This window comes from Nonomuraea sp. NPDC048916, assembly GCF_040649575.1.
In the GTDB taxonomy this organism is placed as follows: Bacteria; Actinomycetota; Actinomycetes; order Streptosporangiales; family Streptosporangiaceae; genus Nonomuraea.
Genome location: NZ_JBEZFS010000008.1, coordinates 56141 through 167660, shown reverse-complemented (window position 1 = coordinate 167660; position 111520 = coordinate 56141). Strand labels below are relative to the sequence as shown.

The following is a 111520-nucleotide window of genomic DNA, read 5'->3' as shown; positions in this document are numbered from 1 at the left end:
CGGCACGCGCGTCATGTCGCCGAACGACGTCATGATCACATCCGGCTGGGCCGCGATGTGGATCGCGTCGTCCACCCTGCCCATCGGGATCACGCACACGGGGCAGCCGGGGCCGTGCACGAGCACCACGTTCTCCGGGAGGTGGTCCTCCAGGCCGTGCTTGTAGATCGTGTGGGTGTGCCCCCCGCACACCTCCATGAACGTGTAGCGCCGTCCCGGCTCGCACCGGGACGCGATCTCCGCCGCCAGCACCCGGGCCTTCCCGGCATCGCGGTATTCATCGACGAACCGCACGCGTCCCCCTCATCGTCCAGCCTGACCGCGGCCGCTCATCGTGACGCCCCTCATCGTGACGCCCCTCATCGTGACGCCCCTCATCGTGACGCCGCTCAAGTGACGTCCGACTGCCTGAGCGCGTCGAGCTCGTCGTCGTAGGCCTGGCCGAGCCCTTCCAGGTAGTCGAGCACGGCCCGCGCCTCCGACTCGGAGATCTTCGACAGCGCGAACCCCACGTGGACGAGCACCCAGTCGCCGACCTTCAGGTCCTCGTCGGCCAGCAGGCCCACGTTGATGCGGCGGCGCACTCCGCTGACGTCCACCATGGCGAGGTCGGCGTGCTCCTCGTCGGTCCCGACGAGCTCACCCGGGATGCCCAGGCACATGCGGCCCCTCCTCCCGGTAGCTGACGGACTCGAGGACCAGCTCATCGCCGCCCGAGAGCTCGACGTCGGCGCTGCCGCAGACCGGGCAGACGGCGAGCACGTCCAGTGACTCCGTCCGGCTGCCGCAGTCGCGGCAGGTGACGGTGAGAGGCGTGACGACCAGGTCGAGCACGGCGTCCTCGGCCGGGGTGCCCGCCGCGGCGAGCGCGAAGGCCTGGTCGAAGGCCTCCCCCACGACGGCGTGCCGGGTGCCGACGCGCACCCGCGCGCCGGTGACCCCCCGGTCACCCGCCTGCTGCCGGATCAGTTCGACCAGGCCCTCGCACATCCCGAGCTCGTGCATGCGGCGCTACATCCATTTCATCTTCAGATACCGCTCGACATCCGGCCATTGCAGGACGATGACCGCTGTCAGCCCACAGGCCACGATCAACGCCGCTACTCGCGTCTTCCTCATGTCATGTCACCTCATCTCGTGTTCCGGGGCCGGGAGCCAGGCCCGGCGCTTTCCGCAATCATGTCCATCACCAGGCGCACCGCTTGGCCGACGGCCGCCCGCACCGGCTCGCTCAGCTCGGCGAGCACGTCCTCGTCCGGCGAGCCCGTCAGCACGGTGGCGGGCTCGCAGCACACCACGAGCACGCGGTCCGGCACCCGGCCGAGCTCACGGGCCAGGCGCAGCACCTTCACCGGATCCAGGCCGTGGCCCTCCATGGCCACCGCGCCGCCGTCGGGCAGGTCGGCTTCGAGCACGGTGAGCGTGCCCGGCGGCTCGCCACGGGGCGCGGCGTCGACCAGGATCGCCGTGTCGTAGTCGCGTTGCAGCGCGTAGACCAGGTCCATGCCCCGGATGCCGAAGTCGACCACGTCCACCCCGGCCGCCCGCTCCTCCTGGGCGAGGCGGCGCACGACCTCGACGCCGAACCCGTCGTCGCCGAGGAAGATGTTGCCGATCCCGGCGACGAGCACCCGCGCGGGTCTCGCCACGTCCTCGTCCGGCGGCAGCGGCTCGACCTCCTCGGGCGCGTAGAAGAACCGGTGGCCCGGCATCCGTGCCTCGCCCAGGTCGCGGCCCGGGTCGTCGTCGAGGGTGACGGCGACGTGGAAGGCCCCCTCGTCGTCCTGCTCGATCGACTCGACCACGGCCTCGCGCCCGTCGAGGACGAGGTCGAAGATGTCGGCCCGCGCCGCCGACGGCCGCAGCCGCACCCGGCTGCCCGCGCGCACCGGCACTCCGGCCACGAGCACCTCGTCGGGGCCGCGCCGCTCCATCCGGGTCCAGAAGTCCATCTCGCTCATCCGGCCGGCTCCGCCCGCAAGATGCCGTGCAGCCGCATGAGCTCCTCCGGCGTGAGCGCGGCGCACCGGTCGAGGATCTCCCGCCCGCGCGGGTCCCCGTCGCGGATCTCCCGCTTCTCGTCCTCGCTCAGGGCCAGCACGCTCAGGGTGAGCAACTGGTCGATCTCCGTGGCGTCGAACAGGTCACCGGGGCTCTCCGGTGAGATCCGCGGGTGGTCGTACAGGATGATCGGCGCCGACAGCATCGTGTGCCGGTCGCCCTCCTCGCCGAGCAGCACCGGCCAGGCGCCGAGGTTGCGGCAGTCCGCCACGAGCGGGCGCAGCTCCCCGGGCGGGTCCATGAGCGAGACGAACCGCCCGGCCGCGGTGTGCAGCACGGTGTGGGCCGAGATCAGGGTGTGCCGCATCGCCTCGGCGCGGATGTCGCCCGTCCAGGGGGTGGTGTTGACGACGCGCACGGTGATCCGGAACAGCCCCGGCCGCGGGAGCTCGGCGCTCACCTCGACGTGGCCGCGCAGCGCCTGCCAGCTACGGAGCACGGCGCCCGCCCGCCCGCCGTCGCCGTCGGCCAGCCATTCGGCCTCCTGCCCGGCCGGGATGTCGATCTCGATCCGGCCCGGCCGCGCGAGCAGTCCTCCGAGGCCGAGCCCGGACTCCGCCACCTCCCGCTCGACCGCCTCCTCCCGGGGCAGGTGACGCCGGCCGCCGGCGGTCAGCTCGGACACCAGGTCGAGCTCCGTTCCGCGCGAGCGGGCCACCTCGCGGGTGACCGCGTGCAGGAAACGCACGTGCACGTCGAGCGTGTCCGCCGGGTCCGCCTCGACGAGGCACTGGGTCTGCGCCAGCCACGGGTTGCCGTCGTGAGCTCTGCCGTACGGCTCGGGGTGGATGCCGCCGATCGTCCAGCGCTGCCGGTTCTTCAGCGCGGACCCGCGGTACGGCCACAGCAGGTAGCCCTCGTACAGCACGGCTCGCGCGATCTGTCTCGCCTGGTCCATCGCTCAGCTCCCGCCCGTCTTCAACAGCGACTCGACCACGTCGTCCCAGCCGGTCAGCGTGTGGCGGCTCCGGTAGGCGTACAGGCGGTCGAAGGCGTCGCGGCCCAGCCGCAGCCAGGCGCTCGCCGGGAAGTAGTGGTCCATCAGGTCCTTCCACACCCGCACCGGCATGCGGAACTCCGCCTCGGTGTCCCAGGCGATGCGCGCGGCCTGCAGCCTGCCGTCCGCCAGGTAGAACGTGGTGCCGCTGAAGAGGAACTCCAGCGGGATCTCGCCGTCCCCGACGCCGTGGAAGTACTTGGCCACGGCGACCTCGAAGTCGTAGGTGCAGGTCACCGGGACGGCCGCGGTCGTGCTGCCGGTGAACGCGGGCAGCTGGGTGACGGTCTGCGTCCACAGCAGGCTCGACAGGTTCCTGCTCCACTGCTCGGGCGCGCCGAACAGCTCGGCGAGCCGGGCCTGGCTGGGCCCGTCATAGGTACGGCGGGTGGCCGCGATGCGGATCTGGGTGCTGAGCACGACCGAGCGCACCTCGACCCCGTCCGCGCCGTGGATCGTGAGGCCGAACTCCAGGGTCGGCAGGGCGGCGAACTCCGCCACCCGCACGTCGTCGACCGCTATCCGGAGCTCCGGCGGGCCCGAGGTCCCGGATGTTCCGGATGTCATCGCCTGTTTCCCCCGGCTCAGGCGGGCGAGAGGTTGGGCATGTCGGGGTCGATGGGTTCGCGGTCGCCGGGGTCGATGCCGGTGGAGCGCGCGGCGGTCGACCGGCCGTCCGGCAGATGGCCGGCCTGCTTCTCGTAGTTGCCGACCGCGTTGCCCTCGTGGACCCCCTTGGTGTGCGACGGAGTGTCCGGGCGTACGTGGGATCGCCCCGTCTTGATGGGCTGGTCCTTCTTCTTGCTGGCCATTTCCTGGATCCCCCTCTGGCTCAGTCGCTCGGCCGGTCGTCGGACGCTGCCACGGTCGTGGACCGCCGGCGTAGTTCGGTGAAGAAGTTCGTGATCTCGGCCCAGACCTCGGTTCCGCCGGCCAGGCCCTTCCAGTGGGTGCGGAGCAGCCCGACCAGCGTGTAGCAGTCGACGACGGGCACGATCCAGTGCTCTCTGGCCCCGCCGGTCCGGTTCACGAGGAGGGCTTCGACGTCGGGGAGCAGCCGGCCGAGCACGGGGTTGGCCTCGGCCAGCCCCTGCCAGGTGAGCTCGTCGAGCGGCGACTCGACGGCTCCGGCGGGGCTGGGATAGAAGAGCGCGACCCGGTGCGCCGCCGAGTCCTTGAGCATGAACGCCATCTGCACCGGGATGCGCAGGCCGGCCCAGGTCGGCTCGTCCAGCTCGAAGCCGTCCACCGACCATCGGCGCTCGGACACCAGGCGATAGCTCTGCCCGCCGGCGGCCGGGGTGTCGAAGAGCACGACGCAGGCCCGGCAGGCGCAGCGCAGCTCGCGGGCCGCCAGGTCGAGCAGGTGCCGGTGGGCCGGCGGGACGGGCTCGGCGCACAGCTCGCACCGTTCGCGGACCGGCTCCGGCGCCGCCGGCCGCTGGGTGATGAGCCTGTGCAGGGCGCCACCCGTGACCTGCCGCGTCACGGCGCCGGTGTCCCGGGACGATCGCGGTCGGTGATGCGGCGCACGGACTCGACGGGCACCACGACGGGCGGGGCCGGGGTCTCCTCGACCTCGATCTCGACCTGTTCGATCTCCGGCGCGGCGGCGCGCACGGCCTGCTCCAGCGCCGAGGTCAGTGTCGCCGCCGTCGAGTGGCAGCCGCCGCGCGCGGGCCGCAGGCGCAGGCGGACCACCTCCGGCTCGACGGCCACGATGTCGGCGCTGCCGCCGCCGAGCCGCTTGCGCGCCACCCGCAGCGCCTGCTCGATCCGGCTGCGCGCGTCCACCGGGTGCAGGCCGTGCAGCAGCAGCAGGTGCGAGACCAGCTGGTCGGCGGCCAGGCGCTCCGGCAGCCCGTCACCGGCCGCCGAGGCGGCCGTCATGACGCGCGACAGCGCCTCGCCGTACAGGTCGAGCAGGGCCTGGATCAGCTCGACGCCGCGCGGGTCGGTCACCTCGTCCAGCAGGGCCTCGACGCGGCCCACCCGGCCCGCCAGGTCGTGGTCGTCCACGGCGGCCTAACCGGAGATGCTCGTGCCGAGGGTCGGGGAGTGCACCTGCCGGAGCACCTTCCCGTCGCCGAGGTACATGTGGACACCGCAGGGCAGGCACGGGTCGAAGCTGCGGACGGTCCGCATGATGTCGATGCCCTTGAAGTTCTCCGGGCCGTTCTCCTCGAAGATGGGCAGCCCCTGCACCGCGTCCTCGTACGGCCCGGGCGTGCCGTAGATGTCTCTCGGGCTGGCGTTCCACGGCGTCGGCGGGTAGGGGTGGTAGTTGGCGATCTTCCCGTCGCGGATCACCATGTGGTGCGACAGGATGCCCCGCACCGCCTCGTGGAAGCCGCAGCCGATCGCCTCGTCGGGCACGTCGAAGTCGGTGAAGACCTTGGTGCGCCCGGCCCTGATCTCGCCCATCGCCTGGTCGATGAAGTGGAACGCCATCCCGGCCGCGTAGGCGATGAAGTAGATGCGGGCCCGGTTGCGCTCGATGGTGTTGGCCCACTTCGGGATGTTCCACTCGAGCCGCGTCTCGGGGAAGGCGCCGCTCTTGGGCAGGTTGATCTCCACGCTGTGCCCGGTGGCCCGGACGGTGCCCGTGTCGACCAGGCCGGCCAGCGCCGTGGCCCAGAGCCTGGCCAGCGCCCCGCCGCCGGTGTCGAGCGCGAGGTGGTCGCCGGAGTTGGGGTCGTACCAGCGGGGGCTCATGACCCAGCTGTAGTTGCCGCTCTCCAGGTCGCGTTTCTGCGGCTTGGGGAGCGTCGTCTGGTTCCACGGGTGGCGCTGGTCGATCGGGTTGCCGAGCGGGTCGTGGGTGACGAAGGTCTCCTCGTTCTGCCAGTCGTCGTAGTAGGAGCTGCCCAGCAGGATGCGGATGCCGACGTTGATGTCGACCAGGCTGGTGGTGCGCAGCTGCCCGTCCAGGACGATGCCGGGCGTCACGAACATCCGCCGGCCCCAGTCGGCCATGTGCCGGTAGTCGTAGTCGACCACCTCGGGGTCCTGGAACGAGCCCCAGCAGCCCAGCATGACCCGTCGCCGGCCGACCTCCTCGTAGCCGGGCAGCGCCTCGTAGAAGAAGTCGAAGAGGTCGTCGTTCATCGGGACGACCTTCTTGATGAAGTCGAGGACCTTGAGCAGGCGGGACAGGTAGTCGGTGAACAGCTGAGGGGTCGCCACGGTGCCGACGCCGCCGGGATAGAGCGTCGAGGGGTGCACGTGCCGCCCCTCCATCAGGCAGCACATCTCCCTGGTGACCCGGCTCACCTGCAGCGCCTCGCGGTACATCGCGCCGGTGAACGGGTTGAAGGCGCGCATGATGTCGGCGATCGTCCGGCATCCGTGGACGCTGCCGCGGGGCGCCTCGGTCGTCTCGGCCCTGCGCAGCAGGCTGGGATTGGTCTCCTTGACCATCTGCTCGCAGTAGTCGACGAAGACCAGGTTGTCCTGGAAGAGGGTGTGGTCGAACATGTACTCGGCGGCCTCGCCGAGGTTGAGGATCCATTCCGCGAGCGGCGGAGGCTTGACCCCGTACGCCATGTTCTGCGCGTAGACCGAGCAGGACGCGTGGTTGTCCCCGCAGATGCCGCAGATCCGGCTGGTGATGAAGTGCGCGTCACGCGGGTCCTTGCCCTTCATGAACACGCTGTAGCCGCGGAACAGCGAGGACGTGCTCTTGCACTCCACGACCTCGCTGTTCTTGAAGTCGATCTTGGTATAGATGCCCAGGTTTCCGATGATCCGGGTGATCGGGTCCCAGGACATCTCCACCAGTTGGCGGGCCTCCTGCGCCTGTTCCATACGCGCGGTCACGTCGGTGTTCCCCCTCTAGCCACGCCAGCGGGGGTCGTACCCGCTTGTCAGTTTCGGACCGTTGTGGCGCCACTTCGGCTCGCTGTTCGCCGTCTTGTTGGTGATGGCGCGGAGCCTGCGGATCAGGGCGCCGTAGGCCATGCTCATCGTCGAGGAGACGGCGCCCCCGGGTGGCTGGTCCATGAACGGCATGAACTTGTCCGGGAAGCCGGGCATCGTGCAGCCGATGCAGATGCCGCCGACGTTGGGGCAGCCGCCGACGCCGTCCATCCAGCCGCGCTTGGGCACGTTGCAGTTGACGACCGGCCCCCAGCAGCCGACCTTCACCAGGCACTTCGGCGAGCTGTAGTCATGGGCGAAGTCGCCCTGCTCGTAGTAGCCGGCCCGGTCGCAGCCCTCGTGCACGGTCTTGCCGAACAGCCAGGTCGGCCGGAGCTGCTTGTCGAGCGGGATCATCGGCGCGAGGCCCGCGGCCTGGTAGAGCAGCCAGGTCAGGGTCTCCATGAAGTTGTCGGGCTGCACCGGGCAGCCGGGCACGTTGACGATGGGCAGGCCGCCCGCCGAGCGGAAACCGGAGCCGAGATAGTCGCCGAGCCCCATGCATCCGGTGGGGTTGCCGGCCATGGCGTGGATGCCGCCGTAGGTCGCGCAGGTGCCGATCGCGACCACCGCCCACGCCTGGGGCGCCAGCCGGTCGATCCAGGTGTTGACCGTGATGGGATCGCCGGTGACCGGGTCGTTGCCCATCGACGTCCAGTAGCCGTCGCCGTTGATGTGCTCGTTCGGAATCGATCCCTCGACGACGAGGACGTACGGGCCGAGTTGCCCGTCGGCGGCCTGGTGAAAGGCGGTCATGAACTCCGCGCCCGTCTCCTTGGCCAGCACCTTGTTGTGCAGGTGGACCTTCGGCAGGCCCGGCACGAGACCGAGGAGCACGTCCTCGATGCTCGGCAGCGTGGCGGCCGTGACGGAGACCGTGTCCCCGTCGCAGCTCATGCCCTCGGAGGTCCACAGAATGTGGATCTCGTCCAGCGCGGTTTCCGTTGTGGCAGCGCTCATGGCCTGGAGCCCCCTTGTCGGCCTGGCATCGCCCTGACATGGTTCGCGAGGTTCGCACCCCGGTCACGGTTAGTATTCCCCTCTAACCCCATGTAGTTGCCTGCCGCGCTGACAAAGGTCGCAAACCCTCACCACACATGCCACGAGCCGGGCCCCCGTGCGGGAACCCGGCTCGTGACGCGCTGTGTCAGGCGGGAACGATGTTCTCGGCCTGCGGGCCCTTCTGTCCCTGCGTGATGTCGAAGGACACCTTCTGCCCCTCGTGGAGCTCACGGTAGCCCTGGGTCGCGATGTTCGAGTAGTGGGCGAAGACGTCGGCGCCCCCGCCGTCCTGCTCGATGAAGCCGAAACCCTTTTCAGCGTTGAACCACTTCACGGTTCCGGTGGCCATGCCGATCTCCTCTGGTTGAGCAGGAAGCCGCACCGTGCGACCTCCGCGCGGTCGTGATGAACCCATCCGGAGATGACCAGCAAAAACAAATGCACCTGAGGTCACGTCCCGTCAGGTGCACCGATGTTCATGGGTACCACAACTGCAACTAACTCCACGCTAACACGCGCGCCCGCCCCTCAGCACGCCCACCCGGCACCGTGACGTCCGGCGTGGAGAGCACCTTACGGAAGGGCTATTCCGCCTGGTCAAGGGCATGATCTCCAGGATTCGCGAGATGCCCGGGGACGCAGCCGGACGAGCCCGTCACGAGCCGTCACGCGGCCCGTGACGGGCCTCCCGGACCGGCTTCCGAACGGCCCCGGAACGACTCCGGAACGGCTGGGAAACGACCGCCCTGAGGACGCGACGCCTCAGGGTTGGCTCCGTACGGCGGTCAGCGCTTGCGGGCCACGCCGCACACGGCGCTCAGCGGGAGCGCCGGATTGACCACGCCGCCCTCGGGCCGCCAGTGCGGCGTCGGGACCACGCCGGGCTCCACCAGTTCGAGCCCCTCGAAGAAGGACGCGATCGCCTCCGGGCTGCGGAGGTTGTAGGGGAAGGCCGCGTTGGCGTTGTAGCTCGCCACGGCCGTGACGAGCGCCGGGTTGGTGTTGGTGCCGTCGCTGAGGGCCAGGTAGCTGCCCGAGGGGAGCCGGTCGACCAGGCGCTGGACGATGCCCTTGGGGTCGTCGGCGTCGGTGACCTGGCCGGCGATGCTCAGCATGGTCAGCGCGATCGGCTGGTCGAAGTCGAGCGTCCTGGCCGCGCCCTCCAGGATTCGCTCGGGGTCGCGCACGTCGGCGTCGAGGTAGTCGGTGGCGCCTTCGGGCGTGCTGGTCAGCAGGGCGCGGGCGTGCACGAGCACCAGTGGGTCGTTGTCGACGTAGACGATGCGCGACTCGGGCGCCACCGCCTGGGCGACCTCGTGGGTGTTGTTCGCGGTGGGCAGGCCGGTGCCGATGTCGAGGAACTGGCGGATGCCGGCCTCGCCCGCCAGGAAGCGGACCGAGCGGATGAGGAACTCCCGCTGGAGGCGGGCCACCTGGGCGAAGGCCGGGAACAACGCCAGGATGGTGTCGCCCGCCTCCTTGTCCGGCTGGTAGTTGTTCTTTCCGCCGAGCATGTAGTCCCACACACGGGCGGAGTGGGGCTTGGTCGTGTCGACGCGATCCCACGCGGACTGGGTGCTGTCGTCGTCCATGAGGGCTCCGTTCGGGAAGCGCGTTAGGCGTACGGCGATCACCCTAAAGCACGATCATCAATACCGGGGCGCACATCCGATATCACCGTCAATCCACTCAACCTCGACACCGTTCGAGCGGGCCTCAGGGCCCCCGGCCGGAAGAGGGGACAAGCTGGAGGGACGCGTGCGGAAACCGAACGGCCGGATACGGGACTGGTCGATCCACGGGTACGGCCATCACAATGAGGCGTGGACGAACCCGGGCAGGTGGGCCGATTCCAAGTCGTCGGACGGCTGGGGCAAGGCGGGATGGGCACGGTCTACCTGGGCGAGGACGAGTCCGGGCAGCGTGTGGCCATCAAGGTGATCAATCCGGCGATGGCGCACGACCAGGCCTTCCGCGAACGGTTCCGGCGGGAGGCCGAGGCCGCGACAAAAGTGCGCAGGTTCTGTACGGCGGGCGTCATCGAGACGGCGCTCGACGACGACCTGCTCTACATCGTCTCGGAGTACGTGCCGGGGCCGACGCTGGACCAGGTGGTGCGTTCCGAGGGGCCGCTACGGGGGTCGAGCCTGGAGGCGCTGGCCGTTGGGGTGGCCACCGCGCTCACCGCGATCCACGCCGCGGGCCTGGTGCACCGCGACCTGAAGCCGTCCAACGTGCTGCTCTCATCGATGGGGCCGCGCGTCATCGACTTCGGCATCGCCCGCGCGCTGGGCACGCACGGGCTCACCGGCACCGGGGAGCTCGTCGGCACCCCGCAGTACATGGCGCCGGAGGTCCTGCGCGGCGAGAGCGCGACGCCTGCCTGTGACGTGTTCTCGTGGGGGTGCCTGGTGACGTTCGCGGCGACGGGGCGGCCGCCCTTCTCCGGCAACACGTTGCCCGAGGTCGTGTACCAGGTGCTCAACGCCGACCCGAAGCTCGACGACCTGGACCCTGCCCTGCGCACGCTGGTGGCCACGGCTCTGGCGAAGGATCCGGCCGCGCGGCCTGCCGTGTCCGACCTCCTTCACGGACTCGTCGGCGGAGAGGCCGCCGATACGGGAAGGCCGACCGCGACGCCGCCCCATCCCCAGACCTCGCCGCGAAGGGTCAGGCCGCGCCTGCTGATCGCCGCGGGGGCGGCCTCCGTCGCGATCGCGGTCGTCGCCGCCGTTCTCGTCCCACGCCTGGGCTCGGGCGCGCCCGAAGGCAGGCCGGTGTTCGATGACGACTTCTCGATCAGGACCGGCTGGGACGGATACCAGTTCGACCCGGCGAACGGCGTGACGCGCGGGACCGAGATCGCCCGCGGCGTCTACACGATGCAGTCGACCGCCCAGTACCCGGAGAACGTCTCGCCCGCGCCGTTCCCGTCGCCACCCGACGATGTGGTCATCGCGGTGACGGCGACGGCCAAGCCGAACACCCGGGGGCAGGGCGAGCTGGGGCTGATCTGCCGGGATGACTCCAACGTCCCCCGCCGCTACCTGCTGCTGGTGAGTGTCGACGGCACGGCGTGGATCAGCAGGATCGACGGCGGGAGCGTCGTCCGTCTCGGCCGAGCCGAGCGGACCGCGACGATCACCCTGGGAACGCCCGCCCGGCTCGTGGCGGAATGCCGCAAGACCGGACAGGGCGTACGGCTCGCGCTGTGGGTCGACGGAGAAAGGCTCATCGAAACCGTGGACGCCCAGGGGTTGCCCAACGGAGCCGCAGGGCTGGCCACCCGGGTGTCGGAGAGCTCCGACTCGGTGATGGAGGTCGCCTTCGACGACTTCACCGTCGGAACCTGACCGGGCGCGGGCCAGGCGCGTGCTCCCCGGGTCGGAACGGTGCCGCTCGTGTGGGCCTTCGCGCTCTGCCGGCCGCGGCCGTCCTCGGGGTGCTCGAACCGGGTGCGATCCTTTGACGACGAGAGGGAGGCCACCATGCCGATACCGCGTTCCATCCTCACCAAGGCTGATCCGTCCGACCTGGAGCTGAGCGTCGTCCAGGGAGCCTGGCCGTCCGATGTGGCCGGGCACATGGTGATCAGCAGCTCCGACCAGCGCAGCCACCCCGTGCACGCCTTCTTCGGCGACGGGGTGCTGGTGCGGCTCTCGCTCACCCCCGGCCGCGACGGCCGGTTCGCCTGGCGGGCGAACGTGATCGACTCCCCGTCCGTACGGCTGCGCCGCAGGCGGCCCGACCTGTTCGCGGCCGGCCCGGTCGGCACCAACTCCCCCTTCGGCGGCGTCAACGCGGCCAACACCGCCCCGCTGCCGTGGGGCGACCGGCTGCTGGCCACCTGGGACGCCGGTCGCCCGATCGAGGTCGACCCGGTCACGCTGGGCTTCGTCGCCGAGGTCGGGCACCGCGACGACTGGGCGCCGGTGCTGGACGCCCCGGTGCTGCCGTCGATCCTGACCACGGCCCACCCCGTGATCGACCCCGAGCGGGGCTGCCTGTGGTCGGTCACCCGCGACCCGGTGACCGGCGTCCTGTCGGTGGTCCGCTACGACGGCGAGGGCGCTCACGTGCGCCGCTGGCCGGTGGAGGGCGCCCGCTTCCCGCAGGCGACCCACACCATCACGCAGACCCGTGACTGGCTGGTGCTGGCCGACACCGCGTACAAGGTGGACCTGGCCGAGGTGCTCGGCAACGGCGAGCGGACGGTCGCCAACAACCCCGGCGGGCCGCTGCTGATGGTCCGCAAGGACGCGCTGGACGCGGCGCCGCCCGGCACGGCCGTCCACGGCACGGTCTTCCGGATCGCGCCGGAGGTCAACCACTTCTACGCGACCTACGACGACTCGGCGGGCGTCCGCGTCGTCATGGAGCACACGCCCGGCGTGGACATCGGGCTCTACCTGCGCGAGGACGACGTGGACGTCTTCGGCAGGCCCGTGGACCCCGCCCTGCGCGGGATGTACTGCCATGGCGCGAGCCCGGCCGTGGTCACCGTGCTGGAGTTCGACCCCGAGGGCGGCACGGTCACCGACGTGGCCCGGCTGCGCGACCCGGGCCGCTACTGGCAGGCCGAGCTGTCGGCCCTCGACTGGTCCTTCGAGGGGCAGCTCCGCCCCACCCGCCACCACCTCGTCTTCCAGGGCTTCCATCCCGAGGCGATCAGCGCGCGGCTGCTGCGCAACTACGGCGACCGGATCGACAGGTCGCTGTTCCCCCGGGAGGAGACCCCGTCGGTGCTGGCCTCGCTGGAGCGCGACTCGCTCAAGCCGCTGGCGGAGTGGGCCTGGCCGCTGGACGACTACCCGACCTCGCCGATCTTCGTGCCCCGCGCGCCCGGCGGCCCGGGCAGGTCGAGGTACGCCGGGGCCGAGCCGGGCGGTCACGACGGCTACCTGGCCGTGGTGGTGCACAACGACGCGCGCTTCCGGGTGGAGTTGTTCGACGCGGCCGACGTGTCGCGCGGCCCCGTGGCGACGCTGGCCCCCTCCCCCGGCACGGTGATCCCGTTCATGATCCACGCGGCCTGGATGCCCGAGGCCCGGCCGCACGACCCGTCGATCGAGCGGCTGAGGTTCGCCGACGACCTGGACGAGCGGCTGGACCGGCTCGACCCCGAGTTGCGGACACTCGCCCGGGAGGTGGCCGCCGAGCTGTGAGACGCCGGGCCGGACGGCTCACCCGTGGTGGCCGAGCCGGGCGGCTCAGCCGTGGCGGCCGGGCCGGATGCCTCAGCCGTGGTGGCCGACTCCATCGGCCGGCTCGCCTATTCCGGCCCCGAGATCGACTGGATGGTCCGTTACGGGCAGGGGAGCCATGAGCGTGACCCGGTCACCCGCACGTTCGAGGAGGCCTTGTCCGACCGGGACGGCGAGCACCTGCTGGTCGTGCTGGAGGGCGCCAACCACTTCACGCTCGCCGACCCGGTGGACCGGACGGCCGCTCGCGCCTTCCTCGACCTGCCCGCCACTTCCGGACCACGCCCTGAACTGGCCGGTCTGATCACGGCCTTCCTGGGCACGCATCTGCACGAAGACGCGCGGGCGCGGACCGTGCTGGACGGTGTGCCGGGCGTCCGGCGCCGGTAGGAGGAAACATGCTCAAGAACTTCTGGTACGCGGTCGAGTTCAGCGAGGCCGTGCAACGGCGGCCGCGCAAGGTGACCTGCCTGGGGCAGGACTTCGTGCTCTGGCGCCGCCGCGACGGGCAGGTGGCGTGCCTGTCGGACCTGTGCGTGCACCGGGGCGGCGCGCTGTCGATGGGCACGGTGGTCGAGGACCGCGTCGTGTGCCCCTACCACGGCTGGGAGTACGAGCCGGACGGCGGCTGCGTCAAGATCCCGGCCAACCCGCCCGGCCGGGGCATTCCGAAGAAGGCCCGCATCGACTCCTATCCGGTCGTCGAGAAGTACGGAATGATCTGGGCGTTCCTCGGCGACCTGCCCGAGGAGGAGCGGCCGCCGATCCCGCACATCCCGCAGCACGACGACCCGGCCTTCCGCGTCGTCCACTGGGAGACCACGCTGGAGGCCAACTACGAGCGGGCGCTGGAGAACGTCGTGGACGCCGCGCACACGCCGTTCGTGCACGGCACCGCCTTCGGCAATCCCGACAAGCCCGAGATCCCCGACTACGAGATCACCCAGACCGACTGGTGCGCCGAGGCCGACATCCTGCTCAACCCGCCGCCGCCGAAGGGCCTGTGGGGGATGCTGGCCAAGGCACGGATCGGTCCGGTGGTCGTCACCAACGGCTGGTACCTGCCCAACATCGTCAAGCTGCACGTCCGGCTGCCGTTCGGCGACCTCGTCCTGTACGACTTCAACATCCCGGTCAGCCGGAACCAGACCCACGTGAAGATCCTCGCCTACCGCGACTTCTTCACCGGGAAGTGGGCCGACGCCAACCTGGCCAAGCGGATCACCCGGATCATCGAGCAGGACCGGCCGGTCGTGGAGTCGCAGCGGCCCGAGCTGCTGCCCTTCGACCTGTCCGCGGAGCTGCACCTGCGCAGCGACGCGCTGCAGGTGTCCTACCGGCGGCGCCGCCGGCAGCTCATCGACCGGGGCTGGTGGGTCGACGGCGACGACATCGTGACGGGCGACATGCCGCGCCGCGAGGCCACCGTCATCGCCTCCCCCGCCCGCCGCGACAACCCCGACCTCGCCCACGCCTGGGTGCACAAGACCCGAGGAGAGAGCATTCATGAGCCTGCCCGCAGCGCTGAGTGAGCGCACCCTGGACCGGCTGGTCACGGCCCTCGGCCTGACCGCCGCGCGCGGCACCGTACGGGTCACGATCGAGCCGGAGCCGCTCGAGTGCTCCCTTGACCGACGCACTCGGCTGGCGCCGCAAGTTCGGGGTGATCGCACCGTCCACGAACACGATCGTCGAGCCCGACTTCCACCGGATGACCGTGCCGGGGGTCACCTCGCACTTCAGCCGGATCCCCATCAGAGATCAGAACATGCCCCCGCGCGAGAAGACCCCGCGACGAGAAGATCGGTGCGGTAAGCGGGCCCCACCGGGGACCTTCGTCCCTTCCGAGCAGTGCGCGATCCGAGATACGGTCAAAGCATGATTCGTGTGTTCCTGCTCGACGATCACGAGGTGGTGCGTCGAGGCGTGGCCGCCCTGCTCGGTTCGGAGGACGACATCGAGGTGATCGGCGAGGCGGGGACGGCGGAGTCCGCGATCGCCCGCATCCCGGCGCTGAAGCCGGACGTGGCGGTGCTGGACGTCCGGTTGCCCGACGGCAACGGCGTCGACGTCTGCCGCGAGGCGCGCTCCCGGCTGCCCGGGCTGGCCTGCCTGATGCTGACCTCGTTCGCCGACGACGACGCGCTGTTCGACGCGGTGATGGCGGGGGCCTCGGGCTACGTGCTCAAGCAGATCCACGGCTCCGACCTGGTGGGCGCCGTGCGCACGGTGGCCTCGGGCCAGTCCCTGCTCGATCCGCAGACCACGGCCGCCATGTTGCAGCGGCTGCGCGACCAGGCTGCCCGGCAGGATCCGCTGGCGGCGCTGTCAGACCAGGAGCGGCACATCCTCGACCTGATCGGTGAGGGGATGACCAACCGGCAGATCGGCGAGCGGCTGTTCCTGGCGGAGAAGACGGTCAAGAACTACGTGTCCAACCTGCTGGCCAAGCTCAACATGCAGCGCAGGACCCAGGCGGCCGCCCTGTCGGCGCGGCTGAGGGCAGATCGGCGCGAATAATGGGACCTTCGGCCCTGGGACGGCCCAGGGCCGAGCCGCGATCCTTGAGCTATGCAACTGGATTCGTCTGGCCTACGGGTTCTCAATCGTGAGGAGTGCCTGCGCCTGCTGTCGGCCACGCCCATCGGGAGGATCGTCTTCACCGACCGGGCTCTGCCCGCGGTGCAGCCCGTCACCTTCGCCCTGGACGGCGAGAACATCGTGATCCGCACCGGCGTCGGTTCCAAGCTGGCGGCGGCCACCCGGCACGCGGTGGTGGCGTTCGAGGTGGACGAGTTCGACACCGTGCTGCGCACCGGCTGGTCGGTGACCGCGGTGGGCAAGGCACGGGCGGTGCAGGACCCGGTCGAGATGGCCCGGCTGGCCGAGTTGCCGCTGACCGCGTGGGCTCCCGGCAGCCGTGACCACTACATCGTGGTCGAGGCCGAGCAGCTGACCGGCCGCATGATCACACGGGAACCTGCCAACGGAGCGTCGTCCCGCCTGCGTCAGGAGTGGTGACCTCGAAGGTGCCACCGAGCCCGGTGGCGCGTTCGTCCAGGTTGCGCAGCCCGCTGCGGCGTCCGCCCGCGGGCAGTCCCACGCCGTCGTCCCGGACGGTGAGCGTGAGGACCTCACCCGCCACCTCGACCGACACGTCCGCCCTGGCCGCCCTGGCGTGACGCACCACGTTGGACAGGGCCTCGCGCAGCACCGCCAGCAGATGCTCGGCGATGGGCGCGGGGACCCGGTTGTCGAGCTGGCCCTCCATCCTCAGCCCGGGCATGAAGCCCAGGTGGCCGCGGGCCGCCTCGACCAGCTCGACGATCTGCGCGCGCAGGCTGGGACCTCTGGCCTGGTGGGCGCCCTGCAGGGCGAAGATGGTCGAGCGGATCTGCCGGATCGTCTCGTCGAGCTCGTCGATCGCGTGCTGCAGCCGCCCCGACGCCTCGGGATGCTCGACCATCCGGACCGTGCTCATCAGCGTCATCGCGATCGCGAACAACCGCTGGATGACCACGTCGTGCAGGTCCTTGGCGATCCGGTCGCGGTCTTCGAGCAGGCCCAGGCGCTCGGCGTCCTTGCGAGCCGCGGCCAGCTCCAGCGCGATCGCGGCCTGACCGGCGAACGACTCCAGCATCCGCAGGTCGGCCACGCTGAACGGGAGCCGGCCGGACCTCTTGGCCAGGGCCAGCACGCCGCGCACGGTATGCGCGCCGCCGAGCGGCAGCAGCAGCTCGGGGCCGAAGCCCAGCTCGCGCAGCGGGGAGTCGGCGTCCGGCAGGTCACGCTCGGACATCGCCTCGGCCCGGGTGAACACCTGCCCGACCGCGGTGTCGGCCACCCCGAAGACCAGGCCGCTCACCTCGTCGGCGTGGTCGCCCTCGGCGAACTCCACCGCCAGCCACTCCCCTTGCCGATCGGGCAGCAGAACCTTGACCAGGTCGGCGTCGCTCATCTGCCGGGCCCGCCGGGCCATCATGGTGAGCACCTCGCTCCGGTCGGCGCCGGACAGCAGGCTGGTGGTCACCTCGGAGGAGGCCTGCAGCCACGTCTCGCGCCGCCGCGACTCCTCGAACAGCCGGGCGTTCTCGATGGCCACGCCGGCGGCGGTGGCCAGCGCGATGACGATCGCCTCGTCCTCCTCGTCGAACTCGCCGCCGCCGCGCTTCTCGGTCAGGTAGAGGTTGCCGAACACCTCGTCGCGCACTCGGACCGGGACGCCGAGGAAGGTGCCCATCGGGGGGTGCCCCGGCGGGAAGCCGTAGGACTCGGGATGGTCGGAGATGAGGCCGAGGCGCAGCGGCCGGGCGTCCTTGATCAGCAGACCGAGCAGGCCGAGACCGTGGGGCCAGTGCTCGATCTTGGCGATCTCCTCCTCGCTCAGCCCGACGGGGATGAACTGGACAAGGGTGTGCTCCTGACCGACCACGCCCAGCGCGCCGTAGGTGGCGTCGACCAGCTTGGTGGCGGTCTCCACGATGCGGCCGAGCACGGTCTCCAGGTCGAGATCGCTGCCCACCGAGACCACGGCCTCGAGCAACGAGTGCACCCGGTCCCGGGTGGCAAGCACGGCGTTCAGCCGGACCTGCAGCTCCGCCAGCAACTCATCGAGCCGCATGTTGGGCATCAGCGGGCGACGCTCGCCTTCCGTCATACGAGCAGTTTCGCATCAGCGGGCGGCGCCCGCCTACCCAGGTTCGTCTCCGGATCGCGCGGGAGGACTTTCTCCCCGGCGGCTACTCGTCGGCGGCCCGGACGACGGCGACCGGGCAGCGAGCGTGGTGCAGCACGCCCCGGCTGACCGAGCCGAGCAGGACCGACCCCATGGCGCCGCGCCCGTGGGAGCCCACCACCAGCAGGTCGGCCTTCTCCGACGCCTGGGTGAGCGCGTTGACCGGGTGCGCGGACTGCACGTCCTCGACGACCGTCACCTGCGGGTACTTCTCCTTGAACGGCTCCAGCCGGGCCGTGACCAGCTGGTGCTGCTCCTTGCGGACCTCGTCCAGGTCGTAAGGGAGGTCCGGCGCGAAGGCGTGCACCGGCAGTTGCCAGGCGTGCACCGTCCGCAGCGTGCTGCCCCGCAGCCTCGCCTGCTCGAAGGCGTACGCCAGAGCCGGCTCGCACTCAGGAGAGTCGTCGACGCCCACGGCGACCTCGCCGACCGTCGCCCGGCGCTCGCCGCGCACGACCACGACGGGGCAGCGCGTCTGCCCGGCGACATGGACGCTGACCGAGCCCAGCAGCGCCCCGGCGAACCCGCCCAGCCCACGGCTGCCGACCACGACCTCGGTGGCTTCCTTGGACTGTTCGCGCAGCACCACGGCGGCGGGCCCCTCGACCACCTCGGTCGTCACCTCGACCTCGGGCTGGCGCTCGTGGGCCAGCGCGACCGCCTCGGCCAGGAACCGCTGCCCGGCGCGCACCAGCGCGTCCGGCCAGTCATCGTTGGGGAACCTGGCGATCTGGTAGGGCGAGTGGTCCACCGCGTGCACGATCCGCAACGGCAGGTGCATACGGCAGGCGTCGTTCGCCGCCCACTCCACCGCCGCTCGCGAGGCCACCGAGCCGTCAACACCCACGATGATCATGATGTCTCCTCCTTCGTCACCACCATCGGACCTCTCCGCCACCACTTCGCTACAGGGCCGTAGGTCACATCAAGGCAGGCCCAAGGGCCATGTCTGCCCTGGCCACCTGTGGGTAGCGTCGTCCACATGGCCGTCATCGACCTCGCGACAGTTCGTGCTGTGATCTTCGACACAGACGGTGTGGTCACCGACACGGCGCGCGTGCACGCCGCCGCGTGGAAGCACGTCTTCGACGTCTTCCTGCGCTGCCGCTCCGCGCCGTTCGACATCCGTGACGACTACCTCGCCTACGTCGACGGGCGGCCCCGCCTGGACGGGGTGCGCACCTTCCTGGCCTCGCGCGGCATCTCCCTGCCCGAGGGAGGGCCGGACGACCGGCCGGGAGAGCCCACGGTGCACGGCCTCGGCCTGGCCAAGGACGCGCTGTTCGTCGAGCAGATCGAGCGGCACGGCGTGGCCGCGTTCCCCTCGACCGTGGTCCTGCTGCACGAGCTGCGGCGGCGCGGCTGCCGCACGGCCGTGGTGTCGGCGAGCAGGCACTGCCGCGCGATCGTCTCCTCGGCGGGGGTGCTGTGGCTGTTCGACGAGCTGGTCGACGGCGACGACTCCGCCCGGCTGGGCCTGCCCGGCAAGCCGGATCCGGCGCTCTTCCTGGAGGCCGCGCGGCGCCTGGGGCTGCCCGCCGGGGAGATGGCGGTCGTCGAGGACGCGCTGCCGGGCATCGAGGCCGGGCAGAGGGGCGGTTTCGGGCTCGTCGTCGCGGTCGACCGTTCGGGAACCCAGGCGGCGGCGATGCTCCGCGCCGGCGCCCGGTTCGTCGTGACCGACCTGGCCGAGCTGTCCGTCAGCGGCCGCGTCCCCGTGAGCCGTCCGTGAACCCGTGGGCCCTGGTCTTCGAGGGCTTCGACCCGGCCGCCGAAGGGCTCCGAGAGGCGCTGTGCACGCTGGGCAACGGCCGGTTCGCCACGCGGGGGGCGACGCCCGACAGCGGCGTGCGGACCCCCGGCACCTACGCCGCGGGCTGCTACGACCGCCTCGACTCCACGGTCGCCGGGCGGGTGCTGTCCAACGAGGACATGGTCAACCTGCCCGACTGGCTGCCGCTGACCTTCGCCACGCCCGATTCGGAGTGGTTCCGCCCGGAGACGGCCGACCTGCTCGACTACCGGCACGAGCTCGACCTGCGCCACGGGGTGCTGCTGCGCTCGCTGCGCTGGCGTGACGGGTCGGGCCGGATCAGCCGGGTACGGCAGCGGCGCCTGGTGTCCATGTCCGACCCCCGCCTGGCCGCGCTCGAGACCGAGTTCACCCCGGAGAACTGGTCGGGCCCGATGCGGGTGCGGACCGTGCTGAACGGCCGGGTGCGCAACCAGGGCGTCGCCCGCTACCACGACCTGCGCGGCGACCACCTGACCAAGCACGTCACCGGCATCGAGGACGACCTGGCCTGGCTGACCGCCACCACCCGCTCCTCCGGCATCACGGTCGCCCTGGCGGCCCGCACCGACACCGTCTTCCCCGCCCGCGAGGCGACCCGCGAGCCCGACCGGATCACCGCGGAGCACCGGCTCGACCTCCTCGAGGGCGAGCCGGTGACGCTGTCCAAGGTCGTCGCCCTGGTGACCTCGCGCGACGCCGCGATCAGCGACGCCCGCTCCGCCGCGGTGCGGGCCGTACGGCTGGCGCCGGGCTTCGACACGCTGCTGGCCCGGCACAGGATCGCCTGGGACCACCTGTGGGAGCGCGCCAGGCTCGACGTCGACGGGCCGGAGACCTCGCAGATCGTCCACCTGCACGTCTTCCACCTGCTGCAGACGCTCTCCCCGCACACGGCCGACCTCGACGTGGGCGTGCCCGCGCGTGGCCTGCACGGCGAGGCCTACCGCGGGCACGTGTTCTGGGACGAGCTGTTCGTGATGCCCTGGCTGAACCTCCGCTTTCCTGACATCTCCCTCGGCCTGCTGCGCTACCGGTGGCGGCGGCTGCCCGAGGCCAGGGCCGCGGCCCGCGCCGCCGGGTTCGCCGGCGCGATGTTCCCCTGGCAGAGCGCGAGCGACGGCACCGAGCAGACCCAGACCCTGCACCTCAACCCCGAATCCGGGCGCTGGCTGCCCGACCACTCCCACCTGCAGCGGCACGTCGGCCTGGCCGTCGCCTACAACGTCTGGCAGCACTACCTGGCGACCGGCACGATGCGGCCGTGGTGCGCGGAGCTGCTGATCGACATCGCCAGGTTCTTCGCCTCGCTGGCCGAGCCGGACCCCGAGTCGGGCCGGTACGAGATCCGCGGCGTCATGGGCCCCGACGAATATCACGACGCCTATCCGGGAACCGGCTCCCCCGGCCTCGACAACAACGCCTACACCAACGTGATGACCGTGTGGCTGCTGCTGCGCGCCGCCGAGACCCTGGAGCTGTTCCCCGAGTTCCGGGGCACCGCCGAGGAGGCGGCCCGCTGGCACGACATCACCCGCCGGATGCGGGTCGACTTCCACGACGGCGTGATCAGCCAGTTCTCCGGCTACGACGACCTGAAGGAGCTCGACTGGGAGCGCTACGGCGGCGTGCGGCGCCTCGACCGGGCGCTGGAGGCCGACGGCGACGACGTCAACCGCTACAAGGCGTCCAAGCAGGCCGACACGCTGATGTTGTTCTACCTGCTGACCACCGACGAGCTGCTGGCGCTGCTCCTGCGGCTGGGCTATCCGAGCAGGCCCGGCCTGATCACCCGGACGATCCACTACTACCTCGACCGCACCAGCCACGGCTCCACCCTGAGCGCCCTGGTGCACGCCTGGGTGCTCGCCCGATCGGACCGCGCCGGATCCTGGCAGTTCTTCCACGAGGCCCTCATCAGCGACATCCAGGACGTCCAGCACGGCACCACCGCCGAAGGCGTCCACCTCGGCGCCATGGCGGGCACGCTCGACCTGCTGCAGCGCTGCTACCTGGGCATGGAGCTGCGCCGCGACGGGCTGCACCTCAACCCGGTGCTGCCCGACCGGCTGGGCACGATGTCGCTGGCCATCCGCTATCACGGCGCCCAGTTCTTCGTCGACGCCGACCACGAGAGCGCGTGGATCAACGACAGCATGCTCAGGTGTGGAACGAGCCGCACCTTCACGAGCGCTCAAGGGGGCACCACCATGGCCGCGACAGGCGACCTCGGACGCCGCATCATCCACCATCGCGAACGCCTCGGCCTGACCCGTGAGCAACTGGCCGAGCGCACCGGCATGGCCGCCGGCTACGTCAAGTACCTGGAGGAGAATCCCGAGACACTCGGCACGGGCGCCCTGGGGCGGCTCGCGGCCGCCCTGGAGACGACCGTCGAGAACCTGCTCGGCGGCGGTCTCGACCGGCCACCGGGACGCGGCCCGGCGACGGCCCATCCCACGCTGGAGGCCCTCGACCGTGACGAGTGCCTGCGCCTGGTCGCGCCCGGCGGCGTCGGCCGGGTGGCCTTCAGCGGCCTGCACGGGCCCACCGTGCTGCCGGTCAACTACCGGCTGCACGAGGGCGCGATCGTCTTCCGCACGGCCCACGGCGGCCCGATGGACCGCGACCTGCGCACCGGCGTGGAAGGCATGGACATCAAGATCGGCTTCGAGGTCGACCGGATCGACGAGGCCAAGCGCGAAGGCTGGAGCGTCCTCATCCAGGGCCCGGCCCACCATGTGCCGCCCGACGAGGTCGACCAGGTGGCCGGCTCCGACGTCACCCCGTGGGCGGGCGGCGAACGCGAGCTGTACATCCGTATCGTCCCGCACCGGATCACCGGCCGCCGCATCCACGGGCTCTGACGGCTGTGCTGAATCATGTGCGCGAGTTGCGGATGGTCAGGCGGCCGTAGGCGAGCTCTCCGGTGATGTGAACGTGCAGCTTGCCGGGACGTCGATGGTCCGCTGCCTTGCAGGTCACGCTGCCCCATTCGGTTCGCGCCCCGTCGGCGTTCGCGCTGGCGCCGGCGGGCAGGATGATCGCCGCGGAGCCGTACGTGAGCCAAAGCTCGATGTCGACCTCGGGATGTCGGATGAGAGCTTGGGACAGGTCGAGCCGCACTTTGCCGTATTCGGAGTCGATCCGTAGCAGGCGCGGGACCCGCCAGTCGCCGTCTCTCCTGATGCGTCCGCTTCTGGGCGTCAGGTGGACCATGTCGATCGTCAAGTCGGAGATCACCGCGAGCAGGTTGTCGTGAGAGTGCGCGGTGAGCGCCAGTTCGAGTCGCCGTTCCAGCTCACTGGCGCTGAGGCGTCCGTCGGCGAAGCCGTCCTGCAGCAGGTGGACGGCCTTGTCGCGATCGTCGTCGGAGACTCGCGCCTGTGGTGCCACGCCCACCGCCGCTTCGCGCGAGATCATTGGCTGACGGCTCTCTTGTACAGCCGCGTGGCCAGCGGCACGAACACGACCAGGAGCACGAGCGACCACAGTATCGACGCCGGCACCGCGTGCTGCAGCGGCCAGGCGCTGGGCACGGGCATGGCCGGGCTGGTGTTGCCGAACAGCTCGCGCGTGCCCTGGATGAGCGTGGAGATCGGGCTCCATTCGGCGATCACCTTCAGTGGCCCGGGCAAGCGCGCACTGTCGACGAAGGCGTTGGACAGGAAGACCAGCGGAAGCGACACGAGGGTGGCCACGTTGTTGAACACCTCGGGCGTGCGCAGGGCCAGCGCGACCGTCGCCGTCACCCAGGAGAAGGCGTACGCGAACAGCAGCAGCACCAGGAATCCCAGGGCCGCTTCGAGCGGCGAGGTGTGGATGCGCCATCCGACGAGCAGCCCGACGAGCGCCATGGTCACGATGCTGGTCACATTCGTGATCAGGTCGCTGAAGGTCTGGCCGGTCAGCACCGCCGAGGGTGACATCGGCAGGGTGCGGAACCGGTCGAAGATGCCCTTCTGCAGGTCCTGTGTGAGGGTGTATCCGGTGATTTGCGCGCTGGTGGTGATCGTCATGACGAAGATGCCGGGGAGCAGGTATTCCGTGTATGACATGCCGGGCAGTTCGATCATGCTGCCGAAGACGTAGGCGAACAGCAGCACGAACACGATCGGCAGCAGGACCACGCCGCCGAGCAGGTCGGGTGCTCGCTTGACCTTCAACGCGTTGCGCTTGGTGATCGTCATGCCGTCGGCGAGTGCCATCTGCAGGGTGTTCATCGCACGGTCTCCTTGATCTTCTCGTCGGCCTCGTGTCCCGTGAGGGTCAGGAACACGTCGTCCAGGGTCGGCCGGCGCAGTCCGGCATCGCGTACGGTGATCCGCTCGGCGGTCAGGTGGCCGAGGGCCGCGGTCAGCGCGGCTGCGCCGCCGGTGACCGGGATCGTCACCTGGAGGGCGGTGGCATCGGTCTGCATGTCCCCGACGGCCATCGGCGCCAGCGTCCGCCTGGCGGTCTCCAGGTCCGCCGCGCTCGTCACCGACAGCTCGATCCGGTCGCCGCCCACCTGGTCCTTGAGTTCGTCGACGGTGCCGAGCGCGATCACGTGGCCGTGGTCGACCACCGCGATGCGGTCGGCCAGCCGGTCGGCCTCCTCCATGTACTGGGTGGTGAGCAGCACCGTCGTGCCCGCCGTGACGAGCTCGGCGATGACGTCCCACAGGCCCGCGCGGGCCCGGGGGTCGAGGCCGGTCGTAGGCTCGTCGAGGAACAGCACCGGCGGGTTGGCGACCAGCGCGCCGGCCAGGTCGAGGCGGCGTCGCATGCCGCCGGAGTAGCCCTGCACCGGGCGGTCGCCGGCCTCCGCAAGGCTGAAGCGCTCCAGCAACTCGCGGGCACGCCGCTTGGCGCGCTTGACGCCCAGGTGGTAGAGGCGGCCGACCATTTCCAGGTTCTCGGCGCCGGTGAGGTGATCGTCGACGGCGGCGTACTGGCCGGAGGCGCCGATGTGCGCGCGCAGCCGGTGCGCTTCGCGTACGACGTCGAACCCGGCCACCCTGGCGTGCCCGGCGTCCGGCTTCAGTAATGTGGTCAAGATCCGCACGGTGGTCGTCTTGCCGGCTCCGTTCGGGCCGAGCAGCCCGAACACCGTCCCTTCGGGAACGGTCAGCTCCATCCCGTCGAGGGCCACCACGTCGCCGTACTTCTTGACCAAGCCCTCGGCCACGATCGCGTCTGGCATGGGAATCTCCTTGGTTGTCAGGAACGATGAATGACGATGTCGCCGTAGACGGTGTGCGCCCGGACCTCGACGACCTGGTCGGACTGGCCGGGGTCGTCGCTGGGGTCCAGGGAGACGTCCACGGTGCCGTACTTCGAGCTCAGGTCCAGCCACGCGGCGCTGCCCTCCCGGATCCCGAGTTCCAGCCCGCCGCCGGTGGTCTCCATGACGACCGAGCCGGACACCACCTCGCCGATCCGGACGCTGCCGTAGGCGGTCTTGGCGGCGACGCCGGCCAGGGCGCGATCGACGGTGCTGTCGCCATGGGCGGAGTTCAGCCGCAGCTCACCGGTCACCTCGCGCAGGCGGACGTCGCCGTGTGAGGTCTTGACCACTGCCGTGCCGTCGATCAAGCCGATGCGGATGTTGCCGTTGGTCGTGGTCACCTCGGCGTGCCCGGCCGCGCGGGTGACCGAGATGTCGCCATGGGTGGAGCTCAGCCGCAGCCGGCCGGCCTGCTCGACCTGGATGTCGCCGTAGGAGGTGGTGGAGCTCACCTCGCCGAGCGCACCCCGGCAGCGGAGGCTCGCCGCCGTCTTGGCGTCGACGCGGGAGCCCGCCGGAAGCTCGACCATCACCTCGACCGAGCCGCCCCCGCCGAGCAGCAGCGAACGCGCCCAGTTCGCGGGCGACTCCACCAGCTTGTCGAACGAGAGACCCCAACCCGACGTCGAAGCGCCCCGGTCCTTGGCCGCCCGCACCAGGAGCCTGCCGTCGGCGTACTCGATCTGGGTGTGCTCGGCGGCGTGCACGTCGGCGTCGTCGAACTCGTCGCTCGGGCGGACCTCGATGACGGTGTCGGCGCGGCCACTCGCGTTGATCCGGACGTTGGCGGTCGCCAGGTCGATGACGGCGAGAATAGGTTCTGGGGTATCGAAAGTCGGCATCGCACTCCCCTCCTCATGTGTGGGCGTGGTCATCAGCGCACCCAGCCGCTGTAGCGATTGCCGGACTGCTGGGTCGCGCCCCGGCCGGCAGCGCCCGGGGCGAGTCCGGCGGCGACGGCGCGGACCAGCCAGGCGTTGACCGACAACCCGTCCCGGGCGGCTGCCTCCTCGATGCGCGGCTTGAGGTGCTCGGGAACCCGGAGCGAGATCCGGGACGTCCCGCCCTCGTCGGCATCCGGGGGTGGCGGCGGGGCGGGCGGCCTCTCGAACCGCTCGACCTCGCCCTCCCCCTCGAACGGCCGGCCGGTCGGTGGTGTCACGACGAAACCGGGGTCGCGTCCGCGCAGGCGCACCTCGACCGAGCCCGGCGCGAGGTCCCGGGTGATCTCGTCCGCGGCGGCGGACAGAGCTTCCAGCAGAACGAGCCGGGTGGCCGACCCGAGCGTCGCGGCGAGGCGCTCGGCCAGCGCGCGAGCTTCCTCGCCACTCGCCCCGGCGGCGATGGCGAGTTCGCGGCGGAGGTGATCGACATACGGCGCAAGGTCCATGACGTCACTATGACATCATCATGACGTCATCGCAATCCCGATGCGATGCCAAAGGTGATGTCACGCAGGCGTCACCAGAGCGGCGGCGTTTCCGGTTATCTGGCGCGGATCGCGGAGGGCAGCCGTCGGCGGCCTGGCCCCATCGTGACGTACATCGTGCATGGCGAGCCCGACGCGGCGGAGGCGCTGCGCGCCCGCATCCGCGGCGGGCTCGGCTGGCACGCGGTCACACCGGCTCCCGGCGGGCGCGTCCCGCTCCGAGCCGGTGCAGCGCTCGTACCGCGTCGCAGAGCAGCGGCGTGAGCAGCGCGGCGGCCCCGGCCATCGCCCAGCCCAGCGGCGGGACCGGCGCGAGCGCCAGGAACGCGCCGAGTGCCGGCACCAGCGTCACCAGCGCCTGCAGGGCGGCGGCGCCCGCGACGGCGAGCAGCACCGCCCGGCCATGCCACCAGCCGCGCTCGAAGGTCCACCGCCGGGCCCTGGCCACGTAGGCCAGGGTCAGCCGGGCGAAGACGAGGGCGAGCACGGCCTGGGTCCGGACCTGCGCCTCGTCCCAGCCAAGCCGCCGGGCGACCTCCACCGCGGCGAAGACCAGCAGCCCGACGATCAGCGAGCGGATCCCGATGCGGGCCAGCACGGCGCCGGACAGCAGCCCGTCGCGGCGCGGCCTGGCGGTCAGCGGGTCGCCGGCCGGCCGGTCGACGCCCAGGGCGATGGCCGGGATGCCGTCGAGCACCAGGTTGATCCAGAGCAGCTGCACCGGCAGCAACGGGATGACCAGGTCGGGCCAGGCGAACAGGCCCACGAGCACGAGGAAGATCTCGGCCAGGTTGCCGGCCAGCAGGTAGCCGATCATGGATTCGACGTTGTGGTGCAGCCGGCGGCCCTGCCGCACCCCGGTGACGATGGTGCCCAGCTCGCCGTTGGTGACCACCACGGCGGCGGCCTCCCTGGCCACGTCCGTGCCCTCGTCGCCGGCCATGGCGATGCCGACGTCGGCGTGGCGCAGCGCGGGCGCGTCGTTGACGCCGTCGCCGGTCATCGCGACGACCTCGCCGCCCGAGCGCAGCGACCGGACCAGGTCCAGCTTGGTCGCCGGGTCGACGCGGGCCAGCACGTTCGCCTCGCGCAGCCGTTGCTCGCGGTCCCGCCCGTCCAGCGCGTCCCCGGTCACCACCGGGTCGGGTTCGATGCCGACCTGCTCGGCCACGGCCCGGGCGGTGTCGGCGTGGTCGCCGGTCACCATGATCACCCGGATGCCGCCCCGCCGGCAGTCGGCGACGGCCTGCCGCGCCGACTCGCGGATCTCGTCGCTCAGCGCCAGCAGGGCGACCGGCCGCAGCCCGGTCGCGTCGAGGTCGCCGGTGTCCCCCTCGGCCAGCGCCAGCACGCGCAACCCTCTGCCGGCCAGCTCTGTCACGGCCCGCTGCAGCCGGTCGGCGTCCGGGCCGGGGGCGCACCGGGCCAGCACCACCTCGGGCGCGCCCTTCACGGTCAGCACCGGCCCGTCGGTGACGACCGCCATCGAGCGCACGTCGGCGTCGAAGGGCCTGGTCGCCAGCCTGGCCTCGCCCGGAACGGGCAGCGCCCCGTGGCGGGCGGCCGCGGCCAGCAGGGCCACGTCCACCGCGTCGCCGACGCCGTCGCGGGCGTCGTTGCAGCGTACGGCGGCCCGCCAGACGTCCGCGCCCGGCACCGTGACCTGGTCGGCGACGGCCAGCCGGCCGGTGGTCAGGGTGCCGGTCTTGTCCGAGGCGATCACGGTGGTGGCGCCGAGCGCCTGGATGGCCGACAGCCGCCGGACGATGACGCCGCGCCGGGCCATCCGCTGTGAGCCGAGCGCCAGGGCGGTGGTGACCGCGGCCGCCATGCTCTCCGGCACCGCCGCGATGGCCAGCGCCACCCCGGCCAGCGCCAGGTCGAGCGGCTCGATGCCGCCCCGGGCCAGCCCGAGCGCCACCATCACCACGCCCGCCGCGACGGCCAGCACGCCGATGCGCTTGGAGACGGCGGCCAGCTCCACCTCCAGCGGCCCCTTGACCTTGCCGTGCAGGGCGGAGGCGATGCGGCCCATCTCGGTGGCGGCGCCGGTGTGCTCCACCATCGCCACGCCCGAGCCGTGCACCACCATGCTCCCGGAGAACAGCTGCCCGTCGCGATCTCCCAGCGGCCCCCGCGTCGCGCCCTCCGCCCGTTTGCTCGCCGAGCTCGACTCTCCCGTCAGCATGGACTCGTTCACGGCCAGCGAGACCGCCTCCACCACCTGGGCGTCGGCGGGCACCCGGTCTCCGGCCGCCACCTCGATCACGTCGCCGGGCACCACCTCGGCGGCCGGGATCCGCCGCACGACGCCGCCGCGGCGGACCTTGGCCATCGGCGCCGACAGCGTCCGCAGGGCGCGTACGGCCTGCTCGGCCTTGACCTCCTGGCTGACGCCGATGACCACGTTCACCGCCAGGATGGCCATGATGGCCACGCCCTCGGGCACCTCGCCCAGCACCACCAACGTGACCAGGCCGGCGACCAGCAGCAGGATCGACAGCGGATCGGCGAGCTGACGGGCCGCCCTGAGCGGGATCGACGGCTGTTTCGGCTCGGGTAACCGGTTCGGCCCGTGCTCGGCCAGCAGACGGGCGGCCTCGTCGTCGCCGAGCCCCGGCCGGACATGCGTGATCGCGTCCATGCCTCCATCAGATCATCCGCGGCACCCGGGCCGCGGCGGCCGAAAGCCCGCTGTCCGGTGGGACCTTGGTCCCACCGTCAGGCCGCCGGCGAGAAAGCCCACGGCGGTGTCAGCTTGGGGGTCAGCTTGGGGGTCAGCTTGTGGGGACCGCGAATCGGCCGGCGAGGGTCTCGCCCCAGCGGCGGGCGCGGTCCAGTTCGCCCTCCACGAGCGGGCCCTGGGAGTCGGTGACGAAGAAGCTCTGGGCGGGGGCGATGAGCGGCAGGCCGAGGCGGCGCAGCCGTTTGGCGGCGGCGCGGGCGGCCGAGCCGGGCAGGTGCGGCTTGGCGACGCGGGTGTCGAAGGTGGCGGCGGGTGTGCCGCGCGCCACCCGCAGGGCGGCCAGCCATTCGCGGATGCCGCGGCCCCGCGACACCAGGGATCCCTGGGCCTGCTCGGCGGCGGACTTGCGGGTGGACTCCCGGCTCATGCTGAAGGCGTGCGTGGGGCCGCCGACCACCAGCAGCGCCACCTCCTCCGGCGGGGACGCGGGCGCGTCGGCGACTTCGACGATCTCGGCCCTCATCGCCGTGGCGACCCCTTTCGCCACGGCTTCCGCGACCTGCTTGGTGTTGCCGTACATGGACTCGTAGACGATCAGTGCGTACATGTCACACCTCTTCTGTCGTGTCAGCTCTTCGTCGGCAGGACGGGCTCCAGGTGGAACATTCCGGTGACCACCTCGCCCGGCTCCTCCTTGAGGTTGATCCGGCCGGCCACGGCGGCCAGCACGTCGCGGGCGGTGATCAGCCCGACCAGGCCGCCCCGGGTGACCACGGGCACCGCGTCGCAGCCGGAGTCGACCATGACGGCCGCGACCCGGGCCAGCGGGGTGTCCGGACCGACGCGCGGCCGGGGCTCGCGTCCCAGCAGGGAGCGGACCTGGCGGTCCGACTGCTGCTGCGGCCCGCCGGACCAGGTGGCGGCCACGTCCTCGCGGGTGAGGACGCCCACCACGCGGGTTCCCTCGATGACCGGCAGGTGGTGCACGTCGGCCCGGCGCATCAGCTCCCAGGCCATCAGCGGCGACTCCTCCGCTCTGATCGCCACCAGGACCCGGCTCATCACCTGCCGTGCGGTCAGGGTCTCGATGTTCATGACGCCTCCTCGCGCGGCCGGACCACTGCCACCGGGCAGCTCACGTGGTGCAGCACGCCGTGGCTGACCGAGCCGAGCACCGCCGAGGCGAACCCGCCCAGACCGCGCGAGCCGACCACGACGAGGTCGGCCGTGGTGGCGGCCTTGATGAGCGCGGACACGGGGTGCTCGCAGTCCTGTTCGTCGGTGATCAGGATGTCGGGGTTGTCCTCTCGCCAGGGGATCAGGCGTTCGCGGGCGGCCTGGGCCTGGTGCTGGAAGGCCTGCTGCAGCAGGTCGCCGTAGGCGGCGGCGTAGGGCGAGTAGATCGGCAGCTGCCAGGCGGAGACGACGTGCAGCTGCGCGTCGCGGCTGCGGGCCTGCTCGATGGCGTACGCCATGGCCGCCCGGGACGGCTCGGACCCGTCGTAGCCGACGACGATGCGGCCGTGCAGCACCACGGCGGGTCCGCGCACGATCACGACGGGTCCGGCGGCGTGCCCGGCGACGGTCATGCCGATCGAGCCGAGCACCATCCCGGCGAAGCCGCCGCGGCCTCTGCTGCCGAGCACCACGCTGTCGGCGGTCGCGGACTCGGCGACGAGCGCGCCGGCCACTCCCCCGTGCAGCAGTTCGGTGCTCTGCTCGACGCCGGGCGCCAGGTCGCGGGCGTGTCCGGCGGCCGTCTCCAGGGTCTGGGCGCAGTGCTCGGTCGCGCCGTCGCCGTGCCACGGTTCGCACACGTGCACGATGCGCAGGGGCAGCCCCCTGTGCCGCGCGTCGGCGGCGGCCCACTCCAGCGCCGCGGTCGCCGGCGCGGAGCCGTCGACGCCCACCACGATCGGTCCGGCCATCACGATCTCCTTCACTGGTCGGCCTCTCTACCCTTCACCTTTCCGGAATGGACGTCCGGAATCCGGAGGACGAAGTCCCCGGACCGGGTGCCCTTGGTCCCTATCGATTTGCGAACATTCGCAATTGACTACATAGTTGAGTTGTCATCTCGGTGGGAGGCGACGAATCCGCCCGGACGGGCCCGACCAGAAAGCGGAGGCCCGCGTGCCGGTTCCCCTGTACCAGGCGAAAGCCGAGTTCTTCCGGATGCTGGGGCACCCGGTCCGCATTCGGGTGCTGGAGCAGTTGCAGGACGGCCCGGTGCCGGTGCGCGACCTGCTGGCGGCGATCGACGTCGAGCCGCCCAACCTGTCGCAGCATCTGGCGGTGCTGCGGCGCTCGGGCATCGTCCTGTCGACCCGCGAGGGCTCCAGCGTCGTCTACCAGCTGGCCGGCGGCGACGTGGCCGACCTGATGCGCGCCGCCCGCCGGATCCTGACCGCCATGCTCACCGACCAGCACGACCTGCTCGAAGAGCTGCGCTCGTCGGAGGTCGGCGCTCCGTGAGCGGGTTGCTCCACCGGGTCCGCGACTCGGTCGGTTCGCTGCTGCCCGCCCGGAGCGACCTGGCCGCGATGCGCCGCCGCCCGCGCCGCGACCTGCTGGCCGGGCTGACGGTCGCGATCGTGGCGCTGCCGCTGGCGCTCGGCTTCGGCGTCTCCTCGGGGCTGGGCGCGGAGGCGGGGCTGGCCACCGCGATCGTCGCGGGCGCCGTCGCCGCCGTGTTCGGCGGCTCCAACCTGCAGGTGTCCGGTCCCACCGGGGCCATGACCGTGGTGCTGGTGCCGATCGTCGCCCAGTACGGCCCCGGGGGCGTGCTGACGGTCGGCCTGATGGCCGGCGTCATCCTGCTGGCCCTGGCCGTGGCCCGGGTTGGGCGTTACATGCGTTACGTCCCCGCGCCCGTGGTGGAGGGCTTCACCCTGGGCATCGCCTGCGTGATCGCCCTGCAGCAGGTCCCCTCCGCCCTGGGCGTGCCCAAGCCGGAGGGCGACAAGGCGGTGGCCGTGGCCTGGCAGGCGGTGCTGGACTTCGCCCGGACGCCCGACTGGACGGCGATCGCGCTGGCCGTGGCGGTGGCCGCGATCATGCTGGCCGGAGCCCGACTGCGGCCGACCGTGCCGTTCTCCATCCTCGCCGTGATCGCGGCGACCATCGCGGTACGGCTGCTCGACCTGGACGCGACCCCGATCGGCGCCCTGCCGCCGGGCCTGCCCGCCCCCTCGCTGGCCTTCCTCGACCCCGCCGCGATCGGCACACTGCTGACCCCCGCCATCGCGGTGGCGGCGCTGGCCGCGCTGGAGTCGCTGCTGTCGGCGTCCGTGGCCGACGGCATGACCGTGGGCGAGCGGCACGACCCCGACCGCGAGCTGTTCGGCCAGGGCCTGGCCAACATCGCCGCGCCGCTGTTCGGCGGCGTCCCGGCGACCGCCGCGATCGCCCGCACCGCGGTCAACGTCCGCAGCGGCGCCTCCTCCCGGCTGGCCTCGCTGACCCACGCCGCCGTGCTGGCCGCCATCGTCTACGCCGCCGCGCCGCTGGTGGCCCACATCCCGCTGGCCGCGCTGGCGGGTGTCCTGCTGGCCACCGCGATCCGGATGGTCGAGGTCGGCTCGCTGCGCGCGATCGCCCGCGCCACCCGCTCCGACGCCCTGGTGCTGGCCCTGACCGCGGTGGCCACGGTGGCCCTCGACCTGGTCTACGCGGTCATCATCGGCCTGGTCATCGCCGGCGCGCTGGCCCTGCGGGCCGTGGCCGGGCAGGCCCGGCTGGACCAGGTCGACTTCAAGCCCGATCTGCCCGGCGAGCACAGCGACGAGGAGCACGCGCTGCTCGCCGAGCACATCGTCGCCTACCGGATCGACGGCCCGCTGTTCTTCGCCGCCGCCCACCGCTTCCTGCTGGAGCTGTCGGAGGTCGCCGACGTGCGCGTGGTCATCCTGCGGATGTCCCGCGTGACCACCGTGGACGCCACCGGAGCGCTCGTGCTCAAGGACGCCGTCGACAGGCTGGACCGCCGCGGCATCCTCGTGCTCGTCTCCGGCCTGCGGCCCGGCCAGCGGCCGGTGTTCGACTCGGTCGGGGCCCTGGACCGGATCGGCGGCCGGCACTCCGGCACCCCCGAGGCCATCCAGCACGCCCGCGCGCACCTGCAGCGCGCCGGCGTGCTGCCCCACGCGCCCGCCCCGGCCTGACCCCGATCGATCAGAGCCCATCGAGCAGGGCCCATCGATCAGAGCCCATCGATCAGGGCCGGTCCTCCGGCGCCCAGCCGCGCCCCGGAGAGCGGCTTCCCACCCGGTCCTCCCGGCTGCGGTAGACGATGTAGGGGCGCGTGAGGTAGCCGAGCGGCGCGGTCAGCATGTGCACCAGCCGGGTGAAGGGCCAGATCGCGAAGAGGACGAGCGCGCTGAACGCGTGGGCCTGGAAGAGCGGCGGCGCTCCGGCCATGAGCTCGGCCTTCGGCTGGAAGGCGAAGACCGACCGGAACCAGGGCGAGATGGTGGAGCGGTAGTCGTAGCCGCCGCCGATGATGTTGGCGGCGACGGTCGCGGCCAGGCCCAGCACGATGACCAGCGCGAGGACCGCGTACATGAGCTTGTCGTTGCGGGTGGTGGCGGTGAAGACGGGGCCCACGGTGCGGCGGCGGTAGATCAGGATGACGAGCCCGGCCAGCGTGCACACGCCCGCGACGGTGCCGAGCACGACGGCCACCAGGTGGTATGCGTCCTCGGTGACGCCCACCGCCTCCGTCCAGGACTTCGGGATCACCAGGCCGCCGACGTGGCCGAGGATCACCACCAGGATGCCGAAGTGGAACAGCGGGCTGCCGACGCGCAGCAGTCGCGACTCGTACATCTGCGAGGAGCGCGTGGTCCAGCCGAACTTGTCGTAGCGGTAGCGCCACAGGTGGCCGAGCACGAACACCGTGAGGGCCACGTAGGGGGCCACCACCCATAGGAGCAGGTCCAGCGCGTTCATCGGGCGTCTCCGGGCATCGAGAAGGGTTCCAGGCCGACCTCTTCGGCGGGCGGCCCCTCGGCCGCCAGCCGGGCCGCGGCGGCGCGTTCGCGCGCGGTCGGCGGCGGCAGGGTGGCCAGGACGGCGGCGACGACGTCCTGGTAGGGCGAGCGCTCCTGCCGCAGCGCCTCCAGCAGCGTCTCCAGGCCCGGCCGGTGCTCGCGCAGCAGCCGCGTGGCCGGCTCGGTCGCGCCGCGGCCGGACAGCTCGCAGACGGCGGCCAGGTGGTCGGGCAGCTCGCCGTCGGCGAGCTCGAACCCGGCGGCGCGGAAGGCGTGCTTGAAGCGCAGCAGCGCCATCCCCCGCTTGCGGGTGTCGCCGTAGGCGTAGTAGCTGAGATACAGGCAGCAGCGGCGCTTGAGGTCGAAGGTCGCCACGTAGTGCTCGGCCAGGTCCGCGACCGGGGTGACCGCCAGGTGGTCGAGGAAGGCGGCCAGGCGCTCCGCGGGCTCGCCCGCGGGGAGGCCGGCCACGGTCTCGGCCAGCAGCGGCAGCGCCTCGACCAGCCGTTCGTCGGGATAGCCGAGCAGCACCGAGGCCGTGAGGTGCACGGCACGCTCGCTCATGAGTTCTCCTCGCGCTTGGGGAACAGGCCCTCGGGGATCCCCTTGCCGTCCCAGTTGAGCAGGTTGACGCGGCCGGAGCGGTCGGCGGGATCGATCAGGGCGCCGCTCCCCTGGCGGTCCTTGAGCGCGTGGAAGTTCTCCACCGCCACGGGCGCGGGCACGCCGCTGGCCTCGCCGAACGGGCCGCCCATGCCGGGGCCGCCCTCGTAGTCGAGGCTGCATCCGGTGAACGACTCCTCCAGCTCCCCGGCCTGCTCGGCGTGCGCCTTGGGGATCACGTAACGCTCGGCGTAGGGGGCCAGGGCCAGCAGCCGGTGCATGCCCTCGACCTGCTCGCCGGTCAGCCCGGCCGAGGCGGCGATGCTCTCGTCGGGGCTCTGGCCGAGGTTGAGGCGGCGCATGTAGGAGCGCATGGCGGCCAGGCGGCGCAGCGAGGCCCGCACCGGCTCGGGATCGCCGGCCGTGAACAGCTCGGCCAGGTACTCGACCGGGATGCGCAGGGCGTCGATCGCGCCGAACAGGTTGCCGGTGTCCTCGCCGTCGTGTCCGGTGCCGGTCAGGGCGTCGACCATGGGCGACAGCGGCGGGATGTACCAGACCATCGGCATCGTGCGGTATTCGGGATGCAGCGGGAGCGCGACGCCGTACTCGAAGATCAGCTTGTGGATGGGTGACCGGCGCGCCGCCTCCAGCCAGTCCTCGGGGATGCCCGAGGCGCGCGCGCCCGCGATCACCTCGGGATCGTGCGGGTCCAGCAGCACGCTCTTCTGCGCCTCGAACAGATCCTTCTCGTCGGGCACCGAGGCCGCCTCCATGACGCGGTCGGCGTCGTACAGGATCAGGCCGATGTAGCGCAGCCGGCCCACGCAGGTCTCCGAGCAGACGGTCGGGATGCCCACCTCGACCCGGGGATAGCAGAAGGTGCACTTCTCGGCCTTGCCGGTGCGGTGGTTGAAGTACACCTTCTTGTACGGGCAGCCGGTCACGCACATCCGCCAGCCGCGGCAGCGGTCCTGGTCGACCAGGACGATGCCGTCCTCGGAGCGCTTGTACATCGCGCCGGAGGGGCAGGAGGCCACGCACGACGGGTTGAGGCAGTGCTCGCAGATGCGCGGCAGGTAGAACATGAACGACTGCTCGAACTCCAGCTTCACCTGGTCCGACAGCTTGCGCAGCACCGGGTCGGCGGAGGCCAGTTGCGGGGCGCCGGCGAGGTTGTCATCCCAGTTGGCACTCCAGGTGATCTTCGTGGGCAGGCCGCTGATGAGCGACCTGGGCCGGGCGACCGGGGTGTCCTCGGTGGCGGGGGCCGAGAAGAGCCGGTCGTAGTCGTAGGTCCACGGCTCGTAGTAGTCGCCGATGGACGGCATGAGCGGGTTGGCGAAGATGGTGAGCAGCTTGCGCAGCCGCCCGCCGGCGCGCAGCCGCAGCCGGCCGCGGCTGTTCAGCTCCCAGCCGCCCTTCCATTTCTTCTGGTCCTGGTAGGTGCGGGGGTAGCCCTGCCCGGGACGGGTCTCGACGTTGTTGAACCAGACGTACTCGGTGCCGGACCGGTTGGTCCACGCCTGCTTGCAGGTGACCGAACAGGTGTGGCAGCCGATGCACTTGTCCAGGTTCATCACCATGGCGAGCTGGCCCATGACTCTCATCAGTAGTCGACCTCCTGGGAACGGCGCCGGATGACGGTGACCTCGTCGCGCTGGTTTCCCGTGGGTCCGAGGTAGTTGAAGGCGAACGACAGCTGGGCGTAGCCGCCGATCAGGTGGGTGGGCTTGACCAGCAGGCGGGTGAGCGAGTTGTGGATGCCGCCGCGCCGCCCGGACGCCTCGGTCTTGGGCACGTCCACGACGCGTTCCTGCGCGTGGTACATGTACACGGTGCCCTCGGGCATGCGGTGCGAGACGACCGCGCGGGCGACGACCACCCCGTTGCGGTTGACCGCCTCGATCCAGTCGTTGTCGGCGATGCCCGCCTTGCCGGCGTCGGCCGGGCTCATCCAGATGGTCGGGCCGCCGCGCGACAGGGTGAGCATGAGCAGGTTGTCCTGATATTCGGAGTGGATGGACCACTTGGAGTGCGGAGTGAGGTAGCGCACCGTGATCCCCTCCGCGCCCATCTCCCCGATGTTCGGCTCGCCGAACATCGCGGTCATGTTCAGCGGTGGCCGGTAGACCGGCAACGCCTCACCCGCCTCCTGCATCCAGTCGTGGTCGAGGTAGAAGTGCTGGCGGCCGGTGAGGGTGTGCCAGGGTTTGCGGTGCTCGACGTTGATGGTGAACGCCGAGTAGCGCCGCCCGTCCGTCTCGCTGCCCGACCACTCGGGCGAGGTGATCACCGGCACCGGCCGGGCCTGCGTGTCGGCGAACGTGATGCGCCGGTGCTCGTCGGCCAGCCCGTCGAAGGACGTCCCGGTACGGCGGGCCAGCGTGGCGAAGCCCTGGGCGGCCAGGTGGCCGTTGGTGGTGCCCGACAGGGCCAGGATGGCCTCGCACATGGCGATGTCGGTCGCCAGTGACGGCCGCCCGTCCGCCGTGGTGCCGTTGGTCCGGCGCAGTCGTTCGACCTCGGCGGCCACGTCGAAGGTGAGGCCCTTGGTGGTCGCGCCCAGCCGTTCGGCCAGCGGCCCGAGCGAGGCCATCTTGGCGGCGATGGCACCGTAGTCGCGTTCGACGGTGACGAGTTTCGGGAAGTCGATCCCTGGTGTCGGCGGCGTGCCCGTGCTGCGCCAGTCGTGCACCCGTCCGTGCGGGGTGGCGAGCTCGTCGGGCGTGTCGTGCAGCAGCGGCACGGCCACCACGTCCGTGCGGGTGCCGAGGTGGGTCTCGGCCAGCGCGCTGAAGGCCGCCGCGATGGCGTGGAAGGCCGCGAAGTCGGTACGGGTCTGCCAGGGCGGGTCGATCGCCGGGGAGAAGGCGTGCACGAACGGGTGCATGTCGGTGGAGGACAGGTCGTGCTTCTCGTACCAGGTGGCGGCCGGCAGCACGATGTCGGAGAACAGCGTGGTGGAGGTCATCCGGAAGTCCAGCGACAGCAGCAGGTCGAGCTTGCCCCTCGGCGCCTCCTCCGGCCAGGCGAGGCTCTCCGGCCGCCGCTCCGGCCCCGCCTCCTCGGCCCGCACCGAGGAGTCGGTGCCCAGCAGGTGGCGCAGGAAGTACTCGTTGCCCTTGGCCGACGAGCCGAGCAGGTTGGCCCGCCACACGGTCAGCACCCGGGGCCAGTTCCGCGGCGCGTCGGGGTCCTCGCAGGCCCAGCCGAGCTCGCCGGAGGAGACCCGCTCGGCGATGTACGGACCGATCTCGCGCCCGGCGGCGGTGGCCTCGTCGGCCAGGTCGAGCGGGTTGCGGTCGAACGTCGGGTAGGACGGCATCCAGCCCAGCCGCGCCGACTGCGACAGCAGGTCCGCGGTGGCCTTGCCGGCGAACGCGCCCCCGCCGAGCGGGGAGGAGACGACGTCGGCGGAGTAGGTGTCGTAGCGCCACTGGTCGGTGTGCAGGTACCAGTAGGCGGTGCCGATCATCTGCCGGGGCGGGCGCGACCAGTCCAGGCCGCCGGCCAGCTGTGCCCAGCCGGTGACCGGCCGGCACTTCTCCTGGCCGACGTAGTGCGCCCAGCCGCCGCCGTTGACGCCCTGGCAGCCGGTCAGCGCGGTCAGCGCCAGGAAGGAGCGGTAGATCGTGTCGGAGTGGAACCAGTGGTTGGTCCCCGCGCCCATGATGATCATGGAGCGGCCGCGGGACTCCTCGGCGTTGCGGGCCCACTCCCTGGCGATGCGGATCGCCTTGGCCGCCGGCACCGAGGTGACGCGCTCCTGCCAGGCCGGGGTGTACGGCTCGGTCTCGTCGTCGTAGCCGGACGGCCACCTGCCCGGCAGTCCCTCGCGGGCCACGCCGTACTGGGCGAGCATCAGGTCGTACACGGTGGTGACCAGGTGGCCGCCGATCCGCCGCACCGGGACCCCGCGCTCCAGCACGCCGCCGCCGTCCGCCCCGCCGCCCACCCCGCCGTCCGCCCCGTCGAAGCGGGGCAGCGCGACCGCCACCGCCTCGCCGCCGTAGACCGTCAGGGCCGGGTCGAGGTCGCCCAGGTCGAGGTTCCAGCGGCCCTGCCCCTGCTCGGCGAAGCGGAAGCCGAGCGAGCCGTTGGGCACCGCCGGCTCACCGGTCCGGGTGTCCAGCATGACCGTCTTGAACGCCTCCTCCTTGCCCTCCCGGCCGAGGTCGGCCGCGGTGAGGAACTTGTCCGGCACGTACGAGCCGCCCTCGTGCTCGCGCAGCCGCACCAGGAAGGGCAGGTCGGTGTACCGCTTGACGTAGTCGGTGAAGTAGGGGGTCTGGCGGTCGGCGAAGAACTCCTTGAGGATCACCTGGCCCATCGCCATGGCCAGCGCGCCGTCGGTGCCCGGATGCGGGGCCAGCCACTCGTCGGCGAACTTGGCGGCGTCGCTGTAGTCCGGCGAGAGCACCACGACCTTCTGGCCCCGGTAGCGGGCCTCGGCCATGTAGTGCGCGTCGGGGGTGCGGGTCACCGGCACGTTCGAGCCCCACAGCATGAGGTAGGCCGCGTCCCACCAGTCCGCCGACTCCGGGACGTCGGTCTGGTCGCCGAACACCTGCGGGGAGGCCACCGGCAGGTCGGCGTACCAGTCGTAGAACGACAGCATCGCCCCGCCGATCAGCGAGACGAAGCGGGAGCCGGCGGCGTGCGAGGCCATCGACATGGCCGGGATCGGCGAGAAGCCCGCCACCCGGTCGGGGCCGTACTCCTTGATGGTGTGCACGTGCGCCGCCGCGATGATCTCGGTCGCCTCGTCCCAGGTGATGCGGACCAGGCCGCCCTTGCCGCGGGCCGACTGGTAGCGGCGCCGCTTGACCGGGTCGGCGGTGATCTCGGCCCAGGCCGCGACCGGGTCGCCCAGCCTGGCCCTGGCCTCCCGGTACATCTCCACCAGCACGCCCCGGGCGTACGGGAAACGCACCCGGGTGGGCGAGTAGGTGTACCAGGAGAAGGCGGCTCCCCGCGGGCAGCCGCGCGGCTCGTACTCCGGCCGGTCACCGCCCACGCTGGGATAGTCGGTCTGCTGGGCCTCCCAGGTGATCACGCCGTCCTTGACGTACACCTTCCAGGAGCAGGAGCCGGTGCAGTTGACGCCGTGGGTGGAGCGCACCACCTTGTCGTGGCTCCACCGGTCCCGGTAGAAGGCGTCGCCCTGCCGGCCGCCGATCTGGTGCAGGGTGCGCAGGTCGGTGGAGACCTGGCCAGGGCGAAGGTGCCGGCCCAGTTGGAGCAAGGCGTCGCTGACCGGTCCATCCATGCCCGACATATGTGTTCCTCTTTCCCAAATCGGTGGTTCAGCCGCGCGCGCGCAGGATGAACCAGCAGTAAACGAAGGCACTGAGCGCCATGGCGGCCAGCAGCATGAGGCCGATGGCGTACGATCCCGTGGCCTCGAAGATGAGCCCCATCACGATGGGCGGCAGAAACCCGCCCAGGCCGCCGGCGGCTCCCACCACGCCGGTGGCGCTGCCCACCATCGTGCCGGGCACCGAACGGCCCAGGATGGCGAAGACCGCGCCGTTGCCGAGGCCCAGCGCGGCCGCCATGGTCAGGAAACCGACCGTGGCCAGGGGCATGCCCGGGGCGAACGAGACGACGATCGCGCAGGCGAACACCGCGGCCAGCACCCAGCTCAGCACCAGTGCCCCGCCGACCCGGTCGGCCAGCCAGCCGCCGACGGGACGGGCCAGAGTGGCCAGCACCACGAATCCGGCGGTGCGGGCCGCCGCGTCGGCGATGCTCAGCTCGTAGACGCCGCGCAGGTACAACGGCAGGTAGACGCCGAACGCGACGAAGCCGCCGAAGGTCAGCACGTACATCGCGGCCAGTTCGCGGGTGACGCGCAGCCGCGCGGCCGCGGCGAACCTGGTGAGGAACGGCTCGGTGGCCGCCTGCGTGCCGGGGGCGTTGCGGCCCATCGTGAGGAAGGCCAGCCCGACGGCGACCAGTGCCACGGCGACGGCGAAGAAGGGGGCGGGCCGGCCGAACTCGGTGGCCAGCCACGGGGTGGCGAATCCGGAGACGGCGGTGCCGATGTTGCCCATCCCGAAGATCCCCAGCGCCAGGCCGCGCCGCTCGGGCGGGAACCAGCCGTTGACGTACGGGACGCCGATGGCGAAGGTGGCGCCGGTGATGCCCAGCAGCAGCCCGCCGGCCAGCAGTGCCGGGTAACTCTCGGCGAAGGCCAGGAAGAGCACGGGCAGCACGCCGATCAGGCTGCAGACGCCGAACACCAGCCGTCCGCCGTACCTGTCGGTCAGCGCGCCGAGCACCATCCGGCCGAGCGAGCCGACGATCACGGGCACCGCCACCAGGAGGGAGACGGCGAACGCGCTCAGGCCGAGCAACTCCTTGTAGACCGGGCCCAGCGGGCTCAGCAGCGCCCAGGCCCAGAAGTTCACCGCGAATGCCGTGGTGGCAAGGACGAGTGCCGTGGTGCGGCCACGGGTTTCCTCGCGTGTCAGGGGAACGGCAACCATTGTCAGGTTCCTATCCGGTCGCGCCGTCGGTTGGGGGTCCTGCCAGCATCGTTGGGATCATGTTCCCCATTTAGGGTCTTTAGTCCCACATTTCTGCTCCAAAAGGCAGGCCGGAATCAGGAGCCGTGATCAGAGGGCGGGATCAGGTGGCGGGCAGGGCGGTCGCCAGCAGGATGATGCCGACGGAGCCCACCAGGGAGATCACGGCCAGCGCCCGCGCGACGGCAGGCCGCGCGGTGCCCGTGGCCCACCCGTGCAGCGCGGCCGCCACCATGACCACGCAGAACAACAGCAGCTTGGCGGCGAGCGTCCGGCCGTAGCCGGGCTCCGCCAGCGACGCCCAGGTGACCCCCTTGTGGATGGCGATGGCGACGCCCGTGGCGAGCTGGACCGGCAGGAACACCGCGCCGGTGAACATGCCGAACCGCCTGCCGACCGCCCGCAGCACCTGGGCGCGCCGCTCGGTGTCGAGCATCCGCCGGGCCAGCGGCAGCACCACGAGCGACACCGTGAGCTGCCCGCCGACCCACAGGGCCGCCGACAGCACGTGCAGGAACCTGACCACCGACCACCAGGTCATGGCGCGCCCACCTGGAAGATTCCGGAGGCGCCCGTCTCGGCTCTGCGCATGTGATGATCCACGAACGGGTAGTGCCCGGGCTCGGGGAACACGAACTCGGCGAAGCCGCCCTGCGCCGGTGCCAGATCCAGCACCTGGGCGCCGCCCTTGTCGCCGCCCTTGTCGCCGCCCTTGTCGCTCGCGCGCAGCAGGTAGGCGCCTTCCTTGTAGACGGTGTCGAACGGGACGCCCACCACGTGGAAGGCGGTGCCCGAGTCCGGCCCCGCGGCCACCACCCAGACCCGGGTCCGCTCGCCGGCCTTGGCGGTGAGCGGGGCGTGCGCGTAGCCGGCCACCATGCCGTTGAACATCCAGCCGTCCGGGCGCCCCTCCCGGATGGCGGCGCCCCGGGCGTCCGGCGAGCCCAGGTAGAGCTCTCCTTGGACGAGCACGTACTCCCGGTCGACGGGCGGCAGCCCCGGCGGGTCGATGATCACCGCGCCGTACATGCCGTTGGCGATGTGCTGGCTCATCGGCATCGTCGAGCAGTGGTAGAGCCACGCTCCGGCGTGGGCGGCGCGGAAGCGGTAGGTCAGCCGCTCTCCCGGGTCGATCGTGCGCATCGGCCCGTCGGGGGCGAGCGCGCCCGCGTGGAAGTCGATGCCGTGTCCCATCGTCCCGTCGTTGACGAACGTCACGACGAACACGTCGCCCACCTTCCCGCGGAGCACCGGGCCGGGGAGCGTGCCGTTGAACGTCCACATCCGCTGGCGGACGCCGGGGGCCACGTCCAGGTCGGTCTCCTTAACCCGGATCTCCACGCGGTGCTCGGCGCCCGAGGGCGCGGGTTCGAGGGCGGCCTCGAACGGCTTCCAGCCGGACGGCATCGGCGCGGCCGGATCGAGCGTCGCGCCCTGCGCGTGGGCGTGGTCGCCGCCGGCCGGCGAGGACTCCCCGGCCGCCGGCGAGGGCCCTCCGGCCGCCCCGGCTCCGGCGGGCACGATCCGCATGGTCATGCCGGCGGCCCGGTGCCCGGCGATCGTGCACCAGCCGTCCACGGTCTCCGCGAGCGGGGCGAGCTTCAGCACGGCGCTCTCACCGGGCGCCAGCTCCGGGGTGCGCTCTCCGGTGGACAGCCGCAGGTCGTGCCGCTGGGCGTCGGCGTTGACGACCTTCAGCGTCAGCACGGTGCCGGGCTCGGCCTCGATCAGCCCGGGCTGGACGCGCATGCCCCTGAGGGTCACCTCCACCGTCTGTTCGGCGCCGGCCGCGACCTGCATGCGGGCCGGCCCGCTCCCGCCGGACATCGCGACCACGACGGCCAGGGCGGTCAGCAGGCAGCCGATCGCCACACCGACGTGGGCGGGTGACACCTTCGGCCGGTGGGTGCCGGCCATCGCGGTCACGGCGAGCGCAACGAACGCCGCAGCCGAGCCGAGGACGAGCGCCCAGCCGAGCAGGCCGAGAGGTCCGGGCACCGGCAGCGCCAGCAGCGGCACCCCGAGATTGGCCGCCGCCAGCCGGTACACCCAGCCGCGCTCGACCAGCGCCGCGTTCCGCTTGAACCGGGGCGGCCCGCCGCCGAGCACCGCGGGCAGCAGGTGCGTGAGCGAGCCGATCAGCACCTGGCCGACGAACCCGACGAGGATCACCGGCAGCAGCGGCTCCAGTCTGGCCGCCACCTCCTCGGCGGGATGCGTGGCGACCACCACCAACTCGGCGACGAGCGCCACCTCGAACCAGACGACACCGGCCGCCAGCGTCCAGGACGCCGGCGTGTGCGGGAGGCGCCGCCGCAGGGTCTCGGCCGGCGGGGCCAGCGCCACGGCCACCGCGATCGCGTACGTCGCGAGCCCGGTCACCGCCACCCAGCGCAGGCCGGGCAGCAGTCCGGACACCGTCACCGTGAGACCCGCCACCGACAGCCACAGCGCGGCCCGGGAGCAGCGGCGGGTCAGCTCGGAGATCCGCGTGCGCAGCACCGTCGGCCACAGCGTGAACAGCGTGCCGAGCACGGCCAGGCCCACCCAGCCGAGCAGGTTCACCTGGGCGTGCGCGGCCTGCGCCCGCTCGTGCAGGGCGCCGCCCCCGGCCTGCGCGGCGAGCAGGCCGCCCAGCACTCCGCCCACCACCAGCGCGCCGGCGGCGGCGACGTACCACCCGATGACGTGGCCGAACCGGCCAGGCAGCGCCCGCCTGACCATTCCGGTCAGCACGGCCGCGTGCCAGCTCACGGCGGCCACGACCAGGGCGGCCCCGGCCGCCGCCACCGGCCACGGACCCACGGCCACCCCGTACAGCACGGCCACGGTCCCGGCGTTGAGGATGCCGATCCGGGTGGCGCTCCATCGCGCTTCAGGGGTCCGCGCGCGGAGCAGCACGCCGGCGAAGTGCTCGCTCCAGATGAGGATGGCGGTGCTGACCGCGCCGAGCAGGAAGACGTGGACCACCAGCCAGCGGGGCGCCGGCAGCTCGCCCTGCGCCAGCGCGGCCACGACGGTCAGGGCCAGCCAGCCGAGCACGATGGCGTTCGCCCGGACGTGCCACGAAGCGCGGGGGCGCGCGGGCGGGCCGGGCGGCCGGTTATCCGGTTTGGACCCGATCATCACCTCGACGGGCGGCATCCAGCGCCTCTCTTGTCCGGCCTGGCCATGTCTTGGTCCGGCCTTTGTGGAGCTTGTTCTGACTGCGAATCTTGTCCGGCCCGGGCGAACAGAGCGGGCATGGGACGGCCCGCTCTGGGACGCAACGGCCACGACAGGCTAGGCATTGCCGTCCGGCCTGCGGAGGGGCTCAAAGTCCACGATCAATGGGACCAAAGTCCTCATTCCCGTTAGCCCGGGGCGCGGGGGCGCCGTCCGGTCACCCCTCCGGCGCCCCGTACGGCGCCCAACCCGGCCAACCCGGCGCCTCCACGCGGAGGCGAAAGGCACCCGGGTGACGGGACCTTCGCCCCTACCCGTCCCATGCAGCCGTGGAAGCGTGAGGGGAAGAAGACCACGAGGAGGCCCCGATGAAGGCACTTATCTATCACGGACCCGGACAGCGCTCATGGGAGGACGCTCCCGAGCCGCGCCTCGTCGACCCGACGGACGTGATCGTACGCGTGGACGCGACCACGATCTGCGGCACCGACCTGCACATCCTCAAGGGCGACGTCCCTGCCGTGACCCCCGGCCGGATCCTCGGCCACGAGGCGGTCGGCACCGTGACGGCGACCGGCGAGTCCGTCACCACCGTCAAGGAGGGCGACCGGGTGCTAGTGTCGTGCGTCTCGGCGTGCGGCCGCTGCCGCTACTGCCGCGAAGGCATGTACGGGCAGTGCCTGGGCGGCGGCGGCTGGATCCTCGGGCACCTGATCGACGGCACGCAGGCCGAGTACGTTCGCGTGCCGTTCGCCGACACCTCGACCTACAAGCTGCCGGACGGCGTGGAGGACGAGGCGGCGCTGATGCTGTCCGACATCCTGCCGACCTCCTACGAGGTCGGTGTGCTCAACGGCCGGGTGCGCCCCGGCGACACGGTCGTGGTCGTGGGCGCCGGCCCCATCGGCCTGGCCGCGATCGTCACCGCGCAGCTGTTCACGCCCAGCCACATCGTCGCCGTCGACCTCGCGCCCTCCCGGCTGGAGGCCGCCAAGCAGTTCGGCGCGGACGTGGTCGTCGGCCCCGGTGACGACGCGGCCGCCGCGGTGGCCGAGCTGACCGGCGGGCTCGGCGCCGACGTCGCCATCGAGGCGGTCGGCGTGCCGGAGACCTTCGAGCAGTGCACCCGCCTGATCCGGGCCGGCGGCCACGTCGCCAACGTCGGCGTGCACGGCGAGTCCGTGCCCCTGCACCTTGAGAACCTGTGGATCCGCAACGTCACGATCACCACGGGCCTGGTCGACACCTACTCCACGCCCACGCTGCTGGACATGGTCGCCGCCAGGCGGCTGGACCCTGGCAGGTTCGTCACCCACCGCTTCCCGCTGGACGAGATGTCCGCCGCCTACGACACCTTCTCCGACCCGGCGGCGACCGGGGCGCTCAAGGTCGTCCTGGCGCGCTGACCCTCAGCGCAGCACCCTGCCGCCCAGCTCGGCGACCTCGCCGGGGGCCTTGAGGTGGGCGCCGTGACCCTGGCCGGGCAGCACCACGCGCTCGCCGCGTGGCAGCACCCGCGCCAGGGCGTCGACCGGGCACCCGAACAGGCCAAGGCCGGCGCCGCCCTCTGGTACGTCGACGTGACCACCAACAGCGTCGTCATCCAGGCCAGCGTCGGCTGATCCCCGACCGCCACAGCCACAGCGTGCCCGGCCACCGTCGGGCACGCTGTGCCGCTTTCCTCCCATCTCCACCCTGCTTGCACGGGTCCCCACCCTGGCTTGCGTGGGTGCCGCGGAGGCGGGTGGGCGTTCCGGCCGACCGCGATTGCCCAGGGTCTGGTGAATCTTGCCTTCGGCCTTGCGCCGGGCGCGGGGGTAACTGGCACGGTCTTAAGTCGGCCGGAACGCCCACCCGCCTCCGCTCAACTCTGTCCCGCCGTACGGGGTTGTTCTTCCTTAGGCTCCGGCCCGCATGAGGTGTTCCGCCCCCAGCGCAGGGCGGTGTACGTCCGGTCCCCGTCCTGTCTCGTACGAGGTACGCCGCCTTGGGACGTGTCTGTGTTGTACGAGTGTTTCGCCGGGCCTAGAGGGTGGTGGGGAGGGGTGGGCGGCCCGGGATGCCGGGGTCGGCGGCGAAGAGGGCGCCCGCGTCCGGTTGTCGGGAGCGGTCGACGTCGAGGCGTGAGGTGGTGATGAAGAGGCGGTCGAGGTTCTCGCCGCCGAACGTGACGGCGGTGACCTTGCGGACGGGCAACTGGATGACGGCGTCGAGCCTGCCTTCGGGGGTGTAGCGGTGCACGGCGCCCCCCTGCCAGAGGGCGACCCACACCCCGCCCTCGGCGTCGACGGTCAGGCCGTCGGGAGCGCCCTGATCGGGGTCCACGACGGCGAACGGCCGGCGTCCGGTGAGCCCGTGACCGGGGTCGTAGTCGAGGACGTCCACCCGCCCGGTGACGGTGTCGGCGTAGTAGGCGAGGGTGCCGTCCGGGCTGAAGTCGAACCCGTTGGAGATGGTCACCTCCGCCAGCACCACCCGCAGCGAGCCGTCGGGCTCGACCACGTGCAGGGCTCCGCGTCCCGGGCTCTGGTCGTAGGCCATGGTGCCGACGTATAAGCGGCCGTCGGGGTCGCAGCCGCCCTCGTTCATCCGGATCGACGGGTCGGCCCAGGCCTGGCCCAGCGAGCGCAGGGGCGCGTCGAAGGCGTCGTCGTCGGACAGCAGCAGCTCGCGCTCGGCGGCGACCACGAACCCGCCTCCGGCGCGCGGCCTGATGATCGCCGCGACGGCGCCCACGTGCCGGCGGCGGACCCCGCCGTCCGCGCCGAGCTCCAGCAGGTCGCCGGCCAGCATGTCGACCCACCGCAGGCCGCCCCAGCGGCCGGACCACACGGGCCCTTCGGCGTGCTCGGCGATGGGCCCGGTCACGGTGTAGGCGGCGATGGTCACGCCGGTCTCCTCTCCTCACGGCAACGGGTGGCAGTCGATTGTCACGTCCGGGCCGGGCCGCGCGCGAGCAGCGGATCGGAATCCGGGTGGGCTGTGTACGCGTTATCCCAGGTGAGACGCGTGAGGAGGGGCCATGAAAAGCAACTCGATCAAGATCGGAATGTTCCGCGTCAGCATGTCGCCGCACGGAGTCAGCCAAACCTTCGGCGGCCGGAGGTTCTACGTGACGACCACGCCCGACGGTCGCCGGCACGTGAAGGTGCGGCTGCCCGGCGGCCTGAGGGTCGGTAAGACTTTCGGCAAGAAACGGGCACGTCGTCATGACTGAATCCGATAGATCATCGCTTTTCCGGGTAGCTGGGGTCCTCTCGATCTCATGGAGGAAAGGCGATGGGCTGGAGCTACCGGAAGTCGATCAAGCTTGGGCCGTTCCGGCTGAACCTGTCCCGCGGCGGTGTCGGACATAGCTGGGGCAACCGCCTGTTCAGGGTCACCCGCACGGCCGACGGCCGGCGCACGCTGTCGGTCAACCTGCCGGGCGGTCTGCACTGGCGCAAGACCCTGAGCCGCCGTTCCCGGGACTGCCCCCCGGCGAGAAGGCCGGAGACGCGCCTCATGTCTCCGGCCTCTCCCATGTCAGAGCTCACATCTCCAGGCCGCCGTCGCGCAGCACCGGCCGCACCTCGACCACTCCGTACGGCGCCTCGGGCAGGCGGGAGCCGATCTCGACGGCCCGCTCGAAGCTGTCGCAGTCGACGAGGAGGATCCCGGCCAGCCGCTCGTCCGCCTCCACGGCGGTTCCCATGCCCTGGCCTCCGGGGACCCGCCTGGCCAGCGAGGGGTCGGACAGGGCCGCCGACACCACCAGCTCTCCGGACGCGACCAGGTCACCGGTGATCGCGGCATGGGCGCGCCAGCCCTCCGCCAGCCGCTCGTCGGGCATCTCCTGCCAGATCTCGCGGGTGGCCTGGTTGCCGTAGATCAGGATCATGTACTTCACCTGTGCCTCCACCAAGGTCGCGACGCGTGTCTCTCACCTTCAGGTCGGCGCCGGCTCCCGGATCTCGACAGCCGTGGGCCGGCGCGTGACTAGGGAGATCCCTAGGTGCCCTCCTGACGCGCCCCGGGCGGGACGTACCGAGCATTGAGGGCCGTACATCTCACGAGGTCTGGTGGTACGTCGTGGCGGGTCAGGGGCATCGGGGCGATCGGGAACTTCGGCGACGCCCGCGCGCGCAAGATCGGCACGGCCGCGTACCTCGATCGCGACCCCTCCTCGGCCGGTCACGCCAGGGTGTTCCGCCGGGCCGGCCAGGACTCCGGCGCAGGGCTGACCGGCGACCGAGAAGAGCCTAGGAGCGCCATGCCCGCTTTCTCTTACGCCACCGACCTCGCGGACGAGCTCGCCGCGATGGCCGGGGACGTCCCTGCCGCGATCGACGTGGTGCGGCTCGCCCCGCCCGACCCCGGCACGGTCCGGCGGCGCCTGCGGGCGCTCGTCGAGACCGTCGCCGCTCTGGGCGGGGACCCCGCGGAACGCCCGGAGGTGATCGACCACCCGGACCGGACCACGATGCGGCTGCCCGGCCGGCTGCGCGCCACCGGGTTCCACGCGTCGAGCGCGATGACCGTGCAGCTGGACGTGGCGCCGGGCGAGGACCCGTTCAGGGACGACCCGGGCGACGACGAGCTGACCGGCCTGCTGCGGCGGGCCGGTGAGCGGCTGGGGCTGGCCTCGCTCGTCCCGGCGGACGACCGGCTGGCGTTCGAGCGCCTCTGGCGGATCGGCGACCGGCCGGGCCGCACGTCCGAGCCGGTGCTGTGCCGCGCCGTCGGCGCGTTCCGCCACTTCGTCCGCGAGATCCCGGTGTACGGCAGGGCCTCGGCCACGGTCGAGCTGGCCGAAGGCGGCAGGCTGTCGTCGCTGAGCCTGTCCGCGCGCCGCTTCGCCGACGACGGCGGGGGCACGACGGTCGCCACCCCCGAGGTGCGCCGGCCGCGGGTGGCGGCCCGGGAGGTGGCCGCCCGCGTGGTGGAGTCGTTCGGCGGACCGGCGGAGCTGCCCGGGACGATCCTGGTGCCGCAGTGGTTCCGGTGGGGCTACCTGAGCCTGGGCCGGCGGCGGGCCCAGGCCCTGCTGGCTCCGTTCTACCTGGCCAGCCTCACCATCCGCCGCGAGCACGAGACGTCGGCCCACCTGGTCGCCGTCCCGGCCACCGACGAGCGGTTCGTACACCTGCCGTCCGGCCGGCGTCCGGCTCCCCGGTCACGTCAGCCGGCCTAGGTCTCGGGTCGCGGCGGTGATGGCCGCCTCGGCGTGTTCGGTGGCGGTGATCGCGCCGAACGCGACGAGCCGTACCAGGTCGGTGTCGGTGCCCGCCGCGGCGGCACGCCAGGCGGAGACGTCGGCGTCGGTGATGCGGTACGGCGCCAGCGCCGCGAGCAGGGCGAGCCCGGCGGCGGGGCGGGACGAGCCGGGCAGGGCCGCGAGGTCGGGCCGGCCGCCCAGCGGCGGGTTCGTGCCGTCCCAGGCGGCGACGGTGTCCCGGACGAACGCGCGGGCCGGCTCGTCGAGCAGTTCCCCGCCCGCGCCCGCGGTCTCCCGGAGCGCGGCCAGCGCCGGGCCGACCGGGTGCCCGGCCGCCCAGGCGGGGTGGGGCCCTGCGGCCAGGCCGTCCAGCAGCGGCAGCCCCGCTCCCTCGGGCAGCCGCCTGCGCACGGTGCGGGCCATCGCCCGGCCGCCGACGCTGCGCACCACGCGCGACTTCTGCAGGTTGCCCGGCAGCAGGTTGCCGGTGAGCAGCGCCGAGGCCGTCCGGTTGATGAAGTGGAAGACCAGGGCGGTGCCGATGTACTCGGGGGCCAGCTCGGCTGGGTACGGCGGGTCGGCCAGCTCCGCCGCGCCGGGCGTCCGGGTGGCTCGGCCCCAGGCCAGCAGGGCGGCGTGCTCCGGGTCCTCGGGCGTGCCACCGCTGGCGATGGTCTCGGCCAGCCGGTGGTCGCCGGTGGCGTGCAGGAGCACGGTGTGGGCGTCGACGCAGAAGGGGCAGCTGTTGGCCATCGACACGGCGAGCGCGACGACCTCCTTGCCGGTCCTGTCCGCCCGGCCGGCGAGCAGGGATTCGCGCAAGGTGACCCAGGTGGCGGCGAGCACGTCGGGAGCCGGGGAGAGGGACATGAAGACCGGCATGCGCGGCATCCCGAAGTCGCCGGCGAGCTGGGCGTAGACCCGGGCGGTCCGCCCGGTGGCCGTCTCGGGCGGCACCGGGGTGACGTAGCGGAAGGGTGTGGGCATCCGAATGTCCTCCGATCAGGCCGGCGGGATGTTGTGGGTGTGGCCGAACAGGTTGTCCGGGTCCCAGTCCCGCTTGACCCGGGTCAGCCGCTCGTGGTCGGCCGCGGTGTAGGCGTCGCGCGTCCTGGCGGGGTCGGTGAGGAAGTTCAGGAACGAGCCGCCGGTCGCGTGCGGTCGCAGGCCGGCGGCCAGCTCGCGCAGGTAGGACCGGGCGGGCTCGTCGGGCCCGTCGAGCATCGCCGTGGCGATGACGGAGAACGGCACATCGCGGTGGCCCACCGGCCCGGCGTCCGGCGCCGGCCGGGCCATCGCGCCGCCCCAGTGGCGCAGCTCCACCGCCGTCACGGGCGAGCCCGTCGCGGTCAGGATGGTCTCGATCGCGTCGTCCGGCACCTGGTGGAGCAGTTCCAGGTGCTGCCTGAGGGCCGTCGGCCGCGGCTCCGGGCCCCCGAAGGCCGTCGCCGCCTCCCCGAAGGTCATCGCGGCGAAACCGCCCGCCGTCACCGGTCCCGCCGCCTCCAGCAGCGGCGCGAGAAGGCGGCGGCCCTCCTCGGCGGGGCCCGCGTGGCAGGCGCGCACGGCCAGCGCCCAGCCGTCCCGCGAGCCGGGCATCCGCATGAGGATGATCGAGGTGTTCAGCTCGTCCGGCTCGGTCGAAGCCCATTCGCGGTAGCGGGCCAGCGTGGCGGCGGCCCGGTCCACGGAGTGCAGCGTCATGCCGGCGTAGACCTCGGCGACCGGGTGGAGGCGGAACTCGAGCGAGGTCACCACGCCGAAGTTGCCGCCACCGCCGCGCAGCGCCCAGAACAGCTCCGGGTGCTCGCTCGGGCCGGCCACGACCGTCTCGCCACCGGCCGTCACGAGCTCGGCCCTCAGCAGGTTGTCGGCCGCGTAGCCGTGCAGCCGGGACAGCCAGCCGGTGCCGCCGCCCAGCGTGTAGCCGGTCACGCCGATCGCGGGCGTGCCGGACAGCGGCGCGAGACCGTACGGGGCGGCGGCGGCGATCACGTCGGACCAGAGCGCGCCGGGCTCGGCCCGGGCGGTGCGGCGGCCGGGATCGACGTGAACGGCGGCCAGCCGCGACGTCTTGAGCAGCAGACCGCCATCCGCGGGCACGTGGGTGCCGTGGCCGGTGGCCTGGACGGCGAACGGCAGGCCGTGCTCGCGGGCCGCCATGACGGCGGCCCGCACGTCGCGGATGTGGGCCGCCTCGGCCACGAGGGCGGGGCGAGGGTCGAGGACGCGGTTCCAGGCGAGCCGTTCGGCGTCGTAGCGCTCGTCGCCCGGCAGGTGCAGGTTTCCGTCGAAGGCGCCGCGCAGGAGGCGGGCGGCGGTGTCGGTCGTCATGGGCATGGATGAGATCGTCGCCTCCGGAGGGGGTCGCGGTCGTCCCGCCTGCGAAGGCATCTGCGGCTACCCGGCCCGGCGTACGCGGGGCGCGGATACCTCGCCGGGAGTAGTGCCGGAATCCGACCTGGTGCGGAGGAGGGTGATCGCGTCAGGCTCTACTGTTCAGGGATGAGCTCTGAGCGTATGGCTGACCTGGCGCTCGCGCTGGTGGTCGCCGTCCTGCTGGAGATCGGCGCGCTTCCGCTGCCCGGCGCGCTGCCCCTCGACCATCTGGTCATCGTGGCGGGTGCGCTGGCGCTGGCCGCCTGGCGGACCGCGCCGGTGGTGGCGCTGGCCGTGGCCACCGCGTGCATGCTGGTCTACTCGGTGCGGCTGGATCCCGGGCCTTCGGCGGCGTTCCCGGTGCTGGTCGCCGTGTTCGCCGCCGCCCGGAGCGGCCACCGGCTGCCGGTCGCGGTGGCCGCGGCCGTCTTCCTCGGCGCGCGGCTCGCCGGCGACCTGGCCGGCGCCGCGGGCGGGCCTCCGCAGCCGCTCGTCGAGCGCACGGTGCTGCTGCTCGGCTGGTTCCTGGCGGCCGGGGTGGCCGGCACCGTGTCCCGGCACCGGCGGGCCTACCTGCGTCAGGTGGAGGAACGGGCCGCCGAGGCCGAGCGCACCCGCGAGGAGGCGGCGCTACGGCGGGCCGGAGAGGAACGGCTGCGCATCGCCAGAGAGCTGCACGACTCGCTCACGCACAGCATCTCGATCATCAAGGTGCAGGCCGGGGTCGCCGTCCACCTGGCCCGCAAGCGTGGCGAGGAGGTGCCCGAGGCGCTGCTGGCCATCCAGGAGGCCAGCGGCGAGGCCATGCGCGAGCTGCGCGCGACGCTGGAGGTGCTGCGCGACTCGGCCGGCGATCCGCCGGGCAGCGGGCTGGACCGGCTCGACGAGCTGGTGCGGCGGGCTCGCTCCGCCGGACTGCCCGCCACCGTGACCGTCGACGGCCGGCCGGGGGCGCTGCCCGCCGAGGTCGACCAGGCCGCCTACCGGATCGTCCAGGAGGCGCTGACCAACGTGGCCAGGCACGCCGGGCCGGCGTCCGCGTCGGTGCGCATCGGCTACACCGGCGACCGGCTGGTCGTGCAGGTCGACGACGACGGCCGGGCCGGCTCGGCGGCCGTCCCCGTGCCGGGGGTCGGGCTGCAGGGCATGCGGGAACGCGTCACCGCGCTCGGCGGCCGGCTGCTGGCCGGTCCGCGCCCCGAGGGCGGCTTCACCGTCCGCGCCGAACTTCCCCTGCAGGAGGCCCCATGATCCGCGTGTTGCTCGCCGACGACCAGACGCTCATCCGCGCCGGGTTCCGCGCCCTGCTGAGCTCGGAGGACGACATCGAGGTGGTCGCCGAGGCCCCCAACGGCGAGCAGGCCATCGCCCTGGCCCTGCGGCACCTGCCCGACGTGGCGCTCATCGACGTGCAGATGCCCGTGATGGACGGCATCGAGGCGACCCGGCGCATCGCCGCCGACGACCGGCTGAGCGGGGTGCACGTGGTGATCCTCACCAACTACGGCCTGGACGAGTACGTCTTCGAGGCCCTGCGCGCGGGCGCCGGCGGCTTCCTGGTCAAGGACACCGAGCCGGCCGACCTGCTCCAGGGTGTGCGCGTCGCCGCGCGGGGCGACGCGCTGCTCTCGCCCGCGATCACCCGGCGGCTGATCTCCGAGTACGTCGCCCGCCGCCCCGAGCCCGTCCCCGCCGACCTGGACATCCTCACCAACCGCGAGCGCGAGGTGGTGGCGCTGGTGGCGCGCGGCCTGTCCAACGACGAGATCGCCGCCCATATGGTGATCAGCCCGGCCACGGCCAAGACGCACGTCAGCCGGGCCATGACCAAGCTCCAGGCCCGCGACCGCGCCCAGCTCGTGGTCCTCGCCTACGAGACCGGGCTGGTCACCCCGCGCGGGCGAACCCATCCCGGGCCGATATAGGCAAGATTTTTTTCGCAAACTCACCACCCTGGGCCTCATCGAGGTGGCAACAGGCCGCCATCGGCTCCGAATACCTGCCCGCGATGACCGCCGGGGAGCTGCGCGGCCTCGGCCGGGAGATGCACGCCCTCATCGAGAAATGGCAGGCGCGGGCGCGGGCGGCCCAGGAGGCGGGCGACACCGAGGGCCGCGAGAACGTCGCCCTCCACCTGTACGGATTCCCGTTCAGGACCTGACGACCCGACCTGAGGAGGCGGCCCATGGACCCCGGCTCGCACCTTTACACCGACCGGTTCCGTGCCCGGGAGCTGCGCGAGGAGGCCGAGCGGTGGCGCCTGGCCCAGGAGCACGCGCCTCCGCCCACATGGTCCGCCGGCGCCCACGCCCTCGGCTGGCTGCTGGTGGAGCTCGGGCTGCGCCTGGTGCGCGTGCCGGGCACCGTACGGCATCGACCATATCCTTAGGCCGTAAAGAGACGCCGCGAAGAGGCAAGGAGCAGCGCTTTGGTGGTCTTCGCCGGTCAGGGTGACGCACGCCGGTCCATGGCCCTGCTGTGGGGCTCGGGCGACTCCCCCGAGGCGCGCCCGGGGCCCAAGCCCGGCCTCAGCGTCGAACGGATCGTGGACGCGGCGATCACCGTCGCCGACACCGAGGGGATGGCCTCGCTGTCCATGCGGGCGGTGGGAGAGCGGCTCGGCCGCACGGCGATGGCCCTCTACACCTACGTGCCCGGCAAGGCCGAACTGGTCGACCTCATGTACGACCGGGCGCTGGGCGAGCTGCCGACCGGCTACGACCTGTCGGCGGGCTGGCGGAAGGCGCTGACCGCGTGGGCCGACGACACCTGCGCCTGCTACCTGCGCCATCCGTGGCTGCTGCTGGTGTCGCAGGCACGCCCGGTGCTGGGCCCCAACGAGTACCTCACGCTCGAGACGCTGCTGGGCGTCCTGCGCGAGACCGGGCTCGACGGCGACGTGCTGCGGCGCGTCGTGGGCACGCTGTTCCACTTCGTGCGCGGGGCGGCGCAGACGATCGCGGAGGCCCGCCAGGCCGAGGCCGCGACAGGGGTGTCCGACCACGCGTGGTGGCTCGGCCGGTCCGGCCCGCTGAGGGAGGCCGCGCCCGACTTCGCGTCCCGGTTCCCCAACGTGACCTGGCTGGAGTCGAGCTCCTCTCCCCGCCCGCCCGGCGAGCCCGGCCCCTACCTGGAATACGAGGCCAGGAAGACGTTCGAGGGCGGTCTGGCGATCATCTTCGACGGCATCGAGACCGCCCGGCAGGCACGGCCAGACGCATCCCCGCAGGTCGGGGGCCAGTCCTTCGATCCCACGCCGGCTAGGAGCGTGGGTCGGTAACGAGTAAGTGGCCTGCTGATCGTGATCGATGGGAGATCGGTCGCGGTTGCCCCGCTGGCGCCTGTGAGACCGTGGTTGGGGCCCTGTCCATCGGATGTGCGGCCTGGTAGGACCTGACTGTCCAGCTGGTCAGCTGGCGAGAGAGGCCGGCCCGGCCGTTCCGGCGTGTCGGAAGATCTTGCGGAGGTTGTGGCAGGTGGCCAGCAGTCGCCACTCGCCGCAGGCTCCGTCCTTGCCACGCAGGAGGGGTTCAGCGCGTCCGAGGGGTTGGTCGTCACGTCGGCGGCGGTGATGACCTGGTGTTCGGCGTCCATGGCGGCCTGGGCGTTGCCCGGTCGGATAATCCAAGTGCGGTCTGTTCGCCCCGCGTGATACTCCTCCCTGTCATGAGCGATCTTGTGACAGCGCGGCTCGTGCTTCATCCGATGACCGTCAGCGAGGCTGAGCGAGTGGTGGCGGGCGAGTCGGGCACCGGTGCCCGATGGGCACCCGGATACCCCGCCGATGGGGACGTATTCGCAGCCAAGCGCTTCCTGCGTACCTGTGCGGACACCGGTGATCCCCAGCCGTTCGGTAACTATGAGATCCGTCGCCGCGAGGACGGTCAGGCGATCGGCGGCGTGGGCTTCCACGCACCTGCGGACAAGAACGGCAGCGTCACGATCGGCTATGGCCTCATCCCGTCAGTGCGGGGCAAGGGATATGCCTCCGAAGCCCTCCGCGGACTGCTGAAGTTCGCGCGGGCACGCGGCGTCACCTGCGTGAAAGGCGACGCAGACCACGACAACATCGCATCCCATCACGTCATGATCGCAGCGGGCATGCGGCCGGCCGGACAAGACGAGCGCGTCAGGTACTTCGAGATCGCCTGGACCGACACGACGGCGAATACTGACCCACGCTCCTAGTGGCTGACCGAGCCCCACCTCCCGTCGCGCCCCGTGTTCACGCCACGCTCGGGCGCGTCCGCGGAGCACGCCCGAGCCGGGCGGTGACAGCCTCAAGGCCACCGGGCCGACACGGATCGGGGCTGCTAGATTGACGGCCCGTGTCCGAATACCTTGACGAACTCTTTTCCCTCCACGGCCGCCGTGCCTTGGTGACCGGCGGCAGCTCAGGCATCGGTTACGCCATGGCCGAGGCGATCGGCCGGGCCGGCGCCGACGTGGTGATCGTCGCCCGCCGGCAGGGCGAGCTCGACAAGACCGTGGAGCGGCTGCGCCGGCACGGCGTGACGGCCTCCAGCCTCAGCGCCGACCTGGGCGACCGCGACGCCGTCAAGCGCGTCTGCGCCGCCGCCGGCGAGATCGACATCCTGGTCAACGACGCGGCCAACAACATCCGCAAACCCATGGCCGAGCTCACCGAGGACGACTACGAGCAGACCATCGCCGTCAACCTGACCGCCCCCTACCTGCTCGGCCAGCACTTCGGGCCGCGCATGGCCGAGCGCGGCTGGGGTCGCATCATCAACGTCGGCTCACAGCAGACCGTCAGCGCGTTCGGCGACAGCGGCGTCTACGGCGCGTCCAAGGCCGCCATCGCCGGGTTGACCCGCTCCCAGGCCGAGGCCTGGTCGGCCCGTGGCGTCTGCGTCAACACGATCATCCCCGGATTCGTGCTGACCCCGCTCACCGAACCGGCTCAGGCCATCCCCGGCCGCGTCGAACAACTCGCCGCCCGCCACATGACCGGCCGCAACGGCGTGCCCGCCGACTTCGCCGGCGCGGCGGTCTTCCTGGCCGGTGACGCCTCCGCATTTGTCACCGGTCAGATGCTCTTCGTCGACGGGGGTTTCTTCGTGCACTAGTTCTTCGTGCACTAGTTCTTCGTGCACTAGTTCTTCGTGCACTAGGAGGTGCTCTACAGGGCCATCGCCTTTACAACGTAGATTATTTACGTCGGATCCGCCGTGTTCCCACCCCCTCACGCCACACCTCGATCACCAGTTCGTCACCCTCCACCCGGGTCCAGACCACCTCGGACAGTTGGACCCTGAACAGGTGTGAGCCGGTGCCCGGCAGGTTGAAGGAGGCCAGCACCTCCCCGTCGGTGATCTCCACCGCACGCCCGGCCAGCTTGACGTCGCCCTTCCAGGCCGACGGGTCGCTCTCGTCGGGATCGGTGGAGGTGACGTGCAGGGCCATCCGGGGATCGCGCCGCAGGTCCAGCGCCTTGACCGCCCCCGACATCGACCCCATCCACAGATCTCCGTCGCGGAACTGCGACTCGGTGCCGCTCACCCGCGGCGACCCGTCCTTGCGCAGGGTGGCCAGCACCTTGTGCCGGTGCTCGTCCATCAGCGCCCGCGCGGTCTTCGCCAGCCCGGGCGCCTGCTGCTCGAACTCATGCCATGAAGCCATGGCCGACATCATGTACGCCGCCACCGACAGAATCCTCATGAGGCGAGTGCCGGCGCCGGGGGCGCCGCCGGAGCCGACGGCGGCACCAGGCGCGCCAAGCCCGCCGGGTGCGCCGGGTGCGCCGGGTGCGCCGGGTGCGCCGGGTGCGCGGGGGCCACTGGCGCCTCGGGCGCTCCCGGCAGCCCGGAGCCGGAGGGCACCAGCGACTCACACGCCTTCACCGCCGCCCCGTACTTCTCGGACAGGACGTCGACACGCTCGCCCCTGATGTCGAGGTTGACCAGCCCGTCCCCGGAGACCGTGACCTCGGGGAAGTCGGGCAGCCCGTGCGAGCGCATGCAGGCGGTGAACGCCTTGCCGTCCCCGCTGGAGGCAGTGGAGGCAGTGGAGACGGCGGACACGGCGGCCGGAGCGGCCGTCCCGCCCACGCCCACGGCGAGGACCATGGCGGCGAGGATCGCCCGCCTGATCGTTGATCTTCTCATGGTGGTTCTCCGTTCCTTCCGGTGAGTTGCCGATGGAGCCAGACAAGCCGGGGACCGGTTACGGGGCGGGAACGGCGGCGGTTACCCCTCTGTAACCGGGAGCCGGGCATCCTGGGGATCATGAGGGTGTTGGTGGTCGAGGACCACGAGGAACTGGCCCAGACGGTGGCCACGGGGCTACGCCGCGAGGGCATGGCCGTGGACGTGGTGCTGGACGGCGAGGCCGCACTCGAACGCACGGCGGTCAACGACTACGACGTCGTCGTCCTCGACCGCGACCTGCCGGGTGTGCACGGTGACCAGGTGTGCGGGGCCCTGGCCGGCAAGGGCCATCCCGCTCGGGTGCTCATGCTCACCGCCGCCGGGACGATCGACGACAGGGTGACCGGGCTGGGTCTGGGCGCCGACGACTACCTGCCCAAGCCGTTCGCCTTCGCCGAGTTGGTCGCCCGGATCCGGGCGCTCGCCAGGCGGTCGCGCCCGGCCCTGCCGCCGGTGCTCGTCCACGGCGACCTGCGGCTCGACCCGGCCACCCGGATCGCCACCCGCGACGGGCACCGGCTGCCGTTGAGCCCCAAGGAGTTCGCCGTGCTGGAGCTGCTGCTGGCCGCCCGGGGCGCGGTGGTCTCCGCCGAACAGCTCCTGGAGCGGGGCTGGGACGAGTTCGCCGACCCGTTCACGCAGACCGTGAAGGTGACGATCAGCCGGTTACGCCGTAAGCTCGGCGACCCGCCGCTGATCGAGACGCTTCCGCAGGCCGGATACCGGATCTGAGGCCCTCCCGCCGACGGGTCCGGGCGTCACCGTGATCAAGGAGTTGCGATGAGGCGGACGGTGCGGCTGCGCCTGACCCTGCTCTACAGCGGCCTGTTCCTGGTGGCCGGGGCGCTGCTGGTCGCCCTCATCTACTTCCTGGTCGAGCACTCACCCTTCCCCGGCCCGCCTGGCGCCCCCTCCCCGCCCGGCGGGCACGAGCTGCCGGTCACGGCGCCCCGGCTCGCCATCGAAGAGGAACAGAACGCGAACCTGCGCCGATTGCTGGTCAACTCCCTGATCTCGCTGGCCGTCATGGCGTTCGCGTCGATGCTGCTCGGCTGGCTCATGGCCGGGCGGGTGCTGCGCCCGCTGGGCGACATGACCGCCACCGTACGGCGCATCACGGCCGACCGGCTCGACCGGCGGCTGGCCGCGTCCGGGCCGGACGACGAGCTCAAGGAACTGGCCGACACCTTCGACGAGCTGCTGGACCGGCTCGAGGCCGCGTTCACGGCGCAGCGGCGGTTCGTCGCCAACGCCTCTCATGAGCTGCGCACCCCGCTGACGCTGCAGCGGGCCATGACCGAGGTCGCGCTCACCGATCCGGAAGCCGATGCCGCGTCGCTGCGGGCCGTGCTGGAGCGTCTGCTGGCCGCCGGGAAGCACCAGGAACGGCTCATCGAGGCGCTGCTCACCCTGGCCCGGAGCCAGCAGGGCCTGCACCACCGGGAGTCCTTCGACCTGGCGGTGATCACCGCCCACTCCCTCGACCACCACGACCAGCCCCAGGAACGGACACAGGAACAGGTAGAGGAACGGGCGCAGCGCGGACACCATGACCGGGATCGGGCACAGGACCAAGAGCGGCGTGTGCGCATCGAGCCGGCGCTCGGGCCGGCACCCGCGTCCGGTGACCGCGCCCTGGTCGAACGGCTGGTCTCGAACCTGCTGGACAACGCCGTACGGCACAACGTGCCCGGCGGCTGGGTCTCGGTGGCGACTGCCGTACGGTCCGGCCGCCCCGTTCTCAGGGTCTCCAACAGCGGCCCAGTGATCCCTCCTGACCGGGTCCACACGCTCCTGCAGCCCTTCCAGCGCCTGGAGACGGGCCGGAAGGCCGGCGGCGACGGCCTGGGGCTGGGCTTGTCGATCGTCGCCGCCATCGTCCAGGCCCATGACGGCGTCCTGGACGCCCGCCCCCGCCCGGACGGCGGGCTCGACGTGACCGTCACCCTACGACCGTGACCGAGGATCAAGCCGGAGCCGGAGCCGGAGCCAGACCGGAGCCGGACCGGATGCCAGGCCAAGCCGGGGCCGGGGTCAGGCCGGGTGCCGGACCGGGGTCAGGTGCGGCGGCGGGCGCGGTAGGCGCTGGCCTTGGCGCGGTTCTGGCACGACAGGCCGCAGAACCTGCGCGAGGCGTTGCGGGTGACGTCGAAGAAGACCAGGTCGCAGCCCTCCGCCTGGCAGGACCGGAGCCGCACCCCCTGCCCCACCCCGATCACCATGGCCAGCGCCGTGCCCGTGTCGGCCGCCCAGGCGTCGACCGAGTCGGCCTGCGGCCGGTGGAAGGCCAGCCTGGGCGGGTCGCCGTACAGACTGGGCACCGCGCCATGCCGCACCAGCAGCTCGTTGAGGCGGGCGATCGCGCGCGGGTCACCGGCGAAGAGCGGGCGCAGCTCGGACGCCACCCCGGTCAGCCGGTCGGCGTCGACGGCGGTCAGCGGCCGCTCGGCGGCCGTGCCCACGCCGGAGCCCGCGACGACACCCGCGCCGGGGCCGGCGATGGTGCCCGGCGACCGCTGATCGCCATGGTCAGGGGCGGAGTCGCGGGCCGTGTCGAGGGCGTGCAGGAGGGCGGCCAGCCGCCCGGCGGCGTCGGGCGGTGGCGGGGCGGGGCGGCCGTGGGCGCGGTCCACGGCGAGAGTGTTCACCAGGAGCGTGGCGAACTCCACCCACCGCCCGACATAACTGTCTATTTGAGATTGACCAGTGATGCGCCATGGGTCTATCGTCACCGTCATACCTTATCTAGACAGTGAGGACTTTCGACATGCCGACCTACCGCAGGCTGGCCCGCCGCATGTGGCACCACCTGGAGCCCGTCCACGCGGCCCTGTACTTCTCGCCGCAGGCTTTCGAGGAGGCCGCGGCGCTCGGTTACGACGTGGAGTCGCGCTGGCCGAGTTACTTCGCCTACCGGACGGCCCCGCTGGGCGACGTGGGCACGCACCTGGCCGTGGCCACCTACTACAGCTTCCAGCCCGGGATGATCGCCGGGCACATTCCGGCCATCTGGCACACCGCCTCTCCCGAGCAGGTGCTGCGGGCCCGGTCGCGGGCGGTCGACCGGACCTACCGCGCCCTGCTCGGCGACAGGGTCGAGGGCCCCGAGGTGGTTGAGGCGGCCGAGCTGGCACGGCGGGCGGCGGAGAGCGTGACCGTGGCGCACCGGCCGTTCGCCGCCGCCAACCTCGACCTGCCGTGGCCCGACGAGCCGCACCTGGCGCTCTGGCAGGCCGCCACCGTGCTGCGCGAGCACCGCGGCGACGGCCACCTGGCGGCGCTGCTGACCGCGGGGCTCGACCCGTGCGAGTCGCTGGTGTCGTTCGCCGCCGTCGACGCCGCCCCGGTGGCGAACTTCGCCGGTCGCGGGTGGAGCGGGCAGGAGTGGGCCGAAGCCCGGGACCGGCTGGCCTCGCGCGGCCTGGTCGACGGCGACGGCCAGGCCACCGACGCGGGCCGGGAGCTGCGCGACCAGGTGGAGCGGATGACCGACGAGCTGGCCGCCGAGCCGTGGCGGAAGCTGGGCGAGGAGCGCGCGGACCGGCTGGCGCAGCTCGTCCTGCCGTTCATGGGCGCCGTCTTCGAGTCAGGCATGCTGCCGATGACCAGCACGCTCGGCATCGCCACGGTCAAGGCCCCCGACTGACGGGTCAAGCCAGGCCGGGCGCGGGCTCCCACAGGCTGAGCTCGGTGCCCTGGTCGTCGGTGCAGGCACAGCTGCGTCCCGACGTGCTGTCGATCACCTTCCCGGCCGTCCCGCCCAGCTCGCGGGCCCGCTCGACGGCGGCGTCGATGTCGTCGACCTGGTAGTAGAGGTTGGGCTGCGTCGACGGGCCGGTCGAGGTGAAGCCCATCGGCACGGTGGTGTTGGTGACGTGCAGGTAGGTCTCGCGCTCCCGCTTGAACTCCCAGCCGAACAGCGCGCCGTAGAAGGCGGCCGCCCGGTCGAGGTCCTGGACGGACAGCGTGTAGTAACCCAGCTGGACAGCCATACGCGAACCTCCGCAATAATTACCGCTATCGTTAACGATTAAGAGCATAACGAAAGCGGTCAAAGATTAACAACAACGTGAACGATGTGGACGCGACGCTGGCCGCCCTCGCCGATCCCACCCGGCGCAAGGTGATCGACCTGCTGCGCGACCGGCCGCGGGCGGCCGGCGAGCTGGCGCAGGCCGTCCAGATGAGCGCGCCCGCGCTGAGCAGGCACCTGCGCGTGCTGCGGGCCGGCGGGCTGGTCCGCGCCGAGACCGGCGGCGAGGACGCCCGCCTGCGCGTCTACACCCTGTGCCCCGAGCCGTTCACCGCCCTGCAGGCGTGGCTGGACCAGGTGCAGGCGTTCTGGGCCGAACAGCTCGGCTCGTTCAAGAACCACGTGGAGCGCGGCCGGTGAACTCCGTGCGGGCCGGCGTCACCGTGCCGGTCGATCCGGCCACCGCGTTCCGGATCTTCACCGACGAGATCGACGACTGGTTCGTGCGCGGCCCCTACAGCTGGGTCGACCCCGCCCGCGCGATCGGCATCCGGTTCCAGGACGGCTACCTGCGCGAGCTGTGGTCCGACGGCGGCCACGTCGACACCGGCAGGATCCTCACCTGGGACCCGCCGCGCCGCCTCGTCTGGGCCGACCTGCTCAACCCGACCGGCCGGATGGAGATCGAGGTGGCCTTCTCCCCCGTCGACGGCGGCACCGAGGTGGTGCTGGAGCACCGCGGCCTCGACACGCTCCCGCCCGACGTGGCCGGGCGGATCCGGCGCGGCTACTCCTGGAACATCGTGCTCGGATGGTACGCCGACCGGTGGTCGTGAGCCCCCGCTAGCCTCGCCCGTACTTCTTGTGCACGGCCTGCTTGCTCACCCCGATCGCGTGGGCGATCTGCGCCCAGGGCAGGCCCGCCACCCGGGCCCGGCGCACCTGCACCGCCTCCATCCGCTCGAGCTCGCGGCGCAGCGCCGTGGTGGCCTCCAGAGCCCGCAGCGGGTCGTCGTCCTGAGCCTGCCGCATGAGGGTCGCCAGGTCGTTCGTCATGCGTCAAAGGTAGTCGAGCAGCAGGGCGGTGACCTCTCGCGGACGTTCGAGAGCCGGCAGGTGCCCGGCCCAGTCGAGCTCCACCAGCTCGGCCCGCGGCAGCCCGGCGGCGACGTGGCGGGCGCTGCGCTGGAAGAACGGCAGGTCGTGGGCGCCGCCGACGACCAGCGCGGGCACCTCGATGCCGGACAGGGTGTAGTCGGGCGCGAACTGCGACGGCTCCGGATCGGCGGCCAGCTGCATGGCGAACGCGTGGGTCTGCATGGCCACCAGCCGCTCCCGGGTGGCCGCGTCGGCCTCGGGGCCCAGCCAGGTGCGCGCGTTGAGCTCGGCGGCGGCGGCCACGTCGCCCGCCTCCAGCAGGCGGTTCTCCTCGGCTCCGAACTCCCGCAGGTCGGGCGTCGCCGGCAGGTCGGAGCCGGGGTTGAGCAGCACCAGCCGGGTAGCCAGATGCGACAGCTGCAGTGCGACCTTGCAGCCGTAGGAGGAGCCGACCAGCGCCGCCCGGCTCACGCCGAGCGCGCCGAGCACCTCCGCCACGTCTCCCGCGTCGCTGTACGGCTCCGCCGCCTGGTAGGGGGTGTGGCCGAAGCCCCGGTAGTCGGCCCGGACGACCCGGAACCGCCCGGCCAGCGCCTCCCACTGGCCGTCCCACATGCCGGCGTCGGCCGCGCTCGACGCCAGCAGCACCACCGGATCGCCCGAACCCGCCTCTTCGTACCAGATCGTCATCGGGACTCCACCGCGAGCCGCACGCCCAGGCCGATGAGGAGGACCGCGGTGCTCACGCCCGGGACCATGGCCACCAGGACGCAGGCCCCGATGAACGCTATGAGATACATGACCGGCATGGTGGCAGAAGTCGGCCGCGATCACTCATACATTTTTCCGAGCTCGGCGACCGCCTCGGCCATCAGCGCGCGCAGCTCGGGCGGCCCCAGCACCTCCACGTCGGCCCCCATGCGCAGCAGCAGCCAGCGGGCGTGGCCGATCGACTCGACCGGCACGGTCAGCGTGCGCCAGCCCTCGGCGTCGGGCTCGCCCGCGCCGGCCAGCGCCGCGGCCACCACGTCGCGGCCCAGCGTGTAGGAGAGCAGGCCGTCACGGCCGGGGGCCAGTCTGATGACGGCCTCGGCGGTGTACATGCGCTCGCGGAACTCCTTGGAGTAGGCGTGCCAGAACCGGGCCAGGTCGAAGCCCTCCGGCCGGTCGAAGCGGCCGGGCAGCGTCTCGAGCGTCTGGACGCGCGAGACGCGGTAGGTGCGCGGGGCGTGACCTTCGGGCGCGGCGATCAGATACCACGAGCCGCCCTTGAGGACCAGCCCGTAGGGATGGATCAACCGCTCGACCTCCTGGTTGCCCCAGCGCCGGTAGGTCATCCGGAGCGGCCTTCGCTCCCACACCGCCTCGGAGACCTCGGCCAGGTGCGGCACGTCGTCGGCGCCGCGATACCAGCCCGGCACGTCGAGCAGGAACCGCTCGCGCATCCGGGAAGCGTGTGAGCGGGGCTCCGGCGGCAGCGCGGCCAGCAGTTTCAGCTCGGCGTTGGCCGCCAGCTCGGCCAGCCCCAGCTCGGCGGCCGGGCCGGGCAGCGCGGCCAGGAACAGCGAGGACGCCTCCTCGGCGGTCAGCCCGTTGAGCCGGGTGCGGTAGCCGTCGAGCAACTGGTAGCCGCCGGCGGGACCGCGGTCGGCGTAGACGGGCACCCCGGCCGCCGACAGCGCCTCCACGTCGCGGTAGACGGTGCGGACCGACACCTCCAGCTCCTCGGCCAGGTCGGGAGCGGTCATGCGGCCGCGCGTCTGCAGGAGCAGCAGGAGCGAGAGCAGGCGGCTGGCGCGCATGCCGCCATTGTAGGGACCGCCCCGTCAGGCGGGCCTGCCCGAGTGCCAGGCCCCTGTGCGCGGCACCGCGCGCAGGGGGCCGGTGGCGCGCCGGCGGACCCGGCGCGCCATCGGCCGTCAGCGGGCCGGGACCAGGGCGCGCTTTCTCGACGCGTAGATGTCGTCGATCAGCCTGTAGGAGCGAGCCTGCTCGGCGGTGAAGATGCGGTCGCGCTCGATGTCGCGCCTGATCTCCAGCGTCGGGCGCCCGGTGTGCCGGGCGAGGATCTCCTCCTGCTGGTCGCGCATGCGCAGGATCTCGCGGGCGTGGATCTCCAGGTCGCTCGACTGGCCGCGTCCGCCCTCGGTGGCCGGCTGGTGGAGCAGCACCCGGGCGTGCGGCAGCGCGGCCCGCTTGCCCGGCGCGCCGGCCGCCAGCAGGATCGCCGCCGCCGAGGCGGCCTCACCGATGCAGACGGTGTGGATCTCCGGCCGGACGAACTGCATCGTGTCGTAGATGGCGGCCATCGCCGTGAACGACCCGCCCGGCGAGTTGATGTACATGTTGATGTCCTGGTCGGGGTCGATCGACTCCAGCGTGAGAAGCTGCGCCATCACGTCGTTGGCGGACGTGTCGTCGATCGGGGTGCCGAGGAAGATCACCCGGTCCTCGAACAGCTTGTTGTACGGGTTCATCTCCTTGACACCGTAGGAGGTGCGCTCCGTGAAGGAGGGCAGCACGTAACGTCCGCTCATGTCAGTTGAGCCCCTCGGCGATGTGGTCGACGAAGCCGTATTCCAGCGCCTCCCGCGCGGTGAACCAGCGGTCGCGGTCGGAGTCGGCCTGGATGCGCTCCAGCGGCTGACCGGTGTGCTGGGCGATGATCTCGGCCATCCGGCGCTTGGTGTGGATCAGGTTCTCGGCCTGGATCTGGATGTCGGTCGCCGAGCCGCCGATGCCGCCGAGCGGCTGGTGCATGACGATCCGGGCGTTGGGCAGGGCGTAGCGCTTGCCCGGGGCGCCGGCGCACAGCAGCAGCTGGCCCATGGAGGCGGCGAAGCCCATCGCGACCGTCGCCACGTCACACGGGACGAATTGCATCATGTCGTACAGTGCCATGCCGGCCGACACCGAACCGCCCGGCGAATTGATGTAAAGGGTCACGTCGCGCTTGGGATCCTCGGCCGCGAGCAATAGCAGCTCGCCGCAGAGGCGGTTGCATATGTCGTCGTCGACCTCCTGACCGAGAACGAGGATGCGTTCCTTCATCAGACGCTGACTGAGCTGGTCGGGCCACTGGGTCCGGGTGGTTTCGCTCACGGGTCACCTTTCTGCCGAACTATTTCTCCGACGCTAGACCGGAGCCGGCCGAATGGCGCCGCCTTTTCGCTGGGGGCGCATTTCTCCAAAGGCGCATTCCACCGAGAGCGAATAGTCATCGACATGCGTTCGCGAATGTGAGAAAGCAGCCGCCGGGCCTTATGCGCGCGCGAGACCCGGCAGGTGCGCGGGGCGTGGCGCAAGCCGGCATACGGGTCCCTGACGACTCCCTGACGACTCCCTGACGACGCGAGGCGAAGGCGCGAGACGGGTCAGAGGGGCGACTTGTCGCCCTGGTCGTCTCCGGGGGACCGGCCGGGGCTGCCCGGGCCGCTGTCGGTGGGCGACCGCGTCGGGCTGGGCGAGGGCTCGCGTGGCCCGGGGCTGACGGGGACCGGCGGCGGCGACGGCTCGAAGTTGGTCGGCGGCAGCGGCCTGGGCATCGGCTCGGCGTCCTGCCGGCCCACCACCAGCAACAGCAGGATCACCCCGAGCAGCAGCAACAGCACGGCCAGCGCCAGCGCGGCGAGCAGCACCCGCCTCGCGGTCTCGGTCAGCGGGCGCCGGCCGGGCGGCGGGGCGGGCAGCGCGGGCGAGCGGTCGGTCAGCCAGTAGGGGACGAAGTCGGGGCCGTGCGCCTGCCCGATGAACGTCCCGCCGACCATGACCGGCTCCAGGAACCGCTCGGCTCCCGGCCGGCCCGGCGCGTACGGCACGGCCACCCATGGCGCCCGGCCGGTGTCCATGGCCAGCACCTGGGGCGCTCCGTCGAGCACGGCGGCCCGCGATCTGGCGGCCCGTTCGAGCCAGCCCCGCACGCCGCCGCGCACGGCCGCCTCCCGGATCGCGGTGACGAACCGCTCGCGGGCGGCCGTGTCCAGGGCCGCTCCCCGGGTCAGCACGGCCAGCGAGACCGCGCGCCCGTCGGCCGCCTGGGCGAGGTACACGAACCCGGCCGGAGCCGTGTGCAGGCGCGCCTGCACCACGAAGGGCCCCAGCCGGGGCGGATCGCCGTACTGCAGCGGACTTGCCACGTTTGCCATGAAAGCACAGACGTGGCGTCGTGCACGTTTGCGGCACGTTTGGTGGAATGGGCCTCATGAGCGTCGCCGAAGAGTTGCCAGGCGGAACCGACGCGGCCGTGCTGCGTCAGACCCTCGACGAGGTCCGGCGTGTCATCGTCGGGCAGGACCACATGGTCGAGAGGCTGGTCGTGGCCCTGCTCGCGCGCGGGCACTGCCTGCTGGAAGGAGTCCCGGGCGTCGCCAAGACCCTTGCCGCCTCCACTCTGGCCACCGTCGTGGGCGGCACGTTCGCCCGCATCCAGTTCACCCCCGATCTGGTGCCGAGCGACATCGTCGGCACCCGGGTGTTCCACCCGTCCAACGAGAAGTTCGACGTCGAGCTGGGCCCGGTGTTCGTGAACTTCCTGCTCGCCGACGAGATCAACCGCGCCCCGGCCAAGGTGCAGTCGGCGCTGCTGGAGGTCATGGCCGAGCGCCAGGTCACGCTGGCCGGCGTCACCCACGGGCTGCCCAGGCCGTTCGTCGTGCTGGCCACCCAGAACCCGATCGAGTCCGAGGGCGTCTACCCGCTGCCCGAGGTGCAGCGCGACCGGTTCCTGTTCCGGGTGCGGGTGCCGCATCCCAGCGCCCCCGAGGAGCTGGAGATCCTGCACCGGATGAGCGTCACCCCGCCCACGCCGGAGCGGGTGCTCGACCCGCAGCGGCTGATGGCGCTGCAGGAGGCCGCCGAGCAGGTCTCGATCCACCAGCTGGTCGCCGACTACGTGGTACGGCTGGTCATGTCCACCCGCGCGCCCGCCGAGTACGGCGTGCCCGACCTGGCCGAGGCCATCGAGATCGGCGTCAGCCCGCGGGCCACGCTCGGCCTGGTCGCCGCCGGGCGGGCGCTGGCGCTGCTGCGCGGCCGCGACTACCTGCTGCCCGACGACGTACGGGACGTGGCGGTCGACGTCATGGGGCACCGGCTGATGCTCACCTTCGACGCGCTGGCCGACGGGGTCGATCCCGAGCAGGTCGTCCGGCAGATCCTGCACGCGGTGCCGCCGCCTCTCGTCGTCTGGAACCAGAACCGTTGACGGCGACCGCGGAGCAGGCGCTGCGCCGGCTGGAGCTGGTGGTGACCAGGAAGCTCGACGGGCTGCTGCACGGCGCGCACCAGGGGCTGCTGCCCGGCACGGGCAGCGAGTCGGGCGACAGCCGCGTGTACGTGCCCGGCGAGGACGACGTGCGGCGGATGGACTGGGCGGTGACCGCGCGCACGACCGTGCCGCACGTGCGGGATCTGATCGCCGACCGGGAGCTGGAGACGTGGGCGCTGGCGGATCTGTCGCCGAGCATGGACTTCGGCACGGCCGACACCGACAAGCGTGACCTGGTGGTGTCGGCGATCGGCGCGATCGGGTTCCTGTCCAGCCGGATGGGCGACCGGTTCGGCGCGCTGGTGATACACGACGAGTTCCTGCACCGGATGCCCGCGCGCACCGGCCGTCCCGCCCTGTACGGGCTGCTGCACTCGCTGATGGACGCGCCGCGCGGCCGGCCGGTGCCCGACGCGCCCGATCTGGGGGAGGGCATCGAGGTGCTGTCGGCGACCCGCAGGCGGCGCGGCATGCGCGTGGTCGTGTCGGACTTCCTCGACGCCCGGCCCGAGCTCGATCCCGGCGCCGAGCGGCCGTGGGAGCGGCCGATCCGCCGGCTGGCGGCCCGCCACCAGGTGCTGGCGGTCGAGGTGCTCGACCCGCGTGAGCTCGAACTGCCCGACGTGGGCCGGGTCGCGTTCGCCGACCCCGAGACCGGGAAAGTACGCGAAGTGCACCTTTCACCCAAAGTTCGCCACGCTTACGCCGAGGCGGCCGCACTGCAGCGGGAGGGCACCAGAGCGGCGCTGCGCCGGGCCGGGGTGGCGCACCTGGTGCTGCGCACCGACCGCGACTGGGTGTTCGATGTGGCACAGTTCGTGCTACGCCAGCGCCGCATCGGCCACCTCGCCCGCCGGAGGGTGACGTGACCGGGCACCCCGGAGCGGCCACGAAGGAGGCGTCATGAGTTTCCTCGCCCCCGCCTGGCTGTGGTTGTTCGTCCTGCTGGCGCTGCTGATCGCGGGATACGTGGCCGCGCAGCTCGCGCGGCGCCGCTACACCGTCCGCTTCACCAACCTCGCGCTGCTCGACCTGGTCGCCCCCGCCGGTCCCGGCTGGCGGCGGCACGTGGCCCCGCTGCTGTTCCTGGCCATGATGTCGCTGCTGGTCATCGGCGCGGCCAAACCCGCCGACCAGGTCAAGGTGCCGCGCGACCGCGCCACCATCATGATCGCCCTGGACGTGTCGCTGTCGATGGACGCCGACGACGTCCAGCCCAACCGGATCACCGCCGCCAAGGCCGCCGCCCAGGCGTTCGTCAGCGAGCTGCCCGACCGGTTCAACGTCGGCGTGGTCTCCTTCGCCCGTTCGGCCAACGTCGTCATCTCCCCCACCACCGACCACCAGGCGGTGGTAACCGCCATCGGCAACCTGTCGACCCGGCCCGGCACCGCGATCGGCGAGGCGGTGTTCAACGCGCTCGACTCGGTGCGCTCCTTCGACCAGGACGCCGTCACCGACCCGCCGCCCGCCGCGATCGTGCTGCTGTCCGACGGCGACAACACCTCCGGCCGATCGGTCAACGAGGCCATCGACGCCGCCAAGCAGGCGCGGGTGCCGGTCTCCACGATCGCGTACGGCACGCAGGAGGGGACGGTCTCCATCGACGGCCGCCCGGTCAACGTGCCGGTCAACAAGCAGACGCTGCAGTCGCTGTCCGACGGCACCAGCGGCCGGGCCTACTCGGCGGAGTCGGGCAACGAGCTGCGCGACGTGTACGAGCAGATCGGCACCTCGCTCGGCTTCAAGCTGGTCGACCAGGAGATCACCCAGTGGTTCATCGTGGCCGCGATCCTGTGCGGGCTGCTGGTGGCCGGTGCCGCGGTCCTGTTCGGTGCCCGGATCCCGTAACGTTCTGGCCCGTGGCCCACTACTTCTCCGAGCAGCCGGGGGCGCCGAGCCGGCCGGGCGTCGTCGACCTGGTGCTGCCCGACCTGCACCTGCGCCTGGAGACCGACCGGGGCGTGTTCAGCCCCGAGCGGATCGACCTCGGCACCCGCATCCTGCTGGAGACGGTCCCGCCGCCGCCGCGTGAGGGCGACCTGCTCGATCTCGGGTGCGGCTACGGGCCGATCGCGCTGACCATGGCCTCACGCGCGCCCGAGGCGACCGTGTGGGCCGTCGATGTGAACCGGCGTAGCGTGGAGCTCACGGAGCGCAACGCCCGGGCCGCGGGCCTTGACAAAGTAAGATCGGTGCACGTCGACGACGTGCCCGACGACGTGACGTTCAACGCCATCTGGTCCAACCCGGCCATCCGCATCGGCAAGCCCGCCCTGCACGAGATGCTCACCAGGTGGCTGACGCGGCTGGCGCCCGGCGGCGTCGCCTACCTGGTCGTCCAGAAACACCTCGGCTCCGACTCCCTGCAGCGCTGGCTCGGCGAGCAGGGCTGGCAGGCCTCCCGCGAGGCCTCCCGGGCCGCCTACCGTATTTTGAGAGTGGAACGATGAGACGGCAGCTGCGCCCCACCGACGTCAAGCGGCTCAACCGCACCTGGCGGCGGCAGACCGGCAACCGGCTGGCCCTGATCCTGGAGTCGGTGACCGGCCCGTTCAACGTGGGCTCGATCTTCCGCAGCGCCGCCGCGTTCGGCGTCGACCAGATCTGGCTGGCCGGCAACGCCACCCCGCCGACCAACCCCAAGGCGGGCAAGACCGCGCTCGGCACCGAGCGGCTGGTCACCTGGCACGAGGCGATGCCCGCCGCCGACGCGGTCAAGGCCGCCAGAGACGACGGCTACACCGTGCTGGCCATCGAGCTGACCTCCGAGGCGGTGCCGCTGCACCGGGCCGACCTCGGCCGCGACGTGTGCCTGGTGGTCGGCAGCGAAGACCACGGTTGCTCGCCGGCCCTGCTCGACGCGGTCGACGGGGTCTGCTACATCCCCCAGGTGGGGCGGGTCGGCTCGTTCAACGTCTCGGTGGCCGCCGCGATCGCGCTGGCCGAGGCACGCCGCCAGGAATGGCAGAATCTCGCCGATTCGTAACCGTATCGTTCATCCACGGAAGGCATACTCAGGACGTGCTGAGCCGCCGCTTCGCGTTTCTCGACCATCCGGGCCCGCTGGCCTTCGCCCATCGCGGGGGATCCGCCGAGGGCGCCGAAAACTCCGCCGAGGCCTTCGAGCGGGCCGTGCGGCTGGGCTACACCTACCTCGAGACCGACGCCCACGCCACCTCCGACGGCGTGCTGCTCGCCTTCCACGACCACACGCTCGACCGGGTCACCGACCGGCGCGGCCGCGTCTCCGAGCTGCCCTACCGCGCCGTCAAGCAGGCCCGCATCGGCGGCGTCCACGAGATCCCGCTGCTCGAAGACCTCCTCGGCACCTGGCCGGAGCACCGCTTCAACATCGACGTCAAGGAGGCCGGCGCGATCGCCCCGCTGGCCGACGCGATCAGGCGCACCAACGCCTACGAGCGCGTCTGCCTGACCTCGTTCTCCGAGGAGCGGCTGCTGCTCGCCAGGGCCGCGGTCGGCCGGGAGGTCTGCTCCGCGCTCGGCCCGCGCGGCGTCGCCACGCTCCGCGCCGCCGCCTCCACCTCCGGCTACGGCCGGCTGCTCGCCCGCCTGTCGCGCGCCGGCATCCCGTGCGCGCAGGTGCCGGTGGGCTTTCGCGGGCTGCGGGTCACCACCCGCAACCTGATCCGCACGGCCCACGCCATCGGCATGCAGGTGCACGTCTGGACCATCAACGACGCCACCCGCATGGAACACCTGCTCGACCTCGGCGTCGACGGCATCATGACCGACAACGTCACCGGCCTGCGCGACGTCCTCGATCGTCGCGGGCTGTGGCATCCCGGCCACCTGGCCGCCTAGGAGCGACTGGACGACATGCCCCTGCCCGCACCCCCCGCGGTCCCTGACGACCCCGCTCACGACTCCCCCGCCGCCCGCAGGCGCGAGCAGCGCGCCTGGTACTTCTACGACTGGGCCAACTCCGCCTTCTACACCACGATCGTCTCGGTCTTCCTCGGCCCCTACCTGATCGCGGTCGCCAAGACCTCCGCGTGCGCCACCGACTTCCCCTCGGTCGCCGCCGCCACGTGTTCCGGCGGCTTCGACGAACTGGTCGCCGCCAACCCGGGGCTCGGCTACGTCGACGTGCTCGGCGCCGACATCCGGCCCGCCGCGTTCTTCGGGCTCACGCTGACCGTGGCGGTGTTCCTGCAGATCGTCTTCCTGCCGATCGTCGGCGCGCTGGCCGACCACACCGGCCGCAAGCGCGAGCTGCTCGGCGGGTTCGCCTACGTCGGCGCGCTGGCCACGCTCGGGCTGTTCTTCGTCGAGGGCGAGCGCTACCTGCTGGGCGGGGTGCTGTTCGTGGTGGCCAACCTGGCCTACGGCTCGTCCGTCGTGGTCTACGACTCGTTCCTGCCGCAGATCTCCACGCCCGACGAGCGCGACGGGGTCTCCTCGCGCGGGTGGGCGATCGGCTACCTGGGCGGCGGCCTGCTGCTGGCCATCAACCTGGCGCTCTACCTGCAGCACGAGAGCCTGGGCCTGTCCGAGGGCATGGCGGTGCGGATCTGCATGATGTCGGCCGGGCTGTGGTGGGCGACGTTCACCCTGATCCCGCTGCTGAGGCTGCGCAACCGGCCGGTCCCGCCGCACGAGACCACCGCGCTGCGCTCGGTCGGCGGCAGCTTCCGCCAGCTCGGCCGCACCCTGAGGGAGCTGCGGCGCTACCCGCTGACGCTGCTGTTCCTGGTGGCCTACCTGGTCTACAACGACGGCATCCAGACCGTCATCGGCAACAGCGCGGCCTTCGCCTCCGAAGCGCTCAAGCTGGACAGGACCGTGCAGATCAGCGCGATCCTGATGGTGCAGTTCGTGGCGTTCTTCGGCGCGCTGCTGCTGGGCCTGCTGGCCCGCCGCTTCGGCACCAAGCGCACCGTGCTCGGCAGCCTGCTCGTGTGGACGGTGATCGTGGTCAGCGCGCTGTTCGTCCAGGAGGGCGAGCCGACCCAGTTCTACCTGCTGGCGCTGGCGATCGCCATCGTGCTGGGCGGCACCCAGGCGCTGTCGCGCTCGCTGTTCTCGCAGGTGATCCCGAAGGGCAGGGAGGCCGAATACTTCAGCCTGCTGCAGATCAGCGACAAGGGGTCGGCCTTCATCGGCGCGCTGACGGTGACGATCGCGCTGCAGCTGACCAACAGCTACCGGATCGCCATCGTCTCCATGATCATCTTCTTCATCCTCGGGTTCGTGCTGCTGGCCATGGTCAACCTGCCCAAGGCGATCCGCGCCGCGGGCAACGAGGTGCCCGAGCGCATCTGACCGCCGCGAAAGGGCCGGGCGCGCGCCGTCGCGCCCGGCCCTTTCGCGCGCCCTCCCCCGGCCGTCTCACGGCTCCAAAGCGTCTCAGGGCTCCGAAGAGAGAGCACCGCTCTTGACATCGGCGCTCCACAGCGAGAGCATTGCTCACATACAAGAGCAACGCCCTCTCACTTGGAGCGCCATGAACCCCCGTCTCACCTCCCTGGCCCTCGCGGCCGGTGGTGTGCTCTTTCTCGTCTACCCGGCCGTGCGCCCCTCCGGCGACGACGCGGTCGCCATGGCCTCCACCGGCTGGATCACCGGCCATCTGGCCGCCATGATCGGCTTCATCCTGCTCGCCCTCGGCCTGCTGGGCCTGCACGGGCTGCTGGGCGACCGGCTGTCACTGCGGGCGGCCGTGGTCACCTGGATCGGCGCGGGGCTGACGCTGCCCTTCTACGGCGCGGAGGACTTCGGGCTCAGCGTCATCGCCCGGCGGTCCCTGCGCGACAACGCCCCCGCGCTGATGGAGCTGGCCGAGGAGTTCCGCTACGGGCCGGTGGCCATGCCCATGTTCGCCGTCGGGCTCGTGCTGCTCGGCGTCGGCACGGTCATGGCCGCCGTCGCGGTCAGGCGCTCCGGCAGGCTGCCCGCGTGGAGCGCGGCGCCGCTCGCGCTCGGTTTCGTGCTGTTCGTCCCGCAGTTCTTCGGGCCGTATCCGCTGCGGATCGCGCACGGCGCGCTGATCGCCGCCGGCGGTCTGTGGCTGGCCTACGAGGTGTGGCGCTCGCGCGCCGCCTGAATCCGCCGCCACTCGCGGCCCGCCGACCAGGGCGCCGGGGCTTCCGGGTCAACTCCTGAGGGCCGAAGCGATTGGATCACGCCGCGGGTGGGAATCCCATCACGGTACCAAGCGTTAGACACCGTGGGAGACAGACCCCCCACGCATGGGGGCCCTGTAGGAGGCATTTAGACATGGGCGAGCGCGCACTTCGTGGCACCCGGCTCGGGGCAACCAGCTACGAGAACGACCGTAACACGGATCTGGCCCCACGCCAGGAGGTGCCCTACACCTGTCCTAAGGGCCATCGTTTCGAGGTTCCGCTTGCCGCCGAGGCCGAGATTCCCTCGACCTGGGAGTGCCGGATGTGCGGCGCCACCGCCGTACGCGTCGACGGCGAGCAACCGGAGTCGAAGAAGACCAAGCCCCCGCGGACACACTGGGACATGCTCCTGGAGCGGAGGTCCATCGAGGACCTGGAAGAGGTGCTCAACGAGAGGCTGGCCGTCCTGAGGGCCCAGCGTCGCAAGAGCGCCTGACACATCTCACGGTGCGAAACCCCCGGGCTGCCGCCCGGGGGTTTCGCTGTGCTCACCGGGGGTCGCCGGACCCGTGATCCGACCGGATCGCCGCCGGCCCCGGGGCGCGCTCCTCGCGCCCGGGCTCACGGTCGTCGCGGATCACCTCACCGTGCACCACCCGGCCGCCCTGCGGCCCGTGATGGGGCACGCCGCCAGGCGACGCGAACAGATGGGTGTACGGCGAGGCGGCCGCCATCCGCTTGACCCGGCGGTCGAAGAACCAGCCGCCCAGGCGGCGCATCATCGGCCGGGTGAACGGCAGCACGCACGCCAGCCCGACGACGTCGCTGAGGAAGCCCGGCACCAGCAGCAGCACGCCGCCCGCCAGGATGAGGCCGCCCTCGGCCAGCTCCCGATCGGGCATCCGGCCGGTCTGCAACGCCTCCTGCAACACCCGCCACGCCCGGCGCCCCTCGCGGCGCACCAGCCACGCGCCCAGCATGCCGACGGCGATCAGCACCGCCACGGTCGTCCAGCCGCCGATGACCGAGCCGACCTGGAGCAGCAGCCAGATCTCGATCACCGGGACGGCCAGGAAGGCCAGCAAGAGCAGCAGCCGCATCGTTTCCCTCGATTCCGCACACCCGCGTACAGCAGGAACAACGCCCGGCGGCGCCGAAGCGTTCCGGATCAGCCGCGGCTGCCGCGGAACCTGCCGGGCAGGCCGGTGACACCCCACACGAAGATCCGCCAGAACGCCTCGGCCATGATGCGCCCGTTCATCTTGCTGGTGCCGACCGTGCGCTCCACGAACGTGATCGGCACCTCCACCACCCGCAGCCCGTGCTGGGAGGTGCGCAGGGTGAGGTCGACCTGGAAGCAGTAGCCCTGCGACTGGACGTCGGCCAGCCCCACCTTCTCCAGCGTCGCCGCGCGGTAGGCGCGAAAACCCGCGGTCGCGTCGCGCACCGGCAGGCCGAGCATGATCCGCGTGTAGATGTTGGCGCCCCTGGACAGCAGCTCGCGCGAGGCCGGCCAGTTGACCACCTTGCCGCCGGGCACCCAGCGCGACCCGATCGCCAGGTCGGCCCCCTCGTCCAGCGCCCGCAGCAGGCCGGGCAGCTCCTCGGGCTGGTGGGAGCCGTCGGCGTCCATCTCCACCAGCACGGTGTAGCCCTCGTCCAGGCCCCACCGGAAGCCGGCGATGTAGGCGGCGCCCAGCCCCTGCTTGGCCGGCCGGTGCAGGACGTGGACGTGGTCGTCGGCGGCCGCCAGCTCGTCGGCGACCTCACCGGTGCCGTCGGGGCTGGCGTCGTCGGCCACCAGCAGGTGGGCCTCCGGCAGCGCGGCCCGCACCCGCTCGGTGATCATTGGCAGGTTGTCACGCTCGTTGTAGGTCGGGACGATGACGAGCACCCGGCCGAGAGTCTCCATGATCAGTCATTCCTCATCGGGTCGTCCTGCCGCCTGCCTCTCCACGCGGCACCGGCGGCCACCGCTCCCATCAGCGCCAGGGCCCACTCGGGCAGCGCGCCCACCCTGGTCGCGAGGGTCGCCTGGGTGCGCACGGGCACCTTCACCACGTTCATGTCCGCGACGAGCTCACGGGTCTGCCAGGAGACCTTACCGTCAGGCGTGACGTAGGCGGAGATGCCCGTGGTGGCGGCCGTCACGACCGCCCTGTTGTGCTCGACCGCGCGCAGCTTGGACATGGCCAGCTGCTGCGGCGGCAGGTTGGACTCGGCGTAGGTGGCGTTGTTGGTCTGCACCACCAGCGGTGTGGCGCCGGTGCGGACCGTCTCGCGCACGGTGCCGTCGTAGGCCACCTCGTAGCAGTTGACGGCGCCGATCGTCACGGGCCCCATCTTCAGGTCGCCGGGCCTGGTGCCCGCCACGGACTGCCTGCCGACCAGGTTGGCCCGCTCCCACAGCGCCAGCACGATCTCCTTGAACGGGGTGTATTCGCCGAACGGCACCAGGTGCTGCTTGTCGTAGTAGGCGCCGGGCCCGGTCACCGGGTCCCACACCAGGCTGCGGGTGGCGCGGTGCTCGTCGCCGACGGCCACGACGGCGCCGACCAGCGTGGGCACGCCGACGTCCTTGACGGACTCGTCGATGATCGCCCGGGCGCCGGCGTCACGGTAGGGGTCGATGTCGGTCGAGTTCTCCGGTAGCACGACGAGGTCGGGCTTGGGCAGCTTTCCGTCTCGTACGGCCTGCGCCAGCCTCCTGGTCTCGCCGGCGTGGTTTCGCAGGACGACGGCCGGCTCGTCACCCAGCACGTACATGCCGCGGCCGGGCACGTTGCCCTGCACGATGCCGATGTTGACCGTGCGGCCCTCGTCGCCCGGCCTGGGCACGGCCAGCCCCAGCACCGGCACGGCCATCGCGAGCGCGAGCGCGACCAGCGGCCCGCGCGGCCCCGCCGCCCGCCGCGGGGGCGCGCTCGCCAGCAGGGCGCCGCACAGGACGACGGCGAACGACACCAGCGGCGCGCCGCCCAGCGCGGCGAAACCGGTGAACGGCGACTCGCCCTGGCTGAAGGCCACCCGCGCCCAGGGGAAACCGCCGATGGGCACCAGGCCGCGGGCCCACTCCATGGCCACCCAGAGCCCGCCGAACCACACCGGCCACAGCCGCAGGCGGAACACCAGCGCGGCGAGCGCGGCCAGCGCCGCGTAGAACAGGCTCTCGACGCCCACCAGCATGAGCCAGACGTCGTCGCCGATCGTCCGCACCCAGGCGAGGGCGGGCAGCAGGAACACGACGGCGGCCAGATAGCCGAGCCAGGCGGCGCGGCGCGGGCGGGCGCCGCGGAGGGCGGCGACGATCAGCGCGACGCCGAGCGGCGCGGACGCCCACCAGTCAAGCGGCGGGAAGGCCAGGAACAACGCCAGCCCGCCGGCCGCCGCGGCGGCCGCGCGCGCGGCCACCCGCCTGCCGGACTCCGCCGGGCGCCGCCCGTCGGGCTCGGGGACCTCAGGCGCGACCGGGGCGGCCGGGGCGTGCGCGGGCCGGCCGTCGTTCGGCGGTAGGCCTGTCTTGTCCTGCACCACTCCGGCTTCTCCTCGCGCATCGCGTGCCTGCTAGCCGAAACGGTACCGCCCCTCGGCGGGCGTTCGGTCGTCTCGGCGCGACTAGATCGGAAATGGGGACCCCAGGCGTTCACAGGAGTCTCTGACGGCCTCGCGGTCACCGGGCCACACCGGGCTCGGGCCGGGCCGTCCCCGTGGCCTGAGGGCCGTCTGAGGCCGCTGTGAGGAAAGCCGCTCCCGGCAGGGGACGGATCGCGGGCGGGGTGGGCGGCGACTGGGTGATCCCGCGGTAGACGAGGCCGTGGGACCACCCGGCGCTTGATGGCGATCCTGCGCACGAGAGCGGGAAGAGGGCCCGGAAACCCTTCGGACCGGACCCGTCTCGTCGGCGGCGAGCGCGGAATTCCGTTGTCTACTGGGCTCCCGGGCCCGTCCCGGGTCCAACCCCCCGCCCGGCTGGGGTGCCCCGACTCGACGGACCGACGGCCCTGCACCTGGCTGTGTGGACGGAGTCACGCTCCGTCACGGACGCAGGATCCGACGATGTCAGAGACGGCCAACCGGCCAAGTCCCGTGCTGGACTGCGCAGCAAACTACCGACTCCACCTCAGATGTCAACCGTGTCCCGATCAGCAGAAACATCAAGTTTTCGCAGGTAGGACATGCTGGGGCCGCCTCGGCCAAAGCCGGTTATAGCCCATTAGTCGGTGCCTGCCCGCGCCTTGGCAAGCCGTGCAGCGCCTCCCCCGGCGGCTGGTCGTGCACGATGCCGAGCCGCTGGGTGGCCCGGGTCAGCGCGACGTACAGGTCGCTGTGGCCGCGTGGCGACTGGGCCGCGATGAGGGCGGGCTCGGCGACGATCACCGAGTCGAACTCCAGCCCCTTCGCGTCGGCGACCCCCATCACCGCGACGGGGGCGTCGAGCGCCGCCGCCCCCCTTCCCCGGCCGGCCCCGGGGGCGATCACCTCGGCGCCCGCCACGGCCGCGCGGACCGTCTCGCCGACCGGGCCCAGCAGCTCGTCGGGCACCACGACCGCGATCTTGCCGCCCTCGCCCACCTCGGCCTTGACCAGCTCGGGCAGCGCGGACATGGGCGCCGACCAGGGCTCCGCGCCGGTCTCGCGGACCGAGGCGGGCGCCTCCAGCGACGGGTCGATGGTGGCGAGCACGCGGGCGGCGACGGCCATCAGCTCCACCGGCGTGCGATAGTTGACGGTCAGCCGCTCCTGCCGCCAGCGCCCGGCCACGTAGGGGTCGAGCACCTGCTTCCAGGAGCGCGCGCCCGCCGCCGAGCCGGTCTGCGCGATGTCGCCGACGATCGTCATCGACCGGGTGGGCACCCGCCGCATGACGGCGCGCCAGGCCATCGGCGACAGCTCCTGCGCCTCGTCCACGATGACGTGGCCGTAGGCCCAGGAGCGGTCGGCCGCGGCCCGCTCGGCGGTCGTCAGGTAGGGGCCCTCGCCGCGCTGGCGCTCGGCCAGCCGTTCGGCCTCCATGACGTCGGACAGGCCGGTCAGCTCCAGGACCTCGCGGGCGTAGGCGATCTCCGCCTCGCGCTCACGCTCCTCCGACTGCCTGGCGGCGGCCAGCTCCTCCTCGGCCTGCAGCGCGGTGGCGCGCAGCACCTGCTCGTCGATCTCGCCGAGCAGCTCGGCGGCCTCGTCGAGCAGCGGCACGTCGGACTCGGTCCACTCGCCGCCGTGGGCCGCCCGGTCACGGCGCAGCAGGGCGCGTTCGGCCTGGGTCAGGGCGGAGGCGGCGTAGCCGAGCCGCTCGGGCGAGCCGTACAGGCCGAGCAGCAGGCGCTGCGGGGTGAGGTAGGGCCACAGGCGGTTGAGGGCGGTCTTGACGACGGGCTCGGTGCGCAGCTCCTCGCGCAGGTCGGCCAGCTCCTCGTCGTCGACGAGGCCCTTGCCGAGCTGCTTGGCGGCCTGCCGCGCCAGGGCGTTGAGCAGGGATCGGACGAACACCGCGCGGGCCTGGTTGTGCGGGCGGCGCGTGCGGACGGCCTTGTTGCGGGCCGATTCGAGCATGTTGCGGTCGATGGTGAGGGTGTGGCGGCCGAGGTCGAGCTCGACGGGCCGGCGCGGCACCCGCTGCCGGTCGCGCACGGCCCGGGCGAGCACCTCGGCCATCCGCGGGTCGCCCTTGAGCGCGGCTACCTCGGGCCGGTCGCGGGCGGTCGCGGTCACGCCGGGATAGAGCTCGCCGACCGTGGACAGCAGCACGTCGGTCTCGCCGAGGGAGGGCAGCACCTGCTCGATGTAGCGCAGGAACATCGGGTTGGGGCCGAGGATGAGCACGCCGCGGCGCTCCAGGCGCTGCCTGTGGGTGTAGAGGAGGTAGGCGGCGCGGTGCAGGGCCACGACGGTCTTGCCGGTGCCGGGGCCGCCCTGGACGACGAGGACCCCGTTGAGGTCGGCGCGGATGACGCGGTCCTGCTCGGCCTGGATGGTGGCGACGATGTCGCGCATCCGGCCGGTGCGGCGCTCGTCGAGCGCGGCCAGCAGCGCTGCCTCGCCGTTGAGCGTGGCGCGGTCGTCGTCGGTCAGCGCGTCGAGGTCGAGCAGGTCGTCCTCGACGCCGATGACCGCCCGGCCCTTGGTCTGCAGGTGGCGGCGCCGGGTGACGCCCATCGGCGCGGCCGGGGTGGCGCGGTAGAACGGCTGCGCGACGGGCGCGCGCCAGTCGATGAGCAGGCGGTCCTGCTCGTCGTCGGTGAGGCCGAGCTTGCCGATGTAGAGCCGGCCCTCGTCGGCGTGGTCGAGGCGGCCGAAGACCAGGCCCCGCTCCACCGCCCACAGCCGGGCCAGCCGGGAGGCGTACATCTCGGCGAAGGTGTCGCGTTCGGACCGGTTCTGCATCGTGCCGACGGCGCCGGTGGCCAGCACGTCCTTGAGGCTGCGCTGGGTCCGGTCGCGCAGCACGTCGAGGCGGTCGTAGAGGCGCGTGACGTACTCCTGCTCCCTCACGAGCTCTGTTTGACGCGTTGACGCCAGACCATTATTGTTATTAATGGGACTCTCCGGGCCATTCTGTTTGTTGTTACGACAAACGACGACATTAGCATGCCCGTCGAGTCACACACATCCTCCCGCCTGTTCCCCTCGCTCCGACACCCCGCCACGTCGTCGGGGCAGATGGCCACCACCGCGATGTCCTCCGGCACCCGCCGGCCGAGCTCGCGCAGGCAGCTCAGGACGTGCTTGACCGCCGCCTCGTTGTGCACCACCAGGCCGGACAGCCCCGGTCGGGCCTCCAGCAGCCCCGTCACGCTCGCGCGCACCTCCTCGAAGGTCTCCTCGCAGGGCAGCGCCATGCCGTCGAGCCCGTGCCGCTCCAGCGCCGCGGTGAAGCCCTCCAGAGTACGCCGGGCGAAGCCGGTGCCCCGCTCGTAGACCACCGACGGCGCGCCGAGCAGGGCCACCTCGCGATGGCCGCGCTCGGCCAGGTGCGCCACGCACAGCGCCCCCGCTGCCGCGAAGTCGAGGTCGACGCAGGTCTTCAGCACCGGCACGTGCATCCCGGCGCGCAGCGGCAGGACCAGCGCGATCACGTTGGCCCTTTTGCTGGCCAGGACCCTGGCGCCGGCGTTGGGGTGGTAGCCGAGTGCCCGGACGCTGTCGAGGACCCGCCGCCGGGTGTCCGCGGAGATCGCCCGCTTCCCGCTGAGCACGTAGGAGACCGTGCTCACCGCCACGCCCGCGTGCCTGGCCACCTCCGCGATCGTGACGGTCCGGCCGGTCATGCTCCGGCCACGTTGAGCGTGCTGAGGGTGATGCCCTCGTTCTCGAACACGACATGAAGATCGTGCACGCCCGTCGCTTCCGCAAGCTCGGCGGTGACGCGGGCCGGGGCGTAACGGCCGGTCGGCGGGATGGGCAGGGCGCCGAGCGCGGGGCCGTGCAGCGGGTCGCCGAGCCGCAGGGTCACGACGCCGCCCTCGGTGCTCTCGGCCTCGATCACGCCCGAGGCCGCGCCGGCGAACTCCACGTCCCCGAACAGGATCCACGCCCCCTCGGCCTCGGACCGCACGGCGTCGCCGGACACGCGGCCGGCGTCGACGAAGGCGACCGCGTCGTAGGCGTCGTGGTCCACCGCGCGCAGCGGGCCCCGCCGGGGCGGGATGGACTCGCCACCGGCCGGGCCGCCGATCTGGAAGGGCGCGCTCAGCCGCAGGTCGGTCGCGCTGCGGCCGGCCATGAGCCGGTGCGGCGCCGCCTCCACGACGAACCGGCCGCGGGTGACGTCCCAGAAGGCCAGGTCCGCCACGGGGAAGGAGAGGGTGACCGTCCGGCTCTCGCCGGGGGCCAGCCGGACCCGCTCGAAACCGCGCAGGCGGCGCAGCGGCTGCTTGACCCGGGAGCGGCGCTGGTGGGTGTAGAACTGGACGACCTCCGTGCCGGGGCGGGAGCCGGTGTTGGTGACCGTGACCGTGGCGGCGCCCCCGTCGCCGGCCACCGAGACGGCCAGCGAGGTGTAGTCGAAGGTGGCGTAGCTGAGGCCGTGGCCGAAGGGGAAGAGCGGGACTCCCCGGTAGTAGAGGTAGGTGGCGTCGGCCGCGACGATGTCGTAGTCGAGCAGGTCGGGCAGCTCGCCGGCCGAGCGATACCAGGTCTGGGTGAGCCGGCCCTCGGGGTCGGCGTCGCCGAGCAGCACCTCGGCCAGCGCGTGGCCGTATTCCTGGCCGCCGTGCGACGACCACAGCACGGCCGGCACGTCGTGGTCCGGCCAGCTCACCGGGTAGCCGCTGCTGATCACCATCACCGTGCGGGGGTTGGCCGCCCGCGCCGCCCGCACGACCGCGTCCTGGGCGGGGGCGAGGGCGAGGTCGGTGCGGTCCTCGGTCTCCCGGCCGTTGACCAGCGGGTGGTCTCCGACGACCACGACGGCCACGTCGGCGGTGGCCGCCAGCCGGGCCGCCGCCTCGGCGCCGCTCTCGACGACGTCCACCGTCAGCCAGGTGGCGGCGTCGGCGTCGTCGACGAGCCTGAAGAGCGTGTTCCCGTGGCCGGCTAGGGGCTCCGCTGTGACGGCGGGCACCGCTTCGAGGTGATCCAGTACGTTCACCGAGCCACGACCAAGACCCCCAGCCGGTGCGGGCCGTGACGTGCGCGGTCAGGGACCGTCCTGGCCGGCCACCCCGCCCTCGCCGGCCACGTCGGCGGCCCGGTGCTCGTAGGGGGTGCTCAGCACCACGGTGGTGCGGGTCGAGACGTTGGCCGAGGCGCGGATCTGCTGGAGCAGGTCCTCCAGCGCCACCGGTGAGGCGACGCGCACCTTGAGGATGTAGCTCTCGTCGCCCGCCACGCTGTGGCACGCCTCGATCGCGCGCAGGTGGGCCAGCCGATCGGGGGCGTCGTCGGGCGCGGCGGGGTCGATCGGCTTGATCGACACGAACGCGGTGAGCGGCAGTCCGACCGCGTCGTGGTCGACGATCGCGGCATAGCCCCGGATGACTCCGCGCTTCTCCAGGCGGCGCACCCGCTGGTGCACGGCCGAGACCGAGAGCCCGGTCTCCCTGGCCAGATCGGTGAAGCTCATCCGGCCGTCTCTGGCCAGCAGCGTCACGATCCGGCGGTCGATCTCCTCCATCGGTCAAAAGTAGCGGGTCTTGGTCACGACGCGGTTCCGACCGGGGTGACGCCCCTGCGCATGGCATGTTCCACGAGCGTGATGAGCACTTCCTTGCCGGAGTCGCGCCGGCGGGCGTCGCAGCGCACGATCGGGATGTCGGGCTCCAGTTCGAGGGCCCGCCGCACCTCGCCGACCGTGAAGGGGGTGGCGCCGTCGAAGCAGTTGAGCGCCACCACGAACGGCGTCTCGCGGCGCTCGAAGTAGTCGACGGCGGGGAAGCAGTCGGCCAGGCGGCGGGTGTCGGCGAGCACCACCGCGCCGAGGGCGCCCATCGTCAGGTCGTCCCAGACGAACCAGAACCGCTCCTGACCGGGCGTGCCGAACAGGTAGAGCATGTAGTCGCCGCGGATCGTGATGCGCCCGAAGTCCATGGCCACGGTCGTGGTGGGCTTGGCCTCGACGCCCGACAGGTCGTCGACGTACGTGCCGATATGGGTGAGGGTTTCTTCGGTGCGCAGCGGCCGGGTCTCGGAGACGGCGCCGACCATGGTGGTCTTGCCCGCGCCGAACCCGCCCGCGATCAGGATCTTGATCGCGGTGGGCAGCCTCCAGCGAAGATCAGAGCGACCGAAGTCCATCGAGCACCGCCTGTACATCCCTTCGCGGCAAGGCGTCGACCATGCGCGCGTGCACGAATCCGCCCTGAGGAGCCCTAGTCAGGGAAACCTGTCAAGGCGCAGGAACAGGTTGATCTACCTGCCTGACCTTGAGACACCATAGCAACGCCACAAATTCCACTCAAGCCGCAACACAGCCCAAGATTCAATATGTCGTAGTTTGTCGCCTCTGGTCTCCTTATTCGCATGCCTCCCACCGCAGCGTCAAGGAGGTTGTCAGGACCGCCGGCCGCCCGGCCGACGCCCGATGCCGCGGGCCCGGGACGATGCCGCGGGCCCGGGCTGCCGTTAACGCGTGGTGCGTCAACCCGAGAGGCCGTCAACCCGAGATGCCGTTGTAACCCGCGTGGAAGCCGATCTGCCGCCGCAGGTAGGCGGCCGCTCGCGGGCTGCGCTCCCGCAGCGGCCCGATCAGCTCGGCGGACTCGCGTTCCAGCCGGGCCATCGCGTCGGTCACCTCCGTGCGGTCGACGCCGAGCATGAGCACGTTGAGGTCGCCCCACGAGACGTCCCTGCGGTAGGAGGCGAGGTCACCGAGGAGATGCAGGTAGCGCTGCACGTGCGCGCTGACCGGGCGCAGCTCCGCCAGATGCCGCCTGGCCCAGTCGTCGCCCGCGTAGATCCAGTGCGACAGGTCCACGAAGCACGATCCGCGGCTGTCGGCGTTGTCCAGATAGCGCTCCAGCGAGGGCACCTGCCGGGTGTCGCGCCACACCCAGGCCCGGGTCATCGCGGCCAGCATGACGGCCAGCTGGTCGCGCCAGAGCCCGTGCAGGTCCTCGAACTCCTTGACCCTGTCCAGCTCGTCGCGCAGGTCGGCCAGGAACCGGGTGACCGCAGCCCTGGGCACCGCCCCGTCGGCGACGGCCAGGCACTCGCGGACCAGCGCGTTGACCTGGCCGCGCCTGGTGAAGGTGTGGTCGATCAGCCGGTCGACCGCCAGCACCCAGATCGCGGTCCTGTTGGCCACCTTGAGCCCCTCGGCGCTGGTCCACGGCGAGGTGAACGCCCCGGCCAGGGACATCCCGGTGTAGAAGTCGGCGTCGAAGGCCGCCGCCGGGAACAACCCGGTGTACATCTGGGCACATCGCCGCAGATCTCTGCCGCATTCGGCGGCCAGCGCACAGGTCTTACCGAGCTCGAACGCTACGTCCAGCTCGTCGTCCGGCATCCTAGAGCCGCTCGATCGGCACGCGGATCATGGGCGACGACCCCCAATATCCGGTAAGTATCGCTTTGTATCCGAAGTCTCACATGATCACCCACATCCGATCAAGGCGCTGGACGGCCTCATCACCCTGCTCCGATGGCTACAAAGGAAACATCATCTCCACGGGCGGCGGCGAGCGCCTCGGCCAGGGTGAGCCCCCGCCTCAGCCCGTCGTGCAGCCCCACCATCACCGGCACCGCGGCCTCGTCGTTCACCGGCACCACGCTCGCCACGATGCCGGCCGTGCCCAGCCGGAGCAGGGCGGTGGCGAGCCCGAGCACCTCGTCGGCCCCGACGGCGGCCATCTGCCCGGAGTCGCAGCTCGACAGCACCAGCCGGTGGGGCGCGCGGCCCAGGCCCTCGAAGTCGTGGGCGGTCAGCGGGCCGTCGTCCACCAGCAGCGAGGAGAACAGCGGGCTGTCGGCCCGGAACGTCCCGTGCGCCGCCAGGTGGGCCAGCCGGCAGCCGTCGACGGCCGACAGCACGTTCCGGGCCGTCGCCGAACCGCCGGCCAGCACCGTGGCCTCGCCGTACAGGGCGGCGATGGCGCGCACCTCGCTGTCGGCGCCGGCCATGCCGGGACCGCGCACCAGCACGACGGCACCGTCCTCGGGCGGGACGGCCCGCCGCGCGCGCAGCCAGGCGGCGGCGGAGGGCGCCACGCTGAACACCCGGTGGCGCAGGGACGACAGCAGCGGCCAGGGCGCGCCGTGCAGGATGCCGGGCGGCACGATGACGAGCGGGCCGTCGCCCAGCCGCGCGGCCACCGGCCCCAGGACGCTCGCGTCCAGCCGGCGGCCCAGCTCACCGCACTCCCCCCGGTCCGGCTCGCGCCGGTAGGCCAGGCGACGCAGCCTCGACCGGGCGAACTCGATCTCGGCGACGGCCGCGGCCACGGGCCCCACCTCGAACCTGCGCACCCGGCCCCCGCCGCACAGCAGCGCGAACAGAACGCCGTCCACCACGACCAGCTCCACGAGCCGCGCCCCGGGGCGGGGGTCGTCGCCGAGCGCCGCCAGGATCCGCCCGGCGCCCGGCGCGCCCTCCTCCCGGCCGTACGGCCCGCGCACGCGCAACGCGAGCTCCCGGACCTGCGACTCCAGCCGTTCCCGGTCGCGTTCGAGGGTGGCCGCCGACGCCGCGCCGTCGGAGCGCGCCCGGTCGAGCAGGTGGTCGGTCTCGCGCAGCGCGGCCAGCCGGGCGAACAGCTCGGGGTCTTCGGGCGGCCGCACGGCGGGCACGGACAGCGCGGTCAGCGCGGTCGCGCGCCACCGCTCGGTCCAGGCGAGCAGCTCGCGGGCCCCGCCGGAGCGCGCCCAGTGGCGCTGCGCGAGCTCGGCCAGCTCCGCTCCCTGCGCGGTGGCCCGGGCCCGCAGCTCGGCGGAGCCGAACGTGAGCCGGTGCTCCTCGATCAGCGCCAGCCCCGCCCGGCAGGCGTGCAGCAGGCGTCGCGGCCGTCCCGCCGCCTGCGCGCGCAGCGCCTCCGCGAGCCAGCCGGCCGCCCTCGACGCGGCCGGGCCGCGGTGCCGAGCCTCGGCGGCGACGCCCAGATGGTGGTCGGCCGCGCGCCGGTTGCCCAGCTCCAGCGCGGTGCGGCCGGCGAGCAGGTGGGCCTGCCACACCTCGGGCGAGCCGAGCTCGGCCAGCCGCGCGGCCAGCCGGCGGGCGGCGGCCAGCAGCCGCGCCGACGCCCCGTCCTCGGCCAGTGCGGCCTGGACCAGGATGAGCCGGGCGTGCTCGGCCCACCAGGCGCGCCGCTGCCCGCCGAACAACCGCCTGGCCTCGTCCGCGCGCCGCCGGGCGGTGCCGGGATCACCGGCGAGCAGCGCGGCCCGCGCGGCGATGAGCAGCAGCTCGGCCCGCATCGTGGGCTGGCCGTGTAGCCGCGCCAGGTGCAGCAGCGCGCGGTCGGCCTGCTCCAGCGCGTCCCTGGCCAGCCCGGCGGCCAGCAGGACGGCGCACCGGTCGGCGGCCAGGTCGAACATCGGCGTGCCGAGCTCGCGAAAGCGCCGGTCGGCCTCGTCCAGCAGCTCCAGCGCGGCGGGCAGGTCGCCCGACCGGAAGGCGACGACGCCGCGGTTCTGCACCGCGACGACCGAGTCGTGCTCCTGGTCGGTGGTGGCGAACATGCCCTGCGCGGTGCCGAAGTCGGCGTCCGCGAGCCGTACCGAGCCCAGAGCCAGGTGGACGTGACCGCGCAGGGTGAGCGCGCGGGCCGCCCACACGATGTCGCGCGCCCGCGTCAGCGCGGGCACGGCGAGCCGCAGGTCGTCGAGCGCGTCGCGGTGCCGGCCGAGGATCCACCGGGCGCCCGCACGCCGGAACAGCACCCGGGCGCGCGTGGTGCCGCCGGACGTCGCGGCGGCCTCGTCGAGCGCCGACAGCCCTTGCCGGGTCCGGCCGCGCTGGAGCAGCGCGATGCCGAGCGTGGCCAGCACGTCGGCCTCGCGGTCGGGCGAGCCCGCCCGCCGCGCCAGCCGGACCGCCTGCCGCAGCTCGCCGATCGCGGCGTCCAGGTCGCCGAACTCGCGGTGCAGGATGCCCAGCGCCTGCCGCGCGATCGACGACTCGTACGGCCCGCTCCCGCCGGCCAGCATCGCCCGGGCGGCGCGCAACGCCTCCTGAGGCCGCGCGAACACCATGGCCAGCACGTCGTGCGGATCGCCCGGAATCCGGGAATCCCTCGCCATTCCCCCAGGCACGGACCGATCGTAGAGGGGAGGCGCGCCCGCGTCCACGCGCCGCCTGTATCAGGCGGGCACCACCTTGCTCATACAGGCAGGACCAGCACGCTCCCCCACATCCACCAAGGAGGACGAATCAGATGACCACACCGGACACCCGCCCGGACCCCCGGTTCTGGAAGCAGCTGGAGCTGGTGAACGAGGCCCTGCCGGAGGGTGCGAGCGCCGCGGCCGGCCCCGAGGGCGCCGGGCCCGGCTCCGCGGTCGCGCCGCGCTTCGCCTACCTCGCCGGGCACATCCTGGTCCGGGCGCCCGACGTGTCCCGTGCCATCGAGATCGTCGAGCGCGCCGAGCCCGAGGAGGGAGACGTCCATGTCTCCTGGCCGTCGGTGGACGGCCAGGAGCGGGTCGCCACCCGCCGGCTCGCGCTCGGCCGCAGGAACGTCTTCCGCGCCCTGGAGGCGCTGGAGCGGGAGAAGGTCCACGCCACACTGGTGCACCTGGTGTCGGTCAGCGGGGTCAACCTGTGCCCGGGCGACGAGCCGGTGCCGGCCTCCGCGCCGGTGACCCCGCCGAGCGGCCCGCGCGCCCACGGCGCGAACGTCACCGTCACCGTCATGGACACCGGGCTGGTGCACGACTACCTGGCCCACGCGTGGCTGGACGCGAGCACCGGCACGCCGAACATCCCCATGGTGGACGGCGACGTCACCACGCCCGCCGAGGAGCTCGAACAGGACGGCACGATCAAGCCGTACACGGGCCACGGCACGTTCATCGCGGGCGTCGTGCGACGCGTGGCGCCGGCCACCGACGTCCGGGTCTACAACACCTTCCCGTACGCCGGGGCCGTGCCGGAGGACGAGCTGGGCCTGGCCATCCTGCAGACGCTCGACGCCCACGGCTGGCCGGACATCATCTCGCTGTCGGCCGGGGCCTCGACCGACCGCGCCCAGGCACTGCTCGGCCTGGCCGACTTCGTCACCGAACTGGTCGCCCACCCGGGCACGGTGCTGGTGGCCGCCGCGGGCAACGACGGCGTGACCGACCCGTTCTGGCCGGCGGCGCTCGCGGGCGAGCCGGTGAACACCGGCGGCGACGTGGTCGTGTCGGTCGGGGCGCTGCGCGAGGACGGGCAGGGCCGGGCCTGCTTCAGCAACCACGGCTCCTGGGTGAAGGTCTACGCGCCCGGCGAGCGGCTGGTCAACGCCTACACCTCGGGCGACTACCTGTACGACTATCCGGCGAGCACGGCCTGCCGCCACCACTCGCCCGCCCTCTATCCGGGCTGCACCTGCGTCGCGCCCTTCTCCGACGGCGACAAGGAGACGTTCACCGGCCTGGCCCGGTGGAGCGGCACGTCGTTCGCCACGCCGATCATCGCGGCCGTCATCGCGGCCCGCGTGTCGCAGGCCCAGGTGACCTCCCGGCAGGCGGCGAAGGATCTGGTGGACGGCTTGCTGGCCGTACCTGATCTGAGCGGCCTCGTGCAATGAGTCACCCATCCCCTGTTCTGGAGCGTCTCACGAAATATCATGAGCACTTCGCTCCAGAAGAGGGAAGGACCGCCGTGGACGACACCGGAGCCCTCGTCAGGGCAGCCGCGGGTGGCGACGCCGGAGCCTGGAAGGAGCTGTACCACCGTCACACCGGCCTGGTGTGGGCGGTGGCCCGCTCCTACCTGGCCAACAGCGCCGACGCCCAGGACGTCTGCCAGACGACGTGGTTCCGGCTCGCCGAGCACCTCACCCGGCTGAGAGAGCCCGAGAAGGTGGGCTCCTGGCTGGCCAGCACGGCCCGGCACGAGGCGCTGCGCGTCGTCCGCACCAGCGGCCGGTCCATGCCGGTGAGCGACGTCGCGCTGCTGGGGCTCGACATCGACGAGCGCAGCCCCGAGCGGCTGGTGCTGGAGGCCGAGGAGGCGGGCGACGAGCGGCGGCGCGCGCAGCAGTTGTGGGACGCCTTCCAGGAGCTGCCGGATCGCTGCCGGCGGCTGCTGCGGGTCCTCATCTCCTCCCCGCGGCCCTCCTACCAGGAGATCGCGGCGGGGCTGGACATCGCCGTGGGCAGCGTGGGCCCGATCAGGGCGCGCTGCCTCAGGAAGCTGGGCGACCTGGTCGCGCGGCGCGGAGTGACCGGGATTCCCAGGTGAGGGCCATGGATGACGACGGTTTCGAGCTGGAAGAAGAGCTGCGCGAGATCGCCTTGCTGCTGGATCCCGTGCCCGCCGAGCTGTTCGACGACGCCATGCAGGCGTTCACGCTCCGGACACTCGACGCCGAGCTGGCCGAGCTCACGTTCGACTCCTGGGACGAGCTGACCGCGACCCGGGTGCGGGGCGGCGACCGGCCCCGGCTGCTCACCTTCGAGGCCGAGGGCGTGGTCGTGGAGGTGGAGATCTCCGGCTCGCGGCTGGTGGGCCGGGTGCTGCGCGGCACGCCCGTCGAGATCGGGGTGCAGCGGCGCGACGGTGAGACCCGGGTGCGCTCCGACGAGCTGGGACGTTTCACCGCCGAGTCGCCGGGCACCGGGCCGCTGCGGCTGCGCGTCACCTCCGAGGAGGGCTCGACCGTGATCACGTCGTGGATCCGCGTCTAGGAGCCGGCCGGGCTCGCCGCGCGAGCCCGATGCGCGACGACGCCGCGCCGGTCCCCTCCTCCGGCGCGGCGTCAGCTCGCGGTGCGGCGTCCCGGCCGCGTCCCTTCCCCACGTCCTGGCCGCGTCCTGGCCGCGTCCTGGCCGCGTCCTACCCGCGTCCTACCCGCGTCCTGGCCGCGTCCTACCCGCGTCCTGGCCGTACGTGCCGGCCGTACGTGGCCCGTGGTCAAGAGGTGTCTCCCAGGGCGGCCAGCCGTGAGGCGAGCGCGACCCGGGATCCGATGCCGAGTTTCGTGTAGATCTTGCCGATGTGGTACTCGACGGTCTTGACGCTGATGAGCAGCTCACGGGCGATCTGCCGGTTGGTCCGGCCGTCGGCCACGAGCCTGGCCGTGCTGAACTCCTGAGGCGTCAGCCCCAGCCGTACGGTGCCCGACGGCTCCAGTCCGCAGGCCTCCAGCTCCTGCGCGCAGCCCGCCACGAGCGGGTCGGCGCCGAGCCGGGCGAAGATCTCCCGCGCGGCGCGCAACCGCTCGGCGGCGGCCCGCCGCCGGCCGGTACGGCGCAGCAGCCTGCCGAGGTCCAGCAGGACGCGCCCCTCCTCCAGCGGGTCGACGCCGTCCCCGGCGAGGGCGAGCGCGCGGTCGAAACTCTCCTCCGCCTCCGCTGGAGCGTTCCGCGCGGCCAGCAGCAGCCCCTGGAGCCTGACCCATTGCGCCCGCCCGGCGACGCCGGCGAGCCCGGCCAGCTCCCGCTCCGCCTCGTCCAGCCGGCCCTCGGCGACCAGCGCCGTGACCAGCCGCGGCCGCGGGTCGGGCACGAACGGGTCGCCGGTCGCCGCGGCCGCGTGGAGCGTCACCGCCGGCTCGCCCTCCCCTTCGAGCAGCGCCATCGCGACGTCCGCCTCCGCCTCCCCCATGGCGTGACGCATGTCGCGGGCGGCGGCGCGGGCGGCGCTCGCGTGGGCCAGCGCCCGCTCGTGCTCGCCCCGCGCGACGAGCGGCGCCACGCACACCACCTCCAGGCAGGGCAGCAGCCAGCGCTGGCCGAGCTCCCTCGCCTCGGCCAGCACCCGTTCCCCACGCGCCACCGCGTCCGCCCAGCGGCCGTCGCGGTATTCGGCGACGGCCAGCAGCGCGCCGGCCAGCAGCCGGTGGTGCGGCAGCCCGCCCCGCTCCGCCGCCGTGACGGCCCGGGCCAGCATGGCGGACGCGGCCCCCGCGTCGTCGCCGCGCAGGCACCGCACCGCCCCGGCGAGCAGCCCTCCGGCCGGCCCGCCCGGAACGGCCCCGGTCAACGCCAGCACGTCGTGCGGCATCCCGGCCGGGCCCTGGATGGGCTGCTCGATCGCCAGCCGGGCCCAGCGCGCCGCGGCCTCACGGTCTCCCCGGACCAGGTGCAGCCAGGCCAGTTGCTCGGCGGTGTCGGCGGCGAAGCCGGGCTCCCTGTCGCGCCACGCCTCGGCCAGTGACTCGGCCGCCTCGTCGAGGCGGCCCGCGGCCAGGGCCAGCCGCCCCAGCACGTAGCGGCGCTGCGGCCGCGGGTCGGCGTTGGGCGCCGCGGCCAGCTCGTCCGCGCGGACGACGTCGCCACCGAGCAGCGTGTGCTCCAGCACCGCGGTACGCAACTCGTCGCGGCTCGCGGCCGACTCCGACAGCCCGGCCGCCAGCTCCAGGTGGGCGGCCGCCTCCAGCCAGAGGCCGTGCTGTGCCTCCTTGGCCGCGAATCCCACCAGCTCCTCGGTCAGCGTCTCGTCGGGACCGTCGGCCGCCGCCGCCCGGTGCCGCAGCGCCGTCCCGGTGTCCTCGGCCACTCGCGCGGCGGCCAGGTGCAGGCGTGCGCGGGCCCCCGCGCCGAGCATCCCGTACGCGGCCGCGCGGGCGAGCGGGTCCCGGAACGCGACCGTCCGGCCGGGCCGCTCCTCCAGCACCCCGGCGTCCACGGCGCCTTCGAGCGCGTCCAGCACCTCGACCCGCGCAGCGCCTCCTCCGGCCTCCGGGGACACCGCAGGTCCGGGGGCGGCCACCGGCCAGGTCGCCACGGCGTTCGCGGCCCCCGTCACCGGCCAAGCCGCGACGCCTGGGGCGGATGCCGGCTCCGGGGCGCCCGCCGGAGCCACCCCGACCTCGGCCGGAGGCGTCTCGGCCTCGGGCGTGGGAAGCGGGGTGTCCAGTGCGGCGGCGACCGCGGCGGCGACATGGAGGTCGCACGTGTCGCCGAGCACGGCGCAGGCGGCGACCAGCGCCCTGGTGCGGGCGTCGCGGGCGCGCAGGCCGCGGGCGAAGGGGCGGGCGTAGGTGCCGGGGGCGGGCAGCCGCACGCCCGGATCCGCCAGTTGCCGCGCCGTGTGGGTGGCGAGCAGGGCGCGGGCGTGCAGCGGGTTGCCCGAGGTGTGCTCGCGCAGCCGCGCGGCGGCCCGGTCCGTCAGCGGCCCGGCTTCCGGTTCCCTCCCGCCGGCCGGTACCTGGCCTGCCAGTCGGGCCAGGTCCGCGGCGGGGAGGCCGGTGAGGGTGAGGCGGAGGGTCCCGTCGCCGGTCAGGAGCCGCCGGAGCCCCTCCGGCAGCCACTCGTCCGCGACGTCCCGGCACGCGACCAGGACGAGCACGCGGCCCACGCGCAGCCGGCGCAGCGCGAAGGCGAGGGCCCGCAGGGAGGGCCGGTCTGCCCACTGGGCGTCGTCCACCACCACGACCAGGGGCTCGGCGGCCTGGAGCCGTTCGAACTCGTCGAACACGGCCTGGCCGGCGCTCCACGGGTCGTCCCCCGCGACCTCCCCCAGCAGCTGCCGCACGACGCCGAAGCGGAGCTGCCGCTCGCCCTCGTCCCCGCTCGCGGCGAGCACGCGAGCCGCTGCCTCCCCGAGTTCCCCGTCGCCCGCGGCCTGCGTGAGCGCCTGGCGCAGCAGCGCCGTCTTGCCGATCCCCTCGGGCCCCTCGATCGCGATCGTCCGCGCGAGACCGTCCCCGGCGGCGCGCAGTTCCCCCCGCAACAGGGCCAGCTCCGCCGCCCTTCCGACGAACATCCCCTCTCCCTCCGTCGCCCTCGACTTCCCAGAGCACGGATGGAGGGATTTGATACACCTCGCCGACCAGATGCCGACCAGATGCCGACCAGATGCGCGGCCGGGCGCCGGGGGCCCGGCCGCCGAGGGCGGCCCTCGCGACGTCCTCGGCGATCAGGAGACCGGGCCTCCGGCCGGTTCGGCGCCGGAGGCGTGTCCCGTGAGGGTAGACCGCCGGAGCGGGCGCGGCCTCAGGGCCCGCATCGGTGATATCCCTAGTCGTCGTAGACCGTCCGGGTTTGTAGGCATCTGCCACGTCGATCTACGGCAGAATGCGAGTGACCGCTAGCTGTGAGGGCTCATGCCGCGCGACTACTACGCCACCGTCGCCCAGGTCCTGCCGGTGCTGCTGCTGGCCATGCTGTGGGAGTCGCGCTTCCTCGAAGGGCTGGCCGACCGGCCGCGCGTGCCGCGCAGGCTGGATCCGGTGCACGGCGTGAGGTTCTGGACCCGGTCGCGGGTGCGCGTCTACTCGCTGTCGGTGGCCACGATCGTGATGCTCGACGTGGGCCTGTGCCTGCTCGTGCTCGGCGGCCTGGTGCCCGACTCGGTCGTCGTCCGCGTCCTGGTCGCGGCTGGGCTGGTGCTGGTGCTGGCGACGCTGCTGACCCGCATCTGGATCGACGTCATCAGGGCCACCGACGGCCGGACGCCCGAGTAGACCCGTCCGAATGGTCATGAGCGGTTGAATTGCGAACGAATTTGGGGATCTATGAACATGTGCTCCCATATATCGTCGGAGTCCACGGGGTCCGCAACTACTCGTACTTCCGCCGCGCGGGGTCCGCGGCCGAGGCCGCGGCGGCGGCCGGCCGCGACTGGACGTGCTGGCTGGGCGGTGTGCCGGTCACCGTCGGCTACTACGCCCACCACCTGCGGCGGGGCGCCCGGCAGGGCGCCGACGACGTCGACACGCTCGACGACTTCGCCGCCGGCCTGCTGATCGACTGGGTGGACCGGCTGCGCCCCGCGCCGCAGACCGCGCAGGGCGACCGTACGGCCAGGGTCCGCGCCGCGGCCGACTGGCTCACCCGCAGGTACGGCACGGCGACCCGCGCGTTCGCCACCGCGTTCGTCCGCGAGGTCGGCGTCTACCTGAGGAATCCCGCCGGGAAGAGGCGGCTGGCGGCCAGGGGCGCGGTGGGCGAGGCCGTCGCCGCGGGCTCCGGGCGCGAGCGCGTCGTCGTGGTGGCCCACTCGCTGGGCAGCGTGGTGGCCTACGAGGCGCTGTGGGCCGCCCCCGAGCTGCGCGTGGACCTGCTCGTCACCCTGGGGAGCCCGCTCGGCATGCCCGGCGTGGTGTTCGACCGGCTGGATCCGAGGCCGGACGGCCGGGGCGCGCGGCCCCCGGGGGTGCGGCGCTGGGTCAACCTGTCCGACGTGGGCGACCTGGTGGCGGTGCCGCGGTCGGGCCTCGGCGGCGGCTTCGACGGCGTGGACGCCGAGGCGACCGACCTGCGGATCGCCGGCTGGGACTTCCACACGGTACGAAGCTACTTACGCTGCCCCGATGTCGTCCGGCACCTCGGCCTGTAGGCGGCACGGTGCCCCAGACCCACCGGCGCCGCGCGCTGTGCCTGGGCGTCCCGGACGCGCGGGGCCGGGAGCCGCTGGAGTTCGCGGACACGCTCGCGACCAGGATGGCCGGCGTGCTGCGGCGCTTCGGCTTCGACTGCGCGACCCCCGCCCCCACGACGGCGGCCGGGCTGGGCGACGCGGTCTTCACCGAGATCGAGGCCTGCGGCCCCGGCGACCTGCTGGTCGTGGCGATCGTCGGGCACGGCGAGCTGACCCGCACGGGCGACCTGCACGTGGTGGGGCCCGACGGCGCGGCGCCCCGCCAGACGCGGGTCGTGGACTGGGTCAAGGAGGCGGAGAACCCGGCGGACGGGCCCCGGGTGCTGTTCCTGATCGACGTGTGCCACGCCGGGACGGCCGCCCGCGCCCCGCACCAGCTGAACCTGGAGACGCCGGCCCGCACGACCGTCTTCGCCGCCTGCGCTCCCCGCAACGCCGCGTTCGACGGCCTGTTCACCCGGGCCGCCGCGAGCGTCCTGGACGAGATGAGCCGCGGGCTGCGGCACATCCCGCCCGCCAACGAGTACATCTCCCTGACCACCCTGCACGCCGACATCCGCGACCAGCTCGAAACGCTGATCACGGAGCTGGACGCCGCGCCGCAGGAGATGATGTCCAACCTGGTCGAGTTCAGGTCGGCCGCGGACGTGCCGCCGTTCTTCCGCAACCCCGACTACGACCCCGATCGGGCGGCGGCGACCGAGCAGGCGGCCGACCGCGCGTTCGGGGGGTTCCTCGCGGAGGTCGCGGCCATCGACCCGCGCCACTACGAGCGGCGGGCCGCGGGTCATGACCGGACGGCCCAGGCGGGCTGCTTCACCGGCCGGGCCGGCGAGCTGGCCGGCCTGGCGGCGTGGCTCGACGGGGCCGATGAGGGTCCGCTGCGCGTCGTCACGGGCAGTCCGGGCACCGGGAAGTCGGCGCTGCTCGGCGTGCTGGCCTGCGCGGCGCATCCGGAGCTGCGCAGCCGTACGGAGCGGATCTGGACGCGCGCCGCCCACCGGCCGGCCGAGAACGCCCGGCTGGCCATCGCGCACGCCCGCCGGCTGGGCACCGGGGAGATCTTCGCCGCCCTCGCGGCCCAGCTCCGGCTGCCCGCGCCGAAGGCCGCCTGGACGCGGGAGTCGTTCGGCGAGGCGCTGACGGACCGGCCCACCCTCCTGGTCGACGCGCTGGACGAGGCGAGCCACCCGGCCGAGCTCGCCGCCGACCTGCTGGCCCTGGTGCAGCGGGGTCAGTGCCGGTTGCTGGCCGGGATGCGGCCGTGGCCGGAGTTCGCGGCGCTGCGGCGGGCGGCCGAGGACGCGGGCGGGCTGGTCGACCTCGACGACGAGGACCGGGCCGAGGTCCAGCGGAACATCCGCCAGTACGTCGAGGCGGTCCTGGAGCTGACGGAGCCGTACAACTCCGTCCGGTTCGTGCCCGCGCGCCGCGCCTACGCGCAGGCCGTCGCCGAGACACTGGCCGCCGATCCGCCCAAGGACGCCGACCGGTGGGGCGAGTTCCTGGTCGCCGGGCTGTGCACGCACCGGTTCGCGGCGCGGCCGGTGCCGGTCGCGGACGCGGTCGTGGCCCGGTCGCTCGGTCTCGGCACGCCGCGCACGCTGCCCGGGGTGATGGACCTCGACCTGGCCGACCGGCCGGAGGTGGGCGCCGTCCTCACCGCCGTGGCCCACGCCCGGGGCGACGGCATGCCGGTGGAGGTCGTGCGGGCCCTCGGCTCGCTGTCCGGCCCGGCCATGGCCGAGGCGGAGGTACGGGCCGCCCTGTCGGCCGCGCGCTTCTACCTGCGGCAGAGCGTCGAGGAGGACGGCACGACGGTCCTGTACCGGCTGTTCCACCAGGGCCTCATCGACCACCTGCGGGCCGCCGGCCGCGACGCCGAGATCCTGGACCTGCTCGTGCCCGCCGAGCCGGAGCCGGACTGGGCGGCGGCCCCGGCGTACGTGCGGCGGCACGCCGTCCACCACGCCGACGGCGCCTCGCGGATCGCCGAGCTGCTGGCCCGGCCCGAGTTCCTGGTGCACACCGACCCGGTGACGACGCTGCCGCTGCTGGCGGCCCTGCCGGACCCGCCGATCGGCGCGCACGTCTACCGCGCCTCGGCGGCCCGCCACGCCGTGGCGGCTCCCGGCGACCGGCGGCAGATCCTGGCCGTGGACGCCGCCCGGTTCGGCGAGCACGCGATGGCGGCCGAGCTGACCCGTGGGAGCGGCTGGGCGCCCGCCTGGGCCACCGGCATCGCGGTGAGCCCGGCGCTGCGGATGACCATCGCGGCGGGCGGCGGGCGGCACGTCCTCGACACCGTCCCGCTCGACGGCCGTCCCGTGCTGGCGATCAGCTGCGACGAGGGCCCGGTCCGGCTGTGGGACCTGGAGACCGGCCGCCGCGCGGGCCCGCCGGCCGGGTTCGGCGGCGAGGTGACCGCGCTGCGCGCCGTCCCGTGGGCCGGCCGCACGGTGCTCGTGACCGGCCACGCCGACGGGACGATCCGGGTCTGGGAGCCGGGCGCCGGCGAGCGCCTGCCCGTGACCATGGCCCGGCACGCCGACCGGGTCACCGCGCTGGCCCACGCGGAGATCGGCGGGGTGGACGCCGTGGTGAGCGCGGGCGCCGACGGCCTGTGCCAGGTGTGGACGCCGGGCGAGGGCGCGCGTGGCGTCCGGCCGCTGACCGGCGCTCTCGGCCCGGCGGGCTCGGTGGCCTGCGCCACGGTCAACGGCCCGGTCGCCGTCACGACGGACAGTGAGGGCACGGCCCGGCTCTGGTCGCTGGAGACGGGGCGGTCGCTGGGCATCCTGCGGGTCGCCGGCGCGCCGTTCACGGACGTCACCTGCGTCGGCGCGGCCGGTTCGGCGTACGCGGTGCTGCGGGCGCGGGACGGCCGGTTGTGGGCGTGGAACCTGACCGACGGCGACGACCGGCCGCTGCCGGGGCCGGGCACGTCCGGCGCGCTGCCCGCGCCCGGCCCCGAGGCGGATTTCGCGGGCGACGACACGGGCGCGCTCCACTCGGTGGACCTCGGACTGGGGCGGCCGGCCTGGAACGTGGCCGCGCACGCGGGCCCGGTGACCGCGCTGTCGCGCACCCGGATCGCGGGCCGCCCGGTGATCGTCAGCGCCGGCCGCGACGGGCGCGTCCGGCTGTGGAACGCCGACGTGGCCTCGGCGTCGCCGGGCCGGGGCTGGGCGCCCATCACGGGGCTGGCGACCTGCGAGGGCGCGCTCGCCGCGCTCACCGGCGACGTGCTGCACCTGTACGCCTCCGCGACCGGGATGCCGCTCGGCCGGCACGCCCTGCGCCCCCGGTCCCAGCTGGCCGCGGCGGCGGACGGCAGGCACGTGATCTCGTACGCTCCCTCGGGCCCCCTGGTGCTGTGGACCGGCGCGGGACGGGCCGGGTTCCAGCGCACCGAGCCGGCCGCCGACCTGGCCGCCGGTCCGGAGACCCTGGCCGCCGGCCGGCTGGGCCCGGCCGGTGTCCTGGCGTGCGGGTCACGGACGCGCGGCGTCGTGGAGGTCGTCAGCGTGGCGACCGGGCACCGCCTGTCCACGCACGAGATCGGCCGGGCGCCCATCCGTGACCTCGACGTCCACACGATGGGCAACCGGAGCTGCCTGATCGTGGTGGACGAGTCGGGGACGGTCTGGGTCGTCGACCTGGCCAGCGGCAACCCGGTGCCGCATCGGCTGAGCGGGGCCCGCGGGGTGCGCGCGGCGAGGGGGATGCGGGTGGACGACCGGCACCTCGCCGTCACCGTGGCCGACGACGGGACGGTCCGCGGCTGGGACCTGCGCGACGCCGCCCCGCTCCACCGGGCCGCCGAACGGCACGAGTCGGCCGCCACCAGCCTGGCGTGCGCGGTCCTGGACGGCCTCCCGGTCGCGATCACGGGTTCCGACGACGCCACGGTGGCGTTCTGGGATCTGCGGACCTGGCGGCGCACCGGCGTCTACGCCCTGCCCGAGGCGGTGCAGCGGGTGACCGTCACCCCGGAGGGCAACGTGGCCGTCGCCATGCGCGCCGAACTCGTCGTGCTCCATTACCGCTTTTGATGGCTCATCCGGATAATTCCGCAAAGGGGAATGAATGTTTTATGACGTATCATCGCGATGATCCCCATTAAGGAGGCTCGAATGGGAGGTCCGGAACTGAGTATCGAACCACTCACCCTGGACCAACTGGCCCGACTCACTGACGAATCGTTCGCGGCCCTGGCCGGCGCCATAGGAAACATGCGGAGTGAAGCTTCTCGAGTATGGGACCAACCGGGCGGGAGAAGCGGATGTCCCGGCGATGAAACCCCCACTGACTGACATCGCGGCGGGCCGCATCCAGCCCGCCACGGTGCTCCCCTGGCGGCTGGCCGAATCACGCCGTCACCTCATCCTGATCGAGGCGCTGCGACGCAAGCTCCTGTCAGAGGGCCCGGCTCCGGAGTTCACCGCGGCGCACCGGCACCTGGCCAAGGCCGAGCGCGAGGATCCGCGGCGCGTGCGCGAACTGCTGGCCGCGCCGCAGGTCGGCGTCTGGGCGGCGCGCTGCCTCCACGCGACCGCCCGGCCCGACACCCGCTACCTCGCCGAGGTCGCCGCCGCGGTCTCCGGTCCGCGCCGCCCGCCCGAGCTGTGGATCGCCCGCCACGGGCTCGTCCTGCGGCTCTCCCTGGTCAACGACGACCCCTACCTCGACCTGTACGGCGACCGCGACCCGGCCCCCGGCCTGCCCGCCTGGCGGGACGTGCTCGACGCGGGCTGGCGGCTGCTCGGCGGTCACCTCCACGGCACGGCGGCGGCGATGGCCGAGACCCTGCGCGTGCTCGTCCCCTTGCTGCCCGCGGTGTCGGGCGTCCTGCGCAGCTCCACCTCCGGCTGGGCGTTCGGCGCCATCGCGATGTCGATGCCCGCCGACGACGTGGAGTGCGCGGAGACCCTGCTGCACGAGTTCAGGCACGTGCTGCTGGGCGCGGTCACCAACCACGTGCCGCTGGCGCGGCCGGACAGCGGCTGGACCGGCCGGGCGCCGTGGCGCGGCGACCCCCGCCCGGCCGAGAACCTGCTGCAGGGCTGCTACGCCTACGCCGGGCTCATCGGCCTCTGGCGGCTGCTGCTCGACACCCCGCACCACGACCGCGCCCTGGCCGGGCTCCGCGCCTGGGAGGAGCAGACCCGCGCGGCGATCGGCGAACTCGCCGGATCGGGAGCGCTGACGGCCGAAGGCGAGCTCTTCGTGGCGGAGATGCGGCACTCACTGTGACATGGACTCGATGTCGAGGTCGACCCGGCCGCCCTGCCGGGCCAGCAGCGCGTGCGGATGGTCGGGCAGCGCCTCGGCGTAGCGCGCCAGGGTCTGTTCGTAGAGCACCTGCGCCTTGCCGGTCTCGCCCGAGGCGCGCCGGTCGAGCACCAGGTTGCTCGCGGCGGCCAGCGCGCGCGGGTGGCTCTCGCCGAGCGACCCGCTGAAGATCTTGAGGGCGGCCTCGCCCAGCTCGCGGGCCCGCTGCACGTTGCCGAGCGCGGCCAGGTCGCTGGCCAGGTTGGCCATCACCGTGGCGGTGCCGGGATGCTCGGCGCCGAGTCTGGCCGTGTGGCTCTCGAGCGCCTCCTGGTCGATGCGGCTGGCGCCCAGCGGGTTGCCGAGCTGCCGCTGAACGACGGCCAGGTTGACGGCCGCCGCCTGGGTGTTGGGGTGGGTGCGGTCGCCGGTGACCTTCTCCCAGGCCACCAGCGTCTCCTCGCCCAGTTTGGCCGCCGCCACCAGGTCGCGGTCGAGCGTGCGGCTGAAGACGAGGGCGACCGCGCAGTTGAGGGTCTGGCGGTGGGCCGGGCCGAGGACGCGCACGTGGCGCTCGAAATTCTCCTCGCCGAGTTGCCTGGCCTCCTCGTAGAGGCCGACCCAGCGCAGCGCCGCCGACAGCTCGGTCTCCCACTGCAGCCTGACCGCGTGCCAGGGTTGGTTCTTGAGTTCGGCCAGCCGGCAGACCTCGCGGATCAGGTCGAGCGACTCCTCGACCCGCCCGAGGCTGCGCAGGTCGCGGGCGATGGCGAACTTCGAGCTGAGCGTGTAGTCGGCGGTGTCGCCGAACATGCGGCGCCGCTCGTCGTGGGCACGCCGGTCGTAGGACAGCGCCTCCTCGTAGCGGCCCAGGCAGCGCAGGTCGAGCGCGATGTTGTTGAGCAGGTTGAGCGTCTGCAGGTGCTCGGGCCGGAACACCTCTTCGTACAGCGGGAGCAGCTCCACGTCCTGTTTGTAGGCCTCGGCGTAGTTGCCCTGGTGGCGCTGCAGGCGGGAGTAGGTGCCGACGGTCTTGAGGTAGGCCTCGTTGTCGCGGCCGTGGGTCCGCGCGAGACGGGTCTGGGTGTCGACGGTGAGCTGGCCGGCCCGCTCGACCTCGCCCAGCTGGAACAGGCAGATCGACACCTCCAGCGCCAGCATCAGCGTCTGCAGGTCGTCGGAGCCGAACCGCTCCCGCCAGCTGTCGAACACCAGCTGGCCGAGGTTGAGCCCCTCGCGGTTGCCGCCGCGCAGGCGCATCCGGCGCACCTGGTTGATGATGAGCGCCCGAAGCCGCGGGTTGGCCGACTCGTGGCCACCGGACGGGATGAGGTGCTGCTTGGACAGCTCGTACTGAGGGTCGTTGGCCTCCTTGTCGGGCACGCCGGGGTCGGAGGCGGCCAGGAGCTCGTGGGCGATCCGCCGGTATTCGGCGACCTGCTCGGGCTCCTCGCGCTGCATCTTGCCCCGGGTCACGTCCTGCACGACCCGGTGCACCTGAACGACGTTGCGCACCCCGAAGATCTTCAGCAGCGAGAACCGCGCCAGCTCGCGCACCGCCCGCCGGAACGTCGTCTGGTCGCCCAGCACCCGCCCGAGCTCCTCGGGCAAGCTCCCGCCGACCGCGAGCGTGGGCCGCACGATCAGCTCCTCGGAGATCGGCTCCGGCGAGAAGAAGCAGAGCAGCTTGAACAGGCTCCGCGCCTCGTCGGAGATCATGCCGAGCGACATGCTCCAGGTGGTGGCGACCGGCACCGGGTAGTACATGTCGACGGGCTGGCCGAGCATCTCGTGGGCGTTGCGCTGGTAGGAGGCGAGATAGTCGGCCACCGGCATGCGGGTCTCGATGAGGTAGGCGGCGGCGTGCTCGCTGGCCAGCGGCAGGTGACCGAGCGCGTCGGCCAGCCGGGCGGCCTCGGCCATCCGCTCCGCGTCGGCCTCGGGGGTGCCGCCCGGCCCGAGGGCGGGGATCCGCCGGCGCAGGAAGTCGATGCTCTCCTTCGCCTTGAACACGCCCACCTCGATGCCCTCGGAGTTGAGCTCGCGGCGCCACTGCGCGATCCGGGAGGTGATGATGACGTGCCCGGCGCCGCGCGGGATGTAGGAGCGGATCATGTCGGGGTCGGTCACGTTGTCGAAGACCAGCAGCCAGCGGGGGTATTTCTTCCCGGTGCGCAGCGCGTCGAGCACGATCTGGGAGGAGTAGTCGCGCTCGGTGTCGGAGAACTCCGCCAGGCCCATCCGCCGGCCGAGCGCGATGAGCGCGTTGCGGACGGTGTCCTCCTGCTCCGACCTGACCCACCACACGAGGTCGTAGTCGGCTTCGTGGCGGTGGCAGTATTCGGCGGCGATGTCGGTCTTGCCCACGCCGCCCATGCCGTAGAGCGGTTGCAGCGGGTGGCCGAGCACGGCCTGCGAGGTGGCGCCCAGGCTGGCGCGCAGCATGTCCAGCTCGCGATCGCGTCCGGTGAAGTGCGGGTTGCGCCACGGGATCTCGCGTCCCCAGATGCGCTCCACGGGCGAAACCGGTGCTGGGGCATGATGCTGGGTCACGGTTACCTCGCCGGAATCCGAGCGCGCAAGACGCTTTACGGGGTTCATACTAACCCCGCGTCAATGGCCTGGCCGCCTGCCACGACGATTCCGGTTCCGGCCGCCGGCGCGATAACGGCCGCACCGAATCGGCAATCCATTGACCACACTTCACACCTTTTACCCCTATTTCATCTCCGCATTTCGGAATAAATCCGGCACCACGGCGCGAATTAGACATTCGTTTCACCAGCGAAGCCGGGCGCGCCTTTGGTAGGGTGCCCCGGAGTATCAACGGCTCACCGGCGGCGCCGCACATTTCCGCTGGTGGCTGATTGACGAGGAGGCCGGCGATCAGCGAGTCTCGACTTATCCGGCCACGGATGAGGAGGCCTCGATGAGCGGAGCGGACGCCTCTCCGCTTTCCCGGCTGTCCGCTCAGGAGCTGGGCTCCGCCTTGGCCGCCGCCGAGGCCGCCCTGCAGGCCGGAGACCTCGCCACCGCCCGCTCCCACGCCACCACCATCGCCGACCAGTCCCGCAGCCGCGGGCTTCAGCGCCGCTTCGGCGGCGCCTACCGGCTGCTGGGCCGCATCGCGCGGGCCGACGGCGACGTCGAGTCGGCCGAGCGCGCGTTCCGCACCGCGCTGCTGGCGTTCACCCTGCTGGAGGACGGCTGCGCGGCGGCCCACGTGCTGACGGAGATGGCCCAGACGCGGCTGAGCGCGGGCCACTTCGGCGCCGCCACCGACCTGTCCCGCCAGGCCGTGCAGCGGGCGCCCGGCGACGTGCAGGCCCTCACCGTGCTCGGCTACGCGCAGTGGCTCAGCGGCTCGCCCGCCGACGGGGCGAGCGCGTTCGAGCAGGCGCTGCACATCAACCGCGACGCCGCGCCCGCGCTCGCCGGGCGGGGTCAGATCCGCGCCGACCTGGGTGACCACCAGGGGGCCCTGGCCGACCTCGGCCGTGCCCTGGCCCTCGGCCTCCCTCCGAGCGACGAGGCCGACGTACGATCGGCCCGCGCGCTGGCGATCGCCGGGCTGGGCGACATCGACGCCGCCGAGGCGGAGCTGGCCCGCGCGCTCATGCTGGCCCCCGACCGGGTCCGCACCCGGCTGCGGCGGGCCCGCGTCCGCGCGCTGACGGGCGACGTCGAGCAGGCCCTGCGCGACCTGGAGGAGATCCGGTTCTCCGACGCGCCCCCCGTCGAGAAGGCCACGGCGCGCCGCGCCCTCACCGGGCTGAGGCAGACTCTGTCACCGTGAGGATCACGATCGTCTCGGGTGACATCACCGAGCAGCACGTCGACGCCGTCGTCAACGCCGCCAACTCCAGCCTGCTGGGAGGCGGCGGCGTCGACGGGGCCATCCACCGGCGCGGCGGCCCGGCCATCCTCGACGAGTGCCGCGGGCTGCGCGCCTCCCGCTACGCCAAGGGCCTGCCCGTGGGCCAGGCGGTGGCCACGACCGCGGGCGGCCTCCCGGCCCGGTGGGTGATCCACACCGTGGGCCCCGTCCATTCCCGGAGCGAGGACCGCTCGCACCTGCTGGCCTCCTGCTACCGCGAGGCGCTGCGGGTCGCCGACGAGCTGGGCGCCGCCACCGTCGCCCTGCCGGCGGTGTCCACCGGGATCTACGGCTGGCCGGCCGGCGACGCCGCCCGCATCGCCGTCGGCGCCGTCCACGCCACCCCCACCCGGGTGGCCGAGGCCCGGTTCGTGCTGTTCACCGCCGACGTCCACGCCGCCTTCGAGCGGGCCCTGCGGGACGCCGGGCCCACCGACGAGGAGATCGCCGCGAGGCTCGCGGCCCAGCCGGAGGAGCGCTGGCAGGAGCTCTTCGCCCGAGCCGGCGCCCTCACCGCGGCCGACCTGGAGGTGGGGTGGGGCGTCGGGCAGGAGATCAGCCCGGGCGTGACCCAGATGCCCTACCCCGTCTACAGCGAGGCGGTCACGCGGATCACCGGGCTCCTCGGGGAGCTGGGCGTGGTGGTGGCCTTCGCCTGGCCCGGCTGGCACCGCGCCGCCGCCATCTCACCGGACGGCCGCGAGCTGCGCGACCTGCCGGTCGCCGACGCGGCCCGGCTCGCCACGACGATCATCCGGGGCGAGCGGTTCAGCGAGGGCACCATCGGCGCCGCCCTGCGCGGCGGCGCCCTCCAGGCGATCCTCGACCGGCTGCGCCGCTGGCACGACCACGAACGCCCCTGATGCGGCCCACCGGGTTCGGGCCGGCCCGTGAGGCAGGTCTCGCGGCCCTGCCCGCCGCCGGCGCGACCCGGTCCCGCGGCCGGGCCGTCGCATGGCGCCTGTCCTCGCCGAGCCGGCACGGCCGTCCTGGCACGGAGCGGCCGGGCGGTCAGTCCTTGGTCACCGCCCGGCCGATGACCACCCGCTGGATCTGGTTGGTGCCCTCGACGATCTGCAGCACCTTCGCCTCGCGCATGTAGCGCTCCACCGGGAAGTCCTCGACGTAGCCGTAGCCGCCGAACACCTGCACCGCGTCGGTGGTGACCTTCATGCACATGTCCGTGGCGAACAACTTGGCCATCGCCGCCCGCGTGCCGTAGGGGCGGCCCGCGTCACGCAGCCGGGCGGCGTCGAGGTAGAGCGCCCGGGCGGCGGCCACCTGCGTGGCCATGTCGGCCAGCATGAACGAGACGCCCTGGAAGTCGGCGATCCGGCTGCCGAACTGGCGGCGTTCCCTGGCGTAGGACACGGCGGCGTCGAGGGCGGCCTGGGCCACGCCGACCGCGCAGGCGGCGATGCCGAGCCGGCCGCCGTCGAGGGCCGCCATGGCGATGCGGAAGCCCTCGCCCTCGGCCCCGACCAGGGCCTCGGGCGGCAGGCGCACACCGTCGAAGCGGACCTGGGCGGTCGGTGAGGAGCGCATGCCCATCTTGTGCTCGGCCGCGCCGTAGGAGAGCCCGTCGAGCCCGGCGGGGACGTGCAGGCAGGAGATGCCGCGCGCGCCCGGCTCGCCGGTGCGGGCCATCAGCAGGTAGAAGTCGGCGACGCCGCCGTGGGTGATCCACGCCTTGACGCCGGTGACCGTGTAGCCGTCGGGGCCGGACTCCGCCCTGGTGGTCAGCGCCGCGGCGTCGGAGCCCGACTGGGGCTCCGACAGGCAGTAGGCGCCGAGCAGGTCGCCGCCGACCATGGCGGGCAGCAGCGCGGCCTTCTGCTCCTCGCCGCCGTACGCCGCCACGGGGAAGCACGAGAGCGTGTGCACCGAGGTGCCGAGCCCCACGGTCAGCCACCCGGCCGCGAGCTCCTCCACGACCTGCAGGTAGACCTCCTGCGGCTGACCCCCGCCGCCGTGCTCCTCGGGGTAGGGCAGGCCGAGCAGCCCCGCGGCGCCGAGCGTGGCGAACACCTCGCGCGGGAACCGCCCGGCCGCCTCGTCGGCCGCCGCCCGCGGCGCGACCTCCTTGGCGACCAGGTCGCGCGTCAGCTCGATCAGGTCGCGCGCCTCGTCGGTCGGCAGGGCACGTTCAACAGTCATGGGCACAGAACTCCTCTTAAAGGGGTATGAACCCCCGATTGTGCCTAAACGATCACCAATGCACGAGAGGTGTTGTTGAGCCGCTCCCCGCCGCTCTCGCCGCAGACCACGATGTCCTCGATGCGGGCGCCGTGCCTGCCGGCCAGGTAGATGCCCGGCTCCACGGAGAACGCGAAGCCGGGCTCCATCGGCTCGGCGTTGCCCGCGACGATGTAGGGATCCTCGTGCGTCTCGATGCCGATGCCGTGCCCGGTGCGGTGGATGAAGTGGTCGCCGTAGCCGGCCTCGGCGATGATGTCGCGGGCCGCCGCGTCGATCGACTCGCACGGCACACCCGGCCGTACGGCGGCGCAGGCGGCCTCCTGGGCCCGGCGCAGCACCTCGTAGTAGGCGGCGAAGTCGGCCGGCGGCTCGCCCACGGAGTAGGTGCGGGTGGAGTCGGAGCAGTAGCCGTTGTGCAGCTGGCCGCCGATGTCGACCACGACCGGCTCGCCCGGCTGGATCACCCGCTCGGACAGCTCGTGGTGCGGGCTGGCCGCGTTGGGGCCGGAGGCGACGATGACGAAGTCGACCGTGGCGTGGCCGGCGGCCAGGATCGCCTCGGCGATGTCGCGGCCCACCTCGCGCTCGGTGCGGCCGGCCCGCAGGAACCCGGGCACCTGCCGGTGCACCGCGTCGATCGCCTCGCCCGCCTCGCGCAGCGCCGCCACCTCGGCCAGCGACTTGCGCATCCGCAGCTCGCGCAGCACGCTGCCGGCCAGCACCTGCTCGGCGTCCGGCAGCACGTCGCGGAAGCGCAGCGACGACATCGCCCACATGCGGTCGGCCAGCCCCACTGTGCCCACCCGGCCCAGCCGCGAGGCCGCGATCCGGTAGGGATCGTCGGTCTCGTCCCACGCGACGAACTCCAGCCCCAGCCGCGAGGCGGGCGACGCCTGCGCGGCGGGCAGCTCCAGGCGGGGCACCAGCATGTACGGCTCACCGGAGGCCGGCACCACCAGACACGTCAGCCGCTCCAGCGGCTTGGCGTCGTAGCCGGTCACGTAGCGCAGATCGGGGCCGGGGGTGAGCAGCAGCGCGTCGATGCCGGCCTTGGCGGCGGCCTCCTGGGCGGCGGCGAGGCGCGAAACGGGATACAAGTCCGAGGTCATCACAGGCTCAATCTACTCGGAATCACGCCGCCTAAAATCCGCGAAAAGCTCTCACCACAGCACAAGCCAGCAGCACCGTACGCACATCTTCGATGACGTAGTGTGAGCCGAATGTCCCGTTCCACTGCATGCGAGGGTGAGGCTCAGCGCAGGCGCGCCGTGAGCCTGGCAGGCGACCGCGAGCTGGTGGCCGCCCGGCTCGCCCACGCCCAGCGGCTGGGCAACATGGGATGGGCCGAGTGGGACCTGCACACCGGCGAGGCGATCTGGTCCGACCAGGTCTTCACGATCTTCGGCCGCGACCGCGCCGACGGGCCGGTCCTCCTGCCGGACCTGACCGCCCACGTCGAGCCCGACGACCGCCAGGCGCTCGACCGGCTGCTGACCGCGGTCGTCCTGGGCACCGAGCCGGTGCAGGCGGAGTTCCGCATCCGGCGCGGCGGCGAGCTGCGCAACCTGCGCGTCGTCCTGGAGCCGCTCATGGCGCCGGGCGGCCCGGCCGGGGTGCACGGCGTCATCCAGGACATCACCGGCCGCCGCCGGGCGGAGCGCATCATGTCCGAGTCGCGCCGCCAGTTGCTGGAGGCCAGGGAGAAGGCGGCCGAGGAACGCCACGTGATGCTGGCGCTGCGCGAGGCCATCCTGCCCGAGCCGGTCGGCTGCCTCGACCTGCCCAACACCAGGATCGCGGTGCGCTACGTGCCCGCCGAGAAGACGGCGAGCCTGGGCGGCGACTGGTTCGAGGCCGCGCCACTGCCCGACGGGCGGGTGCTGCTCGCGATCGGCGACGTGTCCGGCCACGGCCTGCCCGCGATCGCGCGCATGGCGCAGCTGCGCCACGCCCTGATCGGGCTGACGATGACCGGCGAGCCCGCGGCGGGGTTGCTGGCGTGGCTGAACGAGCTGGTCATCCACCGGCTGGAGGAGACCACGGCCACCGCCGTGATCGGCCATCTCGACACCTCGGCCCGGGTGTTCAGCTGGGCCAGGGCGGGCAACCTGGCGCCCATCCTGGTGCGCGACGGCACCGCCCGGCACCTCGACCAGCCGAGGGGCGTGCTGCTCGGCGCGGCCTGCGGCCAGCCGTACGAGCCGGCCCGCACCGAGCTGCGCGGCGGCGACCTGCTGCTGATGTTCACCGACGGGCTCGTGGAACGGCGCACCCGCGACATCGACGAGGGGCTCGACCTGGCGCTGAAGGCCGCGTCGCAGCTGCGCGGCGGCGACCTCGACGCCGGGCTGGACCGCCTGCTGGACGACATCGGCGGCCCGAACCCGGAGGACGACGCCTGCCTGCTCGCGGTGGGCATCCTGGGCCCGGACGGCTCGTAGCCCTCGCGGGCTCCCTGCGAGGGGGCCACCGGGAGTGCGAACATGGACCCCGTGCTCATGCTTCTGGACACTCCCTCGCTCTACTTCCGCGCCTTCTACGGCATCCCCGACTCGATCACCGCGCCCGACGGCATGCCGGTCAACGCGGTGCGCGGGCTGATCGACATGATCGCCACCCTGGTGCGCGCCCACTCCCCCACCCGGCTGGCGGCCACCATGGACGCCGACTGGCGGCCCGCCTTCCGGGTCGCCGCCATCCCCACGTACAAGGCCCACCGGGTCGCCCACGGCGACGTCGAGGAGGTGCCCGACACGCTGGTGCCGCAGATCCCGGTCATCGAGGAGGTCCTCGACGCCGTGGGCATCGCCCGGCTGGAGTCCCCCGGCTACGAGGCCGACGACGTGATCGGCACCCTCACCCACCGGGCCGAGGGGGCGGTCGACATCGTCACCGGCGATCGCGACCTGTTCCAGCTGGTCGACGACTCGCGTCCGGTGCGGGTCCTCTACACCGCGCGCGGCATCCGCAACCTGCAGCCGGTGGACGAGGCGTTCGTGACCGCCAAGTACGGCATCCCCGGCCGCGCCTACGCCGACTTCGCCACGCTGCGCGGCGACCCCAGCGACGGCCTGCCGGGGGTCGCGGGCGTCGGCGAGAAGACGGCCGCCTCCCTCATCACCCGCTTCGGGTCCCTCGACGCGCTGCTCTCCGCCCTCGACTCGGGAGCCACCGAGGGCTTCCCCGCGGGCAGCCGCACCCGGCTGGCCGCCGCCCGCGACTATCTCCGGGTCGCCCCCGGCGTGGTGCGGGTCGCCCCTGACGCGCCCCTGCCCGCCGCCGACCTGGCGCTTCCGGCCAAGCCCCGCGACCCCGAGGCCCTCGTACGACTCGCCGACCGCTACGGCCTGGACAGCCCGCTCAACCGCCTGCTCGACGCTCTGCCCCGATAGCCGTCACGGTAGGTTGACCGCGTGTCGATGACGAGCATGCGGATCCCCGGTGAGCTCCCCGCCAGGCTGGAGGACGGATTCGCACGCGTCCGGCGCGAGTGCGGGCTGCCCGGCGCCTTTTCCCCGCAGGTGCTCGACGAGGCCGAGTGGGTGGCCGAGGTGCCGAGGCTCGACGGCCGTGACCTGTCCGATCTGCCGTTCGTCACCATCGGCCCGCCCGGCTCGGCGGGCCTCGACCGGGCCGTCCACCTCGAGCGGCTGCGCGGCGGCTACCGCGTCTGGCACGCGATCGCCGACCTCGGCGCGTTCGTGCGGCCGGGCGGCGTCATCGACTCCGAGGCCCGCTCACGGGGCACGACGGTCCATCTGCCCACCGGCGACGTGCCCCTGCATCCCCGGGTGCTGTCCGAAGCCGGCGCCAGCCTGCTGCCCGGCGTGACCCGGCCGGCCGTGGTGTGGCGGATCGACCTCGACGCCGAGGGCCGCACGGTCGGCGCCGACGTGCAGCGCGCGCTGGTGCGCAGCCGGGAGCGGCTCGACCACGCCTACGTGCAGGCGGCCGTCGAGACGGGCACCGCCGACGGCACGCCCGGCCTGCTGGCCGAGATCGGCGGGCTCCGGCTGGAGCTGGAGCGCGAACGTGGCGGCGTCACGCCGCCCGCCCCCGGACTGGACATGGTGACCGCCGACGGCGGCCACCACCTCCTCTACCGGCCGTCACTGCCCGCCGAGGCGTGGAACGCGCAGATCTCCCTGCTCACCGGCATGGCCGCGGCCTCCATGATGCTCGACGCCGAGATCGGCGTGCTGCGCGTGCTGCCCGCGCCGCGGCCGCGCGACCTCGACAGGGTGCGCCGGGTGGCGGCGGCGCTGCGCGTCCCGTGGCCCGACGGCGCCGGTTACGGCCGGGTGGTGCACGACCTCGACCCGGCCGACCCCCGGCGGGCGGCGTTCCTGCACGAGTCGCGGGTGTTGCTGCGCGGCTCGGGCTACGTGGCCTTCAACGGCGAGCCTCCGTCGCTGGCCGACCACGCCGCGGTGGCCGCGCCCTACACGCACGTGACGGCCCCCCTGCGCCGCCTGGTCGACCGCTACGCCACCGAGGTGTGCCTGGCGATCGCGGCGGGCGAGCCTGTCCCCTCCGACGTGGCCAGGGCCCTGGACGACCTGCCCGGCCTGATGTCGGCCGCGGATCACCGCGCCTCGGCGGTGGAGCGCGCCTGCGGTGAGCTCGTGGCGGCTTTCCTGCTGCGCGACCGGGTCGGCCAGGCGTTCGGCGCCATGGTGATCGACGTGGACGAGCACCGCGGCGACGGCCG

At 72.7% G+C, this 111520-nt stretch carries 108 protein-coding genes and 2 pseudogenes (2 of these 110 cut by a window edge); 51 read left to right on the top strand and 59 right to left on the bottom strand.

The window, feature by feature from the left end:
- The 13 genes from hypD to AB0C16_RS10470 form a co-directional block, all read right to left on the bottom strand.
- Nucleotides 1-294: the 5' portion of a hydrogenase formation protein HypD gene (gene hypD, locus AB0C16_RS10530; protein WP_357681104.1), read on the bottom strand. Its footprint begins 834 nt before the window's first position; the window shows 294 of its 1128 coding nt (coding positions 1-294); its start codon is at nt 292-294; its stop codon lies beyond the left edge, outside the window.
- A 95-nt stretch (nt 295-389) separates the two neighbouring features.
- A complete protein-coding gene (locus tag AB0C16_RS10525; RefSeq protein ID WP_357681103.1) occupies nt 390-662 on the bottom strand; it encodes a HypC/HybG/HupF family hydrogenase formation chaperone in 273 nt (90 codons plus the stop codon).
- The gene (locus tag AB0C16_RS10520) at nt 640-1005 is read right to left on the bottom strand and encodes a hydrogenase maturation nickel metallochaperone HypA (RefSeq protein WP_357681101.1); all 366 of its coding nucleotides are present in this window, start codon (nt 1003-1005) and stop codon (nt 640-642) included. Before AB0C16_RS10520 ends, AB0C16_RS10525 begins: the two co-directional genes overlap by 23 nt.
- A 125-nt stretch (nt 1006-1130) precedes the next feature.
- Entirely contained in the window at nt 1131-1961 is an 831-nt protein-coding gene (locus AB0C16_RS10515) for a hydrogenase maturation protease (RefSeq protein WP_357681099.1), read from the bottom strand.
- A complete protein-coding gene (locus AB0C16_RS10510) occupies nt 1958-2959 on the bottom strand; it encodes a hypothetical protein (protein ID WP_357681097.1) in 1002 nt (333 codons plus the stop codon). Before AB0C16_RS10510 ends, AB0C16_RS10515 begins: the two co-directional genes overlap by 4 nt.
- Nucleotides 2960-2962: 3 nt before the next feature.
- Nucleotides 2963-3625 carry a DUF6084 family protein gene (locus tag AB0C16_RS10505; protein ID WP_357681095.1) on the bottom strand — a complete coding sequence of 221 codons (663 nt, stop codon included), beginning with the start codon at nt 3623-3625 and terminating at the stop codon, nt 2963-2965.
- A gap of 17 nt (nt 3626-3642) precedes the next feature.
- Entirely contained in the window at nt 3643-3870 is a 228-nt protein-coding gene (locus AB0C16_RS10500) for a hypothetical protein (RefSeq protein ID WP_357681093.1), read from the bottom strand.
- A 20-nt stretch (nt 3871-3890) separates the two neighbouring features.
- Nucleotides 3891-4547, bottom strand: a complete 657-nt coding sequence (locus AB0C16_RS10495; RefSeq protein ID WP_357681091.1) for a DUF5947 family protein — start codon at nt 4545-4547, stop codon at nt 3891-3893.
- On the bottom strand, nt 4544-5077 hold the full coding sequence (locus tag AB0C16_RS10490) for a NifU family protein (protein ID WP_357681089.1): 534 nt from the start codon (nt 5075-5077) through the stop codon (nt 4544-4546). Before AB0C16_RS10490 ends, AB0C16_RS10495 begins: the two co-directional genes overlap by 4 nt.
- A 6-nt stretch (nt 5078-5083) precedes the next feature.
- The gene (locus AB0C16_RS10485; RefSeq protein ID WP_357681087.1) at nt 5084-6877 is read right to left on the bottom strand and encodes a nickel-dependent hydrogenase large subunit; all 1794 of its coding nucleotides are present in this window, start codon (nt 6875-6877) and stop codon (nt 5084-5086) included.
- 15 nt (nt 6878-6892) lie between these two features.
- On the bottom strand, nt 6893-7936 hold the full coding sequence (locus AB0C16_RS10480; protein ID WP_357681085.1) for a hydrogenase expression protein HypE: 1044 nt from the start codon (nt 7934-7936) through the stop codon (nt 6893-6895).
- Nucleotides 7937-8123: 187 nt separating this feature from the next.
- On the bottom strand, nt 8124-8327 hold the full coding sequence (locus tag AB0C16_RS10475; protein ID WP_189127616.1) for a cold-shock protein: 204 nt from the start codon (nt 8325-8327) through the stop codon (nt 8124-8126).
- Nucleotides 8328-8763: 436 nt separating this feature from the next.
- Nucleotides 8764-9570, bottom strand: a complete 807-nt coding sequence (locus AB0C16_RS10470; RefSeq protein WP_357681083.1) for an SAM-dependent methyltransferase — start codon at nt 9568-9570, stop codon at nt 8764-8766.
- 231 nt (nt 9571-9801) lie between these two features.
- Between AB0C16_RS10470 and AB0C16_RS10465 the strand changes: the two genes are divergently transcribed.
- The 7 genes from AB0C16_RS10465 (at nt 9802) to AB0C16_RS10435 (ending at nt 16203) form a co-directional block, all read left to right on the top strand.
- On the top strand, nt 9802-11331 hold the full coding sequence (locus AB0C16_RS10465) for a serine/threonine-protein kinase (protein ID WP_357681081.1): 1530 nt from the start codon (nt 9802-9804) through the stop codon (nt 11329-11331).
- A 135-nt stretch (nt 11332-11466) separates the two neighbouring features.
- On the top strand, nt 11467-13143 hold the full coding sequence (locus tag AB0C16_RS10460; protein ID WP_357681079.1) for a carotenoid oxygenase family protein: 1677 nt from the start codon (nt 11467-11469) through the stop codon (nt 13141-13143).
- A gap of 24 nt (nt 13144-13167) precedes the next feature.
- Nucleotides 13168-13572: a hypothetical protein gene (locus AB0C16_RS10455; RefSeq protein WP_357681077.1), complete on the top strand. Its 405-nt coding sequence runs from the start codon at nt 13168-13170 to the stop codon at nt 13570-13572.
- Between the two features lie 8 nt (nt 13573-13580).
- Nucleotides 13581-14714, top strand: a complete 1134-nt coding sequence (locus AB0C16_RS10450) for an aromatic ring-hydroxylating dioxygenase subunit alpha (RefSeq protein ID WP_357681075.1) — start codon at nt 13581-13583, stop codon at nt 14712-14714.
- A 95-nt stretch (nt 14715-14809) separates the two neighbouring features.
- The gene (locus AB0C16_RS10445) at nt 14810-15064 is read left to right on the top strand and encodes a hypothetical protein (RefSeq protein ID WP_357681073.1); all 255 of its coding nucleotides are present in this window, start codon (nt 14810-14812) and stop codon (nt 15062-15064) included.
- Entirely contained in the window at nt 15061-15702 is a 642-nt protein-coding gene (locus tag AB0C16_RS10440) for a response regulator transcription factor (RefSeq protein ID WP_357681071.1), read from the top strand. Before AB0C16_RS10445 ends, AB0C16_RS10440 begins: the two co-directional genes overlap by 4 nt.
- A 51-nt stretch (nt 15703-15753) precedes the next feature.
- Nucleotides 15754-16203 (top strand): pyridoxamine 5'-phosphate oxidase family protein, encoded by a 450-nt coding sequence (locus AB0C16_RS10435; RefSeq protein WP_357681069.1) that lies wholly within the window; start codon nt 15754-15756, stop codon nt 16201-16203.
- Here AB0C16_RS10435 and AB0C16_RS10430 read toward each other — a convergent pair.
- Together AB0C16_RS10430 and AB0C16_RS10425 are read right to left on the bottom strand one after the other, a co-directional pair.
- Complete coding sequence (locus AB0C16_RS10430; RefSeq protein WP_357681067.1) at nt 16151-17839, bottom strand: GAF domain-containing protein; 1689 nt, start codon at nt 17837-17839, stop codon at nt 16151-16153. The genes AB0C16_RS10435 and AB0C16_RS10430 overlap by 53 nt on opposite strands.
- Nucleotides 17840-17921: 82 nt before the next feature.
- A complete protein-coding gene (locus AB0C16_RS10425; protein ID WP_357681065.1) occupies nt 17922-18773 on the bottom strand; it encodes a universal stress protein in 852 nt (283 codons plus the stop codon).
- A gap of 126 nt (nt 18774-18899) precedes the next feature.
- Here AB0C16_RS10425 and AB0C16_RS10420 point away from each other — a divergent pair, with 126 nt between their 5' ends.
- Nucleotides 18900-19649, top strand: a complete 750-nt coding sequence (locus AB0C16_RS10420; RefSeq protein WP_357681063.1) for an HAD-IA family hydrolase — start codon at nt 18900-18902, stop codon at nt 19647-19649.
- Nucleotides 19646-22576, top strand: a complete 2931-nt coding sequence (locus AB0C16_RS10415; protein ID WP_357681061.1) for a pyridoxamine 5'-phosphate oxidase family protein — start codon at nt 19646-19648, stop codon at nt 22574-22576. The genes AB0C16_RS10420 and AB0C16_RS10415 overlap by 4 nt, the downstream gene beginning before the upstream one ends.
- Nucleotides 22577-22589: 13 nt before the next feature.
- Here AB0C16_RS10415 and AB0C16_RS10410 read toward each other — a convergent pair whose 3' ends face one another.
- Genes AB0C16_RS10410 through AB0C16_RS10390 form a run of 5 tightly spaced genes read right to left on the bottom strand, consistent with a single transcriptional unit; the run spans nt 22590 to nt 26368 of the window.
- A complete protein-coding gene (locus tag AB0C16_RS10410; RefSeq protein WP_357681059.1) occupies nt 22590-23132 on the bottom strand; it encodes a DUF1707 domain-containing protein in 543 nt (180 codons plus the stop codon).
- Nucleotides 23129-23932 (bottom strand): ABC transporter permease, encoded by an 804-nt coding sequence (locus tag AB0C16_RS10405; RefSeq protein ID WP_357681057.1) that lies wholly within the window; start codon nt 23930-23932, stop codon nt 23129-23131. Before AB0C16_RS10405 ends, AB0C16_RS10410 begins: the two co-directional genes overlap by 4 nt.
- The gene (locus AB0C16_RS10400) at nt 23929-24894 is read right to left on the bottom strand and encodes an ATP-binding cassette domain-containing protein (protein ID WP_357681055.1); all 966 of its coding nucleotides are present in this window, start codon (nt 24892-24894) and stop codon (nt 23929-23931) included. Before AB0C16_RS10400 ends, AB0C16_RS10405 begins: the two co-directional genes overlap by 4 nt.
- Nucleotides 24895-24911: 17 nt before the next feature.
- Nucleotides 24912-25820, bottom strand: coding sequence for a DUF4097 family beta strand repeat-containing protein (locus tag AB0C16_RS10395; RefSeq protein ID WP_357681053.1), 909 nt, complete (start codon nt 25818-25820; stop codon nt 24912-24914).
- Nucleotides 25821-25852: 32 nt separating this feature from the next.
- The gene (locus tag AB0C16_RS10390; RefSeq protein WP_357681051.1) at nt 25853-26368 is read right to left on the bottom strand and encodes a toxin-antitoxin system HicB family antitoxin; all 516 of its coding nucleotides are present in this window, start codon (nt 26366-26368) and stop codon (nt 25853-25855) included.
- 45 nt (nt 26369-26413) lie between these two features.
- Here AB0C16_RS10390 and AB0C16_RS10385 point away from each other — a divergent pair, with 45 nt between their 5' ends.
- Nucleotides 26414-26671, top strand: coding sequence for an MBL fold metallo-hydrolase RNA specificity domain-containing protein (locus AB0C16_RS10385; RefSeq protein WP_357681049.1), 258 nt, complete (start codon nt 26414-26416; stop codon nt 26669-26671).
- Here the strand turns inward: AB0C16_RS10385 and AB0C16_RS10380 are convergent.
- From AB0C16_RS10380 to AB0C16_RS10365, 4 genes are all read right to left on the bottom strand, one after another.
- Nucleotides 26595-29051, bottom strand: a complete 2457-nt coding sequence (locus AB0C16_RS10380; protein WP_357681047.1) for a cation-transporting P-type ATPase — start codon at nt 29049-29051, stop codon at nt 26595-26597. The two genes, AB0C16_RS10385 and AB0C16_RS10380, sit on opposite strands and share 77 nt — an antisense overlap.
- A 133-nt stretch (nt 29052-29184) precedes the next feature.
- On the bottom strand, nt 29185-29700 hold the full coding sequence (locus AB0C16_RS10375) for a flavodoxin domain-containing protein (RefSeq protein WP_357681045.1): 516 nt from the start codon (nt 29698-29700) through the stop codon (nt 29185-29187).
- A gap of 20 nt (nt 29701-29720) precedes the next feature.
- The gene (locus tag AB0C16_RS10370) at nt 29721-30188 is read right to left on the bottom strand and encodes a CBS domain-containing protein (RefSeq protein WP_357681043.1); all 468 of its coding nucleotides are present in this window, start codon (nt 30186-30188) and stop codon (nt 29721-29723) included.
- The gene (locus AB0C16_RS10365) at nt 30185-31021 is read right to left on the bottom strand and encodes a universal stress protein (protein ID WP_357681041.1); all 837 of its coding nucleotides are present in this window, start codon (nt 31019-31021) and stop codon (nt 30185-30187) included. Before AB0C16_RS10365 ends, AB0C16_RS10370 begins: the two co-directional genes overlap by 4 nt.
- A gap of 205 nt (nt 31022-31226) precedes the next feature.
- Here AB0C16_RS10365 and AB0C16_RS10360 point away from each other — a divergent pair, with 205 nt between their 5' ends.
- A complete protein-coding gene (locus AB0C16_RS10360; RefSeq protein WP_357681039.1) occupies nt 31227-31568 on the top strand; it encodes a metalloregulator ArsR/SmtB family transcription factor in 342 nt (113 codons plus the stop codon).
- Between the two features lie 68 nt (nt 31569-31636).
- On the top strand, nt 31637-33256 hold the full coding sequence (locus AB0C16_RS10355) for a SulP family inorganic anion transporter (protein ID WP_357681236.1): 1620 nt from the start codon (nt 31637-31639) through the stop codon (nt 33254-33256).
- Nucleotides 33257-33308: 52 nt separating this feature from the next.
- On the opposite strand, the gene narI is transcribed toward AB0C16_RS10355, so the two are convergent.
- From narI to AB0C16_RS10320, 7 genes are all read right to left on the bottom strand, one after another.
- Nucleotides 33309-34043 (bottom strand): respiratory nitrate reductase subunit gamma, encoded by a 735-nt coding sequence (gene narI, locus AB0C16_RS10350; RefSeq protein WP_357681037.1) that lies wholly within the window; start codon nt 34041-34043, stop codon nt 33309-33311.
- Complete coding sequence (gene narJ / locus AB0C16_RS10345; RefSeq protein WP_357681035.1) at nt 34040-34648, bottom strand: nitrate reductase molybdenum cofactor assembly chaperone; 609 nt, start codon at nt 34646-34648, stop codon at nt 34040-34042. The genes narI and narJ overlap by 4 nt, the downstream gene beginning before the upstream one ends.
- Nucleotides 34645-36297, bottom strand: a complete 1653-nt coding sequence (gene narH, locus AB0C16_RS10340; protein WP_357681033.1) for a nitrate reductase subunit beta — start codon at nt 36295-36297, stop codon at nt 34645-34647. Before narH ends, narJ begins: the two co-directional genes overlap by 4 nt.
- Nucleotides 36297-39968 (bottom strand): nitrate reductase subunit alpha, encoded by a 3672-nt coding sequence (locus AB0C16_RS10335; RefSeq protein WP_357681031.1) that lies wholly within the window; start codon nt 39966-39968, stop codon nt 36297-36299. The genes narH and AB0C16_RS10335 overlap by 1 nt, the downstream gene beginning before the upstream one ends.
- 28 nt (nt 39969-39996) lie before the next feature.
- A complete protein-coding gene (locus AB0C16_RS10330; RefSeq protein WP_357681029.1) occupies nt 39997-41181 on the bottom strand; it encodes an MFS transporter in 1185 nt (394 codons plus the stop codon).
- A gap of 142 nt (nt 41182-41323) precedes the next feature.
- Nucleotides 41324-41761 carry a hypothetical protein gene (locus AB0C16_RS10325; protein WP_357681028.1) on the bottom strand — a complete coding sequence of 146 codons (438 nt, stop codon included), beginning with the start codon at nt 41759-41761 and terminating at the stop codon, nt 41324-41326.
- The gene (locus AB0C16_RS10320) at nt 41758-44364 is read right to left on the bottom strand and encodes a multicopper oxidase domain-containing protein (RefSeq protein WP_357681026.1); all 2607 of its coding nucleotides are present in this window, start codon (nt 44362-44364) and stop codon (nt 41758-41760) included. The genes AB0C16_RS10325 and AB0C16_RS10320 overlap by 4 nt, the downstream gene beginning before the upstream one ends.
- A 389-nt stretch (nt 44365-44753) precedes the next feature.
- On the opposite strand from AB0C16_RS10320, the gene AB0C16_RS10315 reads away from it, so the two are divergent.
- Together AB0C16_RS10315 and AB0C16_RS10310 are read left to right on the top strand one after the other, a co-directional pair.
- Nucleotides 44754-45791, top strand: a complete 1038-nt coding sequence (locus AB0C16_RS10315) for a zinc-dependent alcohol dehydrogenase family protein (protein ID WP_357681024.1) — start codon at nt 44754-44756, stop codon at nt 45789-45791.
- Between the two features lie 63 nt (nt 45792-45854).
- The gene (locus AB0C16_RS10310; RefSeq protein WP_357681023.1) at nt 45855-46007 is read left to right on the top strand and encodes an alpha-lytic protease prodomain-containing protein; all 153 of its coding nucleotides are present in this window, start codon (nt 45855-45857) and stop codon (nt 46005-46007) included.
- A 403-nt stretch (nt 46008-46410) separates the two neighbouring features.
- On the opposite strand, the gene AB0C16_RS10305 is transcribed toward AB0C16_RS10310, so the two are convergent.
- A complete protein-coding gene (locus tag AB0C16_RS10305; protein ID WP_357681021.1) occupies nt 46411-47274 on the bottom strand; it encodes an SMP-30/gluconolactonase/LRE family protein in 864 nt (287 codons plus the stop codon).
- A gap of 133 nt (nt 47275-47407) precedes the next feature.
- Here AB0C16_RS10305 and AB0C16_RS10300 point away from each other — a divergent pair, with 133 nt between their 5' ends.
- Both AB0C16_RS10300 and AB0C16_RS10295 read left to right on the top strand, forming a co-directional pair.
- On the top strand, nt 47408-47602 hold the full coding sequence (locus AB0C16_RS10300; RefSeq protein ID WP_357681019.1) for a DUF4236 domain-containing protein: 195 nt from the start codon (nt 47408-47410) through the stop codon (nt 47600-47602).
- 62 nt (nt 47603-47664) lie between these two features.
- Nucleotides 47665-47817 (top strand): annotated as a pseudogene (locus AB0C16_RS10295) (DUF4236 domain-containing protein); the annotation flags it as partial.
- 100 nt (nt 47818-47917) lie between these two features.
- Here AB0C16_RS10295 and AB0C16_RS10290 read toward each other — a convergent pair.
- The gene (locus tag AB0C16_RS10290; protein ID WP_357681234.1) at nt 47918-48265 is read right to left on the bottom strand and encodes a YciI family protein; all 348 of its coding nucleotides are present in this window, start codon (nt 48263-48265) and stop codon (nt 47918-47920) included.
- Between the two features lie 372 nt (nt 48266-48637).
- Here AB0C16_RS10290 and AB0C16_RS10285 point away from each other — a divergent pair, with 372 nt between their 5' ends.
- Nucleotides 48638-49558 carry a hypothetical protein gene (locus tag AB0C16_RS10285; RefSeq protein WP_357681018.1) on the top strand — a complete coding sequence of 307 codons (921 nt, stop codon included), beginning with the start codon at nt 48638-48640 and terminating at the stop codon, nt 49556-49558.
- On the opposite strand, the gene AB0C16_RS10280 is transcribed toward AB0C16_RS10285, so the two are convergent.
- Together AB0C16_RS10280 and AB0C16_RS10275 are read right to left on the bottom strand one after the other, a co-directional pair.
- Nucleotides 49541-50569, bottom strand: a complete 1029-nt coding sequence (locus AB0C16_RS10280) for a carboxymuconolactone decarboxylase family protein (RefSeq protein ID WP_357681016.1) — start codon at nt 50567-50569, stop codon at nt 49541-49543. The two genes, AB0C16_RS10285 and AB0C16_RS10280, sit on opposite strands and share 18 nt — an antisense overlap.
- Before the next feature lie 15 nt (nt 50570-50584).
- On the bottom strand, nt 50585-51916 hold the full coding sequence (locus AB0C16_RS10275) for an FAD-binding oxidoreductase (protein ID WP_357681014.1): 1332 nt from the start codon (nt 51914-51916) through the stop codon (nt 50585-50587).
- 171 nt (nt 51917-52087) lie between these two features.
- Between AB0C16_RS10275 and AB0C16_RS10270 the strand changes: the two genes are divergently transcribed.
- The 7 genes from AB0C16_RS10270 (at nt 52088) to AB0C16_RS10240 (ending at nt 57051) form a co-directional block, all read left to right on the top strand.
- On the top strand, nt 52088-53212 hold the full coding sequence (locus AB0C16_RS10270) for a sensor histidine kinase (protein WP_357681012.1): 1125 nt from the start codon (nt 52088-52090) through the stop codon (nt 53210-53212).
- The gene (locus AB0C16_RS10265; protein ID WP_357681010.1) at nt 53209-53886 is read left to right on the top strand and encodes a response regulator transcription factor; all 678 of its coding nucleotides are present in this window, start codon (nt 53209-53211) and stop codon (nt 53884-53886) included. The genes AB0C16_RS10270 and AB0C16_RS10265 overlap by 4 nt, the downstream gene beginning before the upstream one ends.
- Before the next feature lie 83 nt (nt 53887-53969).
- The gene (locus AB0C16_RS10260) at nt 53970-54122 is read left to right on the top strand and encodes a hypothetical protein (protein WP_357681008.1); all 153 of its coding nucleotides are present in this window, start codon (nt 53970-53972) and stop codon (nt 54120-54122) included.
- A gap of 24 nt (nt 54123-54146) precedes the next feature.
- On the top strand, nt 54147-54350 hold the full coding sequence (locus tag AB0C16_RS10255) for a hypothetical protein (RefSeq protein ID WP_357681006.1): 204 nt from the start codon (nt 54147-54149) through the stop codon (nt 54348-54350).
- Between the two features lie 39 nt (nt 54351-54389).
- Nucleotides 54390-55241 (top strand): TetR/AcrR family transcriptional regulator, encoded by an 852-nt coding sequence (locus tag AB0C16_RS10250; protein ID WP_357681004.1) that lies wholly within the window; start codon nt 54390-54392, stop codon nt 55239-55241.
- A gap of 386 nt (nt 55242-55627) precedes the next feature.
- The gene (locus AB0C16_RS10245; RefSeq protein WP_357681002.1) at nt 55628-56149 is read left to right on the top strand and encodes a GNAT family N-acetyltransferase; all 522 of its coding nucleotides are present in this window, start codon (nt 55628-55630) and stop codon (nt 56147-56149) included.
- A 140-nt stretch (nt 56150-56289) separates the two neighbouring features.
- On the top strand, nt 56290-57051 hold the full coding sequence (locus AB0C16_RS10240) for an SDR family oxidoreductase (RefSeq protein ID WP_357681000.1): 762 nt from the start codon (nt 56290-56292) through the stop codon (nt 57049-57051).
- An 82-nt stretch (nt 57052-57133) separates the two neighbouring features.
- Here the strand turns inward: AB0C16_RS10240 and AB0C16_RS10235 are convergent, their stop codons facing one another.
- Nucleotides 57134-57604: a pyridoxamine 5'-phosphate oxidase family protein gene (locus tag AB0C16_RS10235; protein WP_357680998.1), complete on the bottom strand. Its 471-nt coding sequence runs from the start codon at nt 57602-57604 to the stop codon at nt 57134-57136.
- Nucleotides 57605-57639: 35 nt separating this feature from the next.
- A complete protein-coding gene (locus AB0C16_RS10230; RefSeq protein WP_357680996.1) occupies nt 57640-58089 on the bottom strand; it encodes a hypothetical protein in 450 nt (149 codons plus the stop codon).
- Between the two features lie 120 nt (nt 58090-58209).
- On the opposite strand from AB0C16_RS10230, the gene AB0C16_RS10225 reads away from it, so the two are divergent.
- Entirely contained in the window at nt 58210-58863 is a 654-nt protein-coding gene (locus AB0C16_RS10225) for a response regulator transcription factor (protein ID WP_357680995.1), read from the top strand.
- Nucleotides 58864-58911: 48 nt separating this feature from the next.
- Nucleotides 58912-60090: an ATP-binding protein gene (locus AB0C16_RS10220; RefSeq protein WP_357680993.1), complete on the top strand. Its 1179-nt coding sequence runs from the start codon at nt 58912-58914 to the stop codon at nt 60088-60090.
- A 98-nt stretch (nt 60091-60188) separates the two neighbouring features.
- Here the strand turns inward: AB0C16_RS10220 and AB0C16_RS10215 are convergent, their stop codons facing one another.
- The gene (locus tag AB0C16_RS10215) at nt 60189-60800 is read right to left on the bottom strand and encodes a CGNR zinc finger domain-containing protein (protein WP_357680991.1); all 612 of its coding nucleotides are present in this window, start codon (nt 60798-60800) and stop codon (nt 60189-60191) included.
- A gap of 98 nt (nt 60801-60898) precedes the next feature.
- Here AB0C16_RS10215 and AB0C16_RS10210 point away from each other — a divergent pair, with 98 nt between their 5' ends.
- On the top strand, nt 60899-61777 hold the full coding sequence (locus tag AB0C16_RS10210; protein WP_357680989.1) for a hypothetical protein: 879 nt from the start codon (nt 60899-60901) through the stop codon (nt 61775-61777).
- Nucleotides 61778-61781: 4 nt separating this feature from the next.
- Here AB0C16_RS10210 and AB0C16_RS10205 read toward each other — a convergent pair whose 3' ends face one another.
- Complete coding sequence (locus tag AB0C16_RS10205) at nt 61782-62123, bottom strand: VOC family protein (RefSeq protein WP_357680987.1); 342 nt, start codon at nt 62121-62123, stop codon at nt 61782-61784.
- Nucleotides 62124-62200: 77 nt separating this feature from the next.
- Between AB0C16_RS10205 and AB0C16_RS10200 the strand changes: the two genes are divergently transcribed.
- Both AB0C16_RS10200 and AB0C16_RS10195 read left to right on the top strand, forming a co-directional pair.
- Nucleotides 62201-62524 (top strand): metalloregulator ArsR/SmtB family transcription factor, encoded by a 324-nt coding sequence (locus tag AB0C16_RS10200; RefSeq protein ID WP_357680985.1) that lies wholly within the window; start codon nt 62201-62203, stop codon nt 62522-62524.
- Entirely contained in the window at nt 62521-62940 is a 420-nt protein-coding gene (locus AB0C16_RS10195; RefSeq protein ID WP_357680983.1) for an SRPBCC domain-containing protein, read from the top strand. The genes AB0C16_RS10200 and AB0C16_RS10195 overlap by 4 nt, the downstream gene beginning before the upstream one ends.
- A 7-nt stretch (nt 62941-62947) precedes the next feature.
- Here AB0C16_RS10195 and AB0C16_RS10190 read toward each other — a convergent pair whose 3' ends face one another.
- The 6 genes from AB0C16_RS10190 to AB0C16_RS10165 form a co-directional block, all read right to left on the bottom strand.
- The gene (locus AB0C16_RS10190) at nt 62948-63160 is read right to left on the bottom strand and encodes a hypothetical protein (RefSeq protein ID WP_189127566.1); all 213 of its coding nucleotides are present in this window, start codon (nt 63158-63160) and stop codon (nt 62948-62950) included.
- Nucleotides 63161-63163: 3 nt separating this feature from the next.
- Nucleotides 63164-63892 (bottom strand): alpha/beta hydrolase, encoded by a 729-nt coding sequence (locus AB0C16_RS10185; RefSeq protein ID WP_357680981.1) that lies wholly within the window; start codon nt 63890-63892, stop codon nt 63164-63166.
- 140 nt (nt 63893-64032) lie between these two features.
- Nucleotides 64033-65004, bottom strand: coding sequence for a YafY family protein (locus tag AB0C16_RS10180; RefSeq protein WP_357680979.1), 972 nt, complete (start codon nt 65002-65004; stop codon nt 64033-64035).
- Nucleotides 65005-65121: 117 nt separating this feature from the next.
- The gene (locus tag AB0C16_RS10175) at nt 65122-65739 is read right to left on the bottom strand and encodes an ATP-dependent Clp protease proteolytic subunit (protein WP_357680977.1); all 618 of its coding nucleotides are present in this window, start codon (nt 65737-65739) and stop codon (nt 65122-65124) included.
- 1 nt (nt 65740) lies between these two features.
- Nucleotides 65741-66304 (bottom strand): ATP-dependent Clp protease proteolytic subunit, encoded by a 564-nt coding sequence (locus AB0C16_RS10170; protein WP_357680975.1) that lies wholly within the window; start codon nt 66302-66304, stop codon nt 65741-65743.
- 272 nt (nt 66305-66576) lie between these two features.
- On the bottom strand, nt 66577-67347 hold the full coding sequence (locus AB0C16_RS10165) for a hypothetical protein (RefSeq protein WP_357680973.1): 771 nt from the start codon (nt 67345-67347) through the stop codon (nt 66577-66579).
- 56 nt (nt 67348-67403) lie between these two features.
- Between AB0C16_RS10165 and AB0C16_RS10160 the strand changes: the two genes are divergently transcribed.
- The 9 genes from AB0C16_RS10160 to AB0C16_RS10120 all read left to right on the top strand — a co-directional run bounded on the left by AB0C16_RS10160 (nt 67404) and on the right by AB0C16_RS10120 (nt 75053).
- Nucleotides 67404-68405 (top strand): AAA family ATPase, encoded by a 1002-nt coding sequence (locus tag AB0C16_RS10160; RefSeq protein ID WP_357680971.1) that lies wholly within the window; start codon nt 67404-67406, stop codon nt 68403-68405.
- Nucleotides 68402-69337, top strand: a complete 936-nt coding sequence (locus tag AB0C16_RS10155; RefSeq protein ID WP_357680969.1) for a DUF58 domain-containing protein — start codon at nt 68402-68404, stop codon at nt 69335-69337. Before AB0C16_RS10160 ends, AB0C16_RS10155 begins: the two co-directional genes overlap by 4 nt.
- A 34-nt stretch (nt 69338-69371) precedes the next feature.
- Entirely contained in the window at nt 69372-70319 is a 948-nt protein-coding gene (locus tag AB0C16_RS10150; protein ID WP_357680967.1) for a VWA domain-containing protein, read from the top strand.
- An 11-nt stretch (nt 70320-70330) separates the two neighbouring features.
- The gene (locus AB0C16_RS10145; RefSeq protein ID WP_357680965.1) at nt 70331-70921 is read left to right on the top strand and encodes a methyltransferase; all 591 of its coding nucleotides are present in this window, start codon (nt 70331-70333) and stop codon (nt 70919-70921) included.
- Nucleotides 70918-71457: a TrmH family RNA methyltransferase gene (locus AB0C16_RS10140; protein WP_357680963.1), complete on the top strand. Its 540-nt coding sequence runs from the start codon at nt 70918-70920 to the stop codon at nt 71455-71457. The genes AB0C16_RS10145 and AB0C16_RS10140 overlap by 4 nt, the downstream gene beginning before the upstream one ends.
- A 35-nt stretch (nt 71458-71492) precedes the next feature.
- Nucleotides 71493-72293 carry a glycerophosphodiester phosphodiesterase family protein gene (locus AB0C16_RS10135; protein ID WP_357680961.1) on the top strand — a complete coding sequence of 267 codons (801 nt, stop codon included), beginning with the start codon at nt 71493-71495 and terminating at the stop codon, nt 72291-72293.
- A 15-nt stretch (nt 72294-72308) separates the two neighbouring features.
- Nucleotides 72309-73754: an MFS transporter gene (locus tag AB0C16_RS10130; RefSeq protein ID WP_357680959.1), complete on the top strand. Its 1446-nt coding sequence runs from the start codon at nt 72309-72311 to the stop codon at nt 73752-73754.
- Between the two features lie 181 nt (nt 73755-73935).
- Entirely contained in the window at nt 73936-74535 is a 600-nt protein-coding gene (locus AB0C16_RS10125; protein ID WP_357680957.1) for a hypothetical protein, read from the top strand.
- Between the two features lie 173 nt (nt 74536-74708).
- The gene (locus AB0C16_RS10120) at nt 74709-75053 is read left to right on the top strand and encodes an RNA polymerase-binding protein RbpA (protein WP_357680955.1); all 345 of its coding nucleotides are present in this window, start codon (nt 74709-74711) and stop codon (nt 75051-75053) included.
- 52 nt (nt 75054-75105) lie between these two features.
- Here the strand turns inward: AB0C16_RS10120 and AB0C16_RS10115 are convergent, their stop codons facing one another.
- From AB0C16_RS10115 to AB0C16_RS10070, 10 genes are all read right to left on the bottom strand, one after another.
- A complete protein-coding gene (locus AB0C16_RS10115) occupies nt 75106-75657 on the bottom strand; it encodes an FxsA family protein (RefSeq protein ID WP_357680953.1) in 552 nt (183 codons plus the stop codon).
- A gap of 68 nt (nt 75658-75725) precedes the next feature.
- The gene (locus AB0C16_RS10110; RefSeq protein ID WP_357680951.1) at nt 75726-76469 is read right to left on the bottom strand and encodes a polyprenol monophosphomannose synthase; all 744 of its coding nucleotides are present in this window, start codon (nt 76467-76469) and stop codon (nt 75726-75728) included.
- Nucleotides 76470-76471: 2 nt separating this feature from the next.
- Nucleotides 76472-78088 carry an apolipoprotein N-acyltransferase gene (lnt, locus tag AB0C16_RS10105; protein ID WP_357680949.1) on the bottom strand — a complete coding sequence of 539 codons (1617 nt, stop codon included), beginning with the start codon at nt 78086-78088 and terminating at the stop codon, nt 76472-76474.
- A gap of 672 nt (nt 78089-78760) precedes the next feature.
- Nucleotides 78761-81046 (bottom strand): ATP-binding domain-containing protein, encoded by a 2286-nt coding sequence (locus tag AB0C16_RS10100; protein WP_357680947.1) that lies wholly within the window; start codon nt 81044-81046, stop codon nt 78761-78763.
- Entirely contained in the window at nt 81043-81822 is a 780-nt protein-coding gene (locus AB0C16_RS10095) for a LacI family DNA-binding transcriptional regulator (protein ID WP_357680945.1), read from the bottom strand. Before AB0C16_RS10095 ends, AB0C16_RS10100 begins: the two co-directional genes overlap by 4 nt.
- The gene (locus tag AB0C16_RS10090) at nt 81819-83144 is read right to left on the bottom strand and encodes a glycoside hydrolase family 3 C-terminal domain-containing protein (protein WP_357680943.1); all 1326 of its coding nucleotides are present in this window, start codon (nt 83142-83144) and stop codon (nt 81819-81821) included. The genes AB0C16_RS10095 and AB0C16_RS10090 overlap by 4 nt, the downstream gene beginning before the upstream one ends.
- Before the next feature lie 48 nt (nt 83145-83192).
- On the bottom strand, nt 83193-83669 hold the full coding sequence (locus AB0C16_RS10085) for a winged helix-turn-helix transcriptional regulator (RefSeq protein WP_357680941.1): 477 nt from the start codon (nt 83667-83669) through the stop codon (nt 83193-83195).
- Nucleotides 83670-83692: 23 nt separating this feature from the next.
- Nucleotides 83693-84289, bottom strand: a complete 597-nt coding sequence (locus AB0C16_RS10080; protein ID WP_357680939.1) for an ATP/GTP-binding protein — start codon at nt 84287-84289, stop codon at nt 83693-83695.
- Nucleotides 84290-84647: 358 nt separating this feature from the next.
- Nucleotides 84648-85499: a terpene synthase family protein gene (locus AB0C16_RS10075; RefSeq protein ID WP_357680937.1), complete on the bottom strand. Its 852-nt coding sequence runs from the start codon at nt 85497-85499 to the stop codon at nt 84648-84650.
- 122 nt (nt 85500-85621) lie between these two features.
- On the bottom strand, nt 85622-88240 hold the full coding sequence (locus tag AB0C16_RS10070) for a CHAT domain-containing tetratricopeptide repeat protein (RefSeq protein ID WP_357680935.1): 2619 nt from the start codon (nt 88238-88240) through the stop codon (nt 85622-85624).
- 122 nt (nt 88241-88362) lie between these two features.
- Here AB0C16_RS10070 and AB0C16_RS10065 point away from each other — a divergent pair, with 122 nt between their 5' ends.
- The 3 genes from AB0C16_RS10065 (at nt 88363) to AB0C16_RS10055 (ending at nt 90820) form a co-directional block, all read left to right on the top strand.
- Nucleotides 88363-89718: a S8/S53 family peptidase gene (locus tag AB0C16_RS10065; protein ID WP_357680933.1), complete on the top strand. Its 1356-nt coding sequence runs from the start codon at nt 88363-88365 to the stop codon at nt 89716-89718.
- 74 nt (nt 89719-89792) lie between these two features.
- On the top strand, nt 89793-90374 hold the full coding sequence (locus AB0C16_RS10060; protein WP_357680931.1) for a sigma-70 family RNA polymerase sigma factor: 582 nt from the start codon (nt 89793-89795) through the stop codon (nt 90372-90374).
- A gap of 5 nt (nt 90375-90379) precedes the next feature.
- Entirely contained in the window at nt 90380-90820 is a 441-nt protein-coding gene (locus AB0C16_RS10055; protein ID WP_357680929.1) for a hypothetical protein, read from the top strand.
- A 226-nt stretch (nt 90821-91046) separates the two neighbouring features.
- Here AB0C16_RS10055 and AB0C16_RS10050 read toward each other — a convergent pair whose 3' ends face one another.
- On the bottom strand, nt 91047-93842 hold the full coding sequence (locus tag AB0C16_RS10050; protein WP_357680927.1) for an AAA family ATPase: 2796 nt from the start codon (nt 93840-93842) through the stop codon (nt 91047-91049).
- A 340-nt stretch (nt 93843-94182) separates the two neighbouring features.
- Between AB0C16_RS10050 and AB0C16_RS10045 the strand changes: the two genes are divergently transcribed.
- The 4 genes from AB0C16_RS10045 (at nt 94183) to AB0C16_RS10030 (ending at nt 100715) form a co-directional block, all read left to right on the top strand.
- Nucleotides 94183-94542: a hypothetical protein gene (locus AB0C16_RS10045; protein WP_357680925.1), complete on the top strand. Its 360-nt coding sequence runs from the start codon at nt 94183-94185 to the stop codon at nt 94540-94542.
- A gap of 59 nt (nt 94543-94601) precedes the next feature.
- The gene (locus AB0C16_RS10040; RefSeq protein ID WP_357680923.1) at nt 94602-95417 is read left to right on the top strand and encodes a hypothetical protein; all 816 of its coding nucleotides are present in this window, start codon (nt 94602-94604) and stop codon (nt 95415-95417) included.
- 8 nt (nt 95418-95425) lie between these two features.
- Entirely contained in the window at nt 95426-99514 is a 4089-nt protein-coding gene (locus tag AB0C16_RS10035; protein WP_357680921.1) for a caspase family protein, read from the top strand.
- A gap of 241 nt (nt 99515-99755) precedes the next feature.
- On the top strand, nt 99756-100715 hold the full coding sequence (locus AB0C16_RS10030; RefSeq protein ID WP_357680919.1) for an HEXXH motif-containing putative peptide modification protein: 960 nt from the start codon (nt 99756-99758) through the stop codon (nt 100713-100715).
- Here the strand turns inward: AB0C16_RS10030 and fxsT are convergent.
- The gene (gene fxsT / locus AB0C16_RS10025) at nt 100707-103250 is read right to left on the bottom strand and encodes an FxSxx-COOH system tetratricopeptide repeat protein (RefSeq protein WP_357680918.1); all 2544 of its coding nucleotides are present in this window, start codon (nt 103248-103250) and stop codon (nt 100707-100709) included. The two genes, AB0C16_RS10030 and fxsT, sit on opposite strands and share 9 nt — an antisense overlap.
- Nucleotides 103251-103662: 412 nt before the next feature.
- On the opposite strand from fxsT, the gene AB0C16_RS10020 reads away from it, so the two are divergent.
- From AB0C16_RS10020 to AB0C16_RS10010, 3 genes and pseudogenes are all read left to right on the top strand, one after another.
- A complete protein-coding gene (locus AB0C16_RS10020; protein WP_357680916.1) occupies nt 103663-104529 on the top strand; it encodes a tetratricopeptide repeat protein in 867 nt (288 codons plus the stop codon).
- Nucleotides 104526-105026, top strand: a pseudogene (locus AB0C16_RS10015) (O-acetyl-ADP-ribose deacetylase); the annotation flags it as partial. The gene AB0C16_RS10020 and the pseudogene AB0C16_RS10015, both read left to right, overlap by 4 nt.
- Complete coding sequence (locus tag AB0C16_RS10010; protein WP_357681232.1) at nt 105024-105473, top strand: DUF6508 domain-containing protein; 450 nt, start codon at nt 105024-105026, stop codon at nt 105471-105473. The pseudogene AB0C16_RS10015 and the gene AB0C16_RS10010, both read left to right, overlap by 3 nt.
- Before the next feature lie 148 nt (nt 105474-105621).
- Here the strand turns inward: AB0C16_RS10010 and AB0C16_RS10005 are convergent, their stop codons facing one another.
- Nucleotides 105622-106767 carry an acyl-CoA dehydrogenase family protein gene (locus AB0C16_RS10005; RefSeq protein ID WP_357680914.1) on the bottom strand — a complete coding sequence of 382 codons (1146 nt, stop codon included), beginning with the start codon at nt 106765-106767 and terminating at the stop codon, nt 105622-105624.
- A 44-nt stretch (nt 106768-106811) separates the two neighbouring features.
- A complete protein-coding gene (locus AB0C16_RS10000; protein ID WP_357680912.1) occupies nt 106812-107918 on the bottom strand; it encodes a Xaa-Pro peptidase family protein in 1107 nt (368 codons plus the stop codon).
- 111 nt (nt 107919-108029) lie between these two features.
- Between AB0C16_RS10000 and AB0C16_RS09995 the strand changes: the two genes are divergently transcribed.
- The 3 genes in view from AB0C16_RS09995 to AB0C16_RS09985 are tightly spaced (at most 42 nt apart) and all read left to right on the top strand, a layout consistent with a single transcriptional unit that may run on beyond the window.
- A complete protein-coding gene (locus AB0C16_RS09995; RefSeq protein ID WP_357680910.1) occupies nt 108030-109250 on the top strand; it encodes a SpoIIE family protein phosphatase in 1221 nt (406 codons plus the stop codon).
- 42 nt (nt 109251-109292) lie between these two features.
- The gene (locus AB0C16_RS09990; protein ID WP_357680908.1) at nt 109293-110201 is read left to right on the top strand and encodes a 5'-3' exonuclease; all 909 of its coding nucleotides are present in this window, start codon (nt 109293-109295) and stop codon (nt 110199-110201) included.
- Nucleotides 110202-110228: 27 nt separating this feature from the next.
- On the top strand, nt 110229-111520 hold the 5' portion of the coding sequence (locus tag AB0C16_RS09985) for an RNB domain-containing ribonuclease (protein ID WP_357681230.1). Its footprint extends 127 nt past the window's final position; only the first 1292 of its 1419 coding nucleotides appear in the window; the start codon lies at nt 110229-110231; its stop codon lies off the right edge, out of view.

What these genes read in the sequence shown, in the direction of transcription:
- AB0C16_RS10460 (WP_357681079.1), top strand. Translation starts at nt 11,467, where the DNA reads ATGCCGATACCGCGTTCCATCCTCACCAAGGCTGATCCGTCCGACCTG.
- AB0C16_RS10385 (WP_357681049.1), top strand. Translation starts at nt 26,414, where the DNA reads ATGCCAAAGGTGATGTCACGCAGGCGTCACCAGAGCGGCGGCGTTTCC.
- AB0C16_RS10320 (WP_357681026.1), bottom strand. Translation starts at nt 44,364, where the DNA reads ATGCCGCCCGTCGAGGTGATGATCGGGTCCAAACCGGATAACCGGCCG.
- AB0C16_RS10120 (WP_357680955.1), top strand. Translation starts at nt 74,709, where the DNA reads ATGGGCGAGCGCGCACTTCGTGGCACCCGGCTCGGGGCAACCAGCTAC.
- AB0C16_RS10480 (WP_357681085.1), bottom strand. Translation starts at nt 7,936, where the DNA reads ATGAGCGCTGCCACAACGGAAACCGCGCTGGACGAGATCCACATTCTG.
- AB0C16_RS10410 (WP_357681059.1), bottom strand. Translation starts at nt 23,132, where the DNA reads ATGATCTCGCGCGAAGCGGCGGTGGGCGTGGCACCACAGGCGCGAGTC.
- AB0C16_RS10165 (WP_357680973.1), bottom strand. Translation starts at nt 67,347, where the DNA reads ATGGCAAACGTGGCAAGTCCGCTGCAGTACGGCGATCCGCCCCGGCTG.
- AB0C16_RS10275 (WP_357681014.1), bottom strand. Translation starts at nt 51,916, where the DNA reads ATGACGACCGACACCGCCGCCCGCCTCCTGCGCGGCGCCTTCGACGGA.
- narH (WP_357681033.1), bottom strand. Translation starts at nt 36,297, where the DNA reads ATGAGAGTCATGGGCCAGCTCGCCATGGTGATGAACCTGGACAAGTGC.
- AB0C16_RS10500 (WP_357681093.1), bottom strand. Translation starts at nt 3,870, where the DNA reads ATGGCCAGCAAGAAGAAGGACCAGCCCATCAAGACGGGGCGATCCCAC.
- AB0C16_RS10140 (WP_357680963.1), top strand. Translation starts at nt 70,918, where the DNA reads ATGAGACGGCAGCTGCGCCCCACCGACGTCAAGCGGCTCAACCGCACC.
- AB0C16_RS10065 (WP_357680933.1), top strand. Translation starts at nt 88,363, where the DNA reads ATGACCACACCGGACACCCGCCCGGACCCCCGGTTCTGGAAGCAGCTG.
- AB0C16_RS10205 (WP_357680987.1), bottom strand. Translation starts at nt 62,123, where the DNA reads ATGGCTGTCCAGCTGGGTTACTACACGCTGTCCGTCCAGGACCTCGAC.
- AB0C16_RS10380 (WP_357681047.1), bottom strand. Translation starts at nt 29,051, where the DNA reads ATGGACGCGATCACGCATGTCCGGCCGGGGCTCGGCGACGACGAGGCC.
- AB0C16_RS10435 (WP_357681069.1), top strand. Translation starts at nt 15,754, where the DNA reads ATGCAACTGGATTCGTCTGGCCTACGGGTTCTCAATCGTGAGGAGTGC.
- AB0C16_RS10370 (WP_357681043.1), bottom strand. Translation starts at nt 30,188, where the DNA reads ATGAACATCGAGACCCTGACCGCACGGCAGGTGATGAGCCGGGTCCTG.
- AB0C16_RS10265 (WP_357681010.1), top strand. Translation starts at nt 53,209, where the DNA reads ATGATCCGCGTGTTGCTCGCCGACGACCAGACGCTCATCCGCGCCGGG.
- AB0C16_RS09995 (WP_357680910.1), top strand. Translation starts at nt 108,030, where the DNA reads ATGTCCCGTTCCACTGCATGCGAGGGTGAGGCTCAGCGCAGGCGCGCC.
- AB0C16_RS10510 (WP_357681097.1), bottom strand. Translation starts at nt 2,959, where the DNA reads ATGGACCAGGCGAGACAGATCGCGCGAGCCGTGCTGTACGAGGGCTAC.
- AB0C16_RS10260 (WP_357681008.1), top strand. Translation starts at nt 53,970, where the DNA reads ATGACCGCCGGGGAGCTGCGCGGCCTCGGCCGGGAGATGCACGCCCTC.
- AB0C16_RS10210 (WP_357680989.1), top strand. Translation starts at nt 60,899, where the DNA reads ATGCCGACCTACCGCAGGCTGGCCCGCCGCATGTGGCACCACCTGGAG.
- AB0C16_RS10335 (WP_357681031.1), bottom strand. Translation starts at nt 39,968, where the DNA reads ATGTCGGGCATGGATGGACCGGTCAGCGACGCCTTGCTCCAACTGGGC.
- AB0C16_RS10190 (WP_189127566.1), bottom strand. Translation starts at nt 63,160, where the DNA reads ATGACGAACGACCTGGCGACCCTCATGCGGCAGGCTCAGGACGACGAC.
- AB0C16_RS10115 (WP_357680953.1), bottom strand. Translation starts at nt 75,657, where the DNA reads ATGCGGCTGCTGCTCTTGCTGGCCTTCCTGGCCGTCCCGGTGATCGAG.
- AB0C16_RS10225 (WP_357680995.1), top strand. Translation starts at nt 58,210, where the DNA reads ATGAGGGTGTTGGTGGTCGAGGACCACGAGGAACTGGCCCAGACGGTG.
- AB0C16_RS10160 (WP_357680971.1), top strand. Translation starts at nt 67,404, where the DNA reads ATGAGCGTCGCCGAAGAGTTGCCAGGCGGAACCGACGCGGCCGTGCTG.
- AB0C16_RS10270 (WP_357681012.1), top strand. Translation starts at nt 52,088, where the DNA reads ATGAGCTCTGAGCGTATGGCTGACCTGGCGCTCGCGCTGGTGGTCGCC.
- AB0C16_RS10230 (WP_357680996.1), bottom strand. Translation starts at nt 58,089, where the DNA reads ATGAGAAGATCAACGATCAGGCGGGCGATCCTCGCCGCCATGGTCCTC.
- AB0C16_RS10285 (WP_357681018.1), top strand. Translation starts at nt 48,638, where the DNA reads ATGCCCGCTTTCTCTTACGCCACCGACCTCGCGGACGAGCTCGCCGCG.
- AB0C16_RS10185 (WP_357680981.1), bottom strand. Translation starts at nt 63,892, where the DNA reads ATGACGATCTGGTACGAAGAGGCGGGTTCGGGCGATCCGGTGGTGCTG.
- AB0C16_RS10325 (WP_357681028.1), bottom strand. Translation starts at nt 41,761, where the DNA reads ATGACCTGGTGGTCGGTGGTCAGGTTCCTGCACGTGCTGTCGGCGGCC.
- AB0C16_RS10045 (WP_357680925.1), top strand. Translation starts at nt 94,183, where the DNA reads ATGCCGCGCGACTACTACGCCACCGTCGCCCAGGTCCTGCCGGTGCTG.
- AB0C16_RS10425 (WP_357681065.1), bottom strand. Translation starts at nt 18,773, where the DNA reads ATGATCATCGTGGGTGTTGACGGCTCGGTGGCCTCGCGAGCGGCGGTG.
- AB0C16_RS10280 (WP_357681016.1), bottom strand. Translation starts at nt 50,569, where the DNA reads ATGCCCACACCCTTCCGCTACGTCACCCCGGTGCCGCCCGAGACGGCC.
- AB0C16_RS10330 (WP_357681029.1), bottom strand. Translation starts at nt 41,181, where the DNA reads ATGGTTGCCGTTCCCCTGACACGCGAGGAAACCCGTGGCCGCACCACG.
- AB0C16_RS09990 (WP_357680908.1), top strand. Translation starts at nt 109,293, where the DNA reads ATGGACCCCGTGCTCATGCTTCTGGACACTCCCTCGCTCTACTTCCGC.
- AB0C16_RS10315 (WP_357681024.1), top strand. Translation starts at nt 44,754, where the DNA reads ATGAAGGCACTTATCTATCACGGACCCGGACAGCGCTCATGGGAGGAC.
- AB0C16_RS10220 (WP_357680993.1), top strand. Translation starts at nt 58,912, where the DNA reads ATGAGGCGGACGGTGCGGCTGCGCCTGACCCTGCTCTACAGCGGCCTG.
- AB0C16_RS10080 (WP_357680939.1), bottom strand. Translation starts at nt 84,289, where the DNA reads ATGGACTTCGGTCGCTCTGATCTTCGCTGGAGGCTGCCCACCGCGATC.
- AB0C16_RS10450 (WP_357681075.1), top strand. Translation starts at nt 13,581, where the DNA reads ATGCTCAAGAACTTCTGGTACGCGGTCGAGTTCAGCGAGGCCGTGCAA.
- AB0C16_RS10440 (WP_357681071.1), top strand. Translation starts at nt 15,061, where the DNA reads ATGATTCGTGTGTTCCTGCTCGACGATCACGAGGTGGTGCGTCGAGGC.
- AB0C16_RS10525 (WP_357681103.1), bottom strand. Translation starts at nt 662, where the DNA reads ATGTGCCTGGGCATCCCGGGTGAGCTCGTCGGGACCGACGAGGAGCAC.
- AB0C16_RS10020 (WP_357680916.1), top strand. Translation starts at nt 103,663, where the DNA reads ATGAGCGGAGCGGACGCCTCTCCGCTTTCCCGGCTGTCCGCTCAGGAG.
- AB0C16_RS10470 (WP_357681083.1), bottom strand. Translation starts at nt 9,570, where the DNA reads ATGGACGACGACAGCACCCAGTCCGCGTGGGATCGCGTCGACACGACC.
- AB0C16_RS10095 (WP_357680945.1), bottom strand. Translation starts at nt 81,822, where the DNA reads ATGACCGGCCGGACCGTCACGATCGCGGAGGTGGCCAGGCACGCGGGC.
- narI (WP_357681037.1), bottom strand. Translation starts at nt 34,043, where the DNA reads ATGAACGCGCTGGACCTGCTCCTATGGGTGGTGGCCCCCTACGTGGCC.
- AB0C16_RS10005 (WP_357680914.1), bottom strand. Translation starts at nt 106,767, where the DNA reads ATGACTGTTGAACGTGCCCTGCCGACCGACGAGGCGCGCGACCTGATC.
- AB0C16_RS10125 (WP_357680957.1), top strand. Translation starts at nt 73,936, where the DNA reads ATGAACCCCCGTCTCACCTCCCTGGCCCTCGCGGCCGGTGGTGTGCTC.
- AB0C16_RS10150 (WP_357680967.1), top strand. Translation starts at nt 69,372, where the DNA reads ATGAGTTTCCTCGCCCCCGCCTGGCTGTGGTTGTTCGTCCTGCTGGCG.
- AB0C16_RS10355 (WP_357681236.1), top strand. Translation starts at nt 31,637, where the DNA reads ATGCGCCGCCGCCCGCGCCGCGACCTGCTGGCCGGGCTGACGGTCGCG.
- AB0C16_RS10400 (WP_357681055.1), bottom strand. Translation starts at nt 24,894, where the DNA reads ATGCCAGACGCGATCGTGGCCGAGGGCTTGGTCAAGAAGTACGGCGAC.
- AB0C16_RS10475 (WP_189127616.1), bottom strand. Translation starts at nt 8,327, where the DNA reads ATGGCCACCGGAACCGTGAAGTGGTTCAACGCTGAAAAGGGTTTCGGC.
- AB0C16_RS10375 (WP_357681045.1), bottom strand. Translation starts at nt 29,700, where the DNA reads ATGTACGCACTGATCGTCTACGAGTCCATGTACGGCAACACCAAGCAG.
- AB0C16_RS10235 (WP_357680998.1), bottom strand. Translation starts at nt 57,604, where the DNA reads ATGGCTTCATGGCATGAGTTCGAGCAGCAGGCGCCCGGGCTGGCGAAG.
- AB0C16_RS10365 (WP_357681041.1), bottom strand. Translation starts at nt 31,021, where the DNA reads ATGGCCGGACCGATCGTGGTGGGCGTCGACGGCTCCGCGCCGGCGACC.
- AB0C16_RS10175 (WP_357680977.1), bottom strand. Translation starts at nt 65,739, where the DNA reads ATGAGCGGACGTTACGTGCTGCCCTCCTTCACGGAGCGCACCTCCTAC.
- AB0C16_RS10290 (WP_357681234.1), bottom strand. Translation starts at nt 48,265, where the DNA reads ATGATCCTGATCTACGGCAACCAGGCCACCCGCGAGATCTGGCAGGAG.
- AB0C16_RS10000 (WP_357680912.1), bottom strand. Translation starts at nt 107,918, where the DNA reads ATGACCTCGGACTTGTATCCCGTTTCGCGCCTCGCCGCCGCCCAGGAG.
- narJ (WP_357681035.1), bottom strand. Translation starts at nt 34,648, where the DNA reads ATGAGCGAGCGTGCCGTGCACCTCACGGCCTCGGTGCTGCTCGGCTAT.
- AB0C16_RS10110 (WP_357680951.1), bottom strand. Translation starts at nt 76,469, where the DNA reads ATGGAGACTCTCGGCCGGGTGCTCGTCATCGTCCCGACCTACAACGAG.
- AB0C16_RS10055 (WP_357680929.1), top strand. Translation starts at nt 90,380, where the DNA reads ATGGATGACGACGGTTTCGAGCTGGAAGAAGAGCTGCGCGAGATCGCC.
- AB0C16_RS10430 (WP_357681067.1), bottom strand. Translation starts at nt 17,839, where the DNA reads ATGACGGAAGGCGAGCGTCGCCCGCTGATGCCCAACATGCGGCTCGAT.
- AB0C16_RS10255 (WP_357681006.1), top strand. Translation starts at nt 54,147, where the DNA reads ATGGACCCCGGCTCGCACCTTTACACCGACCGGTTCCGTGCCCGGGAG.
- AB0C16_RS10395 (WP_357681053.1), bottom strand. Translation starts at nt 25,820, where the DNA reads ATGCCGACTTTCGATACCCCAGAACCTATTCTCGCCGTCATCGACCTG.
- AB0C16_RS10030 (WP_357680919.1), top strand. Translation starts at nt 99,756, where the DNA reads ATGAAACCCCCACTGACTGACATCGCGGCGGGCCGCATCCAGCCCGCC.
- AB0C16_RS10130 (WP_357680959.1), top strand. Translation starts at nt 72,309, where the DNA reads ATGCCCCTGCCCGCACCCCCCGCGGTCCCTGACGACCCCGCTCACGAC.
- AB0C16_RS10390 (WP_357681051.1), bottom strand. Translation starts at nt 26,368, where the DNA reads ATGGACCTTGCGCCGTATGTCGATCACCTCCGCCGCGAACTCGCCATC.
- AB0C16_RS10300 (WP_357681019.1), top strand. Translation starts at nt 47,408, where the DNA reads ATGAAAAGCAACTCGATCAAGATCGGAATGTTCCGCGTCAGCATGTCG.
- AB0C16_RS10245 (WP_357681002.1), top strand. Translation starts at nt 55,628, where the DNA reads ATGAGCGATCTTGTGACAGCGCGGCTCGTGCTTCATCCGATGACCGTC.
- AB0C16_RS10420 (WP_357681063.1), top strand. Translation starts at nt 18,900, where the DNA reads ATGGCCGTCATCGACCTCGCGACAGTTCGTGCTGTGATCTTCGACACA.
- AB0C16_RS10180 (WP_357680979.1), bottom strand. Translation starts at nt 65,004, where the DNA reads ATGCGCGCCAGCCGCCTGCTCTCGCTCCTGCTGCTCCTGCAGACGCGC.
- AB0C16_RS10050 (WP_357680927.1), bottom strand. Translation starts at nt 93,842, where the DNA reads ATGTTCGTCGGAAGGGCGGCGGAGCTGGCCCTGTTGCGGGGGGAACTG.
- AB0C16_RS10505 (WP_357681095.1), bottom strand. Translation starts at nt 3,625, where the DNA reads ATGACATCCGGAACATCCGGGACCTCGGGCCCGCCGGAGCTCCGGATA.
- AB0C16_RS10520 (WP_357681101.1), bottom strand. Translation starts at nt 1,005, where the DNA reads ATGCACGAGCTCGGGATGTGCGAGGGCCTGGTCGAACTGATCCGGCAG.
- AB0C16_RS10405 (WP_357681057.1), bottom strand. Translation starts at nt 23,932, where the DNA reads ATGAACACCCTGCAGATGGCACTCGCCGACGGCATGACGATCACCAAG.
- AB0C16_RS10085 (WP_357680941.1), bottom strand. Translation starts at nt 83,669, where the DNA reads ATGGAGGAGATCGACCGCCGGATCGTGACGCTGCTGGCCAGAGACGGC.
- AB0C16_RS10075 (WP_357680937.1), bottom strand. Translation starts at nt 85,499, where the DNA reads ATGCCGGACGACGAGCTGGACGTAGCGTTCGAGCTCGGTAAGACCTGT.
- AB0C16_RS10515 (WP_357681099.1), bottom strand. Translation starts at nt 1,961, where the DNA reads ATGAGCGAGATGGACTTCTGGACCCGGATGGAGCGGCGCGGCCCCGAC.